Genomic DNA, 115,343 nt, shown 5'->3' on the forward strand with positions numbered 1-115,343 from the left:
CTTCAGTTATCAATGAACCAAAGTTAATGTCTGATAAGGATTCAATGTGTAATTTATATTGTCCGTTTGGTCCGGTATATTCTGTAAATGTTGCATACGCATTTGATTCTGCTGTTTTTTGTTCTGGTACAACTGGTCCTGTTGCTGCGTTAGAAACATTTGCAAGACCTAGAGCAGAACTTGCTGTTACTATAGCAACTAAAGCTACTTTTGTTAATTTCATTTTATTATCCCCCACTTTAATCTGGTGTATCAGCTAATGACCACGTTAATTGTGATACATAGGCTACATTTGTTTTTTTCTTTTGATTTCCTAATATTTTTAAACGAATGGCATCATTTTCAGTTGTTGCAGTTGGGTTAGTTGTTGCATCTGGATTCACTCCAAATTCATTTAACCACGATCCAACACCTGTCCCTGAAGTAGCTGTAATGATTGGTGTATCTATGCTATCCCCATTTAATACAATTCCGCCAGTTGTAAAGCTTGGTGCAACTTTTGTTATTTCTGGAAATAGGCTTGTTTGACTTGAGACCATATCATGGAAACTTAACTCTGAGCCAACTAATACTTTATACTCATCAGTAACGCCTGCTGCTGTAAATTGTGTATTTTGAACAAATAATTTCCAACCTGGTTGTTCGCCTCGAGTATCATTCACAACAATATTCGTAGCTTTATAAGCCCCATTATCATCATTGTAGACAGAATTATAAGTTTTGGTATCTCCTTCAATTTGCTGATGAGATCCAAAACTAATATCTGTTAATGACTCAATTCTTAATGGTGATAAATCTCCACCCGGTCCTGTATTTGAAACAAAAATACCACTAGCATTAGACTCAGCTGCTTTTTGATCTGGACCTACTGGATTAGCTGCCGCTACTAGTTGTGGAGCAATCACAAAACTAGTACTAAATAGTACTGCACTTGCTAACATCACTTTACTTATTTTCACTATTTTTTCCCTCCCCATATTGCTTATAACTACGCAATCTCCAACTTTTTATTTACCAGGTGCATCCAATAATGTCCAAGTTAAAACAGACACATAGCTTGCATTTACAGTTTTAGTTGTACGTCCCGGTACATATAACTCAATAGCTGAATTCTCAGTAGTTTCTGTTGTTGATGCATCTACTTCTGCACCAAAATTATTAGTCCATGTTCCAACACCTGTTCCAGCAGCAGCATTTAAAATTGATACTGGGGCATCTGTACCATCTAAATGAACAGCAGCTGCAATTGTTGGTGCTTCATCTACTGGATAGTTATTTTTAGAAACTGGATATACTTCTTTGAATGTCAAAACAGCATTATCTAATTTATCTGTTGCGTCTGCAGCATTTGTAAATTGAGTATTGCTAAGTTGCAGGGTCCAACCTACATTTGATCCGCGAGAATCATTCACCACAACATTAGGCGTTGTCAATGATCCACTTGTTCCATTAAATACACCTTTGTAAGTGTGATCATCCCCAGAAACCTGTTGATGATTACCAAAAGATATATCTGTTACATTTTCAATACGTAATGGTGATTTTATATCTGGTCCTGGTCCGGTATTTTCTTGGAACGTTGCTGTTCCTTCTGATGACCAAACAGTTCCATTTGAATTAACTTCTTGTGCAGCGGAAGCCGATGTTGTTGCAAAAGCAACACCGCTAATTAATACTGCACCTAACAAAGATAATTTTGTTAATTTCATTTAAAATTCCTCCTTTTACTTATTTTATTTAGGACTTGCAATAAGTGTCCATGTCACACTTGTTTTATAGGTTTCAGTAACTTTCCCTGTGATACCTGGTACAAATAATGATACAGCTTTATCAGCAGTTCCATTAGCAACACTTGATGGATCAGCAAAATCACGTTGACCAAATAATGTATGCCAGCTTCCCATTCCTTGACCAGCAACTGCTGTAGCAATTGTTGACGCCTCTGCTCCTGATGGATCTAAGGTAATTTTTTGAGCGAATGCAGTTGGTGTAGTTGAACCATCTGTTACCAGATTTTTTGAGTTAAATCCAAGATCAGCGAAACTCAAGGCTGCATTTGTTAGGATTTTACCAGAATCTGTTTTAAATTGACCATTTTGTGTCGCTGTCAATTCCCACCCAGTATTTGTTCCACGCCCATCATTAATTTCAACATAATTAGGACGGACAACTGGTGTAATAGCCCCTGTTGCTGGGTTTTTGATGCTTCCCTTAGCTAAATTTGCATAGTAAGTTGCATCGTTACCAGAAATTTCGACTGTTGGAAATTTCAAATCTGTTGCATAAACAACTGTCAAATCACCTGGAATACCAGGTTTTTCTACGTCAGGAATATACGGTGGATCAACGTCTGGATCCGTGTCTGGATCTACTTCTGGATCTGTTGGTTCAGTAATCGTTGTTTTCTTTTTAAAAGTTAAATCACCTTGCGACGTATCAGCTGTTCCATCTGCAGCTAAGGCAAGAGGTGCTGCTAATAAGCTTGAAAAAGTTAACGCTCCAACTAAAACTAGTTTTGTTAATTTCATGTTATTTAATCTCCTTTAAATAAAATACCTATTAATCTGGTGTATTTCCTAGTTCCCAAGTTAAGCTTGTTTTGTAGGTACCTTCTGTTTTCGCAGAATTCCATGGCACCATCAATTCAATACTTTCTACACCTTCAGCATTGTTATCACCAAAACGTGTTCTCCAAGTCCCCATTCCTTGATTCGCTTTTGCATCAACAATCAATTGATTGTCTCCGCTTGGCGTTAGAACTGTTTCAGTTGAAATTGGCGCATAAATAACATCAGATGTATTGCTTGATTTTGCAATACCATTTTTAAATGTTAACGTTGTATTTGTTAAAGTTGCTGCACCAGATTTAAATGCATCATTTTGTTTAACTTTTAAGCTCCAACCTGCTAGAGAACCACGATCATCTGTAACCTGCACGTAATTGGGTACTTCTTCTTCTACACCATCACTTGTTGTTACTTTCGTTAATTTTGCTTGATATACCATATCTTTATTAGCAATTTGATGCTTTCCAAATTTAATATTAGAAATATAGTCAATGGTTAATTCTCCAACATTTCCAGTTGGTGGATCAATTGGTACTACTGGTTCTGGTTTAATTGGATGAACCGGTGGTGTTGTTCCCGTTTTTTTTGTGTACTCTAACTCTGCATCACTTGTTGCTGAATCTGCTGCCGAAGCATTGAGACCATAACTTACTAATCCGCTAACTGAAACAAGTCCAATTAAAGCTAATTTTGTTAATTTCATTTCCAAATTTCCTCCGTTATATTAAACATTTTTACTGATTGATACGTCTTTTTAGCTTCTTTTTCTTTCTTAATGGAACTGCTTGCTTTTTCAATTGAAGTTGCCATTCAACAAACATAGCCATAATTGTTAAAATTACCGTTTCACCAACAATTAATGTAGCTAAGTTAGAAAATACAATCGATGTCCCAACATCAATAAAGCAACCAATCAACAATATAATAATTGATACAAATGAAATCAGGAGAAAGCTACCAAATAATGTCCAAACTATTTCAAATTTTCCTTTTGAATCTAAAATATTCATTCCTATACTAGTCAAACCTAAAATTAAATTTAAGCCAAATATTAGTAATAAGATTCGCGTTACTAATTCACTATTCATCGCTATTCTCCCTCATTCATGGATGTACTCTCTTCACTTTTTACGGTGCGTCGACTAAACTCCATTCAATTTTCCATTTGTATTCTTTAGCTAAAGCATCTCCTGCATGAACATTTAGACGTAAACCATCATCATCATCTGGTTTCCACCCAAACTGAGTAATTCCATCTTGAGCAGTTTTATCACTCACTCTAACAGGAATCGCATCACGACCTAAAGCAACACTATTATTATTATTTTTAAATACTAATGAATTTGGCAATTTAAGACTTCCATCTAGTTCTGCACTATTATCAATATCAAGTAATTTAGCTGCTAAAGACCAATTTTTTAAGTTTGTTCGTGTATCATCTACTTTAAAATCAATATCTGATTCAGGTGTATAGACTTTATCTACTGAACTGATTTGTTGTTTCCCAAAATCAACACTTACTGGAGCTTCAATTAATTTCAGAACACCTTCAACAACAGTGGTTTCAGTTTGTGTAGAAGTTGCAGCAACTGGAGTACTATTTCCAGATAATGCAGTTAATGAAGCTGTATTTAAAATCTTAGAACCTAACGCCGTACCAGCTTTAACTTTTACATCAAATTCAATTGTGTAGACATCATTGTAGAGCATTTGCTTTGTAGCCGTAGCAGTTATTTTTCCTGCTACATAGGTTACAGTCCCAATGCTATCACCTTGTGAATCCTTAATAGTTCCATTTGTTGCAGATTCAAATGCAGCATCAAGATTATCCGTAATCACTAAATTATTAATCTTAGAATCTTGAATAATATTTTTAACTGTTAAACGATATTTCATTGATTGCCCTGCAACAATACGATCAGTTACAGCACCAGTAGTTGAACTTAATGCTGTTTTTTCAAACTCAACTTTAGGTTCTAATTCTAAGATATTGACCTTAGTTGCGGCTGCAAAAGTTAAATCATGGAAAGAATAGGCTTCACGCGGATTAATATTCCCGGTTGCATTCCATGAAGGCTGTTTCACTTCTGACGCCTCTAATGTTGCTTGACCGGCATGATCACTTAGATACACTCGAATCACATCACCACTAGTAAAGTCACTAGGGAATGTTAATGTCCAATTACCTTGGGCATCTACTGTATTTTGGACTAACGTTACGCCATCTGCTTCATAGATTGGTTGGTCATTGTTCGTTGCTGTAACCAATGCCCCTGGTTCGCCACCAGTCCCTTGATAAACTCGCGTTTTATCCGTAATGTTAGCTTTGTCTGTAATAACTGCAACTTCAGGTGGAGTTGTATCCACAACTGTTTGTTTTGGTGCAATCAAGTCTTCTGGTAAACTTACATGAACACGAGCAGAATTAGGATCTGCACCACCACGAATGGCTTGAGTCACTTCAAGTGTTTCACCTGTTTTCAAGAATTCATTATTTGGCAGTTTGAATGAGAACATTCCCCCACGACCAGCTTCACCCCAGATTTGAAGACCTGTAGAAGTCGAATCTATCCCTGTTGTTTTTGCCACATAATTAGAAATTGAACCATCTACTTTTGTATGTCGAATTGTAACAAAAACTTCATCTGTCCATGCATCACGAATACCTGATGAACCTTCAGGCACTCCAGCATGTCCATAAATTGTTTGATCTGCATTTGTAGGCATTCTTAATTCATCAACTACCGCACGTGCATTATTTCCACTCATACGAGTATAGCTTGACATTCCGGCGTTTCCATAAGAGGTAGCACTAGTATTAAATTCTGTTGGGACATTTGTACTTTTAATACTAATAAAATTGGCTCCAGTCAACGCATAATCAATAATTGTCCATGCTCTAAAAGGATTCCCGTCTACATTTGTACCATTTTTCCAAATAGATAAATCTGAATTTGTAGATTCAAACACAGAAACTGCATTAGTAGCAGCAAAGACATTTCCTCCACCAACTCTTCTATTTTGAAAATCATAATAAAGTGGATTCGTAACTTTAATATCTGCTCTAGGAGAATTAAAAATAGCTCTATTTGCACTTAAAGTTCGTCCTACAGCTTCAAAAACAGTTCCTTCTCCAGCTACGATGACCATTCCACCAGAATTATTATCAATAGCAGCTCCATATGGAGAATTTAAATTAACTTCACTATCTTTGCCAATTAAATTAAAACTATTAACTGGATTAGTACCTCCATCATACATAATTGCTTGATTTCGGTCTTGACCTCCTGGATCTAGCGGACTGCCAGTACCAGCATTCTCTATATCAAGATGACTTCCACTTGATATATTAACAGTATTATTTCCTCCAAATAACCTTAAGCCTGCTGCACTACCGCCATTAGAGGTTAATTTAATTAAAGAATTGTTTGTAACATTAAAAATCATGTTACCTCGTAACCTAAATCGTAAAACAGAACCACGCTCATAAGTTCCACTAGTTTTTTGTGATAAAATTAGTTTCGAGCGATTATCCACATTAAATCGACCACCGTCAGATTCTAGTGTCATTGCGCTTGAACTAATATTAAGAGCATCTACTCTAAGTTCTGCATGATCTAATACATTTACTTCACTGTTCGCTCCATTGACAACAATTACAGCACCCCAATCTGCTATTACAGATGTTGTTCCTGATACATTAACTACAGTTCCCTCGCCAGAAACTGTAAAAGTACTATTTTCAGCTCGAAAAAGAATGGCTATATAATTTCTACTAAACAAGTTCATTGTAGAACCGCCATTTACAATAAATTTACTGCCCGCTGCTCTTGTCCCGAAACCTGCATAAATCACATCACCTTTAACAACGCTCTTGTTAGTAATTAATACATCTTGAGAATCAATTGCAGTACCACTAGTATTAGTCGTACTAAAATCTACTGTACTATTATCTACTGTAAATACCCCATTAATATTTATCGCTGAACTTGCACTACTCTGAAAGTCTAAAGAACCATTAAGAATCGTAAAGTCATTTGTTGTTGTTGTAACTGCACCGGCTGTATTAAACGTATTTGTACCTGTCAAATTAACATTCCCAGTATTAGTAAAAATGACATTTTCTCCTGTTGCAGTAACGCTAGTTTCACCTGATAAAGTAATATCTGAGGTTGTTGTTCTAGTACCACTTGCAATAAAAGTATTTCCTGTAGTATTTGTAATAATATTTTTACCAGCTACTGTAATTGCATCTACTGATGTAAATACAGCACCAGTTGTTGTATTAAAGATATTATCACCTTCAACATCAATCGTTCCTGCACTTGTTGCTAAAGCGCTACGAGCTGTTTTGAACTCATTTTTGCCTTTAATTTCAAGGCTTCCTGTACTCGTAATTAAAGGAATTGTTGTTGATGTTCCGCTATTTTCTATTTTATTAACCCCGCTGATACTAATAGGTCCACCAAACAAACCTCTACCGGTTCCAGTATTAATTGTATTTGTACCTGTTAAAGTGATTGCTCCTGTACCATTAGTCACAATATTTCCACTTGTACTTGTAATAATAGTATCGTCAGCTAGCGTAACTGCACCATTCCCACTACTTGTAAATACAGCACCAGATGTTGTTTTAAATTCAGTACTACCTTTAACATCAATTTTCCCTGTACTAGTTACTAAAGCACCCGTAGCATTTTCTAGTTTAGTAGTGCCATTGATACTATCAATGCTGATATCTCCACCAGCTAAAATTCTAGCGGTTCCTCCAGTACTAATTGTATTTGTACCAACTAAAGCAATAGCTCCAGTACCACTATTAAGAATCGTTCCACTTGTACTCGCAAATGTATTATCACCTTTTACAAGGGCTGTACCATTCCCAACAAACATATTACCTGTTGTACCAGTAATTGTATTCGTACCATTTACAGAAATTGTTCCACTTCCCGCAAACAAAACAGCACCTCGGTAGTTTAGATTATTTTCTCCTGAAAGAACTAAGTTTCGGTAAGTGAACAATACTGTATTTGCTGTTTGATAAATAGTATTTTTGCCAGTAATTGTTAAATCAGCATTTGTCGCTGTCACAATAGCCGCAGTATTTGTTGATGGTGTTGTAATATTATTCAATACAACATTCCAATTTGTACTATTTGCTGCTGTCGAGCTAAAAACTGCTGTTCCTGGTGTCTGTGTTTTAATCAAATTAGCATCATTGATGACTAAGTTTGTTGGGACAGTAGTAGCTGCTAACAAAATTCCGTTATTGCCTGTTCCACCTGAACCAAAATTAATTGTATGAGCATTTCCGTTAATTGTTATATCTCGATTGATACTACCAGGATTGAATCCAGATGCTGTACCTGATCTAGTAATATCTGCTCCTAAATTAATTGTATCTACCGTTGAATCGGCAAGAGCAGTCTGAAATTCTCCCCAAGTAGTAACTACACTGATAACACGTGGCGTTAATGTTCGTAAAGTAGGAACATCAGTGACTTCTTCTATCGAAACTTTCGCTTCTATAGGGTTCTCTATCACAGAATTTTCATTAGCTATACTGCCATCCTTTGATGTTTCCTTCAGTTTTTCAACTATCAAAGTTAATTGATTTGAATTAAATTGTTTCTTTTCAAATTCTCTTCCTGCTTGAATTTGATAACTTCCAGCTTTAGAAGCACCTAAACTAATTAATACTTCTTTCTTTTCACTTATCTGATCCAAAATGATTGTTAATTTATTCTCTTCGGCTGTCCATTTAATATTTACTCCATGAAATCCATTATTTAACTGGGCCGTTTTTACAGAATCATACGTAACATCTCTTGGTAACACAATTATTATCGGTTCATCTAGAATACTATGTGTTGATTCACTTTCTTCATCTGTTGCCTCAACTGCATCTACCTTTTTTTCTATAGACGTTGTAGCATCATTCAGCGTTAATAAAATCTCTTCATTTTGCTGATACGTATTCTTATCACTTATAAGTGTAATTCCTTCACTCGCACTAACACCTTGATTCTTATTAAAGAACTGATGTGCTAACCCTCTACTAGAAACTAGTAAAACCGTAAATAACAAAATTGCTAAAACTAACTTGTTTCCTTTATGTTTCAAATTTCCATCCTCCTAACTAGGATAATCTCAAATAGAATTAAACCAATTCTTATCTCAATTATCTTTTTATTCTCTTATTCATTTTTAGCCTTCAACTTTTTTTTAGTCATCAGCAGGATTGCTCCCCCTAACAAGAACACACCTAAAGAAATTTCTTGTTTACTTTGACTCTCCCCAGTTTGTGGAAGCTTTCCTGCTGGTGGTTTTATCGGTTGTGGTGTTGGTTCTGGTATAGGCGTAGGTGTAGGATCTATTGGTGGTTTAGGCTCAAATCCTTCAAACGTAATCCCAACTTCTGATTCTGCACCATCGTCAGCAGATACTGAACCAACTGCAATAAAATTAAATAGAAACAATAAAAGGACTAAAAATTTCATTCCTCTAACTTTCATTTTTTTCTCCTTTCTATTTCAACTTTTCATTGTGGCAACCTTTTTAGATATCCATAACGATTCTTATCATAGAGAAGACGATGATTTTTTTACTTTGCTATAAACTTAGTTTGCAATTATCCATTTATAGACAATCTTCCTCCCTTTGAGTCAGCTCCTTTTCTTCAAATTATCTAAAATCATGTACTCCACATTTATTTATCGCAACATCTAATTTATGCTACGTTCAAAGTATAGCAATTTTTATTATTGAGTTTTTTAATTTTTTTTCCTCCTCGAAGGCAGAAAAAGAAATAGAATTTCTCTAAAAGCAGAAAAAAAAGAGAACTATTCAAGAATAGTCCTCTTTACTAAATTAATTTTCACTATAGAAAAAATAACGGCTTATTTGCCACTGTTAACTTCCTTATCATACATACTAATTTCAATAAACTTTTTCTGTAGCATTTGCCTATCCTTTAATGTAGGAATACTTTCTAAAATAGTTATAGGTGTTGTTTTATATACTTTATCAAATTGTTCATACCATTGATCAGCAATTACCAAATCTACATCGATACTGCTAGATGTACAAAATTCAATTTCAAAACTTGTTTGTTGCTTAATCACACCTTCTAGATACTCATAACTGCTCGTTCCCAAGGAGGTAATAACTACGACTCTAAGCTTTTTTTCAGTACTACTAACAACTAAATTATGCTGAATTAAGCTTCGATAATTTTCCTTTATTTGCGTTATAGAGACACTTTCTAAAAATCCAGAAAAGAGTTCGCTATTTTCTAATGTATCAAAGAAATCAGCAAATTTTGCTTCGTCAAACTTCATTTCAGGTATATTATTTATTTGTTTTACTTTAAAATCACTAATAAATAAATCATCTTCACCGCGGAAATTAACCTCTTTCATGTGGATATAAATGAGTTGGGTAAAAAACTTATTATACTGTTGTACATCAAAGGTTAGCTGGTATTCTTCCATAAATACACTAAGCCACTGGCTAGATAACTGATACTCAATCAAATTTTCTTTCTGAAAAGTAAGTAATAACTCAATTGGAAATGAACCTTCTCTAATGACTCCTCTACTCATAAGAAGTACTTTAAACAGGAACAATATTTCTTCTAAAATATTTTGCTTACATAACTTTTTAACTGGTTCATTAAGCTCATCTTTGAAGCTGTTAAATAACTGAGAATTGAGTAACGCTTTATCTAGATCCGTTTTATTCTCGATTAAATAACCAGACCTATTTCGACTAATACAAATCGCGACCCAATATAGAGCATATTCATACTCTGGTATTTCTAATGGCTTTTGGTTAAACATCTCCATAATTTCTATAATTTCAGATAATTCTTCTCGATTCACATTGATAAATGGCCAATTTGTTCCCCAATATGAAGCCCAATAAAACTTAAAATAAAAATATCTAATTTGCAGTTCTGAGCCAATCAAAATAGATGTGCCATTAAAGCCAAACTGTAACTTAAAGCTAGATAATACATTTTGAGATTCATTAATTCGATTATAAACAGATGTGTAGCTTAAATAATGGCGTAATGAAAATTCAGTGATATCACGAAAATCGCCATTAAAAATTTCATTATATAATTGAAACAAAGTTGAGCTTTTTAAGTAGTTTAGTTCTATTTTTTTTATTGCAATAGTATCTACAAGTCCCATAAAGTAGCCCTGATTGCTTTTTTCAATTAAACTATCTGGATAACCTTCTTCAAAAATTTCATCTTGTAAGACAACTAAGCTTTTCACTAGAGTTTTTTTTGAAATATTTAAATACTCCACCAACTCATTTAAACTAAAAACACGAGACTCTGAACTTAAAATTCTTAATAAAGTTACCTTACGATAAGACATCCTATCAAAAAATCTCTTCATGCAGTTCCCCCTTTTGAGAATAGAACTCTATTATTTATAAACAAAACATAATTCTCCTTTTATTAACTATTTAGTGAGATTCCTTCAAACATCAAATCAACAGATTTAATTTCAATGATATTTTCCAAATTCAAAAATATTTTTTCTCGTACTTTTTCCTCGGTTAAACCATATGGGAAAATTAAAATCCGGGTAAATTCTTTTAATAAATACTCTTTTCCGTATTTAATTTGAGCTTCAAATGTAACACAATATACGTCCTTATCCTGCCAATAAACATCAATAAAAGACATAGTATCCCTCCAAGCTAATTTTCTTATTGATATTGTACTTATAAACCCACAGTAAAGACAATCTAATTTACTGGAAACTCTTTTTAAAAAATACCCCTTCTGAAGAATTAAAAAAAAAATATCTTTATCAATTTATTCACATCTACTAGAAACTAACTTTTACCTATAAACCATAATGTATCTATCAAAAAAAAGCAATATTAATTAACTATTTACTTATATGTATTATAAAAAAAACAATCAACACACCTTCTTTCTAGTTAACTATTTATAAAAAAACAAACTAGATATGTTCTATCTAGTTTGTTTTTTTAACTATCTGATACCTATGTACATACAGCACATGGCGAAATCTACTTAGTGCTGCTTCCTTCCGGATCTGACACGATTCGTAGACTCACCATTGCCATACGGCCTTGCGGCAATTTCTATTCTACCTTAGATTTTAGATAAAAGCTAGCTTTTTTTCATTATTCAGCTTTAATCTTCTAAAGTAACTTCTTTTTAAGACATATTATTCATTATTTCTTAGGTATAGATTGAATTTTTCTTCAAACAGTTAATCCAAACAATGCGAATTTACTACGATTAATCTTACTTCTTTAGATGATTCAAATGCTAATTTATTTAATTTTTCAGTATCAGATGATGATTTACTATGTATCTATAGATTAGCTTCATTAGGATGTCATTAATTTTAGGAACTGACAAATTTACAATTAGATTGACTCTAGTCTGTATCAAGATTGTCAGTATAAATCAACCATCTAAATTTTCACAAGAAAAAAAAAGCTAAATTATGTTAAAATAAGACAATAACTAAAGGGGTGTTTCAAATGAAAGTCGGCTTTATTGGAACAGGAAATATGGCAAGTGCTATTATTAAAGGAATGATTCAAACAGGTCATACAAAGGCTAATGATATCTTTGTTTTTGATGTGGCTACAGATAAATTAAATGCTTTTACTCAAGATACGGGAACAACTGCTTGCGAATCTAATCAGGCATTAATTGCCGAAGTAGATATTGTTTTACTAGCAGTCAAACCAAATAGTATCGGACATGTTCTCATCCAGCTTCAAACAGAAATTGCGGTGCGTCAGCCCTTAATTATTTCCATTGCAGCTGGAACAACTATTGAGAAAATTCAAGGATTTCTGGGTGCAAGCAATCCAACAGCGATTATCCGAGTTATGCCTAATCTAAATGCAATGATTGGCGAAGGTATGGCTGCTGTTTGTGGTAATCAGATTACTACAAAAGAACAAATCACCTTTGTTTTAGGCATATTTAATGCCGTCGGACTGGCTGTTGAACTTAGTGAGAATCAATTTAGCACCTTCACAGCAATTGCTGGTAGTTCACCTGCATACGCCTTTTTATTTATTGATTCATTAGCTCGTGGAGCTGTAAAAAATGGCATGCCTAAGGATTTAGCTACTAAAATTGCTGCTCAAGCCGTTCTGGGTAGTGCCAAAATGATTTTAGAAAGCGATGAGTCTCCATGGAATTTGATAGATCAAGTTTCTTCTCCAGGTGGAACAACGGTTGCTGGTTTAGTTGCTTTAGAAGATGAGGCTTTCATTTCAACCGTAATTAAAGGTGTCGATGCAACTATTAAAAAAGATCAAGATTTAATGCAACAATAAACATGTTTCAAAAATAAAAGTAAATTCACCGTATCAAAAAAACTACTGTGAATCTGCTTTTATTTTTCATTTATTTCCATGTACATATGATTATAGATTAAAATGAGTATTATATTTTTAAATTAGACCGAAAAAAAAGAGAAACTTATTCATCCCTTAGTCATTTTTTTGTTTTAACTTTTCTGCTTTTTTTCGTAAACGGAGCTCTCTAAAAAAATCGCTTAAAAGTTTTCCACATTCTTCTTCCAAAATTCCTTTTTCCACAATTACTTGGTGATTAAAGCGTGTATCTGTTAATAAGTTTAGTAGCGTTCCCGCAGTTCCTCCCTTAGGATCACTTGCTCCATAATAGACCTCTTTCATCCGTGACATAATCATAGCGCCGCTACACATTGGACAAGGTTCTAGGGTAACAAACAGGCTAGCATCCTCTAAACGCCAACTTTCCATAAACTGATTCGCTTCACGAATAGCAATCATTTCAGCATGTGTTGTTGCATCGTTGGTTTCTTCACGCATATTGTGACCACGAGCAATAATTTTTCCATCAATAACAATAACTGCTCCGATTGGTACTTCTAACTTATCCCCAGCTTTTTTTGCTTCTAAAATAGCTTCCTGCATAAAATATTCTTTTTCCACATGTGTATACATTTATTCTATTCAACCCTTTAATATTTTTTCTTAATCATATCACATTCCCCTTCATTTTTTTTAGTTTAATGGTAAACTATAATTATCTGGTAACGGATTCAACATCTGAAAGGAGCTAGTTAATTGGACTTTACACAACTTAAAGCAATTTATCCACATGCGCAACTAAAAAATAGTGCCTCAACTGATCTAACCGTTTTTTCTATTCCTTGTGGTGAACAATGGATTCATATCAATCAAACAGACTTATCCACATCTGAAAAAAAACTATTAAAAACTCTATTTCCTACTATAAAAAGCAACGATTCTGCACTCATTAATCACTTTTGGTATCAATTTTTGTGGAAAAAAGCAAACTTATCCACAAATCACTCTGGAACCTATCGAATTATTCAATTTGAAATTCTGACAAAAGAGCAACAAACAGATTCTACTGATTGGTTAGATGCTTTTCAAAGTATGTTTGATCAGATTGAAGACGCTTTTTTCGTCACCGAAAACTATGGTATTTTAATTCAAAAAGAAGGTACTGAAGGATTAGGCTATGAAGAGATTTCAGGAATTATTCAAACTTTGGAAGATGATTTTTCTATTAAATCGATTTGCTATCTTGGGCAATATTGGCAATTAAATTCTATTTTCCCATTACTATTTAATGAAGAAAAAGCTATTTTCTTACAACAAAAGGAGAAAATTAAAGGCTTAACTGTTCTTTCTCTTTCCCAAACTGCCCTTCCTTACTATGTAAAATCAGCAACCGATCAGAGTAAATTAATGAACGAGCTAAAAAAACATTTTTCAGATCAGTTAGACTGGCAAGAATTAGTTAAGGCTTTGTGGGAAACTCAAGGTAATATCTCTATGGCTGCAAAAAGTCTCTACGTTCATCGAAATACTCTTCAATACCGGATGGATCGCTTTACCGAAACTACTGGATTTTCATTAAAAAATAAAGATGATCTAATGCTGTGTTACTTACTTTTGCTATAAAATAAAGTTTCTAGGATGAAAATCAACCAATAAAAAATCCCAAGAAATCAACATTTATAAAAATGGATTTTTTGGGATTTCTACTATTTTAGGATTATGCCTCAGCTTTGTTGTCTTATTAATCCATTACAAAATTGGTTTTTCCTCTTTGATCTGGGCTTAAATAATTTAATTGTGCAAGTTTTTGTTGCCATGCTGCTTTTAATTGGTTGCTTTCAGAAATTGAGTTAGTTTTAACAGATAATTCTACCATTTTTTTCCCATTATAAGTCCAAACCTCAATATCAATATCTTTTCCTTCAAATTGTCCTTTATAAGAAGTTGCTTGTGCAGGACCATAAATAATCGCTTGATCTAAAGTAGTATTATACCAACTACTTGTATCCCAGTTCTCCATTTTTTTTGGTACATTAGCTTTTATTAGCTTAAGTGCATCTGCTAACTTGACTGTACCGTATGTTACTTTTTTAGTCGTTTTTATGGTTTCTTTACGGCTCACACTTAATACATTATTTGTTCCCTTACTATCTACTTCAAATTTATAATTTGATTCAGATCCATCAAATCCTTGATTCAATAAGGTTTGAATGCCAGTATTAATACTTTGTCCTACAAGACGTTTCTTATAGGTAATATCAAGTTTTGATTCATTTTGATAGACACGTAACCGCTGAATTGTATCTTTGGCTTGAAATGCCTTATTGGCCGTATCAAAAAAGTAAATTTCTAATTTTTTATTTTTTGTCCCGGAAAAAACCTCTTGTATCTTATTTTTATCAAATAAAGTTTCATTTAAATTAAATTTCACTTCACCAGTTGGCTGAATTGAAGCTGCATTTGCTGCTTGTTGTGTAGCTATTAATAAACCAAAAATAAAGATCATGAATGGAAATGCTTTTAATTTTGATAGAATTTTCACCTTAATAAACTCCTTTAGGAATAAGTTTTTTTATTTCAGTTAAACCATCTTGTTCAGTCAGCCATTTACTATGAAAATAAACAACCTTTGTTCCATCGATATAACTAGTTAATTCTTGAATATCGTAGTTGTCTAAGTGTGTTTTATATGGAATCGAGTCATGTTGGTGATTGTCTATTTTAATTTCATGTACTTCATCTGACATGCGACGATCACTTAATTTGCTCGTAGATTTTTTGAAAAAATAAATACTTGATTCACATCTAACATCCACATATACACGGGAACTTTCCATCAACTTTTTTAATGATTGAACTTTATCAGACATCAAGTTAGTTGAATGTTGGATATGAAATTCTAGCCATTGCCAAACTTCTTGATCTAAAATCAATGTCCTACTACTTGTTTCATATAGATAAAGTAAAATATCGATTAATTTGTTTGAAAAAGTCAGCTCCATATAAAAAGATTGTTGTGGATCCTGATTAATTTTTTGACTAAATTTTACTAAACTAAGAGAATTATCAATAATCCCATCTGCATTCCCACCTTCAATCAGTGCTAAATCATATTGCACTTTCGGTGGGCAGTTTAATTTAGTAATATAAGGTTGAAACGAAAAATCTCCTGAATAAAAAATACAGATTCCATGAAGTCGAATGCTAAACCATAGACTCCCAATTACATGACCAGAATATCCCCATAAAAATTGAATATTTTTTGTCAATGATTGCCATTTTCTTTTCGTACTTGTTTCAATCAACATCAATTGTTTATTTTCTAGACCTAACCAATCCGCTGTGGTATCACTCGTAATAATCGTTCCATGATAGCCTAGTTCTTCCAGAAATGGCAATGCTCCAGTATGATCCGTATGCAGATGTGAAATAAAAACACCCTTTAAACGTGCAATATGATTTTTAGTTAAATCTGGTAACTGCTTTGAAGCATCATTCATAATGCCACAATCAAGTAAAATCGCTTCGCCAGCCACTTCAATATAAAAACAATTGCGACCATATTCTCCACAGCCTCCCAAGACTTCTAATTTTATGGTCATTTACGTTCCTCCGTCTTTTTTAATTTTTCAATCGCAATCATAAATAAAATTGTGATTAAAACCGTCACAACAGCCATCGCCATCCCAGAGCTATCATTTCCTTGTTCAAATTGACGATAAATATACGTTGCACTTGTCTCAACTCCTGGTGGCAAGATTAGAAGTGAGCCGACTAGCTCTCGCATCGAAATAATAAATGTCATCATTCCCCCAACAAGTAAGCCTCTCTTTAATAAAGGAAGGTAAATATAGAATAACGTGTAAAAATTATTCTTTCCAAATATTTCAGCTGATTCCATAATAGAGGCATCCAATTGTGTTAAATTACTTTTTACATACTGAACAGAGTACGGTAAAAATAATCCTGAATAAGTGACTACTACCATGGCTTTTGTATTATAAATAGTCGCTGGTAACCATGGTAAATTCCAAAATAAAATAAAGCCAACCACTAAGACAATTCCAGGAATAATATTTGGCATCAATACAATGAAATCAATGATTTTCTGAGTTTTCTTTTGCCCTTTTTGAATAAATATTCCAGCAAAAAATCCAATAATAGTAGTAATCACCGTTGTAAAGAACGCAAATTCTAAACTGTTGAAAAATGCTCCTCGCCCTTCACCACTAGCTAACTCTGAATAAGCCTTAAGACTAAAATTCCCCCAAGCCAATCCATCTCCACGAATTTTCATTAAAGACGTTGCAATAATTGAAAAATAAGGAATACCGATTGAGAATAAAACAATGAATCCAATAATGAACCAAGATACAAAAAGCATTTTTCGTGAGCTGCTATAAGACGTATTTTTGGTTTTACCAGATACCGTTCCATACATGAATTTTTGAGCAACACGATTTTGAATAATCCAAATAATAAAACAAAGGGTGAACAAAAAGAAAGATAAATTGGCCGCCATTTGAATGTTTACTGGCCATTTAGATAATTGATTATGAATTTCCGTTGTAAATACACGATATCCAATTCGACTACCAAATGTAATTGGTGTTCCAAATTCAGCTAATGTTTTAATAAAAATCAACAATACACCTAAAATATAACTAGGAATCAATAGAGGCAATGAAACCTTAAACCAATTGATTAGATCATTTCTGCCAAAAATTCTTGCTGCATCTTGAAATGAACCTTCAATTTGCAACAAAGAATTTTTTAGCATTAAATATAAAAATGGAAACAAATGAAGACTCATAATAATCACCATTCCTGCTAACGAGAAAAACAATGGCGTTATTCCTGCTAATTTTGGAAAAAATTGAACTAAAAAACCATTTTTTTGCATAAATAAAATCCACCCCATTGCTCCAATATAAGGTGGTGTCATAAATGGTACTGTAAAAATAATATCCAACCATTGATACTTGGCTAATGATGTCTTCGTTGTAATCAATGCTAAAGGAAAAGCTAATAGAGTTGTTCCAATAACAACAAAAGTACCTAGCTTTAAAGACTGTGTAAATAATAACCATACACGTGGATTCACAATGGCTTGCTGCAACATTGAAAAATCGAATTGTCCATCTTTAAAGAATGTATCTTTGACTAAGGCCATCATCGGCAACACTGTAATAAATCCTATTGAGATGACTAACAGGATAAAGCTTTTTTTTCTATCTAGCATTTATTTTACACGTCCCTACTTTATTAAGATCCAAAAGTAGTTGTAAATTGTTCCAATACTTTTGCTTGTTCCTTTTCAGAATTTGTCCAGTCGACTTTTAGTTGTGGAATATCTTTTAACTCCGCACGATCTTTAACTGGTATTTCACTATTTCCAGGTAATAAATACGCTTTTGTAACTAAATTTTGTGCATCATCAGAAAGCAAATAATCAACAAATGCCTGTGCTGCACCAACTTCTTTAGCCGATTTAGTAATCCCCACCGCTCTCGGGCTGACAACTGTTCCACTTTTTGGATAAACAATATCAATCGGTTCGCCTTTAGCTTTAGCACTATAAGCCATATAATCGACTCCCGCTGCAGCTATATCCTTTTCTCCTGTAATGACTGAATTTAAAGATTCTTTATTTGCTCCAACTGCTTGCAGACCATTGTCTTTCCAACTTTTAATTGTATCCCAACCTGTTTTTTCTACAGTTGTAAACCCATATAAGAAATCCAACGCTGATCCTGACAAAGTTGGATCAGGCATATTAAAGCGATCTTTCCATTGACTATCCTTCAAATCAGCCCAATCAGCTGGTGGCGTTGTAACATTTTTCGTATTATACGTAATTCCCAAAGCTGAAGCGCTATAGCCAAAATAATTATTCTCTTTATCTGACCATTCCTTTTGCAATTTTTCTTTGCCAACAGCATCTTCATAAGGTTGCAATTCACCAGCTGATTTTAAACCATCCATTGCGCTTAATGATGCTAACACAAGTACATCTGCTACCGGATTATTTTTTTCCGCCGCTACTTTTGATAAAATTTTTCCTGTTGTCCCTTGAAATAAATTAACTTTCACACCAGTCTTAGCTTCAAAATCCTCTTTCAAAGACGTTGCCAATTTATCTGGACCTGCTGAGTATACCGTAATTTCTTTGCCCTTAATTGCTTCAGGTGTCTTTTGTGGTTTTGCTTTTTCTTCTGTTGATGCATCTTTAGCTGAAGATGACTCTTTCACTGCTACATCTGCTTTCCCGCACGCCCCTAATAAAATTGCACTAACCCCTAGCAAAATACTTAACCTCTTAACTGTTTTAATCATTCTTTAGTCCTCCAATGTAATTAAATCTTGTGCTTGAAAAAATAGTGAACAAGTACTCCCGATTTCTTGATGTGCTGCATAATAAAATTCCCACTCGTAACCATCAACTTTTCCATTAATAAGATAGCGATCTCCCACAAAAGTTGATTTTTCAATTTTAATTTGTTTTTCAATCACATCCATCGCTGAATTTTTACTCATTGTTATTTTTTCTGGTCGTAAAAATTGTTTTTCTGTGAGCCAATTTACTTTTCCAATAAAATTAGCCACATATTTAGTTTTTGGTTGATGATAGATTTCAGTTGGTGATCCCAATTGAATCACATGACCTTTTTCCATAATCAAAATTTGATCCGACATCGTCATGGCTTCTCCTTGATCATGAGTGACAAAAATTGCCTGACAATTTGTTTGTTGAACAAGATTTAAAATCTCTTGCTGCATCCGTTCACGCAAAACGGCATCTAATGCCGATAAAGGCTCATCAAATAAGATTAGTTTTGGCTGGGGCGCTATTGCTCTGGCTAAGGCTACCCTTTGTTGTTGCCCTCCAGACAATTCTCCCGGCTTGCGGTCTTTAAAATTTTCTAAATTCACCATTTTCAAAACATCCATCACACGTTCTTGACGTTCATTTTTGGATAAATCAGTTAATTTTTTCAATCCAAATGCAACATTTTCAAAAATAGACATATGTGGCCATAAGGCAAAATCTTGAAAGACCATTGAAATCATTCGTTTATTTGGTTTAACATTCACTTTATCTGCTCTTGAATAAATCACTTCATCATCAAACTTAATCATACCTTCAGTTGGTTCAACTAAACCTGCTAGCATTTTTAACATAGTTGTCTTTCCACATCCTGATTCACCTAGAATCGTTGTGAATTTTTCAGAAATTGTTAATGTGGTTGGTTTCAATACTTTATTTGTCTGATAGTTCTTTTCTAATTCATGAATTGAAATCTCCATACTAAGCTTCTCCTCCTATGGAACTAGTGTATCAATCTACTGTTGACTCAACGTTAACAGAACGTTAACGTTTATTTAAAAATACACATATATAATAGGAGATAAGTTTCAAATAATCGAATTTTTTCGAGAAAAAGGTGAGTCATGATTAATATTGTTAAGTTAAAAGCTTTTTGCACCTTAGCCGAACTAAAAAAAGCCAACCTCGTTGCTAAAGAACTAAGCATTTCTCCCTCAACCGTTTCCTTCCACATTCATTCATTAGAAAAAGAATTCAAAACTCAATTATTTTATCGTCAGTCTGGACATTATCTCCTAACCGAAACAGGAAAAGGAGTGTACCATTATGTAAAACAAATTATTAATTTACAAACAAATTTACAGCAATTTATCGAAAATAAACGAGAAGGAAAAGTAGGATCTATTAGAATTGGCGTCAGTAATGTAGCAACCTACTTGTACCTTCCCTATCTACTAGATTCCTTTGCAACCCGTTATCCAAACATTCGCATCTCAGTGACTGTTCAAACTTCTCCTAAAATTGAAGAGCTAATTCAAAATCAACAACTCGATTATGGCATTATCATGGAAACTAAAAATCACTCAAAAGAAATAATTTATGAAACCTTAGGAACAGATCAATTAGTTCTCGTATATGGTACTAATCATCCATTTGCCAAAGAAAAAGCGATTCAAAAATTAACCATCGTGAATCAAAAAATTCTCTTTCATGCTACTGAAAGTTCAACAAAATCCCTCGTTGAACGCTGGTTAACCTACCGTGCAGCTGATTTAAATGTGATTGAACTGGATTCATTATCAACAATAAAAAAACTACTAACCTTCGGCAAAAATGTGGCCTTTATCTCAAAATCATTGATAGAAGATGAAGTCATAGCAGGAACCTTATTTTATCAAGAATTTGAAGATATTGAACTTGAACGTCAAATCTATTTTATTTATCATCGAGAACAATTTGAAGATATTCATCGAACGTATTTTAAACAACTTGTATTGGACAATTGTATAGCTAAAGAATAAACATAAAAAAATGCCTCTAAAATGAAATTCATTTTAGAGGCATTTTGCTTTTAATTACCTATCAAATTTTTCTTTAACGGTTTCTTTGTATCCATGAATAGTATCTTTAAACTCATCTGCGGCATCCTTTAGGTTATCCCCATAAACATTAATGCGGCCTTTTAAAGTATTTACTTTATCCACAATTTGCAATAAGTTCGTAATTTCATCATCGGATAAATGATCTACAACATCTAATGCATCATTGTTGCCATTCAACTTATCTTTGATAAAATCTTTAGCACGTTTACGGTTCATGTAGCTCTCAATTTTCTTAACAGCCTTTTCCGATGATGAAACAATAATTGTTCCCACCACTACAGTTGCACCTAAACCAATTAATAAACCTTTAGTTGTATTTTTCATAGTATCTTCACGTTCCCCTCAAATTAGAATACTTATACTTATTTATAGTACCATAGTTTAAAAAAATCCGATAGTGAAAGCGTCTAACCTTAGTCAATCTGTTAGCGAATTTTATTTTACAGAAACTGTTTCATTTTTTGTAGTAGTTTTAGTCTTCTTTTTCTCTTCTTTCACTTGAATCCGAATTTTTCCTTTAGCTGCGCCAATTGTAACTTGATCTCCAATTTTTACAGTTCCATTTAATAATTCTTCACTTAAACGGTCTTCAATTTCTTTTTGTAAAGCACGGCGTAATGGACGTGCACCGTATTCAGGATCAAATCCAGCTTTTGAAATCACTTCAATTGCTGCTGGCGTGATTTTTACATGAATATCTAAATCGCCTAAACGTTTAATAACCACGTTGGCCATCAATTTAACAATCTCATTTAATTCATCTTTTTCAAGACTTTGGAAAACGATTGTTTCATCAATTCTATTGATAAATTCAGGTCTAAAAGCAAGTTTTAATTCTTCAAGAATTCGTTTTTCCATAGCTTTATGATCTTTCTTCTTATCCTTCGTGCTAAACCCTACTGATTTTTCATCCCGTAAAGCAGTTGCACCTAAATTAGACGTCATAATTAAAATTGTGTTCTTAAAGTCAACTTTACGTCCCTTAGCATCCGTTAAATGACCATCATCTAGAACTTGCAATAAAATATTAAAGACATCTGGATGGGCTTTTTCAACTTCATCTAGTAATACAACTGAATAAGGTTTTTGACGAATCTTCTCAGTTAATTGACCACCTTCGTCGTATCCAACATATCCAGGAGGTGAACCAATTAAACGACTTGTACTATATTTTTCCATAAACTCAGACATATCTACGCGAATTAAAGCTTCTTCATTACCAAACATAGCTTCTGCTAAAGCTTTGGCTAACTCAGTTTTTCCGACACCAGTTGGTCCTAAGAACATAAATGAACCAATTGGGCGATTAGGATCTTTCAATCCACTTCTTGCACGTCTCATCGCTCTAGAAACAGCGCTAACTGCTTCCTCTTGTCCAACAACTCGACCATGTAAAACTTTTTCTAATTTCAACAATCGTTCACTTTCTTTTTGTTCCATTTGTTGAACAGGAATTCCTGTCCATAATGAAACAACTTCTGCAACATCTGATTCAGTTACTTGCAATTTTGTACTAGACTGCTGCTTGCCTTCTTTTGCAATTAACGTTTCGATTTTTTTCTTCTGACGCATTTCTTTTGTCCGAATCATCGCAGCCTTTTCAAAATCTTGCATTTGAATAGCTACTTCTTTTTCATTTACCAATTGATCCAATTCCGCAACTGCCACAGCGACTGGCGTCGGTTTATCAGAAACATCTAAACGAACTTTAGCTGCTGACTCATCAATCAAATCAATCGCTTTATCTGGCAACTGACGAGATGTAATATAACGAGTCGAAAATTTAACAGCTGCAGAAATTGCTTCATCTGTGATTTCCACACCATGGTGATCTTCGTAGCGTGAACGCAGACCTAACAAAATCTCTTCAGCTTCTTCAGGAGAAGGTTCATCAACAGAAATCGGAGCAAATCGTCTTTCCAATGCAGCATCTTTTTCTATATATTTTTGGTATTCATCTAATGTTGTTGCACCAATTGTTTGCAATTCACCACGAGCTAAGGCTGGTTTTAGAATATTAGACGCATCAATTGCCCCTTCTGCTCCACCTGCCCCAATCAAGGTATGCAGCTCATCAATAAATAAGATAACCTGTCCATCTTGATAAATTTCTTCAATGACTTTTTTCATACGATCTTCAAACTCACCACGATACTTGGTACCGGCAACCATTGATCCCATATCTAGCATCATCAAACGTTTTTTAGCCATATCTTTAGGCACTTCACCATTAACAATCTTCTGAGCTAATCCTTCCGCAATTGCTGTTTTACCTACACCAGGTTCACCAACCAAAACAGGATTATTTTTCGTTCTACGACTTAATACTTGAATTAAACGATGAACTTCTTTATGACGTCCCACAACTGGATCCATTTTTCCTTCTTTTGCTAAAGCTGTTAAGTCACGTGCTAAAGAATCTAAAGTAGGCGTGCCACCAGTCGCTTGTTTAGGAGCCTGACGACCACGTCTTGCACCTTTCGTATTATTAACATCTGATACACCAATTTTTTTCAATAGAAGTTGGCGTGTTTTATTTAAACTAACATCTAAATTACTTAAGATTTTAGAAGAAAGAATTTCCTCTTCTCTTAACAAACCTAATAATAAATGTTCCGTTCCAACCAAAGGAGCGCCTAATCGTCTGGCTTCGTCTGTTGCAAAAGTAATCACTTGTTTTGCTCTTGGTGAATAAGGCAATAATGCATTCTTTGGTATATTTTTCATTGTTCCATATCCAGTAAAATGTTCAATTTCTTCACGAACATCTTGTTCATTAACTGCAAATTGACGTAATGTTTTTCCTGCCATACCTTCTTGTTCTACCACTAAAGCCAATAAAATATGTTCGGTACCAACGGAATGGTGACGAAAGTTTTTTGCTTCTTCTTGTGCTAAAATTAAGACTACTTTGGCTTTTTCAGTGAATAGTTCATCCATAATATTGCCTCCATTTTATGTTTTATTCGTACCTTAGATTATTTAAAAAAGCTATTAAAATTTGGGCACGTAGATGGTCTTCTAATTTTTCAGTAACAGATAAAACTGGTTTTTCCATTGCTGAGAGCATTAATGTTGCCTCTCGCTTTGTTAACATATCCTCACCATATAACTGCTGAACAATTGAATATGCATCTTTTTGTGAAATTTTATCACCAATAATTTGAATCATTGTATCAAGCATTTCTGCCTTATCTAATAATTTTACTTTAATAATTCTGATATAACCGCCACCACCACGTTTACTTTCAACTAAATAGCCTTGTTGTACAGTAAAGCGAGTATTAATTACATAATTAATTTGAGATGGCACACAATTAAATTGATTCGCCATTTCACTTCGTCTAATTTCAATCTGTTCATGAGCATTTAAAACTTGCTTCAAGTAATCTTCAATAATATCAGACATATTTTGATTTTGCATGAGTCTCCTCCTTTAAAATTTTTTATTAGGTTTTGACTAATACTGACTTTAATTATACGAGAAAATTGTTAATTTGAAAAGCAAGTCTACTTATTTCTTTCAATTTTTTATGAAAAGCTGTTACAAACTAATGATCATTCACCATTAATATATAAAAAAGCTTTAACTCAATATTGAGTTAAAGCTTTCCAGTTTATTCATTTTATCGGGAAGACAGGATTCGAACCTGCGACCCCTTGGTCCCAAACCAAGTGCTCTACCAAGCTGAGCTACTTCCCGTTTGAAAATATCACTTTAAATTAGAAAATTTAAAGCTATGCACCCAAGAGGAGTCGAACCTCTAACCGCTTGATTCGTAGTCAAGTACTCTATCCAGTTGAGCTATGGGTGCTATATGGTGCCGAGGGCCGGAATCGAACCGGCACGGTGATCACTCACCGCAGGATTTTAAGTCCTGTGCGTCTGCCAGTTCCGCCACCCCGGCATGGAATGTGGATCAGATTTCTTAAAAATCTGGGCAAACTAGAAATATTCTAGTAAGCGAAAGACGGGGTTCGAACCCGCGACCCCCACCTTGGCAAGGTGATGTTCTACCACTGAACTACTTTCGCATGGTTATTTTGTTTAATTTATTTTAAAAAAATGGTGCCGGCTAAAGGAGTTGAACCCTCGACCCTCTGATTACAAATCAGATGCTCTACCAACTGAGCTAAGCCGGCTAAAAATTTTAATGGTGCGGGTGAAGGGACTTGAACCCCCACGTCTTGCGACGCTAGATCCTAAATCTAGTGCGTCTGCCAATTCCGCCACACCCGCAAATATGGCAGTTAACTGCTCATTTTAAAAATGAATAGTTATGAGACATGCTGGGCTCGAACCAGCGACCCTCTGATTAAAAGTCAGATGCTCTACCAACTGAGCTAATGTCTCATGGTGGGGGTTAACGGGTTCGAACCGCTGACCCTCTGCTTGTAAGGCAGATGCTCTCCCAGCTGAGCTAAACCCCCAAAATAAATGGTTTTTATAAATAAATGAATCAATCTCGCGTGGCAACGTCCTACCCTCACAGGGGGAAACCCCCAACTACTCTCGGCGCTGAAAAGCTTAACTGCTGTGTTCGGCATGGGAACAGGTGTATCCTTCTCGCTATCGCCACCACACTTTTTTTCCGCCAACTTACGTTGCGACTCTTCGGCTGTTTCCTTCACTTTGCTTCTCATGTACATTAGTACATTCCGATGCTCGCTCAGTTACATCCTCGATTCACTTGCAATTTGTTGAAAAAATGCTTTACTGATTCATTATTTAATTGAAAGAAATTGTTCTCTCAAAACTGGTACTGTATTAAAGTAAGTTGTTCTGTTGCCTTCTTCACCGTTTCTTTCTTGGTTAAGTCCTCGACCGATTAGTATTGGTCCGCTCCATACATCGCTGTACTTCCACTTCCAACCTATCTACCTGATCATCTCTCAGGGGTCTTACTTGCCGAAGCAATGGGAAATCTCATCTCGAGGGGGGCTTCACGCTTAGATGCTTTCAGCGTTTATCCCTTCCACACATAGCTACCCAGCGATGCTCCTGGCGGAACAACTGGTACACCAGCGGTGTGTCCATCCCGGTCCTCTCGTACTAAGGACAGCTCCTCTCAAATTTCCTGCGCCCGCGACGGATAGGGACCGAACTGTCTCACGACGTTCTGAACCCAGCTCGCGTACCGCTTTAATGGGCGAACAGCCCAACCCTTGGGACCGACTACAGCCCCAGGATGCGATGAGCCGACATCGAGGTGCCAAACCTCCCCGTCGATGTGGACTCTTGGGGGAGATAAGCCTGTTATCCCCAGGGTAGCTTTTATCCGTTGAGCGATGGCCCTTCCATGCGGAACCACCGGATCACTAAGCCCGACTTTCGTCCCTGCTCGACTTGTAGGTCTCGCAGTCAAGCTCCCTTCTGCCTTTACACTCTACGAATGATTTCCAACCATTCTGAGGGAACCTTTGGGCGCCTCCGTTACTCTTTAGGAGGCGACCGCCCCAGTCAAACTGCCCGTCTGACACTGTCTCCCGCCACGATCAGTGGCGAGGGTTAGAGTGGTCATACAGCAAGGGTAGTATCCCACCAATGCCTCCATCAAAACTGGCGTCCTGATTTCTATGGCTCCTACCTATCCTGTACAAGCTGTACAAACACTCAATATCAAACTGCAGTAAAGCTCCATGGGGTCTTTCCGTCCTGTCGCGGGTAACCTGCATCTTCACAGGTACTATAATTTCACCGAGTCTCTCGTTGAGACAGTGCCCAGATCGTTACGCCTTTCGTGCGGGTCGGAACTTACCCGACAAGGAATTTCGCTACCTTAGGACCGTTATAGTTACGGCCGCCGTTTACTGGGGCTTCAATTCTGAGCTTCGCCGAAGCTAACCCATCCTCTTAACCTTCCAGCACCGGGCAGGCGTCAGCCCCTATACGTCATCTTACGATTTTGCAGAGACCTGTGTTTTTGATAAACAGTCGCCTGGGCCTATTCACTGCGGCTGACCAATTGGTCAGCACCCCTTCTCCCGAAGTTACGGGGTCATTTTGCCGAGTTCCTTAACGAGAGTTCTCTCGCACACCTTAGGATACTCTCCTCGACTACCTGTGTCGGTTTGCGGTACGGGCAATTTCTTTCTAACTAGAAGCTTTTCTTGGCAGTGTGACATCAGAAACTTCGGTACTTAAATTTCCCTCCCCATCACAACTTGTCCTTATAGTCGCAAGCATTTAACTCACGTCAAGACTTGTTGCTTAGACGCGCATATCCATCAGCGCGCTTTTCTTAGCCTACTGCGTCCCTCCATTGTTCAAACAAAAGAAACTGGTACAGGAATATCAACCTGTTGTCCATCGCCTACGCCTATCGGCCTCGGCTTAGGTCCCGACTAACCCTGGGAGGACGAGCCTTCCCCAGGAAACCTTAGTCATACGGTGGACGGGATTCTCACCCGTCTTTCGCTACTCATACCGGCATTCTCACTTCTAAGCGCTCCACCAGTCCTCACGGTCTAGCTTCGACGCCCTTAGAACGCTCTCCTACCATAGAACCAATGGTTCTATCCACAGCTTCGGTGTACTATTTAGCCCCGGTAAATTTTCGGCGCAGGGTCACTCGACTAGTGAGCTATTACGCACTCTTTAAATGATGGCTGCTTCTGAGCCAACATCCTAGTTGTCTAAGCAACCCCACATCCTTTTCCACTTAATAGTAACTTTGGGACCTTAGCTGGTGGTCTGGGCTGTTTCCCTTTCGACTACGGATCTTATCACTCGCAGTCTGACTCCCGGATATAAATCAATGGCATTCGGAGTTTATCTGAATTCGGTAACCCTAGAAGGGCCCCTAGTCCAAACAGTGGCTCTACCTCCATGATTCTTAATTCCGAGGCTAGCCCTAAAGCTATTTCGGAGAGAACCAGCTATCTCCAAGTTCGATTGGAATTTCTCCGCTACCCACACCTCATCCCCGCATTTTTCAACATACGTGGGTTCGGTCCTCCAGTGCGTATTACCGCACCTTCAACCTGGACATGGGTAGGTCACTTGGTTTCGGGTCTACGACCACATACTCATTCGCCCTATTCAGACTCGCTTTCGCTACGGCTCCGTCTTCTCAACTTAACCTCGCATGTAATCGTAACTCGCCGGTTCATTCTACAAAAGGCACGCTATCACCCATTAACGGGCTCTAACTATTTGTAAGCACACGGTTTCAGGTACTCTTTCACTCCCCTTCCGGGGTTCTTTTCACCTTTCCCTCACGGTACTGGTTCACTATCGGTCACTAAGGAGTATTTAGCCTTGCGGGATGGTCCCCGCGGATTCCGACGGAATTTCTCGTGTTCCGCCGTACTCAGGATACACAACAGAGTGAACTTTGTTTCAAATACGGGGCTTTTACCCTCTTCGGCAGACCTTTCCAGGTCATTTCTTCTACAAAACTCATTTATGACTCTTAATGTCGTGTCCTACAACCCCAACAAGCAAGCTTGTTGGTTTGGGCTCTTCCCGTTTCGCTCGCCGCTACTCAGGGAATCGAATTTTCTTTCTCTTCCTGCAGGTACTTAGATGTTTCAGTTCTCTGCGTCTACCTCTACTAGCCTATGTATTCAGCTAGCAGTAACATTCTATAAAAAATGCTGGGTTCCCCCATTCGGAAATCTTTGGATCAAAGCTTACTTACAGCTCCCCAAAGCATATCGGAGTTAGTCCCGTCCTTCATCGGCTCTTAGTGCCAAGGCATCCACCGTGCGCCCTTATTAACTTAACCTTATTTGTTGGTACTGCTTCAGTCTTCATCGTCTTGTTCCTTCATTCACTTCTGACGTACGTTAGTACGCTTCGAGGCTCATTGCAGTTCAATCCTAAAATTCTGTTGCATTCCTGCACAAATAGTTTGTGTGGAAGGTTTTATTGCTAAAACAATCCTGTTAGTTAATGTTTATTCATTATCTTACGATAAGAACTAATTAAAAAACTCATTTAAAACGCGGTGTTTCTCGGTTTCTTACTTAACTTACTTTTTTAATACAGTATCCAGTTTTCAAAGAACAAGTTTCTATCTTGAGAAGTTAGACCTCTCAAAACTGAACAAAATAAAGACGAATGTGTTGGGTTCCGTTAATTCCTTAGAAAGGAGGTGATCCAGCCGCACCTTCCGATACGGCTACCTTGTTACGACTTCACCCCAATTATCTATCCCACCTTAGACGGCTGGCTCCTAAAAGGTTACCTCACCGGCTTCGGGTGTTACAAACTCTCGTGGTGTGACGGGCGGTGTGTACAAGACCCGGGAACGTATTCACCGCGGCGTTCTGATCCGCGATTACTAGCGATTCCGGCTTCATGTAGGCGAGTTGCAGCCTACAATCCGAACTGAGAATGGCTTTAAGAGATTAGCTTGGCCTCGCGACCTTGCGACTCGTTGTACCATCCATTGTAGCACGTGTGTAGCCCAGGTCATAAGGGGCATGATGATTTGACGTCATCCCCACCTTCCTCCGGTTTGTCACCGGCAGTCTTGCTAGAGTGCCCAACTGAATGCTGGCAACTAACAATAAGGGTTGCGCTCGTTGCGGGACTTAACCCAACATCTCACGACACGAGCTGACGACAACCATGCACCACCTGTCACTTTGTCCCCGAAGGGAAAGTTCTGTCTCCAGAATGGTCAAAGGATGTCAAGACCTGGTAAGGTTCTTCGCGTTGCTTCGAATTAAACCACATGCTCCACCGCTTGTGCGGGTCCCCGTCAATTCCTTTGAGTTTCAACCTTGCGGTCGTACTCCCCAGGCGGAGTGCTTAATGCGTTAGCTGCAGCACTGAAGGGCGGAAACCCTCCAACACTTAGCACTCATCGTTTACGGCGTGGACTACCAGGGTATCTAATCCTGTTTGCTCCCCACGCTTTCGAGCCTCAGCGTCAGTTACAGACCAGAGAGTCGCCTTCGCCACTGGTGTTCCTCCACATATCTACGCATTTCACCGCTACACGTGGAATTCCACTCTCCTCTTCTGCACTCAAGTTCTCCAGTTTCCAATGACCCTCCCCGGTTGAGCCGGGGGCTTTCACATCAGACTTAAAGAACCGCCTGCGCTCGCTTTACGCCCAATAAATCCGGACAACGCTTGCCACCTACGTATTACCGCGGCTGCTGGCACGTAGTTAGCCGTGGCTTTCTGGTTAAATACCGTCAGGGGATGAGCAGTTACTCTCATCCTTATTCTTCTTTAACAACAGAGTTTTACGATCCGAAAACCTTCTTCACTCACGCGGCGTTGCTCCGTCAGACTTTCGTCCATTGCGGAAGATTCCCTACTGCTGCCTCCCGTAGGAGTCTGGGCCGTGTCTCAGTCCCAGTGTGGCCGATCACCCTCTCAGGTCGGCTACGTATCATTGCCTTGGTGAGCCATTACCTCACCAACTAGCTAATACGCCGCGGGTCCATCCATAAGTGGTAGCCGAAGCCACCTTTCCTTCAAAAATCATGCGATTCCTGAAACTATGCGGTATTAGCATCCGTTTCCGAATGTTATCCCCCTCTTATGGGCAGGTTACCCACGTGTTACTCACCCGTCCGCCACTCACTTGGTTAGAAAGCAAGCTTTCCAACTTCGTGCGTTCGACTTGCATGTATTAGGCACGCCGCCAGCGTTCGTCCTGAGCCAGGATCAAACTCTCATATAAAAGTATGATTAAGACCGAAGTCTTATGCTCATTATTTTGACTTGCTAGCGAATATTTATTCACTTTTTTGTTTGTTCGCTTCAACCTTGTTGAAGCTCCCTACACATTTGGTTCGTCTTACTTTGTTCAGTTTTCAAAGGTCTAATTTGTTTCGTTTGTCGTTTTGACAACTTCTAAATATTAACACATGGTCAATTCGTTGTCAACAACTTTTTTAAATTTCTTTTTCTTCAAAACGTTGTGACGTCTTGAGGACATGTACTAATATACCAAGTATCATAGGTTTCGTCAACACTTTTTTACTATTTTTTTACTTTTTTATATAAATGTGAACATTAGTGTTTACCTACTACCAAATACTCTTATCCACAGTCATAAAGAACGAACTTTAAATGACTAACTCCCATTATCATTCGTTTAAAATATACAAACTAATTTCTATTTACAAGAAATTAGTTTGTATATTTTCCTATATTCTCCATTTTTATTCATATTTTTTTAAATTCAATGTATATTTTTCTATATATTTTTTAAAAATGACGTGTTAATAGATATATTTGCTCTATTTCCCAGAATTTTTTGGCTACCTAACATCCATAAAAAAATAGATTAATGAACTTATAGGCTTTTTTGAATTCTAAACAGGACTTATATCATGCACTTTTTTGAATACTAATTGTATTTTTGATAAAATAAAAAACCTTCCATAATGAAAGGCTTCCTTCTTACTTTCTTTGGCTAAGGTAATTTAGAACAATAATAATTGTAAATAAAATAGCTATAACTAGTAATCCAATTAAACAGATATCAATAAGAATCGAGTTTGTATTTCTATTGAGAAAGAACAATAGAAGGAATAAAATAATCAATGTTGAATACACTGAACTCATAATACTAAAAATTTTCTTTTGATCCATATTTTTCATTCTTGATGACACTCCTTTACGTCTAATGCTATCACAAGCATACCGTAATCTTATTTTGATAGCAACTGAAACCCTACTTATTTACTGAATGATATCTTTTAGATTTAATTGCTTCCGCATTTCTTTCCCAACTAGCTCAATTGTATATAAGGCTGGTAGTTGGGAGGTAATATTTGCTTCTTGAAACTGTTCTTTATTTATATAGTAGGAAATGTTAGCATCTGACAATCGAGCTATTGTTGATTTGGCACTATTAGTAATAGAGACAATTTTTGTTTTTTGCAATTTTAAATGATGGATATTTTTGATAATCTCTTGATTTTCCCCATCTACTGAAACAATAAATAAGCATAGCTTTTTAGATACTTGATCCGACATGTAGTACAAAGGATGGTTTGCCAGGTCATCAATGTGAATAGATAGTAAAAATAAAGATGAAAAATATAAGGAACCGTATTCTGCCATCAATTTAGATGCACCTATTCCTATAAAGATGACTAATTCTGATTCTGCTAATATATCTACAACTTCTTGAACTGATTTTTTAAATTCAGATTGGGCTGTTCGATTTAAAAAATCAATATAGGTCGTTTCGTCAGTTGTATCAATTGGAATCGGTTTTTGATTTTTACGGAACATTCTTAGCTTTATCCGAAATTCAGCAAACCCTTGGCATTCAAATTTGCGACAGAAGCGCAATACTGTGGTGGTGCTATAGTGAACTTCATCAGCTAAATCTCGTATTCGCATAAAAATGACCTTATCTATGTTATCAGTAATATAATGGTATATTTCCATTTCTGTATCGTTTAATTCCACTTGTTCCTCAAGAAATAACATCTGACATCCTCCTTAACTTCCAGCATTAGTTTAACATGTAACCCTACGTCACGTAAAGGTAACGCTTTCCTTCCATAGTAATTAAATTCTTTATTGAGTAAAACCCTATTAAACTAATTCTTCATTATTTATAATAAATATTAAGTGAAGCGCTTTACTTAGAGAGTTACTTAACTACTAGAGGAGGAGAAAGAATGCAAGGTTTAATGTTTTGGATGGAGAAACACCTGATTCCGATTGCAGCTAAGATTGGAAATGAAAAACATCTAGTTGCATTACGGGATGGTTTTATTGGAACAATGCCTGCAACTATGGCTGGTTCAATTGCGGTCTTATTAAATGCTTTTTTAAGAGATTTTCCAACAACATGGGGCTTTACTGGTTTTGTAAAAACAATGCAACCCATCATTGATATTAATGGGTATGTTTGGTTAGGGTCACTAGCAATTGTAGCCGTCATTTTCTCAGTTGCTTTTGGTTATAATTTAGCAAAAGTTTATCATGTCGATCCACTTTCAGGTGGGGTTGTTGCTTTAGCTGCCTTTTTTATGGGGCTAACTCAAAGTGCTGTAGCAAATTTAACTTTGTCTGAAAAAATACCTACTACTATGATTCATTTAATTGAAGAAGCTGGTGGAAGTGTTACAAATGGGGATACAATTGTTTCTAGCGCTTGGGGCTTTTTTAATTTTGATCTGCACATGGGTGGCTCTGGTTTATTTTCAGCTATTATCTTTGGTTTCATTTCCGTTATCATTTTCTCGAAATTAATGTTAGCAAACATTACCATTAAGATGCCTGATTCTGTTCCACCAGCTGTATCAAAAGCATTTGCAGCAATTATTCCAGCTTGTGTAGCTCTTTATACTTGTGGATTAATCAATTATGGTTTTGCAAAAGCAACTGGGCTGCCTATGATTGATTGGATTACAGCTACCATCCAAGAACCACTTTTGAATCTTTCTCAAGGTTTTGGCGCGGTTTTATTAATTGTTTTTCTGATTCATCTACTTTGGTTCTTTGGAATTCATGGTGACAATGTTATGGCTCCGGTTCTTTCAACTATCTGGGGCAATGCTATGAACCAAAATATGAATGCTTTTCAAAATGGTCAAGCGATTCCCTACAAATGGGTTCAAGGAACCTTCCAAGCTTTCATTATGCCAGGTGGTTCTGGTGCTACGTTAATGTTAATTGTAGCTATTTTTCTCTTTTCTAAACGATCAGATTCTAAGACTGTTGCCAAATTAGGTATCGGACCTGGGATTTTTAATATTAATGAGCCCATTATGTTTGGGATGCCGATTGTTTTAAATCCCCTTTATATGATTCCGATGATTCTAGCACCATGTGTCATGGCTGGCGTTGCATACTTTGCTACAATGAATGACCTTGTTTCACCGGTAGTTGTTAGTGTAATCTGGGTTATGCCACCTGTTATCAATGCTTTCCTAGCCACAGGTGGTGACTGGCGTTCTATTGTACTTTCACTTATAAATATCGTCATCGCGTTAATTATTTGGACACCTTTTGTAATTGCTGCCAACAAGGTGAAGTTAGATGATGTTGACTAATAAATAGAACAAAAGCTAATCAATCACATTTGCGGTTGATTAGCTTTTTTGTTTAAGTTTTACATTCTTTGTCGGATTTATTTTTTGCTAATTTAAATTTTACCATTTGATTCATAAAGTCAGATTTAAAACTGCCTCAAACGCTCACTTCATAAATGCTATTGTCCTTAGCTAAATTCATATACTACTCTAATTAAATCTTGTATATCCAAACATTGACTCTCTTCCGCTCGTAATTTTAGCTGAATATATTCCTTTAAACTTTCTAAAAACTCTTTCTTTGCCATAATTAAGTTCCCCAATATGTAAAAAAAGCAATGATGTTTCTTCTATAATAAAATATAGAACAACATCATCACTTTTCAAATTTTTAGATTACATCGTAGTCGCTTTGTTGCATTGGTTCTACTTCACCAAGTAAATAACCATTCCCAACTTGTGAGAAGAAATCATGGTTACTTGTTCCAGCAGAAATTCCGTTCATCACAATTGGATTTACATCTTCAGCAGTATCAGGGAATAAGCTTGCCATCCCTAGATTCATTAATGCTTTATTTCCATTGTAACGCAGGAAGACTTTAACTTCCTCAGTCCAACCAACTGTATCATATAGCAATTCTGTATATTTGACTTCATTTTCATAAAGTTTATATAGTAATTCGTAGATCCAACCTTGTAACGCTTTTTGCTCTTCCTCAGGCAATTCATTGAAACCTAATTGGAACTTATAACCAATATACGTACCATGGACAGATTCATCACGGATAATTAGTTTGATGATTTCAGCTACGTTAGGTAATTTGTTAATACCTAAATAGTATAAGGGCGTATAGAATCCTGAGTAAAATAAGAACGTTTCTAAAAAGACACTTGCTACTTTCTTTTGTAAAGGTGTCCCTGTTTGATAAATCCCATTAATCATTTTCGCTTTTTCTTGTAAAAATGGGTTTGAATTTGTCCAACTAAAAATTTCTTCAATTTCTCTAGGTGTGTTTAATGTACTAAAGATAGAAGAATAACTTTTAGCATGCACTGATTCCATGAATTGAATATTATTTAAGACGGCTTCTTCGTGTGGAGAACGAACGTCCTCACGAATAGCAGATATTCCATCTTGTGATTGCAATGTATCTAATAAAGTTAATCCACCAAATACACGTTCTACTAAAGTTTTTTCAATACTTGAAAGATTGCGCCAATCGTCTAAGTCATTAGAAATCGGAATTCGTGTATCTAACCAAAATTGTTCAGTTAATTTTTCCCATGTTTTTTTATCAATAATATCTTCAAAGCTATTCCAATTTATGGCAGCATACTGCTCTGATTCAGTCATAGTTTAAAATCCCTTCTTATCTGGAAAAACAGCTCTGAATTTAAACTTACTTAACTTCAGACTATTCTTCATTTAATTATTTCATATACATTTTAGAGTTTAAATTGAGCAACTTTCACAGGCATTGCTACCAATTTCTTCCGTATCATCGGTAAATGTACGAATATAATAAATTGATTTACAACCTTTATGATACGCATAGTTACGTAAAATACTTAAATCGCGGGTTGTTTGTTTTTCAGTCGTTTTTTTCCATTCATATAATCCTTCTGGAATTGTTGAACGCATGAATAATGTTAAACTCATACCTTGATCGATATGTTGTTGCGCCGCTGCATATACATCAATCACCTTACGCATATCCATATCGTATGCAGACTTATAGTAAGGCATTGTATCATCTGATAAGAATGGTGCTGGATAATAAGTTTTACCAGTTTTCTTCTCTTGACGTTCTTCAATTCTTTGAGTGATCGGATGCAAGCTTGCACTTGTTTCATTTACATATGAAATCGAACCATTAGGCGCTACAGCTAAACGATTTTGATTATATAAACCAAATTCTTTTACATCAGCACGTAGCTTTTCCCAGTCTTCTTGGGTTGGGATAAAAATTCCAGCAAATAATTCTTTGACTTTATCTGATTGCGGTGCCCAAGCTTTTTCAATATATTTCTCGAAATATTCACCCGTTGCATATTTAGATTCTTCAAAATTAACAAAGGTTTCATTACGTTCTTTGGCGATGTTATTACTTTCCACCAATGTCCAATAATTTAGTAATAAGAAATAAATATCAATAAATTCGACTGATTCTGGTGCTCCATAATGAACATGATTAACAGCTAGATAGGTATGCAATCCCATTGCACCTAACCCAATTGTATGCCCTTGATCATTTCCTTTTTTAATTGATGGAACAACATCAATATCTGAACTATCTGTAATAAAGGTTAAGGCCCGTGTCATCGTTCTAACTGAACGCCCAAAATCTGGTGAAGCCATTAGATTTACAATATTACTAGAACCCAAGTTACAACTAATATCCGTACCAATCTCGTCATAGCTCTGATCATCGTTAATTACTGATGGTTGTTGCACTTGTAGGATTTCTGAACAAAGATTGCTCATTAAAATCTTTCCTTTGACTGGGTTGCTACGGTTAGCAGCATCAATATTAATAATATAAGGATATCCTGATTCTTGTTGTAATTTGCTGATTTCGATTTCTAAATCACGAGCTTTAATTTTTGATTTTTTAATTTCAGGATTATTGACCATCTCATCATATTTTTCAGTAATATCAATATAAGAAAACGGTTCGCCGTAAATACGTTCAACATCGTATGGGCTAAATAAATACATATAGTCATCATTTTTAGCCAATTCGTAGAATTTATCTGGTACAACTAAACCTAAAGATAAGGTTTTTACACGTACTTTTTCATCGGCATTTTCTTTTTTAGTTGCTAAGAAAGCTACTACGTCTGGGTGAAAAACGCTTAAATAAACTGCTCCCGCACCTTGACGTTGACCTAATTGATTACTGTATGAAAAACTATCCTCTAACAATTTCATAACAGGAACAACACCACTTGCTGCGCCCTCGTATCCTTTAATGGGATCACCAGCAGCACGTAAATTAGAAAGAGAAATTCCAACTCCGCCACCGATTCTTGAAAGTTGTAACGCACTATTAATACCGCGTCCAATACTATTCATATCGTCCGTTAGTTGTAGTAAGAAACATGAAACCAATTCACCACGACGTTTTCTACCTGCATTCAAAAAGGATGGTGTTGCTGGTTGATAACGTTGGGTAATCATTTCTTCAGCCAAGTTGATTGCTAATTCTTCATTTCCATCGGCAAAATATAGCGCATTAAAAGCAATTCGATCTTCATAACGTTCAAGATAGCGTTGATTGTCATTGGTTTTTAAGGCATATTGTGTATAAAATTTATGCGCTCCCATGAATGAACGGAAACGGAATTTATGATCGTAGGTTTTTTGAAATAATTTCTTGATAAAATCAAATGAATACTTATTGATAAACTCTTCTTCAATGTAGTCATTTTCTAATAAATAATCCAATTTTTCTCTCAATGTATGAAAGAAAACCGTATTTGGGTTTACATGTTCTAAAAAGTAAGCACGAGCGGCTTCTCTATCTTTGTGCAATTGAATTTTTCCATCAACAGGAATATTCAATTGGTTGTTTAGCTTGAAATAGCTGGGATTATTTTGCTCTTTAGGTATTTTAGTTATGTTCAATATTATCAACCTCTTTCTTAAAATGACTGACATCAAGATCTGTTCCGCTAAATTCAAATTCAATTAACATCGGAACGTTATACTTTTTCGCTAAATCCCTTGCTGTAAAAACAAATAAATCGGCAAAATTGCGATTTCCTCCTCCAGCGACTCCTTTAAGATGGGAGAGGTTATCACTATATTCAATAAAATCGTTCATTAATTCAGTAACTTCGATGTCATAAGTAGGGGCCACCACAACAAAATCCTCTTCAATTCGATAAAAAGGATTTGTTTCAGTGACCTCATAACTATCTAAGTTTAATTTATTAACAAAACGTCTAGTTTGTCCAGTTAAAGAAAAATACACAACTTTCATGTTAAATTGCTTTCAGCTCTTTCAAACGTTCTGGTTGGAAGCCAACAATTGGCTCAATACCATCCACCATTACCACAGGGACACTCATAAACCCTAAATCTTTTAAGTAATTTAAATGTGTCTCATCTTCCATAATATTCTTTTCATGAAATTCTATCTCTTCGTTCTTTAATAAGAACTTAGTCATATCACATTGTGGACAATTTGGTTTACTATATAAGTGGATTTTACTCATTTTAACTTCCTCCATTTGTTTAAATACATTTTTAATTTGGTGACAAGATTCATTATAAGTCATCATCCGAACAAACACAACATATAGACTCGATTATGAGAAAAATAAAAAAAAGCACTATATATAGGTGCAGATAATTAACTACTGAAAATTAATTATAGCTGATTAGCAATCACAAAAGCAACCTATTCGCCTTTAATTTTGTAACTTTTTGACTTGACTTTTCCAGGTTCTTTTTGATGGTTGAGTTAATGCTATTCTTAATCATAAAATTAAAATAATTCAGTTCAACTTGTTTTATTGAATACTCATAAATTCTTTATCTTGAACAGAAATATGTGGCTGATCTCCTTGATCAATTAAACTATAAATATTTCCTTCAACATCTGTATTTGCTGCAATTTCATTTGGCAATGTATCGGGAGCAATCAAGATGCATCGCTCATATTTCTGCCCACTTGTTGAAATATAGCTGAAATCAAAGCTGGATAATTTAATGGTTGGATGAGGTTCTTTAGAATCTAGGACTTTTATCCGAACACGATTCATTATATATTCCTTTCCTGATGGAGGAGGTTTATTAAATTGATTCTCTGCTACTAGCAAATCCCAACAATCTGCTCCGCGAGTCGTTGTTAAGACTGTCACTTCTAGCTTAGCTGCAAAAAAAGTCATTGTAGCTAAATCTAAGAAGGTTGTTGGAAATTCTACGGTTTTATTGAAAGGATGTAGGACTTGTGCCACTTCTGTATCAGCCTCCTTAGTAGGCTCTGCTACTGCCTTCAGTGGACTTTCTACTGTATCTAGGATTGTTATTATTTTAGCTGAAGAAATTTTTTCAGGTGTTTTTGCTTGTAGTCTATTAGCAAAGAAAGCCAAGCTAATAACCACTACTGCTATTCCTAATATGTAAACTGTTAATTGAAGCCAAGCTAATTTCTTGATTAATTGATTTTGTTTTCTGTTCCAAATTATTCTCTTTTTTCTTGAATTTTCTTTTTCCTTTGAAGTCATTTGATGAAGTCTAGCAGCTCTTTTAAGTTTTATCTTTTTTCTTTTTATGGTACTTAATTCGTTTTTAGTTTGGATAATTTGCCAAACAACCCTCACAATCAAACTAATCATACTCACCAAAATAATACTGACAAGTCCGTCTAACATCTATTAGTTCCTCCTTTCTTTGACTCAATTCATACCAAATTAAAAAGTACTTTTCACAAAAAAGGAAAAGTACTTTTCTTACTTTTATAGTCGATTAGAATCTCCCGTAATTTCTTTTTCAATATTAAGTTCAATTGTTCCGCCATACTCTTCATCACTATCATAGTATTCAAGTTCAACATTATGTTTATTATTACGTAGTTTAAATGTTGTTGCAGCTTTGATACTGCCTCCTGATTCAACGACCTCAAAAGCATTATCGAATAGAGTTTCATTCTCATCATATGCTTTTCCAGATAAATCTGCTTCGTACAAAGTATCATCGCCATCTTGAATATTACTTTCTTGGTAGGCATCCATATAAATATCATAAGGCATTACATCGTCATCATCTGTTTTATTGTTAAAATCATAATAGACAATAATAGCAGGTAAATCTTCAGTATCTTTTACAATTTTATAGCCTGTTACTTGAATACCGTAATCACTTGTTGCAACACTTTCGGTAACTGGATAAAGTTTATCATAAGTAAAGTCTTTATTACTATCACGAATTTCTTTTTGGGGTGCACCACAGCTTGCCAATAAAAAAAAGAAAAAAAACAAGCCAACTAATTTTAATGCTTTCCATTTCATCATATCTTTCTTCCTCCAATAATCCATCTCTTAAAAATCCCTCTAATCTTTAAAAACAATCGTTACTTACTTAGTATACCATAATTTACTTTTATTAAAGTTGTCTCTTTGACAAATTTTGACTTTTTATTCTTCTCTTCTATCACCAGTCTTTTCAGTTGTTTTAAATTTGATTATGTTATACTTGATTTCACCACTAAAAAGGAGTGAATGTACTTATGTTTTATTCTATTTGTTTGATTGTAACAATTATGAGTGCTGTAGTTAGCTTTGGCTTTTCAGTTCGCGCTTGCCTAGGTATCAAAGAACAAAACGAAACTGCGTTAATTAATGCATTCTACGCCTTGTCTAGAAGTTTTTCTATTTTATTAATCGCTTTAGGGCTAGTGATTTTTCCATCAATAGTTTATTTAATTATCGTTTCTTCATTAATGATTGGAATTCAAATTAGTGACAGTTTAATCGGAATGAAAATCAGCTTATTTAAAACTATTGGGCCTTTACTAACAGCACTTGTAAACTCAGTTGCATTAGTTCTGGCTTTAATTGCATAAAAGAACGAATAAGCAAAAAACTTATTCGTTCTTTTTCATATTAATTAGTTTGATAATTTTCTACTGAAATAGCCTCTAAGCTTAGCTCCCCATTTCCACCTGTCAATTCAATACTATTAACCTTACCTGGTTTTAATTTTACAGTGACATTCGCATATCCATCAAAAGTTTGCAGTGAACCAGTAAACACAAGATTAATTAATGTCGTCCATTCTCCGTTAATCACTAAATTTAATTTAGCTAATTTTTCTGGCGTCCCATAATAAATGCCTAGATTCACATTGCCTCCTTCAAACCCCTCGATATTTTCAAAAGTAACCGTCGACTTAGTCGAAATAAAGTTTTGTAAACATTCCTGATTGAATGCAGCCTCTTCCAAAATAAGTTTTGCTTCAATTAGATTCTTTGCTTCATTTGCTGGGTAGATGACTAATGGCTTTTCTACCTTTTCACCTGTTACTGGTAAACCACTACGTCCATTTCGTGTTTGCACTACTAAATTCATAGTCCCATCTTCATTAAATTCAATTGGATCCCAACAGATTGATCTTAAAATGCCTGCATTAGATAAGTCATCTGAATGGTAAAACGCATACCAATTACCTTTGTACTCCACAACTGAGCCATGGCTTGTTTCGCAATTTGTTGGAGCTAAATAAATTCCTTTATGCTCCCAAGGTCCTAAAGGATTTTCACTAATCGCATAACGTAAATGGTTGTTGCCATGATGATTATCTGAATAAGTTAGGTAATATAATCCATTTCTTTTAAATACCCAAGCAGCTTCATGAAAATCAACTAACCCTCTCATCTCATGCATTTTTGTCTTAAGTGAAAGCATGTCGTCACTTAACTCGCCACCTTCGCAATGACCACCACCACCATAATAGAGATACGCACGTCCGTCATCATCAACAAATACTGCTGGATCAATCATAGCAAATCCACCTAAACCTTCTATATAACCTGCATCTTTAAAATTTTCTATCGGACTATCACTAACTGCAATCCCAATTTTCCATGATGCATTCCAATCTTCTTCACTTGGATGAGGGAAATAAAAATAATATTTGCCATTTTTGTAAGCACAATCGGGCGCCCACATAAAACCACCAGAGTCACGTCCCCAACTAACCTCACTAGAATTTAAAATCTCACCTTCATCACGCCAATTCACCATATCTTCTGTTGAAAAAACATGATAGTAATCCATTTTATCGCATCCTTGTGGCGGATCCATATCTCTTGATGGATAAACATATAACCGACCATCTGGCCAAACATGCGCTGATGGATCAGCTGTAAAAATACTTTGAATAAATGGATTACATGAATAGTTTCGAGTACGTCTCGCTGTTAACTTTTTATACATTTCTATTCCTTCTCTCTTAAATAAATAATGGGTGAAAACCGTTTGCATTGTATTTGTCTTATTTGTTATAATAAATTAGAAATTAATTAGTTATTGGAGGTATCTTTATGGAACCAAAAAAACCTATTTATCTGCGTATGAGTCAAGAATTACAAGAAAAAATTGAACAAGGCATCTATAAACCTGGCGATCAGTTGCCAACTGAGAGTGAATTAACTGAAACCTTTAGTGTTAGCCGAGTAACTGCACGGAAAAGTCTCGACACTTTAGTTCAAGCAAATCTTATTGAACGTATTCCTGGTAGAGGCACCTTTGTTTTAGATACTGCTGAAGAGGAACGATTGAAGAACCAATTTGCAAAAGATAATGAAAAAGTGATTGGAGTTATTCTTCCAGCTACTTCTCCTTGTTTTGGCACACAATTAATTTATGAAATTAGTCGGGCCTTGCAAAAAGAAAATATGCATTTGATTTATACTGGAACAGAAGACAATCAATTTTTAGAAGCAAAGGCGATTCACGATAGTATGCAATTGCCTTTAGATGGCTTACTTATTTGGCCTGCTCCAGGTGAATTTATTAGCAATGAGATCATTAAACTGGTAATTGCTGATTTTCCAGTAATCCTCTTAGATCGTTACATTCAGGATACAAAATCAAATTCCGTTACAACTGACAATCCGTTAGCTACTAAACTTGCCTTGGATCATTTACTAGAACTCAATCATAAAAAAATTGCGATTGCTTCTAGAAAGTCTTCCCACGATACATCTATTCGTGATCGTTTACTGACTGCACAGTTTCATCTAACGAATCAAGATCAAACAATTAATTGCTACTCAGGTACATTACTGATTCCTAAAGTAGATTATCGCAATCCTACCGAAGTAGCTATTCATGTGACTGAATTCAAGCCACAACTTGAAAAATTTTTGAAAGAAAATCCAACAACTTCAGCCTTTTTTGTAACAGAATATTATCCAGCTACCTTCTTATATGTTTGCTTAACCGAATTGGGATACAATGTTCCTAATGACTTTTCAATTGTCTGCTTTGACTCTCCACTTCTCTATTTAGAGCCGACTTTACGCTTTACCCATATTAAGCAAAATGAAGCTGAGCTAGCTCAAAAAAGTGTGGATTTATTAAAAGAAGTACTTGCTGAACCCGATTCTAAAACAAACTTCTTAGTTGAACCTGACTTAGTCATAGGCGATACAACGACTCCATTTAAAGAAAAATAAGGGATAATCAATCTTTTCTGTTTACTGTTAAAGTAATTAGAAAGGATTTTTTATTGTCCATTTTTAGTAAATATTTGAAGTTGGAGAAATCTACGATCCATAATTTTACTAATGAGTACTACTTGTCCAGATATATATATCGGCAAAATCCAGAGTGGCACATACATAACGGTGACATACATCCCGCCTAGCATTAACGTTAACAAGAACAGCTCAATCGGACTAGTTAAGACAAAGATATACGTTTGTAAGAAATAACGAACTTTAGGTAAATCAAAATGTAAATAAATGGGAATGAACATCAATAATGCGATCACTGAAAAATAAATCACAACAATTAGCAAATACTTTATAACTAATGAAAAAATGTCCCTTTGAGTGATAACTAATTGATAATCAAACCATAAAAATAATCCTAATAAACTAATCATTCCACTTAGCAGATTAGCCTGCTTAAATTCACGATAATAATTTTGAAAGAATGCTTTTGACAAAACTAACGGGGATTGAAATAATGATAAATCCTGTTCTTTATAGATAGAAAATAAACTCACACTAGCAGGCGCGATTCCAAACAGAATTCCACCTAACAAACAACCTATTAACCACAAAAAATTCAGCGCGATTAAATTCAAATAAAAACATGAGAATTGATATAATTTTGTTGTCATTTTTTACCCCTTCACAGAACCCATCATGATTCCTTTTTCAAAATATTTAGCCGTAATTGGATAAATAACAAAAATTGGCAAACTAGCAATCACAATTACAGCATATTTAATTGCTTCTTTTGATTGGCTAATTTGATCCATGGTATTGCTGGTAATCAATTGATTGTTATTTGCCAACGTTTGGCTCTGAATTAAAATTTCCCGTAAAATCAATTGGAGTGGAAACATGGAGCGGTCTGATAGATAAATCATTGCATCAAAATAACTATTCCATCTACCTAAACCATAAAACATCGTCATGACAGCAATAATTGGAGTCGACAATGGCAGAACAATTTTTAATACCAATTGCAAGTCCGTTGCCCCGTCTAAAAACGCACTTTCCTCAAGTTCTGTTGGAATATTTTGCTGGAAATAGGTTCTCATAATAATTAAATTATAGACACTAATCGCACCAGGTATAATCATGACCCAAATCGTATCCACAATTCCCAAGGATTGATTTAATAAATAAGTTGGAATTAATCCCCCTGAAAAGAACATTGTAAACGTAAAGAAAAAGGTTATTTTTCCTCTGCCTTTTAATTCCTTACGTGAAAGTGGATAGGCCGCCATCGTAGTCATGACTAAATTCAAAATAGTTCCCAACACGGTATAAATAATTGAATTTTTCATTCCTATCCAGATTTCTTTATTTTCAAAAATCATTTTATAACCATCTAAATTCCAACCTCTCGGCCATAATAATAAAGGTGTTTCAAAAATCTTCCTAGGATTACTAAAAGAAGCACTAACAACAAACCATAGAGGATATAGCAAAATCAATGTCACGATAATCAATAAGAAGATGTTAATTAAATTAAAAATTTTCTCACTAGTAGGTTCTTGCATTTTTGACTTTTTCACCATAAACTTGTTTCCCCCACTCTTTTAGCAAAATAATTAACTAAAACCAACACAGAAAAATTGATAATATTATTAAATAAACCAATGGCAGTTGAAAAACTAAAATCTGCTCCAATTACCCCAGCTTTGTACACATAGGTTGAAATAACTTCAGATACTGGCAAATTCATATCATTTTGCATTAATAAAATCTTTTCAAATCCAACTCCTAAAATTCCTCCAGTAGCTAAAATTGTATTAATTACAATCGTTGGCATAATCGCCGGAATTGTAATATGTCGAATTGCTTGCAACTTACTAGCGCCATCTAGATGGGCTGCTTCATACTGATCTTGTGAAATCCCAGACATTGCTGCCGTATAAATCAAAGTTCCCCAACCAACACTTTGCCAAATTCCCGACCACACATAAATATGTGGAAAAATTTTAGTGGACCCCATAAAATCAATTGGCTTCTGACCAAAAAATGCTAAAATCGTGTTGAAAACACCATCGACTGGCGAGGTGAAAAATAAAACCATCCCAATAACGACAACGACTGAGATAAAATTTGGAATATAAGAAATCGTTTGAACGGTAGATTTAAAATAACGATTCTTTAGTTCATTAAACATCAATGCTAATATAATAGGAAACGGAATCCCTACCAACAAACTATAGATACTCAATCTTAATGTATTCCCAATAATTTCTCCGAAAAAATAAGAATCGAAAAATCGTTGAAAATTCTCCATCCCCACCCAAGGACTATTAAAAATACCAATTGCTGGTGAATAATTTTTAAAAGCAATAATTACTCCGTACATAGGTCCATAACACCAAATCAGAAAATAAACAACTGGTGGTACTAACATAATATAAAGCCATTTATGCTGCGAAAAATGTTGTCTTCTAGCTTTTTTACTATTCTTCATATGAAAAGATTCTTGCATCTTGGCTATCCCCTTTTTCAAAAGTTGTGATGCACGATGATTAGAATCGTGCATCACAATCATTCATTTATTTTTCCATTGCTGTCCGATAGCGATTATATTGCTCTTGTTTAATTTTCAAATACTCTTTACTCCCTAATTTTTCTAATTGATTCACGTACGTATCCCACTCTGAATCAATATCCGTTTTTCCAGTAATAAAGTTAACGCGCATTTGAGTAATATATTTGCCCATATCGTTTAAAATTGGTGTTACTTTATTCGCTTCCTCGTCTGTTGTCGGCAAATCACCAATTAGCTCTGGTATAAAATCATGAGAATGCGACGCATCATCTGCCCACTGCCAAGCCTCATCAATTGTTTGGTTCTTAGCATTAGCATTCACCTCATAGGAAGGTTCAACATACGGGTAACCACCACCATACACATTGTCAACCCATTGAAATGCACCTAATTGTACACCATCCTTATAATTTAGAATGTCATCTTTGTATACTTTTTTACCAGCCTTTTCTTCATAGGTAACGCCTTCTTTTCCCAGACTTCCTAAGATAATTCCTTCATCGCTGTACATATAATCAATCCATTTTAGTAATTTAGCTGGATTTTTATTGGCCTTTGTAAGCATCATTGCTGATGGGCTAGCTACTGGTGGATAAGCAACTGCTAAACGATCCCCATTTGGACCTTCCAAGGCTGTAATACCAACATAGTCTTGCTGATAATTGCCAAATTGAGCAGGTCCCGCTTCTGTGTAAGCGCCAATAACACCATTAGAACCATCGGCTAACCATTTTTCCTTCGTCACATTTCCGAAAGTTTGTTGATTAATTAAGCCATCATCATACAATTTCTTTTCATATTTTAAAACTTCCTTATACCTAGAGTCTGTCACCGTTAATTTCAATTCTTTTTCTTTTAAATAAAATAAAGCACTTGTAGAAAAATCTCCTCCATTGATTAAACCATATGCGCCCATAATCTGACGTTCCAATGTATTGCCAAAGCTATTCGTAGTATCATTGTACCAACCTTGTTCATCAGCGATGCCATTACCATTGGGATCTTCTGTTTTAAATCTTTTTAATACAGTATAAAATTCATCTAAATTAGTTGGTACCTTTGTCCCTAACTTATCTAACCAAACTTTATTAAAATAAAGCTTCTTTGTATTATCTTCTAAATTTAGATATGGTAATGAATATATATGTCCATCCGGTTGAGTCAAAGAAGCTTTAATTTCAGGATAGTCATCAAATATTTTTTGAATATTTGGTGCATTTTTAGCAATTAACTCTTCTAAAGGAATAAATAAACCTTGAGAACCATATTTTGCTATTTCTGAATTTGAAAAATTCATACCATAATAAGCATCTGGTTGATCTTTCGATGCCAATAATACATTTTTCTTTTCACTAATTGCTGCATCTGTAATTTCTTCAAAATTAACCTTAACTCCAGAATCCTTTTCACGCTCTTGCCACATCCATAACTCGTTAGCTGCTGGACGAACATCTTGAAATCCTCGACGAATAATATGAAAATCTGCATCTGCATTTTTTCCATTTCCTTTCTCTTTAGCCGAGCTACTACATCCACCTAAAATTACTACGCCTACCGCCAATCCAACAAATAAATACATCTTCATTCTTTTTTTCATCTGTTCATTCATCCTCCTATTTTTTGGAAACGTTTACTAAAAATAGTTTACAGGATAAACTTGCTTTTGTCTATACAATATTGATAAAAACATTACAAATATACCTATTTGTATTATTTGTATATACTCTTAAAGATAAAAAGAACTATTTTATACAAAAAAAAGAAGAACTATTTTTCAATAGTTCTTCTTTTACTTGAATCAATCTCGCGTGGCAACGTCCTACCCTCACAGGGGGAAACCCCCAACTACTCTCGGCGCTGAAAAGCTTAACTGCTGTGTTCGGCATGGGAACAGGTGTATCCTTCTCGCTATCGCCACCACACTTTTTTTTCGCCAACTTACGTTGCGACTCTTCGGCTGTTTCTTTCACTTTGCTTCTCATGTACATTAGTACATTCCGATGCTCGCTCAATTACATCCTCGATTCACTTGCAATTTGTTGAAAAAATGCTTTGCTGATTCATTATTTAATTGAAAGAAATTGTTCTCTCAAAACTGGTACTGTATTAAAGTAAGTTGTTCTGTTGCCTTCTTCACCGTTTCTTTCTTGGTTAAGTCCTCGACCGATTAGTATTGGTCCGCTCCATACATCGCTGTACTTCCACTTCCAACCTATCTACCTGATCATCTCTCAGGGGTCTTACTTGCCGAAGCAATGGGAAATCTCATCTCGAGGGGGGCTTCACGCTTAGATGCTTTCAGCGTTTATCCCTTCCACACATAGCTACCCAGCGATGCTCCTGGCGGAACAACTGGTACACCAGCGGTGTGTCCATCCCGGTCCTCTCGTACTAAGGACAGCTCCTCTCAAATTTCCTGCGCCCGCGACGGATAGGGACCGAACTGTCTCACGACGTTCTGAACCCAGCTCGCGTACCGCTTTAATGGGCGAACAGCCCAACCCTTGGGACCGACTACAGCCCCAGGATGCGATGAGCCGACATCGAGGTGCCAAACCTCCCCGTCGATGTGGACTCTTGGGGGAGATAAGCCTGTTATCCCCAGGGTAGCTTTTATCCGTTGAGCGATGGCCCTTCCATGCGGAACCACCGGATCACTAAGCCCGACTTTCGTCCCTGCTCGACTTGTAGGTCTCGCAGTCAAGCTCCCTTCTGCCTTTACACTCTACGAATGATTTCCAACCATTCTGAGGGAACCTTTGGGCGCCTCCGTTACTCTTTAGGAGGCGACCGCCCCAGTCAAACTGCCCGTCTGACACTGTCTCCCGCCACGATCAGTGGCGAGGGTTAGAGTGGTCATACAGCAAGGGTAGTATCCCACCAATGCCTCCATCAAAACTGGCGTCCTGATTTCTATGGCTCCTACCTATCCTGTACAAGCTGTACAAACACTCAATATCAAACTGCAGTAAAGCTCCATGGGGTCTTTCCGTCCTGTCGCGGGTAACCTGCATCTTCACAGGTACTATAATTTCACCGAGTCTCTCGTTGAGACAGTGCCCAGATCGTTACGCCTTTCGTGCGGGTCGGAACTTACCCGACAAGGAATTTCGCTACCTTAGGACCGTTATAGTTACGGCCGCCGTTTACTGGGGCTTCAATTCTGAGCTTCGCCGAAGCTAACCCATCCTCTTAACCTTCCAGCACCGGGCAGGCGTCAGCCCCTATACGTCATCTTACGATTTTGCAGAGACCTGTGTTTTTGATAAACAGTCGCCTGGGCCTATTCACTGCGGCTGACCAATTGGTCAGCACCCCTTCTCCCGAAGTTACGGGGTCATTTTGCCGAGTTCCTTAACGAGAGTTCTCTCGCACACCTTAGGATACTCTCCTCGACTACCTGTGTCGGTTTGCGGTACGGGCAATTTCTTTCTAACTAGAAGCTTTTCTTGGCAGTGTGACATCAGAAACTTCGGTACTTAAATTTCCCTCCCCATCACAACTTGTCCTTATAGTCGCAAGCATTTAACTCACGTCAAGACTTGTTGCTTAGACGCGCATATCCATCAGCGCGCTTTTCTTAGCCTACTGCGTCCCTCCATTGTTCAAACAAAAGAAACTGGTACAGGAATATCAACCTGTTGTCCATCGCCTACGCCTATCGGCCTCGGCTTAGGTCCCGACTAACCCTGGGAGGACGAGCCTTCCCCAGGAAACCTTAGTCATACGGTGGACGGGATTCTCACCCGTCTTTCGCTACTCATACCGGCATTCTCACTTCTAAGCGCTCCACCAGTCCTCACGGTCTAGCTTCGACGCCCTTAGAACGCTCTCCTACCATAGAACCAATGGTTCTATCCACAGCTTCGGTGTACTATTTAGCCCCGGTAAATTTTCGGCGCAGGGTCACTCGACTAGTGAGCTATTACGCACTCTTTAAATGATGGCTGCTTCTGAGCCAACATCCTAGTTGTCTAAGCAACCCCACATCCTTTTCCACTTAATAGTAACTTTGGGACCTTAGCTGGTGGTCTGGGCTGTTTCCCTTTCGACTACGGATCTTATCACTCGCAGTCTGACTCCCGGATATAAATCAATGGCATTCGGAGTTTATCTGAATTCGGTAACCCTAGAAGGGCCCCTAGTCCAAACAGTGGCTCTACCTCCATGATTCTTAATTCCGAGGCTAGCCCTAAAGCTATTTCGGAGAGAACCAGCTATCTCCAAGTTCGATTGGAATTTCTCCGCTACCCACACCTCATCCCCGCATTTTTCAACATACGTGGGTTCGGTCCTCCAGTGCGTATTACCGCACCTTCAACCTGGACATGGGTAGGTCACTTGGTTTCGGGTCTACGACCACATACTCATTCGCCCTATTCAGACTCGCTTTCGCTACGGCTCCGTCTTCTCAACTTAACCTCGCATGTAATCGTAACTCGCCGGTTCATTCTACAAAAGGCACGCTATCACCCATTAACGGGCTCTAACTATTTGTAAGCACACGGTTTCAGGTACTCTTTCACTCCCCTTCCGGGGTTCTTTTCACCTTTCCCTCACGGTACTGGTTCACTATCGGTCACTAAGGAGTATTTAGCCTTGCGGGATGGTCCCCGCGGATTCCGACGGAATTTCTCGTGTTCCGCCGTACTCAGGATACACAACAGAGTGAACTTTGTTTCAAATACGGGGCTTTTACCCTCTTCGGCAGACCTTTCCAGGTCATTTCTTCTACAAAACTCATTTATGACTCTTAATGTCGTGTCCTACAACCCCAACAAGCAAGCTTGTTGGTTTGGGCTCTTCCCGTTTCGCTCGCCGCTACTCAGGGAATCGAATTTTCTTTCTCTTCCTGCAGGTACTTAGATGTTTCAGTTCTCTGCGTCTACCTCTACTAGCCTATGTATTCAGCTAGCAGTAACATTCTATAAAAAATGCTGGGTTCCCCCATTCGGAAATCTTTGGATCAAAGCTTACTTACAGCTCCCCAAAGCATATCGGAGTTAGTCCCGTCCTTCATCGGCTCTTAGTGCCAAGGCATCCACCGTGCGCCCTTATTAACTTAACCTTATTTGTTGGTACTGCTTCAGTCTTCATCGTCTTGTTCTTTCATTCACTTCTTACGTACGTTAGTACGCTTCGAGGCTCATTGCAGTTCAATCCTAGAATTCTGTTGCATTCCTGCACAAATAGTTTGTGTGGAAGGTTTTATTGCTAAAACAATCCTGTTAGTTAATGTTTATTCATTATCTTACGATAAGAACTAATTAAAAAACTCATTTAAAACGCGGTGTTTCTCGGTTTCTTACTTAACTTACTTTTTTAATACAGTATCCAGTTTTCAAAGAACAAGTTTCTATCTTGAGAAGTTAGACCTCTCAAAACTGAACAAAATAAAGACGAATGTGTTGGGTTCCGTTAATTCCTTAGAAAGGAGGTGATCCAGCCGCACCTTCCGATACGGCTACCTTGTTACGACTTCACCCCAATTATCTATCCCACCTTAGACGGCTGGCTCCTAAAAGGTTACCTCACCGGCTTCGGGTGTTACAAACTCTCGTGGTGTGACGGGCGGTGTGTACAAGACCCGGGAACGTATTCACCGCGGCGTTCTGATCCGCGATTACTAGCGATTCCGGCTTCATGTAGGCGAGTTGCAGCCTACAATCCGAACTGAGAATGGCTTTAAGAGATTAGCTTGGCCTCGCGACCTTGCGACTCGTTGTACCATCCATTGTAGCACGTGTGTAGCCCAGGTCATAAGGGGCATGATGATTTGACGTCATCCCCACCTTCCTCCGGTTTGTCACCGGCAGTCTTGCTAGAGTGCCCAACTGAATGCTGGCAACTAACAATAAGGGTTGCGCTCGTTGCGGGACTTAACCCAACATCTCACGACACGAGCTGACGACAACCATGCACCACCTGTCACTTTGTCCCCGAAGGGAAAGTTCTGTCTCCAGAATGGTCAAAGGATGTCAAGACCTGGTAAGGTTCTTCGCGTTGCTTCGAATTAAACCACATGCTCCACCGCTTGTGCGGGTCCCCGTCAATTCCTTTGAGTTTCAACCTTGCGGTCGTACTCCCCAGGCGGAGTGCTTAATGCGTTAGCTGCAGCACTGAAGGGCGGAAACCCTCCAACACTTAGCACTCATCGTTTACGGCGTGGACTACCAGGGTATCTAATCCTGTTTGCTCCCCACGCTTTCGAGCCTCAGCGTCAGTTACAGACCAGAGAGTCGCCTTCGCCACTGGTGTTCCTCCACATATCTACGCATTTCACCGCTACACGTGGAATTCCACTCTCCTCTTCTGCACTCAAGTTCTCCAGTTTCCAATGACCCTCCCCGGTTGAGCCGGGGGCTTTCACATCAGACTTAAAGAACCGCCTGCGCTCGCTTTACGCCCAATAAATCCGGACAACGCTTGCCACCTACGTATTACCGCGGCTGCTGGCACGTAGTTAGCCGTGGCTTTCTGGTTAAATACCGTCAGGGGATGAGCAGTTACTCTCATCCTTATTCTTCTTTAACAACAGAGTTTTACGATCCGAAAACCTTCTTCACTCACGCGGCGTTGCTCCGTCAGACTTTCGTCCATTGCGGAAGATTCCCTACTGCTGCCTCCCGTAGGAGTCTGGGCCGTGTCTCAGTCCCAGTGTGGCCGATCACCCTCTCAGGTCGGCTACGTATCATTGCCTTGGTGAGCCATTACCTCACCAACTAGCTAATACGCCGCGGGTCCATCCATAAGTGGTAGCCGAAGCCACCTTTCCTTCAAAAATCATGCGATTCCTGAAACTATGCGGTATTAGCATCCGTTTCCGAATGTTATCCCCCTCTTATGGGCAGGTTACCCACGTGTTACTCACCCGTCCGCCACTCACTTGGTTAGAAAGCAAGCTTTCCAACTTCGTGCGTTCGACTTGCATGTATTAGGCACGCCGCCAGCGTTCGTCCTGAGCCAGGATCAAACTCTCATATAAAAGTATGATTAAGACCGAAGTCTTATGCTCATTTTTTGACTTGCTAGCGAATATTTATTCACTTTTTTGTTTGTTCGCTTCAACCTTGTTGAAGCTCCCTACACATTTGGTTCGTCTTACTTTGTTCAGTTTTCAAAGGTCTAATTTGTTTCGTTTGTTGTTTTGACAACTTCTAAATATTAACACATGGTCAATTCGTTGTCAACAACTTTTTTAAATTTCTTTTTCTTCAAAACGTTGTGACGTCTTGAGGACATGTATAAATATAACAGCTATAGCAAGATTCGTCAACACTTTTTGGTAAATAAATTAATTTAATTTATTTACCTGAATATTAACTTTCAATTGTTTCTTCTACTACGCTTTCAGCTTCTAAAAACGAACGAAAACTCTTCGGATTTCATTTTCGTCTGTTTTTATATTTATGCATTTTATTTTGTATATTCATTTTAGTTAAATGATAAATAAAAAACTAGCTAAATCAGAAAAAATACTGAATTAACTAGTTAAAATTTGGTTAATGATTACGCATTGTTGGAAATAATAGAACATCACGGATAGCAGCAGCATCAGTTAACAACATAACTAAACGATCTACTCCAATTCCTAAACCACCTGTTGGCGGCATACCGTATTCTAAAGCTTCTAAGAAATCTTCATCTAATTGATGTGCTTCATCATTTCCATCAGCACGTTCTTTCATTTGTGCTTCAAAGCGTTGTCTTTGATCAATTGGGTCATTTAATTCGGTAAAGGCATTCGCATATTCGTTTCCTACTATAAATAGTTCAAATCGATCCGTAAAACGTCCATCTTCAGGATTTTTCTTCGCTAATGGAGAAATTTCCACGGGGTGACCAAAAATAAAGGTTGGTTGAATTAGTTTTTCTTCTACGAAAACTTCAAAGAATTCATTTACAACATGTCCATATTGCATATGCTCAGTAATTGGAACATTGTGTTCTTTAGCAAGTGCACGTGCGTCTTCATCAGACATGACTGGCCAAAAATTTACTCCTGAGTATTCTTTAATAGCATCCAACATGTGCTGACGTTTCCATTGAGTGTCTAAATCAACTGCCACTCCACCATATGTGATTTTGCCAGTTCCTAATACACGATTAGCAGCTGTTTGGATAATACCTTCTGTTAAATCCATAACATCTTCATAGTCTGTATAGGCTGTATACACTTCTAGCATTGTAAATTCTGGATTGTGAGTAGTATCTACTCCTTCATTACGGAAAACACGACCTAATTCGTAAACTTTCTCCATTCCACCTACAATTAGACGTTTCAAATGTAATTCTAGTGCAATACGCAAGTATAAATCCATATCTAAAGCATTATGGTGTGTAATAAACGGACGAGCCGCTGCTCCACCAGCAATATTGTGTAGGGTTGGTGTTTCTACTTCTAAATAGTCTTGTTCATTTAAATAGTTACGGATTTCTTTGATGATTTGACTACGTTTTGTAAAACGATCAAAGCTTTCTTTGTTACTAATTAAATCTAAATAACGTTGACGGTAACGTTGTTCAATATTTGTTAAGCCGTGGTATTTATCAGGCAATGGACGTAATGCTTTTGAAAGTTGAGTTAATGAAGTTGGTTTAATTGTTACTTCACCAGTATCAGTTTTCATGACATCGCCAGTTACTCCGATGAAGTCACCTAGATCGGCATTTTTAAAAATTTCATAATCTTCTTCTCCAACAGTATCTTTACGAACATAGATTTGGATTTGACCTTTACGATCTTGTAAATGAGCAAATCCTACTTTACCTTTGCCACGTTTTGTCATCATACGACCAGCAACCGTTGCTGTTTCTTTCTTCTCTAACAATTCTTCTTTTGTGAATTCATCGTAGGCTGCATGTAATTCGTTAGACAAATGCGTTCTTTCAAAACGTTGACCAAATGGATCAATGCCTTTTTCATGTAAATGGTCTAATTTTTCACGACGAACCTGTAATTGATCGTTTAATTCTTCTTGTTGATTTGTTTCGTTACTCATTTCTACCGCTCCATTTCTACTTGATTATAATCTCTGAATTCTAACTTTCGTTAAATGATTGCCTTAATAATTGCTTTAATTCAGTATTTTTCTCAATGAGTTTAATTTTTCTTTCATCACTCTTAATAATGCCAATATAATCAAAAAAAAGCAAGGAATTTTAACGGATTTCGCCATTACATCCTCACTTTCTAATTATTTTGCTAGTTTCATTTCACGTTCTTCTGTTGCATCCACGAAGTCATCTAAAATTTGCGCCATTTCTTCTGGGCGTGTTGCTTGATTTACAGCTACTTTAGTTTTAGCAGCACGAGAAATTCCTTTTAAGTAGTAAGCAGCATGTTGACGAAACTCTCTTGTTGCTAACATTTCACCTTTTAAATCAACTAAACGTTCTAAATGAAGTTTGGCTGTTTGAATTTTTTCTCTAGCTGATGGTTCTGGAAGTAAGATTCCTGTTTCTAAATAGTGTTTTGTTTGATAAATCATCCAAGGATTTCCTAATGCTGCACGACCAATCATTACTCCATCGGCTCCAACTTCATCAAGCATTCGTTTAGCATCCATCGGAGTACGGACATCCCCATTTCCCATAAACGGAATAGTTAAAGCTTGTTTGACTTCACGCAAAACAGACCAATCAGCCTCGCCTTCGTACATTTGTACTCTTGTTCTACCGTGCATCGCAACGGCTCCAGCTCCAGCACGTTCAGCTGCTAAAGCATTTTCAACTGCGAAGACATGATCTAAGTCCCAACCAATACGCATTTTAACAGTTACTGGAATTTTAACTGCATCTGCCACTGCTGCAACCATTTCATAGACTTTATTTGGATCTAGCAACCATTTAGCACCTGCTTCCGCTTTGATAACTTTGCTAACTGGACACCCCATATTAATATCGATAATTGCTGCTTGAGTATTTGCTTCGACAAATTTAGCGGCTTCAACTAAGGTTGCTTTATCCCCACCAAAGATTTGTACACTTAAGGGATATTCAGTTTCTTCTATATGAAGCATGTCTAACGTCTTCTTATTTCTTTGTTGGATACCTTTGTCACTAATCATCTCGCAGACAACCAGCCCCGCACCAAATTCTTTAACTGTTACACGAAAGGCTGCATTACTAATTCCAGCCATGGGCGCAACAACTACTTGGTTATCAATCTCAACATCTCCAATTTTCCACATGTCTTGTTCCTCGTTTCTATATGATATCTTATGACTACTACTTATTCTTAAGCAGAGATTTTTTTATTGGTTTATCATTTGGTTCAATATGATATATAATAGCACAATTCACAACGGTGTAAAACATTCTTGTTTTGATTTTATTCTATAGTTAAAGAATAACGAATCGTTTGTAAAGACTTAGTATTTCTGCAAATAAAAATAGGTTAAGAAAAAAGCATTTACCCCTGTTTACAAAGGGATTGCTTTTATCTCAACCTTTATAGAAGCTTATAGCATGAAACAAAACGGATTTTTAGTTTGGCCCCAGGCTATAAGTTTTGATTCTTATTCACCTTCAACTGTTGGATAAAGTGCTGTTGATAGATAACGTTCGCCATTATCAGGCACAACTGCTAAAACTTTTTTCCCTTTACCTAATTTTTTGGCAACTTCAATTGCGCCTTTGATCGCTGCACCAGATGAAATCCCTACTAGAATCCCTTCTTTTGCGGCTACTTCACGAGCAGTTTCAATCGCATCGTCACTTGTTACTTCTATAATACCATCATAAACTTTAGTATCTAAGACTGCTGGTACAAAACCTGCCCCAATTCCTTGGATTTTATGAGGACTTGGCGAACCACCTGCTAAAACTGGTGATTCAGCTGGTTCTAATGCATAAACTAAGATTTCTGGATTTGCCGCTTTAAGAACATGACCCACACCTGTCAAGGTTCCACCTGTTCCAACACCAGAAACAAATGCATCAGGACCTTTTCCATCAAACGCTTCTAAAATTTCTGGACCGGTCGTTGCTTCATGAACTGCTGGATTTGCCAAATTATCAAATTGTCTTGGCATAAAGAAACCATCCTGACTTGCTAGTTCGTTAGCTTTTGCAATGGCTCCTTTCATCCCGTCTTTACCCGGAGTTAAAATCACAGTTGCTCCATAGGCTCTTAAAATCTTACGTCGTTCTATGCTCATAGTTTCAGGCATCACAAAAATTGCTGGATAATTTTTTGCAGCAGCTACCATTGCCAAGCCAATACCAGTATTTCCACTAGTCGCTTCTACAATGGTTCCACCTGGTTTTAATATGCCTTCTTCTTCAGCAACTTCAATCATATTTAAGGCAATCCGATCTTTTACACTGCTACCTGCATTGAAAAACTCTAATTTCACATATACATCTGCTGCACCTTCTGGAACAACACGATTTAGTTTCACAATTGGTGTTTCTCCAATTAACTCTGTGACTGACGATACGATTTTTACCATTCTTTTTCCTCCTCAAATTTTAGTTGAATTATGGCTATTTATTTGCATTGATTGGTTAAATTTAAATAGAGTAGCTTTGCTTTTAATTTTAGGAATCTTACTTACTTTTGTCAAGTAAAAGCATTATACTTATGAGCTTTTAGTAAATAAAAAAAGCCAGATTTCCACCTGACTTCTTCCTTTAGTTTAAGCTTCTGCCACAATCTTTAACTCTGCTAAATCAACTTCACTATAATGATAGCTATTGCCACAGAAATGACAGTTTGCTTCAGCACCATGATCTTCATCAATCATTGCTTGGATTTCAGTTGCTCCAAGTGTGATAATCGCATCAGCAAAGCGTTCTTTTGAACAATCACATTTAAAACTAATTGGCATTTTTTCAAGAATCTTCACATTCTCTTCGCCACCTAATAAACGATATAGAATTTCTTCTGGTTGTTCTCCTTGCTCCATTAATCTTGAAACTAATGGAATTTCAGCAATATTTTTTTCAATTGCATCTAAAGTTTCATCAGTTGCTCCTGGCATAACTTGAATCATAAAGCCACCTGCTGCTTTAATTGAGTCATCTGTGTCAACTAGAACACTAAGACCAATCGCTGATGGTACTTGCTCTGAATTCGCCATATAGTACGTGAAGTCTTCTCCTAGTTCACCACTTACTAGAGGAACTTGTCCTGAAAAAGCTTCTTTCATTCCAATGTCTTTTGTAACGGTTAATGAGCCTTGTGTTCCAACAGCGCCACGCACATCGATTTTACCAACAGCATTTAAAGGCAATTGAACTTTAGGATTTGCAATATACCCTTTTGTCTCACCTTTGGCGTTACTGTCAACGATGATATGACCTACAGGACCATCTCCATCGACTTTGACGGTCATCTTGTCGTCACCCTTCATAGTTGCACCTAATAATAAAGCGCCAACCATTGTTCGACCTAGAGCTGCGGAAGCCGCACTCCATGTATCATGTCTTTTTTGAGCTTCGCTAACAGTTTCTGTTGCACAAACTGCATAAGCTCTAATTTGTCCATCGTAACAAACGCTTTTCAATAAATAATCTGACATTTTTCGCACCTCTTTTTTAGTTTCATATTAAAGAAGGAAGGGATACAACAGCAAGTGTTGTATCCCTCTTCTTGTATCTGTTTAGTTCATTCTTATTTGTAGCAAGTAGAAGAGTAAGCTTGATTATTCAGATTTGTCGTCTTCAGCTTTTTCTTCTTTGATTTCTTCACTTGCTTCTTCAGCTTTTGTTTTTTCTTGAAGTTCAGCTTCTGTTTCGGCAATTTTTTTAGCTTTCACTTCGGCTTCTTCCTCTTTTAATTTTTCAGCTTCTTTAGCTTCTAACGCTTTTTTTGCTTCTTCAAAGCTTGCGCCACCGTCTTCACGAGGATAATCTTCAGTCACTGTTTTCACAGGCATTTCACCTGTTTCAAACAAGCTCTTAATTGTTTTCTCGTCTAATGTTTCTAATTCTAGAAGTTTTTCAGCAATTAATTGATGTTCTGCTTTATGTTCTTCTAGGATACGACGAGCTTCTTTATGAGCATCTGTTAAGATCTTGCGTACTTCTTTATCGATTTCATAAGCGACTTGCTCAGAGTAAGCTTTTGTTTGTCCATAATCACGACCAACAAAGACTTGGTGATTTCCTTCATATTGAACTGGGCCTAATGCATCGCTCATTCCATATTCAGTCACCATACTACGAGCTAAACCAGTTGCTTGTTCAAAGTCATTACTTGCTCCAGTTGATTGAACATCGAAGATCATTTCTTCTGCTGTCCGTCCACCTAAAAGCCCAACGATTTGTTCAAACATTTCTGTTTTAGTCATTAAGAAACGATCTTCTTTAGGAAGCATGATTGCATATCCACCAGCACGGCCACGAGGTACGATTGTTACTTTGTGTACAACGCGTGCATCACTTAGAACCATCCCAACAATTGTATGTCCGGCTTCATGGTATGCTACCATTTCACGTTCTTTTTTACTAATTGCACGATCTCGTTTAGCCGGACCTGCAATAACTCGGTCTTGAGCTTCATCAACATCTAGTGCATCAATTTTTGTTTTATTACGACGAGCTGCTACTAATGCCGCTTCGTTTAAGACATTTTCTAAATCAGCACCGGCAAAGCCTGGTGTTTGTTGTGCTACAACTTTTAAATCAACATCTGCTGCTAAAGGTTTGTTGCGTGCATGAACTTTAAGAATCGCTTCACGACCTTTAACATCTGGACGACCCACTAAGATTTGACGGTCAAAACGACCTGGACGAAGTAAGGCTGGATCTAATACGTCTGAACGGTTTGTTGCAGCAATGATAATCACGCCTTCATTTCCGCTAAATCCATCCATCTCAACAAGCAATTGGTTCAGTGTTTGTTCACGTTCGTCGTGTCCGCCACCCATACCTGCGCCACGTTGACGACCCACTGCATCGATTTCATCGATAAAGATAATCGCTGGTGCATTTTTCTTCGCAGTCTCAAATAAATCACGTACACGGCTTGCACCGACCCCAACAAACATCTCTACGAAATCTGAACCTGAGATAGAATAGAATGGTACGCCAGCTTCACCAGCTACGGCTTTTGCTAATAATGTTTTACCAGTTCCGGGAGGTCCTTCAAGAAGTACTCCTGCTGGAATTCTAGCTCCTAAAGCGATAAAGCGTCTTGGATCTTTTAAGAATTCAACCACTTCAACTAGTTCTTGTTTTTCTTCCTCAGCACCTGCTACATCAGAGAAACGAACTTTATTGGCTTTATTATCTGCTTCTTTAGCTTTTGATTTACCAAAGTTCATGACTCCACGACCACCGCCGCCTTGTCCACCTTGACTTTGACCCATCATTAGATAGAATAATAAAACTAAAACTAGAATTGGGGCAAATGAAATTAATAGACTTAACCAGAAGCCCATTGTTGCTTCTTCCAGAGGTGTCATAGTAATTTTATTGCTTTGTGCTGCTTCAGTAATTTGGCTAACTGTTGAATCGTTAGCTAAAACTGCTGTTGTAAAGTTTTTAGTTTCAGCATTTTTGTTGGAACCAAATAAACTAAATCCTGTTCCAGCAGAACTGTCCTTCACTTTTTGTGCTTTACGATATTCCCCAGTGATTTTGTATACTCCACCACTTGGTTGGATACTGAATTCTTTGATTTCATCTTCTTTTAATTGTTTAACAAATTCACTTGCTGGAATTTCGCTACTTTGTGAGCTTGATGAGCCACTTCCTGCCCAAGATACAATCCCAATAATCCCTAAGAAAACAATCGCATAGAAGATGCCGTTTTTAAAGAGTCCGTTCTTCTTCATATTCGCCCTCCTTCTACAAATGAGCTATCTCACTGTATGGTTATTTTTTATTTACTAACTTATTTTAATTCCCAATAATCATAACATATTTGACCTTCATTGACCATTTATTTATCTTGATAAATTTCAGGTTTTAAAATACCGATATACGGTAAGTTACGATATCTTTCTGCGTAGTCTAAACCATATCCTACAACAAATTCATTGGGTACTAGGAAACCTACATAATCTGCATCCATGTCAACTGCACGTCCTTCTGGTTTATCCAGTAGCGTTACAATTTTAACTGATTTAGCTTGACGATATTTGAATAAATCTACCAAATAAGCCAACGTTCTGCCACTGTCGATAATATCTTCAACAATTAGGAGGTCACGCCCAGCTACGTTTGTATCTAAATCCTTAATAATCTTCACTTCGCCTGAAGAAACTGTTTCATTACCATAACTAGAAACATCCATAAAGTCCATTTCTAAATAAGTATCAATTTCTTTTACGATGTCAGACATAAAGAAGGTTGCTCCTTTTAAAACACCGATTACTAAAGGATTTTTCCCACGATATTCTTCGGTTAAAATCTTGCCTAATTCAGCAGTTTTTGTTGCTAACTCTTCTCTCGAAAAAAGAACACGTTCAATATCATTTTGCATAATCTAATTTTCTCCTTTTCAATACAGCTCATTTTTTTGGTAAACGAGTATGTATTGTATTTTATCAGTTTCTTCTTCAATAGACAATTGTGATTCCTTATATTTTATTAGCCAAAGAATTTTCCCAGCAGAATCTTGAACTAAATAGGCTTCATCTCGGTCTTTTAAAGAAATTTTTTGATCTATTAAAATATCCTTAATTTTTTTAGTTCTTGTTATTTTTCCTTTTAATGTCATTCGATCACCATTTTGACGATGACGAACTTCTAAAGGTAAGTTTAGTTTAGCTGGGTCTAGCCAAATCTTTGAGATAGTTGATTTTGTTAGGTCAAGATCAATCGTTTTAGTTGTAAAAAGACCAATTTGATCCCCATTTGGTAAGGTTTGCATTTCATTTAAGCTCAATATCCTGTTGTGAGAATCTGATTGTATTTCATCTTGCAACTCACAAGTAAGGGTTAATTGGTTGTATTCTTTTATTGCCTGCCATTCTTTTGATAATTGAAGGCGGCCATTAGGTTTAGGATTTATAATTAAATCTAGCACTTGTTGAACATGGCTTCGCTGGAAGGAAAATGATTGTTCTTCCATTAATTGAATAAACAATTGATTGAGTAGTTGAGATTGCAATGCTAACTCATATTCCTTAAATTGTTGCAAATCTAGTTGAACTTTATTTGACTGCATGGTCGTCACAACTTTTGTTAAGGCTGTTTGAATGATTGGTTGAGCAAGAGTCAATAGATCATCCAGATCTTTAGAAAATGCTAGGAAATGAGTTAAGATTTTAGGGTTCTCATTTTTCAATAAAGGAATAATTTGACTACGATAACGATTTCTCGTATAAACTAAACTGTGATTGGTCTCATCTTCATAGTATGGAACTTGATAAATGCGACTATATTCTACCAAATCTGCTTTACTAAATTCTAATAATGGTCGAAAAATGATTCGTTGCTCATCATCAAATGACCGTTGCATCTTAATTCCTGTTAGACCAGACAAATGACTGCCTCGTACAAGACGCATTAAAATAGTTTCCAACTGATCATCACCATGATGCGCTGTCACCAACTGACTGAAACCTTGGTCTGCCATGATTTCCTGAAAAAAAGTATACCTTATAGTTCGTGCGGCTACTTCAATTCCCGTTTTTGGATGTTGAGCTTGCTCCCATTTTTTACTATAGAAAGGAATAGTTTTTTCTTGGCAATAGTTTCGTAAAAATTCTTCTTCTTCATCTGATGCTGTTCTTAGTTGATGATTCACATGAGCTACACTAAACTGTGGTTTAAGTTCTGCAGGCAAACGAGTCATTAAATCTAACAAAACCATTGAATCTACGCCACCTGATACAGCTAAAAGAATCTGAGAAGTTGGTTCCCAATAGTGATATTTTTCGCAGTTTTTTAAAAATTGCATTTTGATATCCATTAGGCTTCGCTCTCCTAACTAAGCTTTTATTGTTTTTCTGTTAAAAATCGAATCACAACATAAAAAAGGATAAGTTTCCTTATCCTTATCATCCATTTTAGCTACGGCGTCCGCCGCGTCCGCCACGTTTGCCTTCAGTGTTACGTTTTAATGAAGTTAAACGATCGTCACTATCTTTTATAAACGAGCTCATTAATGAATCAAAATCCTCTTTTTTAGGTGGTTCATTACGAGTATTTCGATTGTTTCGTTGATTTTGGTAACCGCCACTACGAGCATTGTCGCGTCCACCACCACTGCTGCCTTCACGACGTCCTTGATATCCACCAGAACTTTCACGGCGAGGGGGTGTTCCCTCAGAAGCAGGTTTGTCCACAGCACGACGAATTGAAAGACCAATTTTACCGTCATCTCCAATTGACATTACTTTGACTAAAACTTCATCTCCAACTTTTAAAACATCTTTAATGTCCTTAATGAAGGTATCGGATACTTCACTGATATGAACTAATCCAGTTTTACCTTCACCTAAATCAATAAATGCACCAAAATTTGTAATACCTGATACTTTTCCTGAGATTTTACTTCCTACTTCAATTGACATAAAAAATATGTTCCTCCTTAAAACTTGTATGCTTATTATAGCATGTCGCGAGTAGACTTAAAACGACTATTTACGTAAATTAACAAATAATTCTAAAAAAAGTTATTTTCACTTAAATTCTCGATTTTATTCTTCTTATTCACTACTTGATTCTTGACTGGAATCTTTTTTATCTGAAGACGTATTTTGAGTGTCATCTAATTTTTTCTTTGCTTCTTCTAGTTTTTTTGAAGCTGAGTCATCAGCAAAATTAAAAATAAGTTCGCCCTCTTTTGATAAATCATATTGACCACGTGCAAGTTTTTCAATATAGCTTTCATCTTTTAATTGTTTAATCTGGTTATTTAATATCCGTTGATCAGCTTGGGTCTTCTTCAAGTCTTGTTCAGCATGAACTTCTTTGACATTCATACTAGCAATTTCTTTTTGATTAAGAGCTATTTTAAAAACAAGTCCCCCAATAAGTAACACACTCACAATAAACAGAACTGATATTCGGCGACGAGCATTACGTTTACTTTTTTTCTCACGATGGGATTGCAGGTTTTTTTCTTGAGTATAATCGTTAGGAAAATTCGTAATATTTGTATTGTTTCGTTTTTTATTCATAAACTAACTCGCTCCTTATCTCATTTCTATTTACTATTTCGCTAGTATCCTTACAGACGAATTATCTTTATGATACAAGATTTAATCTAGTTTGTCCACGGACTACCTAGAATTCTGCTCTGAATTTTTAGTTCTCATTCTGAGGATCATTTTTATAGGTTTCACTGATAATGGTATACATATGTGCCGCTTCATCTTTTTTAGTTGTCTCAATGATACGATCAATTTTTACAACTAGCGTTTTATTTCCAAAGGCAATACTTAATTCATCGCCTAATTTTACATCTGTTGATGATTTGGCTGTAATCCCATTGACTTGAATCCGACCTTTGTCTGCCACTTCTTTCGCTACAGTACGGCGTTTAATAATGCGAGAAACTTTTAAAAATTTGTCTAATCTCATTGGTTATTCCTCTTCTCTTCTGCTTTTATTTTTTGCCATAAGGCATCTACTTCTTCAATTGAGTCAACTTTAATGCCGTCAAATACATGAGGATGACGACGACGTAGTTTGCGGTTCAGCGTTTCTAACACGTCCTCAAAAGTGAAATAACCTGTCCGCTCTCCGTAACCAGTTTGATATAAGACGTGCATTAAAACATCTCCTAGTTCTTCAATAATGTTATCAATATCTTCATTTTCAATTGCAGCCATTAGCTCTGCTGTTTCTTCTTGTAAATAAGGAATCAACGTTTTATCTGTTTGTTCTAACACCCAAATATCGCCTGTTTCACCATTAATCGCATCTGCATACGTTTGTGTTGTTGCAAAGGATTTGATGCGTTGATCCAGTTCTAAAGGTGGAACATAGAGAGAAGTTAAATTATGAACACCTTCCATCCGATCGATTTCATACAATGCCAACCATTCAATGACTTCGTCTTGGCTACCGGCACTATGAACAAGGGCAACTTGATGTTCGTCTGGATAAATTTCCATTAAAGTTAATTTTACATCACTGGCTACATAGTCATTAAATACTTGCATGACAATCACATGTTGCGAAGTTTGAATCTGATCTTGTTGTAAATCCAAGGCATCTAATAGTTGAAACCCTTCAACTGGATCGATTTTGACTGCTTGAAAGAAATCATCTAAAAAGCTTTTTCCACCTTTAATCTCAATTGTAATTCCCACTTGGTTCTCCAAAAGTAATTGAACAGATTTCTCCGCAACCATCGGATGCCCTGGAACTGCATAAATAATATCTGTTGAACTATTTTCCACCAAAGTTAGTAGCTCTGCAACAATCGTTTCATAGACTGTTTCAAATTGTTTATTCGCTTCATAAACTTGATCAAAATCATAAAAATCCAAACCTTCTGCTTCTAAAGCTGGTACAACTGGATGTAATTTAGTTCGTAAATAGATTGGCAATCCTTTTTTTAGCAATTGATACACGCCAAAAGGCAGTTGTGCTAAATCTCCTGGGCCTAATCCTACAACAAGTATTTTCCCCATCTTATTCTCCTTTTATACTTTCTTTGTTAAACGCAATATTTTTTTACCAAATGGCATATACAGCCATTCTCTTAATGTAAATAATTTAACTTTTAAAATCAGCCAAATAAAGAGCGGTACACCTACACTGATGCCTAGCAAAATTACAACAAGCGCACCTAAACGCGTTGCAGCAAAAGGCAAAAGGCTGATCCCTATCACAACTAACGTTACTACAAAAATCATCATCCAACAACAAACAATTAATTTTATTGCAAAACCATTATGAAATAAACTTCCTTTGAGTTTATTTGGCATCGCAAGCCATAGAACGACTAAAATTCCAGCTAAACTCAGTACCGTTGCAATACTCGCACCCATTGTACCAAATGGATAAATAAATAATAAATTAAAGCCCCATTTTAATAGTAATCCTATTATTAAAGCAATGATAGCAATTTTATGTTGTGTTCGACTTTGTAAAATAGCATTGTAAGCCCCAATCATTGAAGCAAAAATAATCGATAAAATATAAATACTTAAAACGACATTTCCTTCTCGATCACCAAATAATAAATCATTGATAAATGGCATTAATGTTAACATTCCCGCTGTTGCCACCATTGCAAAAGCAGTGGTAATTCGTAATAAAGAACTTGCCGTTTGGTAGAATTCTTTTTCTTTGCGATTGATAAAATTCTTCGTTAGCATTGGAATTAAGCTCGAAGCAAAACCTGCTCCAACTACCATTCCTAATTGAACTAAAGGTTGACCACGATCATAGATTCCCTTTAAATTCTTCGCTTCATCAATTAAAATCCCAGCATCTGTTAAGCTTTTAAATAATGTAAATGAGTCAATCAGTTGCAGCAAAATTAACAAGGCACTTAAGATGCAAATAGCCGACCCTTCTGTAAGAAAACGCCAAAATAGATTTAGATAGCTCGGCGGTTCCTCAACAGGCTGATTGGTTAATAAGATTTCTTCATTTAATAATACTTGATTGCGATTTTTCCCATAATAGTAATAGCCCATGACCGCTAAGGCTGCTATGCCAGCAATCCAAGCGCTGTTCATTGCCATTGCTCCCATTTGATAATCAGACCAACCAAGCTTTAAAAAGAGGGTAGCAGCAATCAAAATGACGGCAACTCGCACAATTTGCTCAACTACTTGAGAAATTGCTGTCGGAATCATATTCCCAATTCCTTGAAAATAACCGCGCCAAATAACTAAAAACGGCATGCAAAGAAACATCCATGAAACAGCTTGAACAATCGGAGTCAAATGAAGATCTCCCATTGCATGAGCAATTTGACTAGCAAAAAAGAATACACCTAGAAATAAAACAACTGAAAAACAGCTTAGTATAATAAACGTCCGTTTTAATAGAATCTTTCGTTGATTAGGTTGTCTAGTTTCCGCTACTAATTTTGATAAAAAAACAGGGAAGCCTGACAAAGCAAATGTCATTCCTAAACCATAAATAGGATAGACTTGTTGATACACATAAAATCCTGTATTGCCTACCATATTTTGGAATGGAACTCGATAAACTGCACTTAAAATTTTCGCAATTAGGGCTGCAATAGATAGAATTACAGCACCTTTCATGGTTTGCTTCATTTGCTTATTCTCCAAAAGCCTACCTCCTACTTAAAAATTCGGGAATTCCAAACTAATTCTCCGTACTTAATCTGAGATTAGTTTGAATTTTTATTTAGTATACCTTTATTTTATTAAGAAATACTAAATTTCAGATGTTTGAGGCTCTTGTTTTTTTTGCATGTCACGATAGGCTACAATATTTGTAATAAATTTATCAATGTAGCCTAACCATTCATAACTAGCTTCACTATTTTTAAGGTGCAACGTTACTACAAGACATTCTTTTTTGATGGCCATTGTGGCTTGTAACGGAATATCCCCCAATGCCTTCATGATTTCTTCTGCTGGCAGACTTTGTGTTCCTGATGGTGATAAAGTTAAATGAACACTATCATCCACTCGACGAATAGTTTCAAATAAAGCTTTTTCACTTTCCATCTTAATCACACCAATTGTTAACAAATCAGAGACTTCATCTGGGAAAACACCAAAACGATCAATTAAATCATCTTGTAACGTCATATATTCAGCACGATCGCGTAATTCACGAATTCGTTTATAAATCTCAATTTTTTGTCGTTCATCTTCAATATACGTTCCTGGTAAGTAAGCATTAATACCTAAATCAATCTCGACATTCGTTTTTTCTTCTTTCTTCTCAATACCACGTTTTCTAGCTACTGCTTCACTTAACATTTCAGAATACAAATCAAATCCGACAGAGTCAATAAAGCCATGTTGTTGCGCTCCTAACAAGTTGCCGGCACCACGAATTGATAAATCTCGCATCGCAATTTTAAACCCTGAGCCTAACTCAGTAAAATCTTTTATCGCTTGTAGACGCTTTTCACTAACCTCTGTTAATACTTTATCTGGTTGATACATAAAGTAAGCATATGCTACTCGATTGCTACGTCCAACACGTCCTCTTAGTTGATACAACTGTGACAAGCCCATATGATCAGCATTTTCTACAAATAGAGTATTTACATTGGGGATGTCTACGCCTGTTTCGATAATTGTTGTAGTTACCAGAACATCATATTCTCCCTCAACAAATTGATACAAGATACTCTCCAGTTGTCCTTCTGTCATTTGACCATGAGCATAGGCAATCTTGGCATCTGGCACTAGCATCTGTAATTCTTCCATCTTTTTCCCAATAGTTTCAACTCGATTATATAAGTAGAAAACTTGTCCACCACGAGTTAATTCTCGTTCAATAGCTTCTCGAACTGCTCCTGGATTTTGCTCCATAACATAGGTCTGAACAGGGTAACGATTGGCTGGTGGAGTTTCAATTACTGATAAATCTCGAACACCTAACATAGACATATGCAAAGTTCGAGGAATCGGTGTTGCTGTTAACGTTAACACATCTACTTGTGATTTTAGCTGTTTTAATTTTTCTTTGTGCTTCACGCCAAAACGCTGTTCTTCATCTACAACTAGCAAACCTAAATCTAAAAATTCAATATCCTTTGATAAAATCCGATGGGTTCCAATGACAACGTCTACTTGACCTTTTTTCAATCCATCTAAGGTTTCATTTTGCTGCTTCTTCGTTCTAAAACGGCTTAACAAGCCAATCTCTACAGGAAAATCTTCAAAACGTTGAATCAGACTTTCGTAATGTTGTTGCGCTAAAATTGTTGTTGGGACTAAAAAAGCAGCTTGTTTGCCATCTTGAACCGCTTTAAAAATAGCACGCATTGCAACTTCTGTTTTCCCATAACCAACATCTCCAACCAATAAACGATCCATCGGCTTTTTCTTTTCCATATCATGTTTAATTTCTGCAGCACTACGTAATTGATCATCTGTTTCTGTGTAAGGAAAGGCATTTTCAAATTCTTGTTGATACCCATTATCTTCTGAAAATGCAAATCCAACTTCTGCTTCTCGAGCTGCATATAACTCAATTAAATCATCGGCAATATCTTCGATTTTGGCTGCAACTTTTTTCTTGGTTTTTGCCCACTCAGTTCCACCTAACTTGTTGATTTTAGGTGTTTTTGCATCAGATGAAACATATTTTTGTAGCAAATTAATCTGAGTAACTGGAATAAATAATTTGGCATCATCTTTATAGAGAACGGACATATAATCTTGATGAACGCCACCGATTTCAAGTGTTTCCATCCCAGTATATTTCCCAATCCCGTGATTTACATGTACAACAAAATCCCCGGGACTTAATTCAGAATAACTTTTGAGACGTTCTGCATTAGATAATGTCTGACGACGTGTGATTTTTTTCGTCACTTTATTAAACATTTCTCGTTCATTAATGATCACAATTTTTTCTTTAGGCAGCTCAAATCCATTATGAATTGCGCCAACAACAACTTGGACTTTGCCTAATTCAATTTTCTTTGGCTTAACTACTTTACTTTGAATCTCAAAATCAGCAAAGGTTGCATTGACTTTCTTCCCACGTTCTTCGTCAGGAACGATTACTAACACAGTATTATTTTGCTTAATCCAACGATCCATTTCTGTTTTCAATAATGGCATTTGTCCAAAGAATTGCTGCATATTACGATATTGAAAAGGATGGATTTGTTGAAAACGCAAGTTGCCCATCCCTTTTTGAAATAGCGAAAAATACAACGTAGGTTGTTTGACATCCTTCATTACGCTACGTAAATCATTTGAGAAAACTTGATCTTTTAGCACCTTTTGCTCTTCTAATTTGGATGTGGCCCATTCTGCTTCTTCTTCCATTAAACGACGCTCAGTTTCAATCACTCGAGGGTATTCATCAATAATTAGCAAGCTATTTTTGTGCATATAATCTAAGACACTCGTGTGATTTGGATAAATAAAATCTGTATACAAGGCTAAACTATCAATCGGATCACCTTTATCAAAGGCATCAATGACCGGAGTTAGATTCTTCATTAAATTCCCTTTAGCTGCTGCATCTAAAATTAAGTTACTATTTCGTTCAACAGCTTCGCTAAACTGAGGTGCAGCTTTCTTCAGCATTGCACCTTGATAGATTGTATCTGTCGCTGGTAAAATTGTAATTTTCTCAATCGGTTCAATCGAACGCTGAGTATCTGCTTCAAAGTAGCGCAATGAATCCACTTCGGTATCAAATAATTCCACACGAACTGGATGCTCTTCCGTTAAAGGATAGATATCAATAATCCCTCCACGAATACTAAACTCACCAGGTTTCCCAACTAAATGCTCTCGTGTATATCCCATATCAACTAATTGTTGAGCCATATTTGCTGGATCTAATTCGCCACCATTAGCAATTTTAAATCGTGACTTTTTCCAAATTTCTTTTGGAGTAATCAGTTTACGTACACCTGAAAGTGGAATAATGACAATTCCTTTTTTCCCTGATAATAGAAAATCCAAAGCTGCCACTCGTTCTGCTCGATATTCTGGTGAAGAAATTGACATTTCAGCTTGAATCATTTCATCTACTGGAAATAAATGCAATTGATCTTCTGGTACAAATCCAGAAAAATCTTCTATTAATTGGCTTGCGTGAAATAAATTATGTGCTACTAATACAATAGGTTTCTTCTTTTTTTCTACTATTGTACTAATAATTAGTGTCCGTGCTGAACCAGATAATCCTGTTACAAGCTGAGTTTGGTGTTCTCCAATTGATTCCAGCAAGTTCTGGATATCTGGCGTTTCAGCTAATAATCCTTTTATATCTACCATTTCTATACTCCCTTATCTGATTAAAATTCGTTTTATGTTCCTATTTTTTGGCTTAGACTAGAAAAAAGCTCAGATTCCTCTGCGCTTCTTTAATCTAAACTGTTTAATCTATTAACTTTTGCGATTAAATTCATTCATTGTTTCTATAAAAGAATGACCTTCAATCCAATAATTTAATGCTGCAGCGGTATCTTTCACTGCAAATAAAATATCTTCATTTTGTTCTTTTGGAAAATTACCTAATACGTGATTGATGACAGTTTGTCCTGGAAATGGTCGATCAATTCCAATGCGAATTCGATTGAAATCAGATGTCCCTAAGTGTTGAATCAAACTTTTAATTCCATTATGTCCTCCAGCACTGCCTTTTTGGCGTAATCGAATCTTTCCAACTGGCAAATCTAAATCATCATAAACAACAACTAAATCTTCCAGCTCGATATTATAATAATCCATTAATGGTCGAACCGCTTGACCTGAGTCATTCATAAATGTTTGGGGTTTCACTATCAGAACTTTTTCCGTTCCAATAAATTCTTCTGCATAAACAGCATTGAATTTACTTTTATTAAATTGGAATTTGTGTTGAAAAGCAAATTCATCCATCGTAATAAATCCAACATTATGCTTTGTTCCTGTATATTTTGCACCTGGATTTCCCAAGCCAACAATCATTTTCATTTTTCTTTTCCTCATTTACATTAGTTATTTTTGTTAAACGTAAAAATCCAAAAACCACAGTTTATCTGCCTTGTTTTTGGTTCGTCATTTTTATTCTAAAATTAAAATAGCGCATAAAAAAATGCTGTGGGCATAGGTTACTCCCCCAGTTCTATTTTTAATAGTATACCATAGTTTACTCAAAATTAGTAAGCCGGACCTTTATTTTTTCTCCTGAATTAGGTACTAAATAAAATTAATGAAATCTTCATCTGTTTAACGTTTGTTTTTAGCGCCATTTTTAGAATGGCTATTTCAAATAATTATTCCTTTATTTCAAGGCTTTTTAACAAACATTTTCACTGATAAATGCTATACTAATAAGGGCTTAAAGAAAATAATCAAGGAGGATGTTTTTTATGAAAAAAACAGAAATTAAAGACCATCAGAAAGTCATCATTGTTGGTGATGGAGCCGTTGGTTCTAGCTATGCGTTTGCTCTTGTTACACAAAATATTGCCCAAGAAATTGGGATTATCGATATTGACAAAGACAAAACTGAAGGGGATGCCATTGATTTATCTCATGCCCTAGCCTTTACTTCTCCTAAAAAAATCTATGGCGCTTCATATTCAGATTGTCATGATGCTGATATCGTTGTTATCACTGCAGGTGCTGCACAAAAACCAGGTGAAACACGTTTAGACTTAGTGAACAAAAACTTAAAAATCTTCAAAAGTATTATTGGGGACATTATGGCTAGCGGATTCGATGGAATCTTGTTAGTTGCTAGTAACCCAGTTGATATCTTAACCTATGCTTCTTGGAAATTCTCTGGTTTACCACAAAGCCGAGTTATCGGTAGTGGAACTTCATTGGATAGCGCACGTTTCCGCCAAGCAATTGCGGATTTAGTTAGTGTCGATGCCCGGAATGTTCATGGATATATTTTAGGCGAACATGGGGATACTGAATTCCCAGTTTGGTCACATGCCAATATTGGTGGATTGCAGATTTATGAATGGGTTAAAGACAATCCTGATGTTGATGAAGAAGCTTTAGTTAAAGTCTTCTTTAAAGTACGTGATGCAGCCTATGAAATTATTGAGAAAAAAGGAGCAACTTTTTATGGGATTGCCGTTGCTTTAGCCCGGATTACAAAAGCTATTTTAAACGATGAAAGTTCAATTTTACCTTTATCTGTTTATTTAGAAGGAGAATACGGACAAAATGACATCTTCATTGGCGCACCAGCAATTATTAATCGCCAAGGAATCAAGCATGTTATTGAAATTCCTTTAACCGACGCTGAATTGGAAAAAATGGAACATTCTGCTTCAACATTAAAACAAATCTTAACAGATGCCTTTGATGCATTGGAAAATGAATAATCGCTAAAAAAACCTTGATAGAAGTAGCAGCTTGTTGCGCTACTTTTATCAAGGTTTTTTCTATATTAAAGTACAAAGTCTAGTTCTTCAAGTTTAAATAATTTCGTTAGAATCTCGTTAACTTTAGTTAATAATATGTTTGTATCTAGAATTTTATTGGCTGTTTCGATGGTTAATGTATCGTTTGAGTAAGTTAATTGGTCTACATCTTCGATTAACTGGATTGATTCGACACCATTTTTATACACGATATATTCATCAGAAATATCCATTACTAATTCTTGTTTGTAGCCTTTTCTTAGGGCAATTGCCATCACTAACGAATTGACAGTTAAATCATCAACTGGAATCTCTACATCATTAATCGCTAGTGTATACATTGTATCCTCTACCAACCCACAAGCATTACATCCTCCATCAGATAAATCAACTGTACTTGTAATTACTGCCTTTTCCATTATGCCCATCCCTTTCGTCTATCTACTTACTTATTGTAACAAATTGAGTTCTACTATTCTAGAGGAAAACGAAATAAAGTTACTTTGTTCACAATATCATTCATTCCATGAAAAAAAGCTGATAAATCAGCTTTTTTTGACAATCCTTTATTCTGTTTAGATTCAAATTCCTGTTTCTAAAACTTCTTCTACAGTTGAGGGGATTTCAGAAAAAATAGTGATATTTTCGCAACCTGCTTGCTGAATTTGTTTACTTAACAGAAGCGGATTGTCCATAAAAGTTCGTAACGCAACACCTTCTAGCAACATTCCTAAGTTCGTACCACTTAAAACAGACCAGTTCTCTTGTTCCATCGCTAATTCTGCGCATACTTTAAAAGGTGTTCCTCCTAAAAGGTCAGTAAAAAACAAAACTTTTTCAGGCTGATTATTTAGTTTAAGAACTTTTTTTAATTTATTTTGATAGGATAAAGGCGTATCTTCTAGTGTAAATAAAACGGTGTGTAAATTTTCTTGTTTTCCCGCAATCATTTCAATAGCCTGATACAGGCCCTTTGAAAAATCGCCATGACCTGTTAGTATGAATTCTATCATTTTACTTTAACCTCACTTTTAAAATCGTACTTTTTTATTTTTTTCGTTCATTAAAACTACTTTCCCGTAGATTTTCTGCTTGGTTTCGCTTATAAATAGCTTATCCCCTTGAACAATATCAAATGGAGTAAAAAACAGTTCTGCCTTGATTTTCTGTTTACTATCATAAATACGTAATCCTTTAACTAAATCCGTTATTTCAGAGGACTTATTCTGAAATACAGCTACTTTCTCAAACTGAATTGCGTCATTTAAACCAAAAGCGGTCAAGTTAGTTTGTTGGTTTTTCATCTTGCAACAATGAGTTAATCGTTGATGACTAAACAATTGATTGTAGATAGCTGAGGCTGTTTCTGCTCTTACTCTTAGGCTTTCCGAATCTGTCCAGACAACCATTTTTTGTTGTTTTATTTTCAATTCGGCTGTCGTTTTAGTTACCTTACTTACGGCTACTTGCTGAGCAAAATTAAAATTAGTCCTTACCTGATTGCTTCCTTGTGCCTGAATGGTGTCACAAATAACCAGACTAGCTATTTTTTTTAATAACATAATTTTTCGATTTATTAAAATGAGTTCACCTGATTTGCCAACACCATTCCAAGCACATTCAACTAAATACCCTTCTTTATTTTCCGTTAATTGACTGAATAAAGGTTCGGCTAATGATTGATATCCCCACGAACCTTTTATATCTGTTGCTGGATTCTCTACCACAGTGATCGAATTATGAGCGTCTTCTCCTTTGAGTTTCTCACGAATAACGGATTCTTCAAGATAGGTGTAACGACCGCTGTCAATTAAAATATCTTCACCTTGATAATGAAGCGTTAGGCTGCCCGTTGTTCCATGTCCATGAGAGCTACCATGACGCCCATTAAATAAAGTAAAGTAAAAATCTTTTGTTTTGATTGCTATAAATCCACTTTGTTTCCCATAGAAAGTCGTTGGCATTGCCCGTTCACTCGTTGAACAAGTTGCATATAAATTGCCAATATACAGCGGTGCCAAACTAGCCTCTTGCCTTTGTGGTAAAAATCCCATTCCACGATAGCAATCATAAACATAACGAAAATCAACACTATCACTATCATTTAACGCATTTAATTGGTCCTTTTGATCTGCATAATAGTAAGATGCTTGGATTGGTTGTTTTAATTTGCCCTTTAAGTTAAATGGGAGGGAATAATCTGTATACTCACTGACTTGTAAAATATATAACAACGACATGACTACTTCATGATGATAGAGCGGACTTTGCTCCCAGTGAATTCCATCACAATAAAACTGAAGATCGATTTGTTCCTCCAAAGTTTTCCATGCCCATTCCTTTTCATCCATCTTCACTAATTCTGGGAAAAATAATTCAGTAACTAAAATACCTGTAATTGCCAGTATCCCCCAATTACTTAGTTCATATTTGGAAATAAAAGACTCTTTTAAAAAGTGAATTTGCTCAATAATTGCCTGTTCAAACAAACGTGCTTCTGCTGACGAAAAAAGCGTCTCGCTATCTAAATAGTTTAAACTCTTAACCCAATTTGTTAAACGAATCCCTGTATCAATCGGACGCCAAGATAACGTATTTTCAGCATTAGGATGACCATTTTTCCGAATAAAATCTAAGACTAAATTCCGCCATTTTTCTTGATAAATGTCTTCTCCTGTAATTTTATAGGTCATTGCTAAATCAACTAAGAAACCGTGACGACTTAACATAAATAACCATTCGGGATCTTCTTCCGGAAAAGTGTTCCAATCGGTTCCCTTGATGGAGTAAGGTATATCACAGGCCTCCATATCCATTGCATCTGTATAAATTAGTAAATCTTCTACTACTAAATCACTACGATCTAGAATTTTACTAAGAAAATCTGGATGCTGCTCTTGATAACTTGGCAACCACTCATCAGCAAAGAACATTTTTTGATAGTTTGTTATTTTTTGCCTATTCATTAAGCTAAAATTCCTAAGACTGAAGATAAAATACCAATTAAGAATAACAAAATAAGCAATTTATAAGTGGACCAATTTTTCTTTTTAATTAAATAAAACACTACAATTGTTAAAATGACTGGTAATAATTTTGGCATAATCTTATCTAAAATATCTTGCAATGCTACAACTTGTTCTTCACCTGACTCAACCTTAGATGAATAACTAATCGCAATATTGGCTTTGACAAAGGTTGTAGCTAAGCCTGAAATAACTGTAACACCAACGATATTTGCAGCAGCAGAAATCTTACTGATCTTATCACTTAGTGTTTCAATCACGCTAGTCCCTAGTTTGAAACCTAAGTATCCCATCATAATCTTAATAATCAACATGGAAATCACCATTGATAACCAAAAACCCATTGGCGCAAAACCAAGGCCATCTAATGCTAATCCTGCAAAGATTGTTGAAAGTAAAGGCGCAATTCCAAATTGAGCGATTGAATCACCAATACCAGATAACGGTCCCATCAAAGCCATCTTGATACTTCGAGCATCTTCAATATCTTCCCCATTATCGTACATAGCTAACTGCATACTTGTAATAAATGGCAACATTTGCGGATTAGTGTTATAAAATTCAATATTTGCTGATGCTGTTTCTCTTAACTTTTCAGGATCGTCTTTATAAATTTTCTTTAACGCAGGCAGAATCACATATAAATAACTGACACCTTGATATGAGTTATAGTTAAAAGCATTTTGTAGAAAGTAAGATCTTAAAGCTGTTTTCATATAATCTTTTTTCTCAAGCTTTAATTGTTTAGATTCCATTGCTAAAGTCCTCCTCTTCAATTGTTCCATTTGATCTATTGGGTGATTTCTCAGATCCATCTACCGTTTTTTTATTGTTGCCATAATATTGAATAAGTGCGAAAACGGTTCCTACCAGTGCAATTGCCATAGTTGGTAGCTCTAGATAAGCTGCTGAAATATAGCCTAATAAAATATAGGGCGTCAAATTTTTTTCTATCATTACTGAAAGAATCATTGCAAATCCAATTGCAGGAATCAGTCCGCCTGCAACAGAAAATCCATTAATCAACCATGTAGGTAACGCCTCAACAAATGCTTGTAACCCTGGACGACTAAGAGCTGCAGCTAAGCCAATAGCGAAACCAGCGACTAGAAAAGCTAGAAACGTGGAATTGGCAATCCAATTGTATTTTCGATACTGATCTTCTTCAATCACTTTTTTAGATAACTTAGTTGAACCAGCGAAAACGGTATACAACGCTGTTGTTACTAGCTGGAATAACACTGCGAATGGAAAAGATAACGCTAATGCCGATTGTGGTGTCACACCTTGATCTTTGAGAGTAATTGCCATAATCGTTCCCACAATTCCTGGTCCCACTGGATTAGGTGGGACCGTTCCACCAGCTCCGACACCAAATCCCATATAGGCTAATTCAGCTAATGCGCCAAACATTAATGCGGTTGGCAAATCACCTAATATAACTCCAACAAAAAATGACATAACTAAAGCACGGTTAGTATAAATCCCCAGTAATTGACCGGCATAACAAAAGGAAGTAATTAACGCAATCAACAAGCCTTGAATAAGTGTAATCTCCATTTTATAACCTCTTTTCTATTTTATTGTATTCATTAATGCTTCCAAATATTGTGTTCCATCTGTTGAAACTGGTGAAGTTTTTGTATTAAATGTAACATTATAGGTATTTTTCAACTCTTTTAAATTCGTTTTATCTTTTTCGTCGAGATAGATAAATTGCGAAATTTTTTCTTTTCCTTCACCTGCGTGAATATTGCCGATATTTAGTTCTTTCATCGGAAAACCTAATTCACAAAGTTTGCGACCATCTTCTAATGATTGAACAATTACAAAAATAGTTTGATTTGGAGCAGCTTTCCAAATGACTTCTGCCGTACGCTCAATCGTCCAAAAACGGATACCCACTTCATTTGGCACGCATGTTTTCATTAAGGTTTGTTGGATCGAATCTTCCGCAGCTTTATCATTTGCACAAATAACTAGATTGACGCCTAAGCTTTTAATCCATAATTGCCCTTGCCCATGAATTAATCGTTCATCCACTCTTACCATTTTTATATTTGGTTGTTGTTCCATCTTTATTTCCTCCTATTTTTTATTACCAATACATTTTCCAATCTTTTTTAAAGCGAATAAGGGCTTCAAGATAAAAATAATCTCCCCAAATATTCCCTTCATTAACACCTTTTCCTGAATGCCATGAATAGACACCTTCGTTAATTAGTGCGCTAATTCCATCTGTTTTTGATTCAGTATAATGATCAATTAAACTAGCTAGCATCGCATGTTGAGCGTATTTGTAAATTAATTTGTGCTGATTGCTTTCTGGCAAAAAATTATCCATTAAGTTCATCCCACAAACTGCAATAGCTGTTGCTGAGGAATCCTTAGATTGTTCAGAGTCATCATCAAAAATTAAATCCCAATAGCTGACAAAATCTTTTGGCAATCGATTTAGAAAATAATTAGTAACAGACTCAAACAAGAAGGTTTCTTCTGTTGTTTGATGGTACGCTTGATTTAATGCAATTCCATATATCAACCACGATTGACCTCTTGCCCAGCTTGAATCGTCTGAGTATCCTTGACGTGTTTTCCCTTCTAATGGTTCCCCAGTAGCTGGATCAAAGTAATAGGTATGATAGGCAGATGCATCTTCACGAATTGCATACGTAATTGTTGTTTGATAATGTTTCTCGGCTGCTGAGCGATAGTGGGCTTCTCCTGTTATTTCGGCTGCCCAATACAGTAAAGGAATATTCAATAAACAATCAACTATTAACCGATAATTATCCTTCTTTCCTAGTTCACCCCATGCTTGAATAAATTCACCCTTCTCTTGGTAACGCTCTAGTAATTTATCTGCCGCCAGTAATGCTGCTTTTTTGGCATCGCCATTTCCTGTTAATTTATAGGCACTTACACAAGACAAACTATACAAAAAACCTAAATCATGGTGTTCTACTTCAATGGTTTCTTGAATTCTTCCCAAGAAACTGCTTACATTCTTTTCGGCTAAATTTTTATATTTCTCATCTTCTGTATATTCGTAACATAGCCATAACATGCCCGTCCAAAAACCATTTGTCCATTCAATATTTTGAATAGGTTGATACGCATTATTTTGAGTCGCAGGAGTTGGATATAATTCTCCTAGTTTTGTAATATTCGCGTCTACTTTTAAGAGGCAGGTCTGAATAGCTTGATCAATTTTTTCTTTAGAAATCAATCCATTATTCAAATATCGTTCACTTGCTTGTAGTGCCTCGTGTGTTAATTGCTTCATGCTGAATTCCTCTCTATTTCACTTTTTATTAAGCTGATCAAACTTAACGTGTTAACCGGTTATGTTTTCATAATACAATACTATCTCTGTTTTGTAAACGTTTTTTTATAACAAAAAAGCAAACAAGGAATCTAGTCCCTTGTTTGCTTCTACTATTTATTTTCTTAATCTGCTGTTATCTCAATTGAATAATAATCTGGATGAATAAAGCTTCGGCTATATTCAACCGGTTCACCTGTTTGTTCATAGGTCGTTTTAGTTATTTCAAATAATGCAAGTTCCTCTTTAAAATCAAACTGATGATGAATTTTATTCAACGGTTCTACTATCTCAGAATCTTTGGTTACTGTAATTAAATTGACAAACATCTTCATTGGCAAGCTGGTCATATTGACACCTAAATCTAATTCTTTGGACAAGCTTGCACCTTGTTCCAAACGTTGTAATGCAGCTTGATTCAAACGATTGGATAATACATAACGATTCTGAATTTTCCATGGTTTTTCATTCACTAAAGCAATCTGGCTAATTTTTATAACGCCTTCTGCTCCTTTAGAATCCCCCAGAGCAAGAGAAATCGTTTCATCTTGAATCGTTTCAGCAATAATCGTCACTGTTTTTTCAACAGATTTTTTAGTATTTTCATTCGCTATAGATACCAACGGAGCAAGCTCACTAAATAACACTTTTCGATGCTTGAGGTTTTTCCTAACAAAGGTACCTTCTCCTTGACGACGAATTAAATAACCATCGTTGACTAAATCATTTAATGCTTTGACAACTGTTGTATTGCTAACACTATATTTTTTCTTTAAATCTCCTTCAGAGTAAATTCTATCCCCAGGAGCAAATTCACCTGACTCAATTGCTAAAATAATATCTTGTTTTATTTTTTCATACTTTGGTAGCATAACTTCCTCCTTAACGTGTTAACCGATGTTATCTTCATCTTAATACAATTAGAAATTAATGTAAATGTATTAATAAGAGGTGAACTTAATTAAATAACAAGAAAAAGAGATTTCATTATGCTCTAATGTTTACTATTTCCACTATCAACTCAGGGTTACTAGCGAGCATTTCCAAAATTCTACTGTTCAGAATGACGTAAAATCTTCTCCATTTTTTTTCCTTTAGCCAATTCATCAATTAGCTTATCTAAATATCTGATTTTCTGCATTAATGGATCTTCAATTTCTTCTACACGAATCCCACAAACAACACCTTTAATCAGCTGAACATTAGAATTCAGTTGCGGCGCTTCCGCAAAGAAGGTTTCAAAGTCTACATTTGCCTGTATTTGCTGCTCTAAGCTTACTGAATCGTAGCCAGTTAGCCAAAAAATAATTTCATCCACTTCTTCTTTTGTGCGGTCCTTACGTAGGACTTTTTTTACGTATAAAGGATATACACTTGCAAAACTAGTTGTAAAAATACGATGTTTTGTCATTTTAATTCCTCATTTCGGTTTATAGTTTAGATAATAGCATTGTTCAATCAGAATTTCAAAAAATGCCCCTACCTTTTATAAAGATAAGAGCTTCCAACTTATTTATCTGTCTTTTACCATGTGCCAAAAGTACGCTGACCTTGATATAGTACGACTTTCCGTTGACTGCGACGCGCTACCGCTTCTGCTGAGCAGCTTGCTGTCACAAAAGTAAAATCAGCTGAGTCCCCTATTTGTGGCCAAACACGCTTGCCAGAGTTATCTAACGGACGAACGCCATCAGTGATAAAACCTAACAAATTCGCTAAATGCTCTTCCGTCACCTGACCAAATAACTCGCCTAAACGACCAACTCGTTCCAAAATATCGCCATTTCCATAAGGTGACCAATTATCAAAAATATTGTCACACCCTACATGAACTTTTACGCCTGTTTGGGTCAAATCAAAAACTGGTGGAATCACGCCAGTAATCGGGACACTCGTCATAATCGCTACTTGATTCTCAGCCAAACGCTGAAAAAGTTCTAGTTTTCTATTTCCTGTAACGTCACCTAAAGCAAAGGCATGACTCACTGCCACTTTCCCTTGCATCTTAGTTCTTTCTGTCAAATCCAACAAATAATCAAACGTTGCCAAGCCCATTTCTTGACGTTCATGTAGATGCAGGTCAATCCCAACACCATATTCCTCAGCAATCGCAAAAGTCATTTCTAAAGATTGTTCCATGGCTCCATCCACAACGGTTGGGTCCACTCCACCAATAAGATTAGCCCCATTTCTCAAGGATTCCTTCACTAAATCCACACTATGACTTCTTAAAAGTCCATGCTGTGGAAATGCCACGATCTCACTGGCTATTTGGTTTCGATACTGATTTAGAACTTCTTTTACTCCATCAAAATAACGTAAACCCGCTGCTGGATGAACATCCACATGGCTTCTGATTTTCGTGACACCATTAGAAATAGAAGTTTTCAATAACAATTCTGCTCGTTCTGCCACAGATAAAGGCAGTTGATCTAGGGCTGGAATTTCCATTTCAAAGCGCTCAATAATTGAATGAACAGGAGTAACGGCTTGCCAGTCTGTTCCCAGTCTAGATTTATCCAAATGACTATGCTTTTCACTAAAACCCGGTAATGCTAATAAACCACGTGCATCTTCTCTTACTAAATCACGAGACCACTGTTTTGTTCCACTAAGTTGAATGTCGTTCACTTTACCATCTTCGAGCAACAGATCGAATAAGTCTGTTTTAGTTCCTATGATGGCTCCTTTTGAATCATAATGAAATCCCGTTTCTAGTCGTACATTGCCAATTAATTGAATTGTTTTCATTGCTTAGTTCCTCCATTCTATTCTAAATTAGTCTTTTGCACCTGCTGTTTTTAAGATTGAGACTATTTGCTGGAATCCTCGTTGTCTGGCATGTTGAATGGGCGTTATTCCTTGCTTATCAGCGAGATTCGGATCCGCCCCATTATCAAGTAAAACTTGAATAATTTGTTGTGGAATTTCACCACCATCCGTATATACAATTGCTTCTAACAAAGCTGTCCAACCAGGAGTATTTATATGATTCACTGCTACATCGGTTTTACTCAATAAAAGGCGTACCATATCTAGATGTTCTTTCTCGGCGGCGGGAATTAAGGCATTGCCACCAAATCGATTGGTTAATTTAGTGTCAGGATTATGGGTTAGCATCATTGTTAAGATTTCTAGTCGTCCTTCAGCACCCGCATATAGAAATGGGCTGTCTTGAATTTTATCTTGCAGATTTACATTAGCATTATAATCTAAAAATAGTTGGGCCATTTCGGGATTATCCTCATGCGCCGCTACTAATAGTCCACTTTCGCCTTTTCCATTGACTGTATCAACTACCGCCCCTTGTTCTAACAGTTGCTTTATTTCAGAAAGATTGACTTGATCCGTTGCCGTTAGCAAGGCTTGATTTAGCTGAACCAGATCCATTTTGGGTACTGACAACATTGGTTCACTGCTTTCAACGGCTACCTCCGCACTGCTTTCAATTTGGCTTACTTTTTTACTTTGATCTGTATTTTCAGAGGTTTTCATTTGAGACTCACTGTTCATCTTTGTTTGATTCTCTTTAGGCATTAGCAGAAAAAGCGAACCTGCAACTAGTAGAATAGCTCCACCTAAACAAAGATAAATCATCGTTGATTGTTTCATTCTCAGCACATCCTTTTCAATTAAAAGTCTTTTCACTTATTTTTTATTAGCATAACATGGTATGCTATATCTGAAAACTATCTATATTATCGCTTAAGTATATCCAAAACATCTAGTTAAGGAGGAAGGCACATGGACTTACGCCAACTACGTTATTTTATTGCTATCGCTGAAGAAAAGAACATTACCCAAGCTGCTGCCCGGCTACATATGGCTCAACCACCATTGAGCCAACAATTAAAGCAGATGGAATTTGAATTAGACACTCAACTTGTAGAACGTGAAGCACGAGTGACACATTTAACAAAAGCTGGGGAGGTTCTTTATCAAGAAGCTTTAAAGATTTTGCAACAAGTTGAGGAAACGCAATTATTGGTAAAAGAAACTAGCGTCGGCTTAAAAGGTGAACTGAACATTGGCGTAAATACACTTTCAGCAAAAGAACTGGCACCAGCTTTAGTGCGTTATCAAAAAAAATATCCTGCTGTTACTTTTGCTATCCATCAAAATGAATCAAAAGTTCTTTGCGAGATGGTTCGTCAACGAAAAATTGAACTGGCTTTGATTCGTTTTCCTTTAGAGTTATCTGATTTTGATGTTCAATTTATTCAATCAGAACCTTTTTATTTTATTTGTGATGGCTCTATGAAGCAGGGGCCTGCTCCTAATGATTATTACGGTATTGCGGATAGCAAGCTAGTTCTGCCGAGTACGGAAGGCTTAGGAGTGTATCACTCCATTATTGAATATCTAGCAAAATTCCAGTTAAATCCTGCTTCAATTTCAACTTGCTCTGATTTAACCTTACTTTTTGATTTAGTTGCAGCTGGTTTTGGAACAAGTATTGTCCCAGAATCAGTGTTAAATCAGTATTCACATATTAAAATTGAAGCTCATTTATTGCAAGATCCATTATTTCAAACAAGCTATGGCTTAATTTGGTTGAAAGATAAATCCTTAACCAAACTGGCTCAACAATTTTTAACAGAGTTAACTCCAAATGAAGTAGATCGTTAATGGATCATACAAAAAAAGTAACTTAGGCAATAGGCTCAAGTTACTTTTTGTAGTCATTATTCTTTTAGAGTTTTTCTTCTTTTTTTAGTATAAAAGCCAATATTACCTAATACTAAAGCAATACCAATTCCCATAAGTGTTGCTGTTGATTTCTCACCGGTTTGTGGAAAAACAGCACTTGGAACTTTGGGTGATTCTGGCGTTGCGACTGGTGGCTCCACGCTGATTGGCGGATTAGGCGGGTCAACAACAGGTGGAGTTATTACTCCTATTAAATGGTTCGTTTTAGTAACTTTTAATGGCGTTTGTTGATTTTTTTCAATTGTAAATTTAAGTGGAGTTCCGTCTAACTCATAGTTATTCGGTGCTTTCGTTTCAATAAATTGATAGTTCCCTGGTTTTAAATCAGCGACTTTTAAGACTCCATTTTGATCAGTTTTAAGCTCTCTAGCAATCATTTTTCCTTTTTCATCTTGCAACATAAATTCAGCGCCAGCCAAAGTTTTCTTCGTTTGTTCGTCGATTTTTGCTAAGACAACACTTCCTGGAATCAAACTATTCACCTTTTTAGTCTCAACTGCTTTTTCACCAACTACTTCAAATGAAACAGGAGTCGCATCCAAAATATAACCTGTCGGTGCTTTTACTTCAACAAATTGATAACGTCCAATAGCTAAATCTTGAACTGAAATCTGACCTTTTCTATCTGTAATCAGTCCTTTTTGAACGACATCTCCTTGCTCGGTTTGAAGTTCAAATTCAGCGCCTGCAAGTACTGTACCACTATCTTCATCAACTTTTGTCAAGGTTACTAGACTTGTTTTTAATTTATTTGTTTTTGTAACTTCAATTGGTTTTTGTTGATTTTTCACGATTTCAAATTTAATTGGCGTCGCATCTAATTGATAGCTAGTCGGTGCTTTCGTTTCAACAAATTGATAGTTGCCTGGTGTTAAATCATTGACTGCTATCTTCCCGTTTTGATCGCTTACAAGTCCTGTAGAAAGTGTTTTCCCCTGACTATCTTGCAGCTTAAACTCTGCACCAGCTAAACCTTTCTTAGATTGTTCATCGATTTTATTTAAGACTACATTTCCCAAAATTAGTGCATTCGTCTTCTTACTTTCGACAAGTTTATCGCCTACAACTTCAAATACAACCGGTGTTGCATCTAATTCATAGCCTGTTGGTGCTTTAACTTCCACCCATTGATAGTTGCCGATAGCTAGATTTTGAACTGAAATTTTTCCTGTTTGATCTGTTACTAACCCGGTTTTCACTACCGTTCCTTGAGTTGTTTGCAATTCAAATTCAGCGCCTGAAAGAACGGCTCCACTAGCTGCATCAACTTTTATCAATACTGCATTACTTGTTTTTAATTCGTTCGTTTTTACAACTTCCAGAGGTTGTTGCTGATTTTTTATAATCTCAAAAGCAATAGGGGTTGCATCTAGTTTATAGCCTGTTGGTGCCTTGGTCTCAACAAAACTATAGTTTCCTGGTGCTAAAGAATCTACTTGAATTTTACCATCTGCCCCAGTCGTTAGGTCTGTTTTCAAAACATTTCCTTTGTCATCTAGCAAATTAAAGACCGCATTCGCTAGAACACTATTTTGATTGCCGCTATCCACTTTTTTCAAAATAACTGAACCCACTTCTAAATGATTCTCAACGACTACTGGAACTGGAACAGTATCTGTTTCGGTAATGCTCACTGCTTTTTCAGTGGCATCTAAGACATAACCATCCGGCGCTTTTGTTTCAATAACTGTATAATCACCTAATGGCAATACTGAGCTTGATAAAATCCCTGTAGCTGTTGTTGTTCCCGTATAAACCACTTTTTGATTGCTATCACGAATGTCAAATGTCGCACCACTTAATGGTTGCTGATTGGCATCCACTTTACGAATCTCAATTCGACCGTCATATTTTTTAGTTGCCGCAGCTCCAGTATGAACTGTCTGTCCATTAAACGTCGTCTGCATAGTGTTCTCTACTTTGTCGCCCATCTGAACTCTAGTTGCATCCACTCTAAAGACGATTTTGTTTAATTCTTTAACGGGAATATCTTGCAACGTTTTAAAGGTTAAGGTGTTGCCTATCAAAGTATAGTCGAATTTGGCCGCATCTATCGCAATAATTGAATCAAATGTTAAACGACTATCTAATTGATCGACAAATTCAGTCCCAGCAGGAATACTTGCACCACTTAATAACTGCATTTTAAGCGTATAGTCTAATGTTGTATCACCATAATTCATAATTTTTTTATCCACACTTTTGCTGAAGATAAAGTTAGTCGCCGAACTATCAGAAACACGAACAGGTACAGTGCGTGTCTCAGGCGGAACAGAATTTTGTCGGTTGAACGTAACTTGGTTATATTGTACGCCCATATTGGGATCAACTACCTTAGTCCCATATTCAATTAAATAAGTTTCATTTGAGAGAACCCTAAAATCAACAGATAGTTGATTCGTCGCCGGATCAAATTTAACGGGATGTTCATCACTAGCATACTCCATCTTAATTGGACTTCCGGTTACAGGATCCGATGTAAGCACACGAATAATCCGCACATGATTATTCGGTGTACTGTCCCCTACAATACCAGATGTTAAAGCTGGATCTTCGAGGGTTGTTCCTGTTGGAAGAGTATCAACAACATTATAAAAATCTTTCGTTGTCGCTTTAAGTCTTAATTGGAATGTATTGTTAATACTTGACGGAACATCTTTATCTAATAAATAAATACCATTGGCATCTTTTTTCCCTTTTCCCCATTTATCAAAATTAGGTAATGGGCTAACTGGATCTTTTTTAATTTGCAAAGTATCTTGGATTTGTTGACCTGCATAATCTAAGTTTACATCATAACTATCTTGATGATTGTCCCCTTCTCTTAAAAGCGGTGCACCAAATTTAAGTTGGAAATCTCCATAGAATGCATCATTTGGATCAATATTCGTAAAATCAATTGAAATCGTAACAATAAAATCCGTTGCATTGCCTTGCACTGATTCTAGTACAAATGGTGCTGGTAAAACGATATTGCTTAAATCTGTTGATGCATAGACGATGTCTCTTGGAATCATGACAACAATTTTTCCGTTTTCTGGTTTAAGATCGCCGGCATCTGCTGATACTGAAATATCTAGCACAACTTCTCCACGACTAGTGACTGGATTTGGTGAACCGACCATTGTTGTTTGCAGTGATTTTGGTTGAATGCCTGCTGTTGCAACGGTTGGTTTATTTTCTAGTAAGTTGGGTGCATTTTTTGGTTCTTCTTTTGGTTGAACGGTATCTTGAATTGTATTACTTGGTGGTATCGTTGTCTCTGGTTCAGTTACTGGATTTTCTTCATTTGATGGCGCCACCTCTTCTGATGGCACAACGTCAATAGTTATTATTTGGCTCTTTTGTCCATTTTCAGCCTCAAATGAAACTTGATACTGCCCGACTGTTTCCCCACGTAAAGTAAATTGGTTCGCATTTTCATTGGGCGTCTGCGTTAATCCCGTTGGAGTGATGACAACTTGTCCTTGATTCGCTTCACTACCAATAAGATCAAAAATTATATCTTGCCCTTGTTTAAATGTCGTTTCATTAGTCACTGTTGCAATCGAAATCGGCTCTGCTGCTGCATCTCCTTCTGCATGCACTAATCCTGTTGGCATCAAACTTTGTAGTACAAGTAATAACATCACAATATAAATACTGACTTTCTGTTTATTTCTCATTTTTCCAACTCCATTTTTTATTTTTTGTTCCTTCGTTACTAGCTAACTTCACCATAAATCAGTTTTCCGGATAGACTAGCAAGCATCTGTCCAAATTGAGAAGAGTGTTTTTCTCCCGAAACTTTTTCTAATTCTTTCGTTAAGATAACAATGTTTTTTTGAATTTGATCAAATGTCATCGCTATTTTGTGTTCGTCATGATTTTTGGTTGCTCCACTTTTTTCTTGCTCAGTAGCTGTATCTGGTGGTTCTTTAGTTTCCTCAATTGATGAAGAATTTTTATTTGTAGCAGGTGAGGGTTCCATTGTTGTTTCATCCGGTTCATTCGTACGGACTTCTTTCGAGGACTCTTCTACCTGTTGATTTTTGACTTTTCCTTGACCTGTAGTATCAGAGTTTTCTTTTTGTTTTTTATTTTTTTTTATCAGATTTAAATGACCTTCACCTTGAACAACTTTAGAACTTTCATTCAGTTCCTCAGCTCTTACTTTTGGTGTTGCAAAAAGCTGAAATGAAAATAAACTCGTCATTACCATTCCCACAATCATTGATTTTTTCATCTTTTTTCTCCTTTAATGGCAATGACTTTATCTCCAAATTGCTCCCAATCATTAGCTGTCGGCGGATTTTCCCAAATAATTTGCGGACAGTTTAATTTTGTTATTGAAAAATCAGATACATATAACGCTGTATGCGGATATATTTTCCGTTCAACAACAATATTCATATTCTTAAAAGAACGAATGGTTTCAGCAATATAATCGGAGTAGGTTACACCATGAGAAAAATCAACACAGATATAAAAATCATCCTCAATATAGGTGTTTGGAAAATGCATAATCATCGCAAACATATAATCGTAATAAAGTTTAATTTGCTCATTCTCGCCCATCGTTAAAATTTGTTCCTCCACTAAATGGTTTATGAACGCCTTTATTATTTGATGGAAAACCGGATGTGTTTCTTCAAAGAACTGAATCTGATTTTCTGAGATAAATGTTGTTGCAGTAAATGGAAAAATGAAAAAGCTCGTATGAATCTGATTCAATCGCTTCACTAAGTGTTCATATGCCTCTTGTTTTTCTAACTCTGTAATTTGTTCTTTCAATTGAAGCTTGTTCTTTACATCAATTATTAAGTTTTCGGTTATATTAGTTATTTTTAAATTAGTTTCCTCATCGTTTAACTTCAGTGGTAATTCAATCATCTGTTGCGTACTTAAAAATAAAAACAGATAGGCACACTCGTTGTCTACGAATTCTTTAAAAAATCCCTTATCGCCCTCTAAATTTTGTCTTATGCCCCTTAATTTTTCTAATTCCCCAACGGGTACATGAATAAAAGACTTCTTAAGAACACGATGATTTTTAATGCGTAACCATTGAATCGCCAAAAATATTTCTAGTTTAATCTTTTGAGTTGGAGGTATAGATAGGTTAAATGAAGCTACAACATTGTTATAAAGTTGATTGGTCTTTTGATAAATTTCTGCATTAAATGGAAAAGAAAGACCGTTATAAAAATAGTAGTAGACCTCAAATAACACATTTCGTAAGGAACCTTCATCCCCTTCAATCCGATCTTTTTTTAAGCTTAATCCCCAAGGCTTCAAAAAGCGGCTTAATTCTTTTTTTAGAGCATATCCTTTTGATAAGCTCAAAAAGTATTTCTTGGAAAATTTTTCAATGCTGATTGGTGCATCAACTAATTCATGAAATAATTTAAATATTCCAGATTCCATTAAGTATTGTAATCTTAACTGACTGATTTGCTCTTTTGTACTATCATAGCAAATCAAATCTCCTCGTTCATTCACAATAAAATCTGAAGACGCCTCCTTAACTACGTATTCACTATTCAATGTGTCGATGTATTTTTGAACTTTGAATTTTGAAAGCATCAAAAGTTCGCATAATGTATCAATTGACACGATTTGATTTTTCTTTATCTCAAAAATTTTTAACAGATATAACTTATATCTCGCATCTTCTTCAAGTAAACCTTCCATCTCCATGGACATCTCACTATCACCTTTTCTCCAAAATAATCTAATTAACTATTTACAAGTAACTTATCTGCATGTCCATCTATACTTGAATAGTGATAATTAAAACGATTAATAAGTTCTATATCTGCTATTTAGTATACATAAAAAAACAAAATCATCAGACAGTCTTTTTTTACATTTTTTTTTTAGTTTTTTAGTTTTTATTAAAAATCTCACAAATTCTATAAAAAATAACATTTTAACATAACAAAAATACTTGACTACTAAAATTTCAACACTTTATAAAATGTGTGTTACTTCACAAATAATAAAAAAACAAACTCCTATTTACACCCATTTAATAACACCATTACCAAAAACACAAGTATTTACACTTTTAAAACTATATAAACTAAAAAAACTGTTATTTTTGTTTTACCGAAATTAAAAAAATAACATAGAGGTACCCAAATTAAACTGGATACCTCTATGTTATTCGCTATCTATACAATTTATTTATCACAGCATAGTGTTTTGATTGTTTCTGCATAAATTTCTGTAGCCTTATAAAGCTCACTTAAAACCAATCCTTCGTTAACTTGATGAGCTAGGCCAATAGAATCCGGAAAATGGGCACCAAAGGCTACCATATTTTTCATGGTCCGAGCAAATGTAGCCCCACCTGAAACAATGGGTTCAGTTAAATCACCTGTCGCTTCACGATAAACCGACAATAAGGTTTCAATCAGTGCGGTATCTTTGGGAACATATAATGAAGGCACATAGTCAAACTCATGATACTCAAGTTGATAGTCACTAGCAACCTCAGCTAATTTGGTTGCTAGTATCTCTTTATCTATTGTAACAGGAACACGCATATCAATTTTAATCTCAGAAAATGCTGGATTGATTTCAACTAAACCAACATTGAATGTTAACTCACCACTAACTTCATCTTTAATTTCTCCGAAAATACTTGCTCCATTGGCTTCATTTCCAACTTTTTCTGTTAAGAAATCAAGTACTGAATGAGAATATTCTGTTACTAAACCTTGAGCCAGTAAATTAATCGCATTCATTCCCGTATTGGCCAAGCTAGTATGAACTGCTTTTCCAGTAACTGTCACCATATTTCCTTGTAAATCAGACTGGATAGCTTTCTTCGCTAATTGAGCTTGAACCGCTTCAGCTTTATCCCCTTGATAATCTGCTTTTCCTGGAACTACATTAAAGGCATCGCCACAAACTAGCGCTAATTCTGAACTTCCAGCGCCTTTTAACACTACTTGCAAAAGTCCTTTTTCAGCATAAACTAACGGAAATGTGCCATCTGGAACAAAGCCCATTGTTGGTGCTTCTTCCTTTTGATTATAGGCTGCCATACAACGCCAAAGCGTTTCTTCATCTGTTCCAAAAACAAAACGAATCCGCTTATTAAATGTGTATCCTGCATCAACGACTGCTTTAAAGGCATATAAAGATGCGATTGTTGGACCCTTATCATCCTGTGAACCACGACCATAAATGATCCCATCTTTAGTGACAGCATGGAATGGATCAGACTTCCATAAAGCTAAATCTCCTGCTGGAACAACATCTAAATGACACAATACACCAATTAAATCAGCTCCTGATCCATAATCCCCATAGCCATAAAAACCAGCTGGATCAAGATACGTTGTCATCCCTAATTCTTCACAAATTGCCAAGGCTTCTTCCAAACATAACTGAATTCCCTCTCCAAAAGGCGGGTTAGTCAGTCCATCAGATGTATTAAAAGAAGGACAATTAATCAATCGATGCAATGCTTGAATACTCTCTTCATGTAATTCATTTGTTATTTTCATTTTTAAATTCTCCTTTTCAAATCAGCACTACGTTTATTCACCTGTTAATGATACATATTTTAAATTCGGTGAACCGATCTGATATTGAATGTAATCTTTTACATGACTTTTCACCAAGATTGAGTCAGCTTTTTGATATAAAGGTATGATTCCAACGTCATCCATCAAGATTTTTTCAGCTGCTAAATCATTTTGCCATTTCTTAGCTGGATCTCCACTGTCTGTTCCTGTTGCCGCTTGAATCAGTGCATCATATTTAGCGTTAGTATACTTTCCACCGTTGAAAACTGAACCTGATAAGAATAAATTTAAAAAGGCATCTGGATCATTTGCATCAGCACCCCAACCGGATAGCAGCAAACCAAATTGACCTGTATCGCCTAGTTCAATCCGATTTTTAAATGGAACATTTTTGATTTTAATTTTTACGCCATCTAGCTCCTCTTCGATCGAGCTTTGGATAAATTGGCTAACTTTTTTACTCGTTTCATCGTCATCAGTAACTAATTCAATTTCTGTTTTCTCAATACCCAATTCTTTCTTCGCTTCAGACCATAACGTTTTCGCTTTTTTCAAATCATAGTCTAAATAAGAACCTGAAGCTTTACGGAAATCTTCACCTGTTTCACTATTTTTAGCTAAATCTTTTGTGACTAAACCACCTAAAGCAGTTGAACCATTGGCAATAATTTCTGTAACCAAGTCCTTCCGGTTAATCGTCAAAGCAATTGCTTCTCTTAATTTCTCGTTTTTCAAAGCTGGGTGATTTACATGGTCTAATTCTAAATAAACGGATCTTGCTTCTGTTGGTGCTTTAAATTCAGGATCATCAATAAATTGCTTCGCATATTCCCCAGTCAAACGAACTAAATCAATTGTATCGTCTTGATATAAATTAATCCCCGTCGATGTTTCTTTGATTACTTGGTTTGTAACTTTTGTTAAAGCTACATTTTTTTCATCCCAATAATTGGGATTCTTTTCATAATTCCATGAAAGTCCAGTACCATCCCAATCTGTTAAAACAAATGGTCCATTATAAATGGCACGTTCACTATTAGTCCCAAATTTTTCGCCTTCTTTTGTAACGAAAGCTTCATTTTGTGGAAAGAAAGTTCCACGAGTGATACTTGCTAAGAAATTCTCAACTGGTTTTTCTAGTGTCACCTCTAAAGTTAATTTGTCGATTGCTTTAATTCCTAATGTATCCACTGTTGCAGTACCATCCATAATCGCTTGAGCATTTTTAATATCTTTCATAACAAAAGCATAATTTGCTGCTGTTTTAGGATTGACTACCCGTTTCCAACCGTATTCAAAATCCGCTGCTGTTAATTCGGCTTTATTGGACCAAACTAAATCTGGTTTCAATTTAAAGGTATACGTTAATCCATCTGAACTAACAGTTGCTTCGCCATCTGCTAACGCAGGAATTGGATTGCCTTTTTTATCTAAGCGATACAAGCCTTCCATAACTTGATTCAAGGCTGTAAAACTGATACCATCTTGAACCAATGCTGGATCGACTGTTGGTAATTCTGCTGCAATACTTAAATTAAGTACTTGTTCATTTTTTCCGTGTCCTTTATTCTCTGAACTAGAACTGCTACTTTCCGCACTATTTGCTCCTCCACAAGCAGTGAGTACCGCCAAACTTAAAATGGATAAAAATGCAACTTTAACTAATTTTTTCATTTTTTTATTCCTCCTAAAAATATCCTTACTCTATTATATGAAATCCCTATTTAGATACGATTATTACTTTTTCACTATCATACATAAGTATGAAAGAGATTGCAAGGATTTATTTAAAGAAAAAAATCGAGTATTTTTTATGCATTCATTATGTATAAAAATGTTCTCGTATGCATTTCTTATTCCAATGGATTCTCACAGTATTTTCTCATAGTATCTGTTGATTTTTTTCTTTTTTATACAAAAAAAAAAATGATTAAATGAAAGCATCTCATTTAATCATTTTTTGGAAGTTCTAGTTTAAAGTAATCAATTGTCGCTTCTATTTTAAAACCAATTGATTGATATAAATTAAAAGCAATTTGATTGTCACATTCTACTTCTAAATAGATCTTTTTAGTCTGTGTTTGTGATTGCACTTTGATTTCTTGGATAATCATATACAAAACCCTTTTTCCAAAGCCTTTTCCACGCCATTGTGGGTCTACCACAAATCCATAAATCCCGATACTCTCTTCATCTTCATTCAACCTGAAAGTCGCAATGAGTTGATTATCTAATTTGGCTAATTGAATTCTTTCAAGTGAATTGTCTGTTAGTTCATTTGAAAATGTTTCTTTAACCATTCCCATAAGTTGACGGTCTTCCACAGTCGCAGTTGTTAATGCTAGTTGATGTTCTTCCCCTAGTGGCAATGCTCCTAGCAGCTCTCCAACAAAATTCATTCGATATTCACTGAATATGCTGGCTAGATTCAACTTCTCTAAACATTTTATTAGGAATATATCTGTTTGATCGGCAATAAATAAGATTCTTTTTAAAGATTGTTGCTGTGCTGTTTCAATTGCTAGTTGGACCATTTTTTCAAACATGAATTCATCTTCTTCAAAAACAGAAGCGATTTCCATTTCCTCATCATCATAGCAACTAAGCGACAGATATCCTTTTATCGAACCCTTTTCTTCTACTAGAATATGTTGCATATTTGTATTGGCTCTATCTAAAAAGTCTGGATCAAGCTTAAAAAAGAGCTGACTCTTTGTCTTCATTTTATAAATAAAATCTTTAATATGGTTCATTTGTTGATTGCTTAATTCTTGATTCGCAATTAAGTGGATTTCCAAAAGCAGACCTCATTTCTGTAGTTGATTTGTCTTTACATTGGTGTAATTGTATCATAGTCATCATCTTCAACTGGTGGATCAGACGATTCTATCGCAATAATTAATTTATGTGGCAAACAAACACTGGTTTGTCCTGGTTTACTAATCCAACCTGTTTTTACAGCAATCTGGTCTGGACTATTGTCTTCTTTGACTCGAATCTTTGAATCTTTAACTTCAATAATATTATATTGCCCTTTTTTAGGGTAGAGCGTAAACGTTTCTGCATTGTCTTTATCGGACAAATTAATGCGCCTGACTTCTTTTCCATCGATTGAAATCACTGCTACTACTCCACTATCAGCCGACACTTGACTCTGCTGCCACGTAAAAATAGATAGTGGTACAAACGAGAACACCATCAGCAGAATAACTAATACTATATCATATGGGCGAACGAGTCCCAATTGTTTTCTTATTGATTTGATAGGCACCTGATCCCCTTCCTATATTAAACAAAAAAACTGTAGACATAATGCTACAGTTTTTTGGCTAACTTCATTTTAATCTCTTTTGAATTTTTTTTCAAATAATGGACTAACTGATTTGTTTTCATGGATACGTTTGATTGCGTCTCCCATTAAAACACCTACGCTAATCTCAACAATTTTTTCACATTTACGATCATCAGGTAAGTAGATTGAATCGGTTACGATTAATTGTTTGATTGCTGAATCTTGAATACGTTGCAATGCTGGGCCTGATAAAACTGGATGTGTACAACAAGCATAAACTTCAGTAGCACCTGCTGCTTCTAGAGCGCCTGCTGCTAATGTAATTGTACCTGCTGTATCGATCATGTCATCGATTAAGATACATTTTTTGCCTTCAACATTCCCAATAATATTCATTACTTCAGCTACATTTGCTTTAGGACGACGTTTGTCGATAATCGCAATTGGCGCTTTTAAGAATTCTGCTAGTTTACGCGCACGAGTTACCCCACCATGGTCTGGTGAAACAACGACTACGTCTTCATTAGCGATATCATGATTTAAGAAATAGTTCGCTAATAATGGTGCACCCATTAAATGATCTACTGGTAAATCAAAGAATCCTTGGATTTGTGAAGCGTGTAGGTCTAATGTCAAGATACGGTCTGCACCTGCTGCAGTAATCATGTTAGCGACTAATTTAGCAGTAATTGGTTCTCTTGAACGAGCTTTACGATCTTGTCTAGCGTATCCATAGTACGGAATAACTAAGTTAATCGTTTTTGCACTAGCACGTTTTAAAGCATCAATCATAATTAATAACTCCATCAAGTTATCATTTACAGGACTAGAAGTTGATTGAACAATATAAACATGGTCCCCTCGAATACTTTCTTCAATGTTAATTCGAATTTCTCCATCGCTGAATTGATCCACAGATAATTTTCCTAATTCTACTCCTACTTCTTTAGCAATTTTTTCGGCTAAGGGTCTGTTTGAGTTTAACGCAAAAATCTTTAGCTTTGGATCAAAATAATGTTCTGACATAATGGCCTCCACTTTCTATTTTTTAAAATATTTAGTTGTTTTTTCTCACTATTAATACTATGCATTTTTTCACAATAAATCAAGTTAATTCCACTAGATATTAGGAATAATTTAGAATTTTTATCCTTTATGGTTAAAAGTGTCTTGATTTCAGCTGTTTTTCAAGTTGCTATTAGATAATTTATTAATGTGGCAACCGATCGTAGTAATCTGCTTTGTTCTCTTGGCGAGCTCGGGCAATGGCTAAGTTTCCTGTTGGAACATCGTCCGTAATTGTTGAACCAGCAGCAATATAGCTGTTGCTTTCAATCGTAACTGGGGCAATTAAATTTGCATTACACCCAACAAAAACATTATCGCCAACAGTTGCGCGATGTTTATTTTTGCCATCGTAATTCACAAAAATTGTGCCACAACCAACATTGATATTTTTGCCTAAATCAGCGTCACCAACATAGGTTAAATGACCAACTTTTGTATCTTCGGCAAGCGTTGCATTTTTAACCTCAACAAAATTACCAATATGAACACGTTCACCGATTTCACTGTTTGGACGTAAATGACTATAGGGTCCGATATTGCTATCATTTGCCATAACTGATTGTTCAACATTTGAACTAGTCACTCTAATTCGATCGCCTAACTTGCTATCAGAGATTTCAGAATTAGCTCCAATAAAGCAATCTTCTCCGATAATTGTTTGGCCTTTAATTAAAACACCTGCTTCAATTACTGTATCACTACCAATTTGAACATCAACATCAATATAGGTGTTGCTTGGATCAATTAAGGTGACACCATTTTGCATATGCTTACGATTGATACGTTTACGCATAGTGCGACCGGCTTCTGCTAAAGCAATACGATCGTTAACGCCTAGCGCTTCATCAAGATTTTTCATACGATATGCAGCTACTATTTGACCTTCTGATTTTAGAATTTCAATCACGTCTGGCAAGTAGTATTCGCCCTGTGCATTGGCTGTACCAACTTTAGTTAACGCATCAAATAACATTTTATTGTCAAAACAGTAGGTTCCTGTATTGATTTCTTGCACTCGAGCTTCTTCAGAAGTTGCATCTTTTTGTTCAACAATTCTTGTAACAATTCCTAAATCATCACGCAAAACACGACCATAACCAGTTGGATCTTCGGCAACAGCTGTTAAAATAGTTGCTTTTGCACCTTTTTCTTGATGGTAGTCGAATAAATCATTTAGCGTTTCTGATGTTAGTAGCGGCGTATCACCACAGATTACTAGTGTAATTCCTTCTTTATCTTTTAATAAAGCTTCTGCTTGCAACACAGCATGACCAGTTCCTAACTGTTCTTCTTGCAGTGCATATTCTGAACGAGTACCTAGATGTTCTTTGACCTTCTCAGCACCAAATCCAACAATTGTGACAATTCGATCTGATCCTGCTTCTTCAACTTGTCCAACGACATGTTCTACCATTGGTTTGCCTGCTACAGGATGTAAGACTTTATATAATTTTGACTTCATTCGTGAACCTTGACCAGCAGCCAAGATAATCGCATAACGTTGTGTCATAATAGGAACCCCTCTTGTTCAGTTTAGTTTATTCTTTTTAAATTCATATAATTCATTACTTCAACTCTTCTATAATAGCGTAAAAAGAGTGTGTTTTCAAGTTATCTTTCTATTTTATCCTCTACACTAATTGGCGCTACCCTCACTTATTTATTAACTAGACCAATTCACTATACATTAAAAAAAAAAGACTTTTCTCTATCAAAATCAACTACTGATTTTAGAGACAATAGAATAAATGAAAGGCATTATCTAAACTTAAACGAATCTATGTGAACATGATATAGAAAGCTAAGTTTATGTATTGATAAAAAAATGAGTAAATGCATGTTTTTTAAATTCTTATTATTTCAGTAAACTTTTCAAATTATGTTACGCAAGTTGACAGAAAATTATCCATGCAACTTAGTTAGTGCGTTAATCTGATTAAGGTATTCATCAAATTTAAAAAACTTAGGGTCAACGAAACTAGTTATTTCTAAAGAATTTTTAAGTAAAACTATCTACGTGGTTATCATTCTTAAATTCATTTATTTTAATTAAACCCACTTAGCAAGTATTAAGAATCTGCTAAGTGGGTTTGTTTAGTTCTTATACTAAAAATTCGTTATTTAAATACTCAATGATTGACTGCCTTCTTCTAGTATTTCTAATTGACGAATCGTTTCTTCATCTTTAACAATTTTGGCTTTGCCATTCATAATGGTTTCATATAAACCATCATATACTCGACTATAATCGCCAATTTCAGATACTACTTTTTCCTCATGATACGTTCCAGATTCATCTACATAAGTTAATACGCCATAATGCTCTGGCAAGTCAATTCCAAAGTCAGGATTTTCAGGCATATAAAATAGTTTCAAATGCTCTTCTTGACGATCTTTTGTTTGTTTGACAAAGCTACCTTTCTTGCCATAAATAACAAAGCTAGGACGCTCTTTTAAGCGGAAGTAGCTAGATTTAACTGAAACTTTTAACTTATCATAATAAAAATCTAAATCAAAGTAATCATTCATTCGTCCTGCACCAAGCAATTGACGTACATCATAATGAATTGTTTCTGGATTCCCAAAATAAGATAAGACTTGATCGATTGTATGACATCCATGACCATATAAATAACTGCTTTCTTTTGAATAGCTTGCAGTATTTTCAGGTACTTCTGGTCTAAAGTAATCATAGTGCATCTCGACTTCTAATAGTTCGCCTAACACACCACTTTCAATGACCTTTTGCACCGTTAGAAAATCCGAATCATAGCGTCGATTTTGATAACATTGAACCAACAAGTTCTTTTCTTTGGCTAATGCAAATAATTCTTTTGCTTCAGTAGAAGTTTCAGTAAATGGTTTTTCAATTAAGGCATTCTTACCATGCTCTAAAATCATTTTTCCATAGTTATAGTGGGAAGAACTTGGAGTTGTCACGACGACTAATTGAATTTCTGGATCATTAAAAATATCATCAATATCTGTTGTATAATGAACCCCTTCAATCTTATCCCATGCGTGTTTATCGCTACGAGAATAAATCGTTTTGACTTTAATTTTATCTTTTAATTTTGTAGAAAAAGGCAAGTGATAGCGGTTCGTACTCTTTCCATTGGCGATATATGCAATTGTTAACATGTTTGTTCATTCCTCCATCCAAACTTTGGTCAAACTTTCTGTTCACTTCATTATAAGTTATTTTTCTATATTAGAACAGCCAAAAAGATAGATCATTTTTTAGTGCGTCATCGTCAAGTAATCGTACTCTAAATAACAGTAAATGATTTCTGAATTTGATACATTATAGTTAATCCTGTAGCTAAGAAGAAACCTATTTTCAATAATACTTCTACCCGTATAATGAAGTTTCAGTTATTTCATGCAGCACAACTATACATTATAAAAGCAGGTAAAATTACTAAATAACATTCACCCTTCTCTTATTCATAGGTACAACTCACATTAATCAGACTTTTATCAGATAAGCCTAAATAAAAAATAACAATAGAGTATAATCTATTGTTATTTCACCTATTTTCTTGGCCTACTTACTTTGATTTTCTGATGATTCCTTTCTTTAGCATCCCTTTCATTTAGATGTTTCATTTTCTGATTAATTAATTGATTTACTATATGTTGACCAACTACATTCTTACTTTCATTGCCTTCACCAGCATTCAATAAGTTTTTTAGAACATCAATAAAGGTCTTTTTATCAGTCATTTTCATTCACCTTAATTCATTTTATCTGTATAGACATCTCTAGATAAGCGGATAGTTAAAAAGTAGATCTAGTATAGATCCTATAACCTGTTTTTAGAAAAGAAATCCATGAAATCCCTAGTGTTACGTTCAAGCCTACTCCAGCTTTCAACAATTACCGTATCCTCTTCACAAACTACGTCTTTTAACTTATTCAACGCTAGGCAACTGGATTTTGTTCCAGAAATTTTCTCAGTTAAAAATTCATTGCAGTGATACTTTTCTAACATATCAAGCTGTCTATTTAGTTCTTGTGAACAAGTATTCTCTCGTACATAACCATAATTGTAATTCATATCACCACTCCTAGCTTGAACCAAAAAATAACCATCGTTATAGATATATAGATTTTGATATAAATTTTGAGAAAAAACAAACACAAGTTAAAAGGATAAATTAGATTTATCCTTTATCTATGATTAACCAATCAACTGAATCAGCTTCATTTTCCTTCTAAATCTACCAAGCCGTACTTCTTTTGAAAACGACGGATAATTTTTAACCACGAGGGGCTGAATAGCCATAAGAAAAACACATTTGAGAGGGCATGGGCCAAATCAAAATAAAAACTTGCAGCGTACGCTTGAACAAATGCAATCCAATTCAAAGGCTGGATATAAGCCACTACATACCATAGATTCATAATCCAACCGAATAAGAAACCCCAAACAAATCCAAACACGAGACGACTCCACATCTCTTTCAAGATTGACGAATCTTTTAATAGACCAGCTGTAAAACCAACCATCCCCCAGCAAAACATTTGCCACGGCGTCCATGGACCTTGACCAAGAAACATATTTGAAACTAGTGCTGCCGTAGCACCAACAACGAAACCACTTTCACTCCCCAGTACCATTGCCGATACAATAATGACAAAAGTTGTCGGCTGAACGCTTGGAATCATTGCAAACGGAACCCGGCTTGTCGCTGCTATCGCTCCAAGTACTGCAATAAAAACAATCTCTCGTGAACGAATTTTTTTCTTTTCAAAACGGTGATATAACGGCACCATTGTTGCGATTAAGAATAAAAAGCTGACTAGTAAATAATATTTATCACTGATAGCTACAGACAAAGTTAACATGACAATCAGAAAAAATAGCAATCCCCATAAATTCTGTTTAACTTTCCACATATGGAATCACATCCTCCCACGTCAAAGCTCGTGGCAGTTCCCTACGCACTAAACGATTAATCGCTGTTGTGTAAAAGAAATTATCACTAAAGAAATCATGAACCAATCCCTCTGAAAGAATCTTCCCATCGAATAACAGCGCTGCACGCGTGCCATAAGAAGCGGCAAATTCCATATCATGAGTTGCCATGACAATAGTGGTACCTGCTTCTTTTAACCTTGTTAACACTATTGACAAATGATGTTTCCGAACAGGATCTAACCCTTTTGTCGGTTCATCCAATAAAAGAATCTCTGGTTTTGACAATAAGGCTAAACCTAGTGCGACTAGTTGCTGCTCGCCACCACTACAATCTAAAGGATGTCTTCTAGTAACGTGTTCTATCTCTAGCTCCTTTAGCATCTCGTTTGCTACTTGTTCAGGCTGACTTAAATTAAGTTGTAAACTACGTTGATAAAATTCATCAAAAACCGTATCATAGGCAAAATGATACGCGGGATTTTGAGAGACATATCCAATTCGTTCATAACGTCTTTTTAATGCAATTTTCGTTAAGTTCTCTCCATTAAAGGTTACCTTGCCTCTTCGAGGATTCAGTAATCCTGCTACTATCATTAAAAAAGTTGATTTTCCTGTTCCATTTTTCCCGACAATCCCAATCCATTCACCTTTTTCAGCAGAAAAATTCAGTTCTCTTAAAATAAAGTGCCCATTCTTCTCATATTGAAAAGCAATTGCTTTTGCTACTAAAAAATCCTGTTTCTTCTCTTTTTCCCCCTCTTGTTTCTGTTTCATTTCAGCTGACAAATCACTTCGTAAGGCAGGTAATTGCCGCTGACCTGCTAGCACCGAAAAAGGCAGATACTCCGATTGAATTTCCAAGAATAAACGTGGAATTTGCGGAATAAATAACCGCTTGCTAGCAGTTTGCCATAATTGCTTAATCGCTGTTATCGGCTGGCTATTTTCAATAATTTTTCCTTGATCCATCACAACTAATCTTGTTGCTAGCGGGATCACTTCGTCTAGTCGATGCTCGCTCATAACAATAGTTATACCAAGTTCTTCATGAATTCTTTTTAATAATCCTAAGAAATCTCGTGTAGCAATCGGATCAAGTTGTGCAGTCGGTTCATCTAAAACTAATAGTTTAGGTTGAAGAATCAAGACGGCTGCCAAATTTACTAACTGTTTTTGTCCGCCAGAAAGGGTATGAATCGATTGCTGTAATAAGTCTTGAAAGCCTAGAAAACTGATTAATTCTGCAATTCTTTTCTCAATCGTTTTAGGAGGACAACCAATATTTTCTAATGAAAAGGCTAATTCACTCATGACATTATCCATCACAATTTGATTTTCTGGGTTTTGAAAAACCATTCCGACTTCCGTTGCTGATCGACTATCAGATAGATTCTGATACAACTCATCTTGGTAAAGTAAACTACCTGTTCGTTGACCAATTGGCCATAATTCTTTTTTCAAATGACGCAACAAAGTTGTTTTTCCACTTCCAGAAGAACCAGCTAATACTAAAAAATCACCTTCTTCAATTACTAAAGAATTCATAACTAAGGCTGCTGCCTTTTCTTCCGGATAGGTAAAGCTTAAATCCTTTATTTCTGCCAATGCCACCATACTAATTCCCTCCCTTCCAAAATAAGCGGATAACTTACAAATAACAGCGTTAAAACCAATAACAACTGATTCTGGATTAGCGTTAAGCCTAGTGTTCCTAGTTCAGGATAAATTTGTAACTCACCAAATCCATTTAATTTGCCAACAATACAACTAATCAAAATAACAGAACCAAAAATCAAACTAAGAATGTCTCGCATATCAAATCGATACCTTAGATACGTGCTACGTTTTTTCACACCATATCCCCGAGCTTCCATCGAATCTGCAGTTTGCAAGGCTTCTTCTAAGGAACAGACTAGTAAAATCTGAACCAAACGCATCCCACTATGGGCTCGGGTTTTGATTTTTCCAGTTTCCATCTGAATTCCACGTGTTTTCTGAATTGCTGTTATGGTGGTTAATCGCCGAATAAATAACGGTACAAAACGAATCGTAATCATAGTTAACAAGGCGACTTGTGGCGATATTCTTGAAAATAAATAGAGGAATTTATGACTGGTGATTACACTATTGTAAGAAATAAAAATAATCAATAAACAACTAAAAGATAAGGCCATCAATATACCATAAACTACGGCTTCTAGCGTAATTGGATTTCGACCCAAATAGAATAAAAAATGACTACCACGATGATTCAGTAATGGATTAATAATGGCAATTGCTGAGATAAAAAACCATGACCCTTGCAACATTTTTCGCATTTTTTCGCCGTTTTTTTGGCAAAGATTATAGGCAACTAAAATAAGTAGCTCGCAAATTAAAAACACCGGATGCAAAAATAGCATGCTTAACAAGATAACACCGATATAATAACAAAAACTAGTAACTGGATGAACTGAATTTAATGCTGTCTGCACTTCTCCACTCCTTTCTTTAAGTATTTTTTCTTGAATTTTTTTATAGAAAAGCTTCAAATAAAATAGACAACTATTTTATTTGAAGCATAAATTGTGATAAACGCACTAAAATTAAACTTGATTAATTTTTTTCTTTTTCATACCATACCAAGGAAATAAACCAACTAAAACAGCGCTAAATCCAATCAAAGTAATCGCTGTACCAAACTCGTTCGTTTCACCTGTTTTTGGGAAAACCTTTGACTCACTCACTGCTACTTTTGGATAATTTGTTTGATTTCCATTATCTGAATCGGATTTATTTGTCTCCTTCACAACAGTCGGTTCAGTAATCACTGGCTTTTCCGATATTACTGGATTCGGATTCGGGTCTGGGTCTGGATTTGGTATAGGTTTTGGATCTGGTGTTGGTGTTGGGTCCGGCTTTGGATCTGGTATCGGATCTGGGTCCGGCATCGGGTCTGGATTTGGATTTGGATTCGGATCTGGGTCTGGATCCGGCACAATAGGCACATCTACTAATTGTGGCACTGGATTATTCACAAAGTCATAAATAGAAATAAATTCTGCACCTTGATCATACATTTTATATTGTGCTAAAGCATATGAAGCTTGTTCTAAAGCCATTCCATTACTTCCTGTATCCGTTAATAACCATTTAAATCCACCATCATCAACACGATACGTCATTAAAGCCTCAATTGCATTGTGACTTTTCGTAAATCTTGGATCAGTTGGATCATTTTCAGTCATTGTTATTCCCATAATCGCTTGCGCAATTGAATTTGAGTTCTCGTTCGACCAGCCTTTAAAACCACCTGAATCTAACTGAACAGTAGATAAATAATTGATACTATCATCTATCGCATCCATAACTCCTGGCAAATCTTGATATTTTGCTAAGGCAGACATAGCCATTCCAGTAATATCAATATCACTTGCTGAACCAAAAAGAGCCCAACCGCCATCTGATTTTTGTAAGCTAACTAATTTTACAACTAACTCTTCAATAGAAAAAACCGCATCAGCTGGGACATCATACTCTTTTGTTTGTAAAGCTAAAAGACCATATATGATTGCATTTGTACCGTTGTTTATTACGTTCATACGGTACAACTCTTCAACCAAATTCTTATGTTCATTGGCTTCAGGAATATTTGTTGGATCTCCACCAACAGATACTACACCAATAATTGTTCGCTCATAATCTGTTGCTGAAAGACGATCCGTCGTATTCAAATATGTGACGATTTGATTATAATAGTCTTGACGCAATTCTTTACTTGCGGGTGTATTTGATCTAGCGACAGCAAGAGCTTCCCAGTCAGAGCTAATAGCTCCATCCGATAACATTTTTGCAGTTGCTCCATCAATTGCTTCGTCTAATGTTGCTGCATAAGCTGCACTTACAGGGGCTGCCACCAAATTAACCATTAACGTGATTGTCGCAAAAATCGTCATCAATTTTTGTTTCATATTTTTCACTTCATTCTCCTCCAAATCCTATTTAGAAACACAAAAACAGACATCCAATAATTATAAAAGGACAACTAGAAATAGACTCATCCTAAAAAAGAAACGATTGTGTTTTGCTTTATCCGATGAATTATAGTAACCTACCGGCACCAAGAGAGCTATCCTCACTCAAATTCAGCCTACTTTCTTACCTTCTCGAATGATAAACTATTCAGTGGCATTTGAGATTTCAGCATTTTGACAGTAGATTGAGGCTGTCGAGGATTTCCACCTCTTTCCCTGATTCCTAATACATGTCATTTTTATACTTTCTAGCACTCATTATAGGTAAATTTTTTAAGAGATACAAGCTCCGCTTTAGTAAAGCAGAAAATTATACTCTTTTACTTTTCATAAAACAATTACTTCCTCACTTAATTCGTAGCATTTACATACTTCCTCTGAATAAACATTTACCAAAATAAACAACAAAAGAACTTAAAGATAGGGCTTTCCCCTTTCAATTTTAAGTTCTACTTTTTTCTTTTCATTGGAAAATGTCAAAAATATGCTACTTTTTTATACCTGCGGCGCTCCCACATCTTTCCCCATATTTTCGGTGTACAACCAGTCAATACTATCTCCAACTTGCACTGAATACTGAGCAGCTCCGTAACTTGGAAAGACACCATTCACCCGGTATAGCCAACCACTTTCCGCTCCCTTATCAAATTCATACAAATTGTTAATTCCAGCCACATATGAGCCTCCACGAATTCCTACTTGAATCCCGTTATCCCGACAATATTTAGATAGAATATCCATGACGCTTTGGCCTTCACTGATTGTCACTTGCTGTGAACTAACCACGTAACTACTTGAATTAGCTACGGTTCCTCTAATGGAGAAACGGACTTCCTTTTTAGGCTCCGGTGTTGGTTTAACTTCTGGCTCTGGTTGAGGTGCTTCTGGTTGAGCTGGTGTACTTGGCGGTACAGTTGGCTCATCTTTTGCTTCTACCACTGGACGCTGTGGCATATCACTATTAGGTGTCACAGTCGTTGCTTGATTCTGATTATCCTGACTCGCTTCGGTCGTACTTGAAGTCGCCTTATCCTTATCTTGCTGTGTTAATTGAGTTTCTGTGGCTACTTCTTTAGAGCTTTCTGCAAGACTCTCACTCTTTTTTTCTAAACTTCCACTTACTTTTTCCTGTTCTTTTTCTACTTTATCTATTTTTTTAGAATCTATCTTTGGCTCTGCTTTAACTACTTTTTTCTCTGCCTGAGTTTTGGTTTCACTAGTATTAGACGTCGCTACTTGCGCAAATTTACTATTTAAAAATGCACCACCAAAAGTGAGTACTGTTAATAATGAAATAACTGCTATCTGAATTTTCCGTTTTTTCACAAGGTTCCCTCCAACTGAACGATTCCATTTTCTCTTCTTCATTTCTACCCATAAATTGACTAAAAGGTTCCTCACTCACTCTTTATCCGCATTTAGTTTAGAGTCTATGGAAACTTCCTACTTTGAGACTCTTTGATTATAGAGAAATCTCTTCAGGAATACAACTAGGAAACCAAACTTGTTTTATCCTTTAATACATAAGCCACATCCTTTTAATTTGAATGCTTAATTCGTTTTCACATGCAAAAGATTTTATTTCTAGCGACTGTACCAATTTTTCCACGATAGGAAGAGTAGCGACGAGATTTTCGAGTGAATGAATTTACTTGTATCTTCAATTTTTGAATGAACCGCTGAGCCTTCTTTTTATTCACAAAGTATAGCCACTTTGTCTTTTTTGTACTCTTGTACAACTTTCAATTTGAATTCAAAACTAGATTTTCCCATAAAAATACCGACCTCCAAATGTTAGATTTTTGGTCTAACTTTTTGGGGTCGGTACATTACTTGAACTCAACAAGAGAGGCATTTTTTAAGGTATCTCACTTTTTTAATTTCGTTTCAATCCACTCTAAAACCGTTTGAATATAATAATCCCAGAACTCCCAATTATGAGTTCCCTGTGCTTCAATCCAACTAGAGTCAAAATCTAAATCCGCTAACTGCTTAGAAAATTTCACATTATAGTGATAAAGAAAATCTTCCCTTCCGCAGATTTGAAGAATTTCTGGAACATTCGATTGTCCCTTCACTTGATTCATTAAATAAACTAAGTCACTCTGACTGCCTTCCAATTCTTCCAATGAACCGAAAATCCTTGTAAACTCTCGGTTACGACTAGCATCATCTTTCCATAGTCCTACCAAATCAACTGCGCCAGAGATTGAGGCAATCCCAGCAAATTTCTCGGGATAATTCAGCCCCCATTTTAACGCACCATAACCGCCCATCGACAAACCTGCTACAAACGTTTCTTCTTTCTTTTGTGAGATTGGAAACCAACGCTGAATTAATGCTGGCAACTCCTCTGATAAAAAGGTCCAATAAGCTCCACCCTCTACCATATCTGCATAAAAACTACGCTGAACTTGCGGCATAACAATTGCGATAGCCATTTTATTTGCATAGCGAGCAATCGAACTATTTTGTAACCAAGAGGTATCATCGTCAGATAAACCATGCAATAAATACAATACAGGCAAACGGCCTTCAAATTCCTCCGGTAAAATAACATGAAATGATGTCCGAATATCCAATACTTTTGACGAAAAACTGCTTGAAAGAACTGCCACTATCATTCACTCCCCTATTCATTTACTAAATTGTATTCGATGAAACGGAATCGCCACGAATCAAACTTGTATATATCAACTCATCCTCAGTTGGTTCTCCATGGATTAAATCTAATAACTTACTGGCTGCAACTGAACCCCATTTGTGTTTAGAATATTCAATCGTGGCCAGACTAGGTGTTAAAAACTCACTAACCGTCGTATGGTCAAATCCGACTAAATCAATTTCTTTTCCAATTGATAAATCAGTTTTAGCAAAATATTTATACATTCCAATGGCCATTTCATCATTTAATGAAAAAACCGCTACTGGCTCTTGATATTCTGCATGTATTTTAGCTGCTGCTAACTGCCCAGCTTGTTCCGTGAAATCTCCTTGAATAATCTTGTAAGGCGTATTTTCACGTTCCAATTCCAGCTCACAAGCTTTTTGACGCTCCCGACTATCGTGAGAATCCACCGGTCCAGTCAACAAATAAAAAGGTCTTTGACTTTTGTATTTTAAATAATCAATCGCCAATGTCGCACCAGCTTTATTATCTAACAGAACTTTCCGAATGTTTTTGTGTGGCAATTCACGATCCAGCACAACAATCTGATGTCCTCGTTTAGCATAACGCATAATCTCTTCATCAGAAAAGGTCGAATCTAAAATAATTGCTCCATCAATCATGCGCTCTGGCAAAAATAGATGAGATTTATCGCCACAACAGACAATCATTTCATATCCTTTTGCAAATAAAGTATCCATAACACCTTCTAATAATTGCCCATAAAACGAACCGCCATAATTCGTTAAATAAACGCCAATGATGTTCGTCTGTTGCCTTTTTAAGGTACGAGCTGCCATGTTTGGCACATAATGAAGCTCATCAGCAATGGCTGTGATTCTTTTTCTCGTTGCTTCTGTGACTTTAGGACTGCCATTTAAAGCATACGAGACTGTTGATATCGACACACCCGCTTTTTTCGCAATGTCCTTAATTCCTACCATTATGCTTTCCTCCTACCTTTTTTTATTTATTTTTACACCTAAACCCGAATCTTCTTTCGGTAATTATACCATTCCACGATCCTTCAAACAACGAAAGTTCGGAACGTTTCTTCTCCGATTTTGGTTTATTTTAAGATCGATCACATTGATTTAAACAAATACACACAATTCTCATTCGACAACTGTGTGTATCCGCAAGTTTGTTTTATTATACGTAAATATCGATTCGATTTCCTTGTTTCAACGCAGCTTCTACTAGGTTATGCTCAATCATAGAAGCACCTTCACGATAACGATTCTTCCCAAGCTCAACAGGAATTTCAATTCCATTTATCTGAACCTTTCGTTGCACTTGTTCGTTTACATGATAATGAATTTCCACTGGTTGTCCTAACAGATGATAATGGAAGATTAGACCATCCATTTCTGTTGTCATAATTGGATCAAAAATTACATGCGTAGCATCTTGACGAATTCCTAAACCATTGGAAATCAGTTGATTCATATAAATTCCCGGTCCACTAGAATAAATCCGCCAACCGCCTTTAACTGCAACTTCTCCCGTTTTTAATTGCCCGAATCTTTCTTGCGCTTGATAGCGATCTCTAAAGTCCCCATCTGAGCTACTAAAGTAAGCATTGCTTTGTCTAAACTTCGCGTTAGGAACTACATCCCGGATTTGCACGGGGTTCACAATCGACAAACCACGCCAAACTTCATCACCTTTGCCTAATTTAGCCATTGCTTCAATAAAACGAATATGAGCATGAACATACTGCAAGCCAACTTCACGACCAAAGTTAGCCGCCTGTTCCCCGCGCTTAAAGTTCGTACTAACGCCTCCATGGTACGTTGCTGGACGATTCATTAAACGCACACCGTCTGGATGATATAGCTCTTTTTGAATCACTTGATAATGAGCATCTGCTTCTTCAGGCGTTAACAACTCACCAATCATACTTCGCGTCATTGGCAATAAACGATATTGAATCCCTGTTTTTGTATCAGTCGGATGAATCATTAATTCAACTTCTGTTGGATTCTCCATATAAACAAAGCCGGGAATGACATCCGTTGCTAGCATGTATTTTTTAAAGTCTTTTTCAATTCCAGCTACTAAATGAGTTAATTCCTCTGCTAAATCTGGCACCACTTCTTGCAAAACTTCCGCTAATTGTTTCAAGACCTGATACGTCAACGCTACTGTCCAACTACTTGCCATATTCTTTTTCAAATTACTATCATAAGGCTGTAACGTATCATCCCAATCCCCATCTCCATAGCAAGATAAATACGTGCCTACTAAGAAATTAGTACGAATATAGTCGATTTCTTTTCTAAGATGCTCCAATAATGAAGCTGTATACGTTGTCTTTTGATTCGTTTCGCGATCCGCATAAGGAATCTGGTCTGCCAAAATGGAAAAATCATTGGTTCGTTTCAAATAATCCCCAACCACTTTCAAAGGCCAAACAATGATATCTCCATGACTTTCCTCCGCCTTCACTTCTTCGTAACGATCAAACATAAACCATTGAGGCCAATTGCCATCATTTTCAAATTGATTCGCAAATAAAGTTTGAATAATCTCTTTTACGACTTCAGTTTGATTGGTCGCAAAGAAATACTCCACTGGACCTTGGGAGACATCTCTAGTTCCCCAAGCGGCACCACCATACTGCTCTAAACCATGAGGAACTAGATAATGAACCAGCATATTATGAGTGTACCACCAGGCAAGTGTATTTAAACGAGCAACTTCACGTTGAATCTCAGGGTTTTCATGGTACAGTTCAAAGTAATTCATCACTTCTCCTAGATGCTGTGTGTAGCGATCTACTGCTGCCATAAATGACTCCATTGTTGCATCATAAGCCTCACCCGTCGTTGTTCCTTGAATCTTAATTCCGAAAGAGGTCGTTGCTGCGATTTCTAAAATCACTAATGATTCTGAAGCATCTATCTCATCCGTTTCCAAAAAGAAGGCATCTTCCTGCAACTGAAAATCTGCTTGTACGACTTCTAAATAATAGGTTAAATCAGGATATTTTTCTGCCATTGTCGAATCTTTTTCAGCTTTAACTGTCAGCAGATTCCCTTCTCTCGTTAATTTGAATGGTACTTTATATTCATTTTCATTCATTGTAATTTGATTGGTAACTAGATAGCGATAGGATTTTCCACTTTCGCTAACTACGTCTAACTGAATTTTCGGTGCATCAACAGTCGTATAATTCGTCACGATTAACATATCGTCTTGTAATTTGTAATACCATTTTCCATAGTTAAAGCCCATTTCAAATGCAGCAGGCATCGCCAATAGTTGATACTTTCCATCTAATTCTACATAAATCCGTTGTCCTGAAGTCTTCAACACATTTAATGCATTCCGAGCATTACTCATTAGCTTATTCATCGAAGTATTGCCTAAAACCACTTGCGCATTAAACAAACCATACATATAAGAGGTTGTCGTTAAGATTTCTTCGTTTATCTTTAAATGCGCCCCGCTAAATAAAATATGTCCATGAGGACGTTCCACAAGTTGTTCTTTTTCTTTCAAGACAACATGGGCTTGTCCATCTGTAAAAAAAGATAACAATTGATTTTCACTATATTCCTCTTCCTGTCGATTTGGAAAATAACGTCGAATGTCTTTTTCTGTAAAGGCTTCGGTTTGCAGCACCTTACCAAATTGCGCGGCTTTTTTGATAAGTGGCTGTTGACTGAATATCGGTGGATTTTCAAGTTGTAACTGTTCCCATGCGTCATCCACTTCCATTTGATAGTCAATTTCTGTCAGCGCTGTTGGATGATTTTCTTGTGCCAGTCCATAAAAGACTATTTGTTGCGGCTGTTCCTCTGTCAACTGAATTTTTCCAGATTGCAATGCCGTGTATGCCATTTCATATTGGTAAACTTCATTGGCTAAAGTCAGTTGACTTAATATTGCTGGCTGGTTGCTTTCTTTATAAGACAAGCCAAAAAATTGAAATCCATCAGTAGAATAACCCTGTGCTTTAGTTAAACTCCCTTGCTGTAAATAAGGAAATTGATTGTTTGCTTGTGGTTGATTCTGCCTTGAACAGACGACAAAACCTTTCACAGCATCTTCAAATACTGCGTGATCGATATATTGTCCCACGTAGGCTTCATTTGATTGTAGCGCACCAATTCCAGCTAGCCCAACATCTTGTCCATAAATAACATCAACTAGGAGACCCGCGCCACTTAATTCAATTGACCAAAACCAAATACCTTCTGTTGCCAAACTAAAGATTACTGTATAAGATACGCCTGCCACTTCACCTAACCACTTCAACTGATTCTGATTGCTTCCCGTGTAAAAGGTACTCGTAGAAGCTATCCCCAGTAAAGGAAAATAACGAATTCCATCTGCGTTAAACACTCGCAAATACAAATTATTCATAGAACCATCAAGAATATTGGTTTGGACTTGGTTGTACATTGTTTCGCCATGAGTGATATCAAAAATATCCCCACTTTTTAAAAATCTAAATGCTGTTTTACCAGCTTGTAATTGGATATAATTCTGCGTATTTCCCATGATAAATTCCTCTTTTTCCTTAATTTATGAATGTAAAACTAGTTTTTAATAACCCATCATCGTGACTACTTGGACCCACCATTACATGGAACTCACCTGTATCGCTCTTAAAACTGAGATCTTGATGAACGTAACACAATTCATTTTCTGATAACGTAAAAGTAATCACTTGTTCTTCATTTGCAGCTAGCTCAATTTTTTGATAGCCTTTTAACTCTTTTACCGGTCGAACAACTTCTCCAACTACATCACGAATATAAAGTTGAACAATTTCTTTTCCTATTATATTTCCTGTATTTTTAACTGTTACGTGAATCTTCAAAGTTTCAGATGGTGTTAATTTTGTTGTTGAAATCTGTAAATCTGAATACGAAAAACTTGTATAACTTAAGCCAAAACCAAATGGATACAAAGCCTCATTAGGAATGTCTAGATACTTAGATACATATTTTTCATCTGCTGAACGACCTACTTCTGGACGTCCGGTGTTATCAGGATTGTAGTAAACTGGCACTTGTCCAACATTGTAAGGAAACGACATGCTTAATTTGGCAGAAGGGTTGATTGCTCCCATTAAAATATTGGCTAGTGCATTCCCTCCCTCTGTTCCAGGGAACCAAGCTTCTACAATCGCCGCTACTTCTGTTGACTGACTAAGTTCGCTAATATCTAGTGGGCGACCATTAAATAACGTCACAACAATTGGCTTTCCTAATTTTTTCAGTTGCTTAAATAAATCTAACTGAACTTGTGGCAAATGAATATCGCTACGGCTCGCTGCCTCACCACTCATATCTGAATTTTCCCCTAGCGCTAGAATGATCACATCTGCAGCTTCCGCTATTTCAAGTGCCTCCGCTACTTCTGTCTGACTTCCTGCAGTTAATACCTCGCATCCTTTAGCAATCATCAACTGTTCAACTGGTACATATTTTCTTAAACCTTCTGCTAAAGAAATCGCTTTTTCAGACTCACCTTGCCATGACCAAGCACCTAAAATATCCTTTGATTCAGCTCCTGGTCCGATTAACGCAATTTTTTGCTGCGATGCCAGAGGCAAGATTCCCGAATTTTTCAGCAAGACAATGGATTCTTCTGCTGCCTTTCTAGCACTTTCACGATGGGCGTCACTTAAAACCAACTCCTGTTCTCGCTGCACGTCTGCTCCACGATAAGGATTTTCAAACAAACCTAAGTCATTTTTTAAATTCAAAATTCGTAGAACCGCTTCATCTACTAAGTTTTCTGCAATCTCACCGGCTTCAAGTGCATCTTCCAAATGATTCAGATAACACATCGTCATCATTTCAATATCAACACCCGCTTTTAAAGCCAGTATCGCCGCTTCTTTCTCATCACTTGCAACGCCATGAGGAACTAGCTCTTTCACTGCACCCCAGTCTGAGATTAAGACACCATCAAAGTTCCATTCTTTTCTTAACAAATCACGCATTAGCCATTGATTGGCTGTCGCAGGAACACCATCTACTGTATTAAAGGCTGTCATCACTAGCTTCGCACCTTCATTTAAGGCCGCTTGATAACCAGGAAGATAGGCCTCACGTAGTTGGCGTTCTGACATATTCACCGTGTTGTATTCTCGTCCCGCAACTGGTGCGCCATATGCCGCAAAATGTTTCACACATGCTGCAACTCGTTCCACATCTAGGGTCAAATCAGTCCCTTGATACCCACGAACAAAAGCTTTTGCCAACTCTGCATTTAGAAAAGCATCCTCACCAGTAGACTCCATTACGCGTCCCCAGCGTGGATCACGAACTAAATCAACCATTGGTGAAAATGTCACATGTAATCCTGAAACTGCTGATTCCAAAGCTGAAATTCTAGCTGTTTCCTCAGCCAATGCTGTATTCCACGAACTTCCTAAAGCTAAAGGAATAGGGAAAATTGTTTTATAGCCATGAATTACATCTGCCATAAAAATTAACGGAATTCCCAAACGGTTTTTAGCTAGATACTTTTTTTGTGTCTGAATCACATCTGCTGCTCCAGAAATCCCTAGAACTGTTCCAGCATTATCAATCATTTCTTCTGTTAAGCCCATCTCTTCGATTGGTCCAGTTACTGCATCCAAATCAATATAAAATCCCGCTGCTAGCTGCAATAGCTGATTAATCTTTTCTTGACGGGTCATTTTTGCTAGTAAGTCTTGCAATTCTACTGCTCTCATTAAAAACTGCCTCCAAATTCACTGTCATTTATTTCAAACCAGATACATTAAATCCTTGTAAAATATATTTTTGGAACATCATGAAAATAATAATAATCGGAATCACCATAAAGGTTGAACCCGCCATTTGTAGCGCATAATCATTGCCATGTTGACCTTTTAATAACGATAATCCAACAGATAAAGTATAGAATTTTTCATCATTGGCAATAATCAACGGCCACATAAATGAGTTCCAGCCACCAATAAACGTTAAAATTCCTTGAACCGCTAGAATCGGCTTAGAAATCGGTAAAATAATTCGTGTAAAAATATAAAATTCACTAGCGCCATCTAAACGAGCTGCCTCAATAATCTCATCAGAAATCGTCGACATAAACTGTCTAAATAAGAAAATCCCAAAAGCCCCAACTAACCCAGGTAAGATAATTCCGGCTAAAGTGTTGGTTAATCCAGCTAAATTTAATAACAAATACACAGGAATCATTGTAACTTGTCCCGGAATCATCATCGTTGCTAAAACTAACATAAAGTACTTTTCCTTGCCTTTAAAATTAAACTTAGCAAAGCCATAGCCTGCCATCGCATTTAAAAATAAACCAAAGAATGAAAACGCCGTAATGTATAAAGTGTTTTTCAAATACACAGCAAAGTTCATATCTCGGAATAACTTAATAAAATTATCTAATGTAAAATTCTTAGGAAAGATGCTTGGATTTAGCTGCATAATCTCAGAATTGGTCTTAAAAGAAGAAAGGATCATCCAAATAAATGGGACAAAGGTAATCAATCCCCAGACGGCTAAAAATAGTCCTACTAATAGTTTTTGTCTTTTTTGTCTTGCTTGATAGTTGTTCATCTGCTTGCTCCTTTCATCTGACTACATTTGATTGTCGCTATTTCTTCGTTGCATTCTGAATTGCAATAAAGTAATCACGATAATAGCAATAAATAACAAGAACGACCCTGCGGCTGCATAACCAAATTTGCTTAATTGGAATCCATTACGATAAATAAATAACGCCACACTCGTTGTACTATCCAATGGTCCGCCTTTCGTCATAACAAACGGCTCCTCGAAGAAT

Annotated in this window: 87 protein-coding genes, 8 tRNA genes, 6 rRNA genes, 1 other RNA gene and 1 riboswitch (2 of these 103 cut by a window edge); of the genes, 8 read left to right on the forward strand and 94 right to left on the reverse strand. The window is 36.3% G+C overall.

The genetic code is table 11. From position 1 onward, the window contains the following. The 11 genes from BR43_RS07860 to ffs form a co-directional block, all read right to left on the reverse strand. Positions 1 to 223, reverse strand: partial view of a WxL domain-containing protein gene (locus BR43_RS07860; protein ID WP_034560892.1) — the start only. 548 nt of this gene lie to the left of the window's left edge; 223 of the gene's 771 nt are visible here — the first part of the coding sequence; it begins with the start codon at positions 221 to 223; its stop codon lies off the left edge, out of view. Positions 224 to 239: 16 nt separating this feature from the next. Next, positions 240 to 959 carry a WxL domain-containing protein gene (locus tag BR43_RS07865; protein ID WP_034560894.1) on the reverse strand — a complete coding sequence of 240 codons (720 nt, stop codon included), beginning with the start codon at positions 957 to 959 and terminating at the stop codon, positions 240 to 242. A 48-nt stretch (positions 960 to 1,007) separates the two neighbouring features. Continuing rightward, a complete protein-coding gene (locus BR43_RS07870; protein WP_034560896.1) occupies positions 1,008 to 1,709 on the reverse strand; it encodes a WxL domain-containing protein in 702 nt (233 codons plus the stop codon). A 24-nt stretch (positions 1,710 to 1,733) separates the two neighbouring features. Next, the gene (locus BR43_RS07875) at positions 1,734 to 2,528 is read right to left on the reverse strand and encodes a WxL domain-containing protein (RefSeq protein WP_034560898.1); all 795 of its coding nucleotides are present in this window, start codon (positions 2,526 to 2,528) and stop codon (positions 1,734 to 1,736) included. Positions 2,529 to 2,559: 31 nt separating this feature from the next. Beyond that, complete coding sequence (locus tag BR43_RS07880) at positions 2,560 to 3,270, reverse strand: WxL domain-containing protein (RefSeq protein WP_034560900.1); 711 nt, start codon at positions 3,268 to 3,270, stop codon at positions 2,560 to 2,562. Positions 3,271 to 3,301: 31 nt separating this feature from the next. Then, positions 3,302 to 3,655, reverse strand: a complete 354-nt coding sequence (locus BR43_RS07885; RefSeq protein ID WP_034560902.1) for a hypothetical protein — start codon at positions 3,653 to 3,655, stop codon at positions 3,302 to 3,304. Positions 3,656 to 3,695: 40 nt separating this feature from the next. Then, complete coding sequence (locus tag BR43_RS07890) at positions 3,696 to 8,690, reverse strand: pectate lyase-like adhesive domain-containing protein (RefSeq protein ID WP_034560904.1); 4,995 nt, start codon at positions 8,688 to 8,690, stop codon at positions 3,696 to 3,698. Positions 8,691 to 8,764: 74 nt separating this feature from the next. Beyond that, positions 8,765 to 9,082, reverse strand: coding sequence for an LPXTG cell wall anchor domain-containing protein (locus BR43_RS07895; protein WP_034560905.1), 318 nt, complete (start codon positions 9,080 to 9,082; stop codon positions 8,765 to 8,767). Between the two features lie 384 nt (positions 9,083 to 9,466). Next, positions 9,467 to 10,978 carry an AcpB/EbpR/MafR family transcriptional regulator gene (locus tag BR43_RS07900; protein ID WP_034560907.1) on the reverse strand — a complete coding sequence of 504 codons (1,512 nt, stop codon included), beginning with the start codon at positions 10,976 to 10,978 and terminating at the stop codon, positions 9,467 to 9,469. 62 nt (positions 10,979 to 11,040) lie between these two features. Next, entirely contained in the window at positions 11,041 to 11,271 is a 231-nt protein-coding gene (locus tag BR43_RS07905; RefSeq protein ID WP_034560908.1) for a hypothetical protein, read from the reverse strand. Between the two features lie 328 nt (positions 11,272 to 11,599). After that, an RNA gene (gene ffs / locus BR43_RS19530) (signal recognition particle sRNA small type) lies at positions 11,600 to 11,686 on the reverse strand. Between the two features lie 421 nt (positions 11,687 to 12,107). Here ffs and proC point away from each other — a divergent pair. Continuing rightward, a complete protein-coding gene (gene proC / locus BR43_RS07910; RefSeq protein WP_034560911.1) occupies positions 12,108 to 12,920 on the forward strand; it encodes a pyrroline-5-carboxylate reductase in 813 nt (270 codons plus the stop codon). Positions 12,921 to 13,076: 156 nt separating this feature from the next. On the opposite strand, the gene tadA is transcribed toward proC, so the two are convergent. Beyond that, positions 13,077 to 13,574, reverse strand: a complete 498-nt coding sequence (gene tadA / locus BR43_RS07915) for a tRNA adenosine(34) deaminase TadA (protein WP_034560913.1) — start codon at positions 13,572 to 13,574, stop codon at positions 13,077 to 13,079. A gap of 123 nt (positions 13,575 to 13,697) precedes the next feature. Between tadA and BR43_RS07920 the strand changes: the two genes are divergently transcribed. Further along, the gene (locus tag BR43_RS07920) at positions 13,698 to 14,564 is read left to right on the forward strand and encodes a helix-turn-helix domain-containing protein (RefSeq protein WP_034560915.1); all 867 of its coding nucleotides are present in this window, start codon (positions 13,698 to 13,700) and stop codon (positions 14,562 to 14,564) included. Between the two features lie 118 nt (positions 14,565 to 14,682). Here the strand turns inward: BR43_RS07920 and BR43_RS07925 are convergent, their stop codons facing one another. The 5 genes from BR43_RS07925 to BR43_RS07945 are packed head-to-tail and all read right to left on the reverse strand — an operon-like array spanning position 14,683 to position 20,249. Further along, positions 14,683 to 15,483 carry a CYTH domain-containing protein gene (locus tag BR43_RS07925; protein ID WP_051933870.1) on the reverse strand — a complete coding sequence of 267 codons (801 nt, stop codon included), beginning with the start codon at positions 15,481 to 15,483 and terminating at the stop codon, positions 14,683 to 14,685. A 1-nt stretch (position 15,484) separates the two neighbouring features. Then, positions 15,485 to 16,543 (reverse strand): MBL fold metallo-hydrolase, encoded by a 1,059-nt coding sequence (locus BR43_RS07930; protein WP_034560917.1) that lies wholly within the window; start codon positions 16,541 to 16,543, stop codon positions 15,485 to 15,487. Next, positions 16,540 to 18,183, reverse strand: coding sequence for an ABC transporter permease (locus tag BR43_RS07935; RefSeq protein ID WP_034560919.1), 1,644 nt, complete (start codon positions 18,181 to 18,183; stop codon positions 16,540 to 16,542). The genes BR43_RS07930 and BR43_RS07935 overlap by 4 nt, the downstream gene beginning before the upstream one ends. Before the next feature lie 23 nt (positions 18,184 to 18,206). Beyond that, complete coding sequence (locus tag BR43_RS07940; protein WP_034560921.1) at positions 18,207 to 19,277, reverse strand: ABC transporter substrate-binding protein; 1,071 nt, start codon at positions 19,275 to 19,277, stop codon at positions 18,207 to 18,209. A gap of 3 nt (positions 19,278 to 19,280) precedes the next feature. Beyond that, positions 19,281 to 20,249 carry an ABC transporter ATP-binding protein gene (locus tag BR43_RS07945; protein ID WP_034560923.1) on the reverse strand — a complete coding sequence of 323 codons (969 nt, stop codon included), beginning with the start codon at positions 20,247 to 20,249 and terminating at the stop codon, positions 19,281 to 19,283. A 144-nt stretch (positions 20,250 to 20,393) separates the two neighbouring features. Here BR43_RS07945 and BR43_RS07950 point away from each other — a divergent pair, with 144 nt between their 5' ends. Continuing rightward, entirely contained in the window at positions 20,394 to 21,290 is an 897-nt protein-coding gene (locus BR43_RS07950; RefSeq protein ID WP_084679820.1) for a LysR family transcriptional regulator, read from the forward strand. Positions 21,291 to 21,344: 54 nt separating this feature from the next. Here BR43_RS07950 and BR43_RS07955 read toward each other — a convergent pair whose 3' ends face one another. The 15 genes from BR43_RS07955 to BR43_RS08030 all read right to left on the reverse strand — a co-directional run bounded on the left by BR43_RS07955 (position 21,345) and on the right by BR43_RS08030 (position 32,784). Next, positions 21,345 to 21,695 carry a hypothetical protein gene (locus BR43_RS07955; protein WP_034560925.1) on the reverse strand — a complete coding sequence of 117 codons (351 nt, stop codon included), beginning with the start codon at positions 21,693 to 21,695 and terminating at the stop codon, positions 21,345 to 21,347. Positions 21,696 to 21,806: 111 nt separating this feature from the next. Continuing rightward, complete coding sequence (locus BR43_RS07960; RefSeq protein ID WP_034560927.1) at positions 21,807 to 24,311, reverse strand: ATP-dependent Clp protease ATP-binding subunit; 2,505 nt, start codon at positions 24,309 to 24,311, stop codon at positions 21,807 to 21,809. 22 nt (positions 24,312 to 24,333) lie between these two features. Then, positions 24,334 to 24,795 carry a CtsR family transcriptional regulator gene (locus BR43_RS07965; protein ID WP_034560928.1) on the reverse strand — a complete coding sequence of 154 codons (462 nt, stop codon included), beginning with the start codon at positions 24,793 to 24,795 and terminating at the stop codon, positions 24,334 to 24,336. 205 nt (positions 24,796 to 25,000) lie between these two features. Then, positions 25,001 to 25,074, reverse strand: a tRNA-Pro gene (locus BR43_RS07970). 38 nt (positions 25,075 to 25,112) lie between these two features. Beyond that, a tRNA-Arg gene (locus tag BR43_RS07975) sits at positions 25,113 to 25,186 on the reverse strand. A 4-nt stretch (positions 25,187 to 25,190) separates the two neighbouring features. Continuing rightward, a tRNA-Leu gene (locus BR43_RS07980) sits at positions 25,191 to 25,279 on the reverse strand. A 55-nt stretch (positions 25,280 to 25,334) separates the two neighbouring features. Continuing rightward, a tRNA-Gly gene (locus BR43_RS07985) sits at positions 25,335 to 25,406 on the reverse strand. A 32-nt stretch (positions 25,407 to 25,438) separates the two neighbouring features. Further along, positions 25,439 to 25,514: transfer RNA gene (locus BR43_RS07990), tRNA-Thr, on the reverse strand. A gap of 12 nt (positions 25,515 to 25,526) precedes the next feature. Continuing rightward, positions 25,527 to 25,611 (reverse strand) — tRNA-Leu (locus BR43_RS07995). A 41-nt stretch (positions 25,612 to 25,652) separates the two neighbouring features. Continuing rightward, a tRNA-Lys gene (locus BR43_RS08000) sits at positions 25,653 to 25,725 on the reverse strand. A gap of 1 nt (position 25,726) precedes the next feature. Continuing rightward, positions 25,727 to 25,802: transfer RNA gene (locus BR43_RS08005), tRNA-Val, on the reverse strand. A 37-nt stretch (positions 25,803 to 25,839) separates the two neighbouring features. Then, positions 25,840 to 25,955: ribosomal RNA gene (gene rrf, locus BR43_RS08010) — 5S ribosomal RNA — on the reverse strand. Positions 25,956 to 26,180: 225 nt separating this feature from the next. After that, positions 26,181 to 29,101 (reverse strand): 23S ribosomal RNA (locus BR43_RS08015). A 362-nt stretch (positions 29,102 to 29,463) separates the two neighbouring features. Continuing rightward, positions 29,464 to 31,018: ribosomal RNA gene (locus tag BR43_RS08020) — 16S ribosomal RNA — on the reverse strand. Together the 16S, 23S and 5S rRNA genes with 8 tRNA genes alongside form the textbook arrangement of a ribosomal RNA operon. A 1,007-nt stretch (positions 31,019 to 32,025) precedes the next feature. Further along, complete coding sequence (locus tag BR43_RS08030; protein WP_034560933.1) at positions 32,026 to 32,784, reverse strand: MurR/RpiR family transcriptional regulator; 759 nt, start codon at positions 32,782 to 32,784, stop codon at positions 32,026 to 32,028. A 194-nt stretch (positions 32,785 to 32,978) separates the two neighbouring features. On the opposite strand from BR43_RS08030, the gene BR43_RS08035 reads away from it, so the two are divergent. Continuing rightward, on the forward strand, positions 32,979 to 34,358 hold the full coding sequence (locus tag BR43_RS08035) for a PTS sugar transporter subunit IIC (protein ID WP_034560935.1): 1,380 nt from the start codon (positions 32,979 to 32,981) through the stop codon (positions 34,356 to 34,358). Between the two features lie 370 nt (positions 34,359 to 34,728). Here BR43_RS08035 and nrdF read toward each other — a convergent pair whose 3' ends face one another. The 6 genes from nrdF to BR43_RS08065 form a co-directional block, all read right to left on the reverse strand. Then, positions 34,729 to 35,691 carry a class 1b ribonucleoside-diphosphate reductase subunit beta gene (gene nrdF, locus BR43_RS08040; RefSeq protein ID WP_034560936.1) on the reverse strand — a complete coding sequence of 321 codons (963 nt, stop codon included), beginning with the start codon at positions 35,689 to 35,691 and terminating at the stop codon, positions 34,729 to 34,731. A gap of 99 nt (positions 35,692 to 35,790) precedes the next feature. Further along, positions 35,791 to 37,965 (reverse strand): class 1b ribonucleoside-diphosphate reductase subunit alpha, encoded by a 2,175-nt coding sequence (nrdE, locus tag BR43_RS08045; RefSeq protein WP_034560938.1) that lies wholly within the window; start codon positions 37,963 to 37,965, stop codon positions 35,791 to 35,793. Next, positions 37,952 to 38,323, reverse strand: a complete 372-nt coding sequence (gene nrdI / locus BR43_RS08050) for a class Ib ribonucleoside-diphosphate reductase assembly flavoprotein NrdI (protein WP_034560940.1) — start codon at positions 38,321 to 38,323, stop codon at positions 37,952 to 37,954. The genes nrdE and nrdI overlap by 14 nt, the downstream gene beginning before the upstream one ends. A 1-nt stretch (position 38,324) precedes the next feature. Continuing rightward, a complete protein-coding gene (locus tag BR43_RS08055) occupies positions 38,325 to 38,558 on the reverse strand; it encodes a glutaredoxin domain-containing protein (protein ID WP_034560943.1) in 234 nt (77 codons plus the stop codon). A 297-nt stretch (positions 38,559 to 38,855) separates the two neighbouring features. Beyond that, positions 38,856 to 39,719, reverse strand: coding sequence for a hypothetical protein (locus BR43_RS08060; protein WP_034560945.1), 864 nt, complete (start codon positions 39,717 to 39,719; stop codon positions 38,856 to 38,858). A gap of 84 nt (positions 39,720 to 39,803) precedes the next feature. Further along, positions 39,804 to 40,358, reverse strand: coding sequence for a DUF5067 domain-containing protein (locus BR43_RS08065; protein ID WP_034560947.1), 555 nt, complete (start codon positions 40,356 to 40,358; stop codon positions 39,804 to 39,806). A gap of 215 nt (positions 40,359 to 40,573) precedes the next feature. Between BR43_RS08065 and BR43_RS08070 the strand changes: the two genes are divergently transcribed. Then, positions 40,574 to 40,909 carry a hypothetical protein gene (locus BR43_RS08070; RefSeq protein WP_034560950.1) on the forward strand — a complete coding sequence of 112 codons (336 nt, stop codon included), beginning with the start codon at positions 40,574 to 40,576 and terminating at the stop codon, positions 40,907 to 40,909. Between the two features lie 40 nt (positions 40,910 to 40,949). Here BR43_RS08070 and BR43_RS19070 read toward each other — a convergent pair whose 3' ends face one another. Then, the gene (locus tag BR43_RS19070) at positions 40,950 to 42,281 is read right to left on the reverse strand and encodes a family 43 glycosylhydrolase (protein WP_051933871.1); all 1,332 of its coding nucleotides are present in this window, start codon (positions 42,279 to 42,281) and stop codon (positions 40,950 to 40,952) included. A 107-nt stretch (positions 42,282 to 42,388) separates the two neighbouring features. Here BR43_RS19070 and BR43_RS08080 point away from each other — a divergent pair, with 107 nt between their 5' ends. Beyond that, positions 42,389 to 43,525 carry a GntR family transcriptional regulator gene (locus BR43_RS08080; RefSeq protein ID WP_034560953.1) on the forward strand — a complete coding sequence of 379 codons (1,137 nt, stop codon included), beginning with the start codon at positions 42,389 to 42,391 and terminating at the stop codon, positions 43,523 to 43,525. Between the two features lie 50 nt (positions 43,526 to 43,575). Here the strand turns inward: BR43_RS08080 and BR43_RS08085 are convergent, their stop codons facing one another. From BR43_RS08085 to pth, 21 genes are all read right to left on the reverse strand, one after another. Then, a complete protein-coding gene (locus BR43_RS08085) occupies positions 43,576 to 44,196 on the reverse strand; it encodes a YesL family protein (RefSeq protein ID WP_034560955.1) in 621 nt (206 codons plus the stop codon). A 3-nt stretch (positions 44,197 to 44,199) separates the two neighbouring features. After that, a complete protein-coding gene (locus tag BR43_RS08090; protein ID WP_211252918.1) occupies positions 44,200 to 45,105 on the reverse strand; it encodes a carbohydrate ABC transporter permease in 906 nt (301 codons plus the stop codon). Next, positions 45,099 to 46,034 carry an ABC transporter permease gene (locus BR43_RS08095; protein ID WP_034560958.1) on the reverse strand — a complete coding sequence of 312 codons (936 nt, stop codon included), beginning with the start codon at positions 46,032 to 46,034 and terminating at the stop codon, positions 45,099 to 45,101. Before BR43_RS08095 ends, BR43_RS08090 begins: the two co-directional genes overlap by 7 nt. A gap of 67 nt (positions 46,035 to 46,101) precedes the next feature. Then, positions 46,102 to 47,694, reverse strand: a complete 1,593-nt coding sequence (locus BR43_RS08100; protein WP_034560960.1) for a type 2 periplasmic-binding domain-containing protein — start codon at positions 47,692 to 47,694, stop codon at positions 46,102 to 46,104. Positions 47,695 to 47,903: 209 nt separating this feature from the next. Next, positions 47,904 to 48,019, reverse strand: a 5S ribosomal RNA gene (rrf, locus tag BR43_RS08105). 225 nt (positions 48,020 to 48,244) lie between these two features. Continuing rightward, positions 48,245 to 51,165, reverse strand: a 23S ribosomal RNA gene (locus tag BR43_RS08110). Positions 51,166 to 51,527: 362 nt separating this feature from the next. Beyond that, positions 51,528 to 53,082 (reverse strand): 16S ribosomal RNA (locus tag BR43_RS08115). Between the two features lie 517 nt (positions 53,083 to 53,599). Next, positions 53,600 to 55,099, reverse strand: a complete 1,500-nt coding sequence (lysS, locus tag BR43_RS08120; RefSeq protein ID WP_034560963.1) for a lysine--tRNA ligase — start codon at positions 55,097 to 55,099, stop codon at positions 53,600 to 53,602. A 195-nt stretch (positions 55,100 to 55,294) separates the two neighbouring features. After that, entirely contained in the window at positions 55,295 to 56,290 is a 996-nt protein-coding gene (gene dusB, locus BR43_RS08125) for a tRNA dihydrouridine synthase DusB (protein WP_034560965.1), read from the reverse strand. A gap of 327 nt (positions 56,291 to 56,617) precedes the next feature. Continuing rightward, positions 56,618 to 57,553 carry a cysteine synthase A gene (cysK, locus tag BR43_RS08130; protein ID WP_034560968.1) on the reverse strand — a complete coding sequence of 312 codons (936 nt, stop codon included), beginning with the start codon at positions 57,551 to 57,553 and terminating at the stop codon, positions 56,618 to 56,620. 186 nt (positions 57,554 to 57,739) lie between these two features. Beyond that, on the reverse strand, positions 57,740 to 58,624 hold the full coding sequence (hslO, locus tag BR43_RS08135; protein ID WP_034560970.1) for an Hsp33 family molecular chaperone HslO: 885 nt from the start codon (positions 58,622 to 58,624) through the stop codon (positions 57,740 to 57,742). Between the two features lie 123 nt (positions 58,625 to 58,747). Next, positions 58,748 to 60,883 carry an ATP-dependent zinc metalloprotease FtsH gene (gene ftsH / locus BR43_RS08140; protein WP_034560972.1) on the reverse strand — a complete coding sequence of 712 codons (2,136 nt, stop codon included), beginning with the start codon at positions 60,881 to 60,883 and terminating at the stop codon, positions 58,748 to 58,750. A 107-nt stretch (positions 60,884 to 60,990) separates the two neighbouring features. Further along, positions 60,991 to 61,536, reverse strand: coding sequence for a hypoxanthine phosphoribosyltransferase (gene hpt, locus BR43_RS08145; RefSeq protein ID WP_157463976.1), 546 nt, complete (start codon positions 61,534 to 61,536; stop codon positions 60,991 to 60,993). 15 nt (positions 61,537 to 61,551) lie between these two features. After that, complete coding sequence (tilS, locus tag BR43_RS08150) at positions 61,552 to 62,967, reverse strand: tRNA lysidine(34) synthetase TilS (protein ID WP_034560976.1); 1,416 nt, start codon at positions 62,965 to 62,967, stop codon at positions 61,552 to 61,554. Positions 62,968 to 63,064: 97 nt separating this feature from the next. Next, complete coding sequence (locus BR43_RS08155; RefSeq protein ID WP_034560977.1) at positions 63,065 to 63,571, reverse strand: S1 domain-containing RNA-binding protein; 507 nt, start codon at positions 63,569 to 63,571, stop codon at positions 63,065 to 63,067. Between the two features lie 135 nt (positions 63,572 to 63,706). Next, positions 63,707 to 64,180 (reverse strand): FtsB family cell division protein, encoded by a 474-nt coding sequence (locus tag BR43_RS08160; RefSeq protein WP_034560979.1) that lies wholly within the window; start codon positions 64,178 to 64,180, stop codon positions 63,707 to 63,709. Positions 64,181 to 64,307: 127 nt separating this feature from the next. Continuing rightward, positions 64,308 to 64,583, reverse strand: a complete 276-nt coding sequence (locus tag BR43_RS08165) for an RNA-binding S4 domain-containing protein (protein ID WP_034560981.1) — start codon at positions 64,581 to 64,583, stop codon at positions 64,308 to 64,310. Beyond that, on the reverse strand, positions 64,580 to 65,641 hold the full coding sequence (locus BR43_RS08170) for a MazG nucleotide pyrophosphohydrolase domain-containing protein (RefSeq protein ID WP_034560983.1): 1,062 nt from the start codon (positions 65,639 to 65,641) through the stop codon (positions 64,580 to 64,582). The genes BR43_RS08165 and BR43_RS08170 overlap by 4 nt, the downstream gene beginning before the upstream one ends. A 12-nt stretch (positions 65,642 to 65,653) precedes the next feature. Continuing rightward, on the reverse strand, positions 65,654 to 67,261 hold the full coding sequence (locus tag BR43_RS08175) for a putative polysaccharide biosynthesis protein (RefSeq protein ID WP_034560986.1): 1,608 nt from the start codon (positions 67,259 to 67,261) through the stop codon (positions 65,654 to 65,656). A gap of 108 nt (positions 67,262 to 67,369) precedes the next feature. Further along, positions 67,370 to 70,918 carry a transcription-repair coupling factor gene (gene mfd / locus BR43_RS08180; protein ID WP_051933872.1) on the reverse strand — a complete coding sequence of 1,183 codons (3,549 nt, stop codon included), beginning with the start codon at positions 70,916 to 70,918 and terminating at the stop codon, positions 67,370 to 67,372. Between the two features lie 111 nt (positions 70,919 to 71,029). Next, positions 71,030 to 71,599 (reverse strand): aminoacyl-tRNA hydrolase, encoded by a 570-nt coding sequence (pth, locus tag BR43_RS08185; protein WP_034560988.1) that lies wholly within the window; start codon positions 71,597 to 71,599, stop codon positions 71,030 to 71,032. A 398-nt stretch (positions 71,600 to 71,997) separates the two neighbouring features. Here pth and BR43_RS08190 point away from each other — a divergent pair, with 398 nt between their 5' ends. Next, positions 71,998 to 72,969 (forward strand): L-lactate dehydrogenase, encoded by a 972-nt coding sequence (locus BR43_RS08190; RefSeq protein WP_034560990.1) that lies wholly within the window; start codon positions 71,998 to 72,000, stop codon positions 72,967 to 72,969. Between the two features lie 65 nt (positions 72,970 to 73,034). Here the strand turns inward: BR43_RS08190 and BR43_RS08195 are convergent, their stop codons facing one another. The 11 genes from BR43_RS08195 to BR43_RS08245 all read right to left on the reverse strand — a co-directional run bounded on the left by BR43_RS08195 (position 73,035) and on the right by BR43_RS08245 (position 82,971). Next, positions 73,035 to 73,427, reverse strand: a complete 393-nt coding sequence (locus tag BR43_RS08195) for a DUF4809 family protein (RefSeq protein ID WP_034560992.1) — start codon at positions 73,425 to 73,427, stop codon at positions 73,035 to 73,037. A gap of 162 nt (positions 73,428 to 73,589) precedes the next feature. After that, complete coding sequence (locus tag BR43_RS08200; RefSeq protein WP_034560994.1) at positions 73,590 to 74,021, reverse strand: PTS sugar transporter subunit IIA; 432 nt, start codon at positions 74,019 to 74,021, stop codon at positions 73,590 to 73,592. 18 nt (positions 74,022 to 74,039) lie between these two features. Beyond that, entirely contained in the window at positions 74,040 to 75,974 is a 1,935-nt protein-coding gene (locus BR43_RS08205; protein WP_034560996.1) for a heparinase II/III family protein, read from the reverse strand. Continuing rightward, entirely contained in the window at positions 75,974 to 76,789 is an 816-nt protein-coding gene (locus BR43_RS08210) for a PTS system mannose/fructose/sorbose family transporter subunit IID (protein ID WP_034560998.1), read from the reverse strand. The genes BR43_RS08205 and BR43_RS08210 overlap by 1 nt, the downstream gene beginning before the upstream one ends. Continuing rightward, entirely contained in the window at positions 76,779 to 77,594 is an 816-nt protein-coding gene (locus BR43_RS08215; protein ID WP_034561000.1) for a PTS mannose/fructose/sorbose/N-acetylgalactosamine transporter subunit IIC, read from the reverse strand. Before BR43_RS08215 ends, BR43_RS08210 begins: the two co-directional genes overlap by 11 nt. Before the next feature lie 15 nt (positions 77,595 to 77,609). Further along, positions 77,610 to 78,110 (reverse strand): PTS sugar transporter subunit IIB, encoded by a 501-nt coding sequence (locus BR43_RS08220; RefSeq protein ID WP_034561002.1) that lies wholly within the window; start codon positions 78,108 to 78,110, stop codon positions 77,610 to 77,612. A 22-nt stretch (positions 78,111 to 78,132) separates the two neighbouring features. Continuing rightward, positions 78,133 to 79,320 (reverse strand): glycoside hydrolase family 88 protein, encoded by a 1,188-nt coding sequence (locus tag BR43_RS08225; protein WP_034561004.1) that lies wholly within the window; start codon positions 79,318 to 79,320, stop codon positions 78,133 to 78,135. Between the two features lie 164 nt (positions 79,321 to 79,484). Continuing rightward, a complete protein-coding gene (locus tag BR43_RS08230) occupies positions 79,485 to 80,231 on the reverse strand; it encodes a GntR family transcriptional regulator (RefSeq protein ID WP_034561007.1) in 747 nt (248 codons plus the stop codon). A gap of 179 nt (positions 80,232 to 80,410) precedes the next feature. Further along, positions 80,411 to 80,770: a DUF2200 domain-containing protein gene (locus BR43_RS08235; protein ID WP_034561009.1), complete on the reverse strand. Its 360-nt coding sequence runs from the start codon at positions 80,768 to 80,770 to the stop codon at positions 80,411 to 80,413. 113 nt (positions 80,771 to 80,883) lie between these two features. After that, positions 80,884 to 82,110 (reverse strand): amidohydrolase, encoded by a 1,227-nt coding sequence (locus BR43_RS08240; RefSeq protein WP_034561011.1) that lies wholly within the window; start codon positions 82,108 to 82,110, stop codon positions 80,884 to 80,886. A gap of 27 nt (positions 82,111 to 82,137) precedes the next feature. Beyond that, on the reverse strand, positions 82,138 to 82,971 hold the full coding sequence (locus BR43_RS08245) for an ankyrin repeat domain-containing protein (RefSeq protein WP_034561013.1): 834 nt from the start codon (positions 82,969 to 82,971) through the stop codon (positions 82,138 to 82,140). 132 nt (positions 82,972 to 83,103) lie between these two features. On the opposite strand from BR43_RS08245, the gene BR43_RS08250 reads away from it, so the two are divergent. Continuing rightward, positions 83,104 to 83,988, forward strand: coding sequence for a LysR family transcriptional regulator (locus BR43_RS08250; protein WP_034561015.1), 885 nt, complete (start codon positions 83,104 to 83,106; stop codon positions 83,986 to 83,988). A gap of 56 nt (positions 83,989 to 84,044) precedes the next feature. Here the strand turns inward: BR43_RS08250 and BR43_RS19075 are convergent, their stop codons facing one another. The 23 genes from BR43_RS19075 to BR43_RS08365 form a co-directional block, all read right to left on the reverse strand. Next, complete coding sequence (locus BR43_RS19075) at positions 84,045 to 87,734, reverse strand: MSCRAMM family protein (RefSeq protein WP_051933873.1); 3,690 nt, start codon at positions 87,732 to 87,734, stop codon at positions 84,045 to 84,047. Between the two features lie 38 nt (positions 87,735 to 87,772). Continuing rightward, entirely contained in the window at positions 87,773 to 88,294 is a 522-nt protein-coding gene (locus BR43_RS08260; protein WP_034561017.1) for a hypothetical protein, read from the reverse strand. Further along, a complete protein-coding gene (locus tag BR43_RS08265) occupies positions 88,291 to 89,754 on the reverse strand; it encodes a helix-turn-helix domain-containing protein (protein ID WP_034561019.1) in 1,464 nt (487 codons plus the stop codon). Before BR43_RS08265 ends, BR43_RS08260 begins: the two co-directional genes overlap by 4 nt. 479 nt (positions 89,755 to 90,233) lie before the next feature. Continuing rightward, positions 90,234 to 91,568, reverse strand: coding sequence for a M20 family metallopeptidase (locus BR43_RS08270; RefSeq protein ID WP_034561021.1), 1,335 nt, complete (start codon positions 91,566 to 91,568; stop codon positions 90,234 to 90,236). 33 nt (positions 91,569 to 91,601) lie between these two features. Beyond that, positions 91,602 to 93,263, reverse strand: a complete 1,662-nt coding sequence (locus BR43_RS08275) for a peptide ABC transporter substrate-binding protein (RefSeq protein WP_034561024.1) — start codon at positions 93,261 to 93,263, stop codon at positions 91,602 to 91,604. 275 nt (positions 93,264 to 93,538) lie between these two features. Beyond that, complete coding sequence (locus tag BR43_RS19080) at positions 93,539 to 94,387, reverse strand: GNAT family N-acetyltransferase (RefSeq protein ID WP_051933874.1); 849 nt, start codon at positions 94,385 to 94,387, stop codon at positions 93,539 to 93,541. Positions 94,388 to 94,419: 32 nt separating this feature from the next. Further along, complete coding sequence (locus tag BR43_RS08285; protein WP_342668046.1) at positions 94,420 to 94,860, reverse strand: NusG domain II-containing protein; 441 nt, start codon at positions 94,858 to 94,860, stop codon at positions 94,420 to 94,422. Positions 94,861 to 94,929: 69 nt separating this feature from the next. Next, entirely contained in the window at positions 94,930 to 95,907 is a 978-nt protein-coding gene (locus tag BR43_RS08290) for a ribose-phosphate diphosphokinase (RefSeq protein ID WP_034561027.1), read from the reverse strand. Between the two features lie 184 nt (positions 95,908 to 96,091). Next, entirely contained in the window at positions 96,092 to 97,459 is a 1,368-nt protein-coding gene (gene glmU, locus BR43_RS08295) for a bifunctional UDP-N-acetylglucosamine diphosphorylase/glucosamine-1-phosphate N-acetyltransferase GlmU (RefSeq protein ID WP_034561029.1), read from the reverse strand. Positions 97,460 to 98,070: 611 nt separating this feature from the next. Then, positions 98,071 to 99,090: a Gfo/Idh/MocA family oxidoreductase gene (locus BR43_RS08300; protein ID WP_034561031.1), complete on the reverse strand. Its 1,020-nt coding sequence runs from the start codon at positions 99,088 to 99,090 to the stop codon at positions 98,071 to 98,073. A 393-nt stretch (positions 99,091 to 99,483) separates the two neighbouring features. Continuing rightward, on the reverse strand, positions 99,484 to 99,675 hold the full coding sequence (locus tag BR43_RS08305; RefSeq protein ID WP_034561033.1) for a hypothetical protein: 192 nt from the start codon (positions 99,673 to 99,675) through the stop codon (positions 99,484 to 99,486). 80 nt (positions 99,676 to 99,755) lie between these two features. Further along, positions 99,756 to 100,010, reverse strand: coding sequence for a recombinase family protein (locus tag BR43_RS08310; RefSeq protein WP_051933875.1), 255 nt, complete (start codon positions 100,008 to 100,010; stop codon positions 99,756 to 99,758). A gap of 146 nt (positions 100,011 to 100,156) precedes the next feature. Further along, complete coding sequence (locus BR43_RS08315; protein WP_034561036.1) at positions 100,157 to 100,852, reverse strand: ECF transporter S component; 696 nt, start codon at positions 100,850 to 100,852, stop codon at positions 100,157 to 100,159. Further along, positions 100,839 to 102,488, reverse strand: a complete 1,650-nt coding sequence (locus BR43_RS08320; RefSeq protein WP_034561038.1) for an ABC transporter ATP-binding protein — start codon at positions 102,486 to 102,488, stop codon at positions 100,839 to 100,841. The genes BR43_RS08315 and BR43_RS08320 overlap by 14 nt, the downstream gene beginning before the upstream one ends. Next, on the reverse strand, positions 102,467 to 103,348 hold the full coding sequence (locus BR43_RS08325) for an energy-coupling factor transporter transmembrane component T (RefSeq protein ID WP_034561040.1): 882 nt from the start codon (positions 103,346 to 103,348) through the stop codon (positions 102,467 to 102,469). The genes BR43_RS08320 and BR43_RS08325 overlap by 22 nt, the downstream gene beginning before the upstream one ends. Before the next feature lie 111 nt (positions 103,349 to 103,459). After that, complete coding sequence (locus tag BR43_RS19870; RefSeq protein ID WP_245617896.1) at positions 103,460 to 104,824, reverse strand: prenyltransferase/squalene oxidase repeat-containing protein; 1,365 nt, start codon at positions 104,822 to 104,824, stop codon at positions 103,460 to 103,462. A 136-nt stretch (positions 104,825 to 104,960) separates the two neighbouring features. Further along, a riboswitch (cobalamin riboswitch) is annotated at positions 104,961 to 105,160 on the reverse strand. A 222-nt stretch (positions 105,161 to 105,382) separates the two neighbouring features. Next, positions 105,383 to 106,213: a DUF4430 domain-containing protein gene (locus BR43_RS08335; protein WP_034561045.1), complete on the reverse strand. Its 831-nt coding sequence runs from the start codon at positions 106,211 to 106,213 to the stop codon at positions 105,383 to 105,385. A gap of 542 nt (positions 106,214 to 106,755) precedes the next feature. Then, entirely contained in the window at positions 106,756 to 107,505 is a 750-nt protein-coding gene (locus BR43_RS08340; protein WP_034561047.1) for an alpha/beta hydrolase, read from the reverse strand. Between the two features lie 25 nt (positions 107,506 to 107,530). Further along, entirely contained in the window at positions 107,531 to 108,499 is a 969-nt protein-coding gene (locus tag BR43_RS08345; RefSeq protein WP_034561049.1) for a LacI family DNA-binding transcriptional regulator, read from the reverse strand. 208 nt (positions 108,500 to 108,707) lie between these two features. Further along, a complete protein-coding gene (locus tag BR43_RS08350; protein WP_034561051.1) occupies positions 108,708 to 112,067 on the reverse strand; it encodes a GH36-type glycosyl hydrolase domain-containing protein in 3,360 nt (1,119 codons plus the stop codon). A 19-nt stretch (positions 112,068 to 112,086) separates the two neighbouring features. Then, positions 112,087 to 114,258, reverse strand: coding sequence for a beta-glucosidase BglX (gene bglX / locus BR43_RS08355; protein WP_034561053.1), 2,172 nt, complete (start codon positions 114,256 to 114,258; stop codon positions 112,087 to 112,089). Positions 114,259 to 114,286: 28 nt separating this feature from the next. Further along, positions 114,287 to 115,117 (reverse strand): carbohydrate ABC transporter permease, encoded by an 831-nt coding sequence (locus BR43_RS08360; protein WP_034561055.1) that lies wholly within the window; start codon positions 115,115 to 115,117, stop codon positions 114,287 to 114,289. Between the two features lie 21 nt (positions 115,118 to 115,138). Further along, positions 115,139 to 115,343: the end of a carbohydrate ABC transporter permease gene (locus tag BR43_RS08365; protein WP_034561057.1), read on the reverse strand. 689 nt of this gene lie beyond the right edge of the window; only the last 205 of its 894 coding nucleotides appear in the window; its start codon lies beyond the right edge, outside the window — the gene reads right to left on this strand; it ends in the stop codon at positions 115,139 to 115,141.

The organism is Carnobacterium gallinarum DSM 4847, from assembly GCF_000744375.1.
In the GTDB taxonomy this organism is placed as follows: Bacteria; Bacillota; Bacilli; order Lactobacillales; family Carnobacteriaceae; genus Carnobacterium; species Carnobacterium gallinarum.

Excerpts from the sequence above, each read along its gene's own strand:
- BR43_RS08060 (WP_034560945.1), bottom strand. The coding sequence starts at position 39,719 with ATGTTAGACGGACTTGTCAGTATTATTTTGGTGAGTATGATTAGTTTG.
- BR43_RS08095 (WP_034560958.1), bottom strand. The coding sequence starts at position 46,034 with ATGCAAGAATCTTTTCATATGAAGAATAGTAAAAAAGCTAGAAGACAA.
- BR43_RS07900 (WP_034560907.1), bottom strand. The coding sequence starts at position 10,978 with ATGAAGAGATTTTTTGATAGGATGTCTTATCGTAAGGTAACTTTATTA.
- BR43_RS08250 (WP_034561015.1), top strand. The coding sequence starts at position 83,104 with ATGGACTTACGCCAACTACGTTATTTTATTGCTATCGCTGAAGAAAAG.
- mfd (WP_051933872.1), bottom strand. The coding sequence starts at position 70,918 with ATGGTAGATATAAAAGGATTATTAGCTGAAACGCCAGATATCCAGAAC.
- BR43_RS08220 (WP_034561002.1), bottom strand. The coding sequence starts at position 78,110 with ATGGAACAACAACCAAATATAAAAATGGTAAGAGTGGATGAACGATTA.
- BR43_RS08085 (WP_034560955.1), bottom strand. The coding sequence starts at position 44,196 with ATGACAACAAAATTATATCAATTCTCATGTTTTTATTTGAATTTAATC.
- BR43_RS08210 (WP_034560998.1), bottom strand. The coding sequence starts at position 76,789 with ATGGAATCTAAACAATTAAAGCTTGAGAAAAAAGATTATATGAAAACA.
- hslO (WP_034560970.1), bottom strand. The coding sequence starts at position 58,624 with ATGTCAGATTATTTATTGAAAAGCGTTTGTTACGATGGACAAATTAGA.
- ftsH (WP_034560972.1), bottom strand. The coding sequence starts at position 60,883 with ATGAAGAAGAACGGACTCTTTAAAAACGGCATCTTCTATGCGATTGTT.
- BR43_RS08215 (WP_034561000.1), bottom strand. The coding sequence starts at position 77,594 with ATGGAGATTACACTTATTCAAGGCTTGTTGATTGCGTTAATTACTTCC.
- BR43_RS08035 (WP_034560935.1), top strand. The coding sequence starts at position 32,979 with ATGCAAGGTTTAATGTTTTGGATGGAGAAACACCTGATTCCGATTGCA.
- BR43_RS07955 (WP_034560925.1), bottom strand. The coding sequence starts at position 21,695 with ATGAAAAATACAACTAAAGGTTTATTAATTGGTTTAGGTGCAACTGTA.
- BR43_RS08360 (WP_034561055.1), bottom strand. The coding sequence starts at position 115,117 with ATGAACAACTATCAAGCAAGACAAAAAAGACAAAAACTATTAGTAGGA.
- BR43_RS08260 (WP_034561017.1), bottom strand. The coding sequence starts at position 88,294 with ATGAAAAAATCAATGATTGTGGGAATGGTAATGACGAGTTTATTTTCA.
- glmU (WP_034561029.1), bottom strand. The coding sequence starts at position 97,459 with ATGACACAACGTTATGCGATTATCTTGGCTGCTGGTCAAGGTTCACGA.
- BR43_RS19075 (WP_051933873.1), bottom strand. The coding sequence starts at position 87,734 with ATGAGAAATAAACAGAAAGTCAGTATTTATATTGTGATGTTATTACTT.
- BR43_RS07870 (WP_034560896.1), bottom strand. The coding sequence starts at position 1,709 with ATGAAATTAACAAAATTATCTTTGTTAGGTGCAGTATTAATTAGCGGT.
- BR43_RS08080 (WP_034560953.1), top strand. The coding sequence starts at position 42,389 with ATGGAACCAAAAAAACCTATTTATCTGCGTATGAGTCAAGAATTACAA.
- BR43_RS07945 (WP_034560923.1), bottom strand. The coding sequence starts at position 20,249 with ATGGAGATTTCAATTCATGAATTAGAAAAGAACTATCAGACAAATAAA.
- BR43_RS19070 (WP_051933871.1), bottom strand. The coding sequence starts at position 42,281 with ATGTATAAAAAGTTAACAGCGAGACGTACTCGAAACTATTCATGTAAT.
- BR43_RS08345 (WP_034561049.1), bottom strand. The coding sequence starts at position 108,499 with ATGGTAGGAATTAAGGACATTGCGAAAAAAGCGGGTGTGTCGATATCA.
- BR43_RS08225 (WP_034561004.1), bottom strand. The coding sequence starts at position 79,320 with ATGAAGCAATTAACACACGAGGCACTACAAGCAAGTGAACGATATTTG.
- BR43_RS07885 (WP_034560902.1), bottom strand. The coding sequence starts at position 3,655 with ATGAATAGTGAATTAGTAACGCGAATCTTATTACTAATATTTGGCTTA.
- dusB (WP_034560965.1), bottom strand. The coding sequence starts at position 56,290 with ATGTGGAAAATTGGAGATGTTGAGATTGATAACCAAGTAGTTGTTGCG.
- BR43_RS08350 (WP_034561051.1), bottom strand. The coding sequence starts at position 112,067 with ATGGGAAATACGCAGAATTATATCCAATTACAAGCTGGTAAAACAGCA.
- proC (WP_034560911.1), top strand. The coding sequence starts at position 12,108 with ATGAAAGTCGGCTTTATTGGAACAGGAAATATGGCAAGTGCTATTATT.
- lysS (WP_034560963.1), bottom strand. The coding sequence starts at position 55,099 with ATGAGTAACGAAACAAATCAACAAGAAGAATTAAACGATCAATTACAG.
- BR43_RS08100 (WP_034560960.1), bottom strand. The coding sequence starts at position 47,694 with ATGAAAAAAAGAATGAAGATGTATTTATTTGTTGGATTGGCGGTAGGC.
- BR43_RS08155 (WP_034560977.1), bottom strand. The coding sequence starts at position 63,571 with ATGTCAATTGAAGTAGGAAGTAAAATCTCAGGAAAAGTATCAGGTATT.
- nrdI (WP_034560940.1), bottom strand. The coding sequence starts at position 38,323 with ATGAAAGTTGTGTATTTTTCTTTAACTGGACAAACTAGACGTTTTGTT.
- BR43_RS07940 (WP_034560921.1), bottom strand. The coding sequence starts at position 19,277 with ATGATTAAAACAGTTAAGAGGTTAAGTATTTTGCTAGGGGTTAGTGCA.
- BR43_RS08240 (WP_034561011.1), bottom strand. The coding sequence starts at position 82,110 with ATGAAAACAATTCAATTAATTGGCAATGTACGACTAGAAACGGGATTT.
- BR43_RS08290 (WP_034561027.1), bottom strand. The coding sequence starts at position 95,907 with ATGTCAGAACATTATTTTGATCCAAAGCTAAAGATTTTTGCGTTAAAC.
- BR43_RS07895 (WP_034560905.1), bottom strand. The coding sequence starts at position 9,082 with ATGAAAGTTAGAGGAATGAAATTTTTAGTCCTTTTATTGTTTCTATTT.
- BR43_RS07960 (WP_034560927.1), bottom strand. The coding sequence starts at position 24,311 with ATGGATGAACTATTCACTGAAAAAGCCAAAGTAGTCTTAATTTTAGCA.
- pth (WP_034560988.1), bottom strand. The coding sequence starts at position 71,599 with ATGAAAATGATTGTTGGCTTGGGAAATCCAGGTGCAAAATATACAGGA.
- BR43_RS08195 (WP_034560992.1), bottom strand. The coding sequence starts at position 73,427 with ATGGAAAAGGCAGTAATTACAAGTACAGTTGATTTATCTGATGGAGGA.
- BR43_RS08245 (WP_034561013.1), bottom strand. The coding sequence starts at position 82,971 with ATGAAACAATCAACGATGATTTATCTTTGTTTAGGTGGAGCTATTCTA.
- cysK (WP_034560968.1), bottom strand. The coding sequence starts at position 57,553 with ATGGTAAAAATCGTATCGTCAGTCACAGAGTTAATTGGAGAAACACCA.
- BR43_RS08200 (WP_034560994.1), bottom strand. The coding sequence starts at position 74,021 with ATGATAGAATTCATACTAACAGGTCATGGCGATTTTTCAAAGGGCCTG.
- BR43_RS08165 (WP_034560981.1), bottom strand. The coding sequence starts at position 64,583 with ATGAGATTAGACAAATTTTTAAAAGTTTCTCGCATTATTAAACGCCGT.
- BR43_RS08205 (WP_034560996.1), bottom strand. The coding sequence starts at position 75,974 with ATGAATAGGCAAAAAATAACAAACTATCAAAAAATGTTCTTTGCTGAT.
- BR43_RS07950 (WP_084679820.1), top strand. The coding sequence starts at position 20,394 with ATGATTAATATTGTTAAGTTAAAAGCTTTTTGCACCTTAGCCGAACTA.
- BR43_RS07965 (WP_034560928.1), bottom strand. The coding sequence starts at position 24,795 with ATGCAAAATCAAAATATGTCTGATATTATTGAAGATTACTTGAAGCAA.
- tadA (WP_034560913.1), bottom strand. The coding sequence starts at position 13,574 with ATGTATACACATGTGGAAAAAGAATATTTTATGCAGGAAGCTATTTTA.
- BR43_RS08055 (WP_034560943.1), bottom strand. The coding sequence starts at position 38,558 with ATGAGTAAAATCCACTTATATAGTAAACCAAATTGTCCACAATGTGAT.
- BR43_RS08160 (WP_034560979.1), bottom strand. The coding sequence starts at position 64,180 with ATGAATAAAAAACGAAACAATACAAATATTACGAATTTTCCTAACGAT.
- BR43_RS08170 (WP_034560983.1), bottom strand. The coding sequence starts at position 65,641 with ATGGGGAAAATACTTGTTGTAGGATTAGGCCCAGGAGATTTAGCACAA.
- BR43_RS08190 (WP_034560990.1), top strand. The coding sequence starts at position 71,998 with ATGAAAAAAACAGAAATTAAAGACCATCAGAAAGTCATCATTGTTGGT.
- BR43_RS08275 (WP_034561024.1), bottom strand. The coding sequence starts at position 93,263 with ATGAAAAAATTAGTTAAAGTTGCATTTTTATCCATTTTAAGTTTGGCG.
- BR43_RS08305 (WP_034561033.1), bottom strand. The coding sequence starts at position 99,675 with ATGACTGATAAAAAGACCTTTATTGATGTTCTAAAAAACTTATTGAAT.
- nrdF (WP_034560936.1), bottom strand. The coding sequence starts at position 35,691 with ATGACTGAATCAGAGCAGTATGCTGCCATAAATTGGAATAGCTTTGAA.
- BR43_RS07935 (WP_034560919.1), bottom strand. The coding sequence starts at position 18,183 with ATGCTAGATAGAAAAAAAAGCTTTATCCTGTTAGTCATCTCAATAGGA.
- BR43_RS08320 (WP_034561038.1), bottom strand. The coding sequence starts at position 102,488 with ATGGTGGCATTGGCAGAAATAAAGGATTTAAGCTTTACCTATCCGGAA.
- BR43_RS07930 (WP_034560917.1), bottom strand. The coding sequence starts at position 16,543 with ATGACCATAAAATTAGAAGTCTTGGGAGGCTGTGGAGAATATGGTCGC.
- BR43_RS08030 (WP_034560933.1), bottom strand. The coding sequence starts at position 32,784 with ATGTTATTTCTTGAGGAACAAGTGGAATTAAACGATACAGAAATGGAA.
- BR43_RS08315 (WP_034561036.1), bottom strand. The coding sequence starts at position 100,852 with ATGTGGAAAGTTAAACAGAATTTATGGGGATTGCTATTTTTTCTGATT.
- BR43_RS19870 (WP_245617896.1), bottom strand. The coding sequence starts at position 104,824 with ATGAAACAAAAATTGATGACGATTTTTGCGACAATCACGTTAATGGTT.
- BR43_RS08065 (WP_034560947.1), bottom strand. The coding sequence starts at position 40,358 with ATGATGAAATGGAAAGCATTAAAATTAGTTGGCTTGTTTTTTTTCTTT.
- BR43_RS08310 (WP_051933875.1), bottom strand. The coding sequence starts at position 100,010 with ATGAATTACAATTATGGTTATGTACGAGAGAATACTTGTTCACAAGAA.
- bglX (WP_034561053.1), bottom strand. The coding sequence starts at position 114,258 with ATGAGAGCAGTAGAATTGCAAGACTTACTAGCAAAAATGACCCGTCAA.
- BR43_RS08090 (WP_211252918.1), bottom strand. The coding sequence starts at position 45,105 with ATGGTGAAAAAGTCAAAAATGCAAGAACCTACTAGTGAGAAAATTTTT.
- BR43_RS08230 (WP_034561007.1), bottom strand. The coding sequence starts at position 80,231 with ATGCTACCAAAGTATGAAAAAATAAAACAAGATATTATTTTAGCAATT.
- BR43_RS08235 (WP_034561009.1), bottom strand. The coding sequence starts at position 80,770 with ATGACAAAACATCGTATTTTTACAACTAGTTTTGCAAGTGTATATCCT.
- BR43_RS08300 (WP_034561031.1), bottom strand. The coding sequence starts at position 99,090 with ATGTTAACAATTGCATATATCGCCAATGGAAAGAGTACGAACCGCTAT.
- tilS (WP_034560976.1), bottom strand. The coding sequence starts at position 62,967 with ATGGATATCAAAATGCAATTTTTAAAAAACTGCGAAAAATATCACTAT.
- BR43_RS07880 (WP_034560900.1), bottom strand. The coding sequence starts at position 3,270 with ATGAAATTAACAAAATTAGCTTTAATTGGACTTGTTTCAGTTAGCGGA.
- BR43_RS08265 (WP_034561019.1), bottom strand. The coding sequence starts at position 89,754 with ATGTCCATGGAGATGGAAGGTTTACTTGAAGAAGATGCGAGATATAAG.
- BR43_RS07905 (WP_034560908.1), bottom strand. The coding sequence starts at position 11,271 with ATGTCTTTTATTGATGTTTATTGGCAGGATAAGGACGTATATTGTGTT.
- BR43_RS08070 (WP_034560950.1), top strand. The coding sequence starts at position 40,574 with ATGTTTTATTCTATTTGTTTGATTGTAACAATTATGAGTGCTGTAGTT.
- BR43_RS07875 (WP_034560898.1), bottom strand. The coding sequence starts at position 2,528 with ATGAAATTAACAAAACTAGTTTTAGTTGGAGCGTTAACTTTTTCAAGC.
- BR43_RS08270 (WP_034561021.1), bottom strand. The coding sequence starts at position 91,568 with ATGAAAATAACAAATGAATTACATGAAGAGAGTATTCAAGCATTGCAT.